The sequence below is a fragment of the Burkholderia sp. MS455 genome (genome assembly GCF_016899445.1).
GTDB classification, from domain to species: domain Bacteria; phylum Pseudomonadota; class Gammaproteobacteria; order Burkholderiales; family Burkholderiaceae; genus Burkholderia; species Burkholderia pyrrocinia_C.
On the sequence record NZ_CP041779.1, the window covers coordinates 1,298,686 to 1,414,028 of the forward strand.

The following is a 115,343-nucleotide window of genomic DNA, read 5'->3' on the forward strand; positions in this document are numbered from 1 at the left end:
GCCGCGTACAAGCTGAAGGAAATCGACGAGCAGGACAAGCTGGTCCGTCCGGGCCAGGTGATCGTCGATCTCGGCGCGACGCCGGGCAGCTGGAGCCAGTATGCCCGCAACAAGCTCGCGCAGGGCAAGAAGCGCGATACCGAGCGCGAAGGCGGCATCGACGGCACGATCATCGCGCTCGACCTGCTGCCGATGGAGCCGATCGCCGACGTCCACTTCATCCAGGGCGACTTCCGCGAGGACGAAGTGCTTCACCAGCTCGAGGAAGTGCTCGAAGGCCGCGCGGTGGACCTTGTTATTTCGGACATGGCCCCCAACCTGTCAGGGGTGGCCTCGGCGGACGCGGCGCGCATCGAGCATCTCTGCGATCTGGCGCTCGAATTCGCGCAGAACCATCTGAAGCCGGACGGTGCGCTGCTCGTGAAATGCTTTCACGGCAGCGGCTACAGCCAGATCGTCGAGAAATTCAAACAGCAGTTTAAGACCGTCGCGCCGCGCAAGCCCAAGGCGTCCCGCGACAAATCGTCCGAAACGTTCATTTTGGGTCGGCATCTGAAGCATCCGCGCTGATGCGCGGCGGGGTGCCGCAAACGGGCTCCGGCCCTTGCCAGACAAGCGAAGCGCTATCGCGGCGGTTGTCAATGCTTATGGCGAGGGTGGTCGGACTGGATTAGAATGACCGAGGGGCGCCGCAAGGAAAATGTAGGCGCTCGTCTACGAGTGAAGGAGTGGTGCTTTGAACAACAATATGTTTTCGAAGGCAGCGGTGTGGTTAGTGATCGCACTGGTGCTGTTTACGGTGTTCAAGCAGTTCGACAAGCCCCGCGTCCAGGAAGGCGTGTCCTATTCGCAGTTCATGGACGACGCCAAGAACGGCAAGGTCAAGAACGTCATCGTTCAGGGGCGCAACCTCACCGTCACTCCGGCTGATGGCCAGAAATACCAGATCGTGTCGCCCGGCGACATCTGGATGGTCGGCGATCTGATGAAGTACGGCGTGCAGGTCAGCGGCAAGGCCGACGACGAGCCGAATGCGCTGATGTCCGCGCTGTACTACCTCGGGCCGACGATCCTGATCATCGTGTTCTGGTTCTACATGATGAGGCAGATGCAGGGGGGCGGCAAAGGCGGCGCCTTCTCGTTCGGCAAGTCGCGAGCGCGGCTGATCGACGAGAACAACAACGCGGTGAACTTCTCCGACGTCGCGGGCTGCGACGAAGCGAAGGAAGAAGTGTCCGAGCTCGTCGACTTCCTGCGCGATCCGCAGAAATTCCAGAAGCTGGGCGGTCGCATTCCGCGCGGCGTGCTGCTCGTCGGCCCGCCGGGTACCGGCAAGACGCTGCTCGCCCGCGCGATCGCGGGTGAAGCGAAGGTGCCGTTCTTCAGCATCTCGGGTTCGGACTTCGTCGAAATGTTCGTCGGCGTCGGCGCGGCCCGTGTGCGCGACATGTTCGAGCAGGCGAAGAAGCATGCGCCGTGCATCGTGTTCATCGACGAAATCGACGCGGTCGGCCGTCATCGCGGCGCCGGCATGGGCGGCGGCAACGACGAACGCGAACAGACGCTGAACCAGATGCTGGTCGAGATGGACGGCTTCGAGGCGAACTCGGGCGTGATCGTGATCGCCGCGACCAACCGTTCCGACGTGCTCGACAAGGCGCTGCTGCGTCCGGGCCGTTTCGACCGTCAGGTCTACGTCGGTCTGCCGGACATCCGCGGCCGCGAGCAGATCATGCGCGTGCACCTGCGCAAGGTGCCGATCGCGAACGACGTCGATGCGGCCGTCATCGCACGCGGCACGCCGGGTTTCTCGGGCGCCGATCTCGCGAACCTCGTGAACGAGGCTGCGCTGTTCGCGGCACGCCGCGGCAAGCGCATCGTCGAGATGCAGGATTTCGAGGACGCGAAGGACAAGATCTTCATGGGTCCGGAGCGCAAGTCGGCCGTGATCCGCGAGGAAGCGAAGCGCGCGACCGCTTACCACGAGTCGGGCCACGCGGTGGTCGCGAAGCTGCTGCCGAAGGCCGACCCGGTGCACAAGGTCACGATCATCCCGCGCGGCCGTGCGCTGGGCGTCACGTGGCAGTTGCCCGAGCATGACAACGAAACGTACTCGAAGGACTACCTGCTGGACCGCCTCGCGATCCTGTTCGGTGGCCGGGTCGCGGAAGAGCTGTTCATGAATCTCGTCAGCACCGGCGCATCGGACGACTTCAACAAGGCAACGCAGACGGCACGCGCGATGGTGGCCCGTTTCGGCATGACCGATGCGCTCGGGCCGATGGTCTACGTCGACGACGAGAACGATGCGTCGCCGTTCGGCCGCGGCTTCACGCGCACGATCTCGGAAGCGACGCAGCAGAAGGTCGATTCGGAAATCCGCCGCGTGCTCGACGATCAGTACACCCTTGCGCGCCGCCTGCTCGAAGAGAACCGCGACAAGGTCGAAGCGATGACGGCCGCGCTGATGGAGTGGGAGACGATCGACGCCGATCAGATCAACGACATCATGGAAGGCCGTCCACCGCGCTCGCCGAAGAGCTCGCCGGCTGTCGGCGGCGATTCGTCGGGCGGTGGCAGCAGCGCCGAGGTCAAGCCCGGCAACGCGCCGGCGCCTGCTTCGCCGGCGGCATAACCTCCGCTTTAGCACCGTTCACGGGCTGGTGTGGCTTCACACCGGCCCGTTTTGCATTCAACCACGCCAGTCGCTCGTGTCCGATTCCGCTGTTACTCCATCCATTCCCGCGCCGCTCCAGTGCGGCCGCTTCGCACTGACGTTCGAGCGCCCGCTCGTGATGGGCATTCTCAACGCCACGCCCGATTCGTTCTCCGACGGCGGCCGCTTCCTCGCGCGCGACGATGCGCTGCGCCAGGCCGAGCGCATGATCGCCGAAGGCGCGGATCTCCTCGATATCGGCGGCGAATCGACGCGCCCCGGCGCACCCCCCGTACCGCTCGACGAGGAACTCGCGCGCGTGATCCCGCTCGTCGAGGCGCTGCGGCCGCTGAACGTGCCGCTGTCGGTCGACACCTACAAGCCGGCCGTGATGCGCGCGGCGCTGGCCGCCGGCGCGGACCTGATCAACGACATCTGGGGATTCCGCCAGCCGGGTGCGATCGACGCGGTGCGCGACGGCAACTGCGGGCTGTGCGCGATGCACATGCTCGGCGAGCCGCAGACGATGCAGGTCGGCGAGCCCGACTACGGCGACGTCGTGACCGACGTGCGCGAGTTTCTCGCCGCGCGCGCGCAGGCGCTGCGCGACGCGGGCATTGCGCCGGAGCGGATCTGCGTGGATCCCGGCTTCGGGTTCGGCAAGGCGGTCGTCGACGACAACTATGCGCTGCTGGCCGCGTTGCCGGAGACGGCGCCCGCGCGGCCCGACGGGCGTGCTTATCCGATCCTCGCGGGCATGTCGCGCAAGTCGATGCTCGGCGCGGTGATCGGCGGCAAGCCGCCGATGGAGCGCGTCGCGGCGAGCGTGGCGGCCGCGTTGTGCGCGGTCGAGCGCGGTGCGGCGATCGTGCGCGTGCACGACGTCGCGGCGACGGTCGATGCGCTGAAAGTCTGGAATGCCGTGCGCGAAGCCGCGCGGCAACGATAAGTCAGAAGACGAAGGAGGAAGATTCGCCATGGGACGTCGATATTTCGGCACGGACGGCATTCGCGGCACGGTGGGCGAGGCGCCCATCACGCCGGATTTCGTATTGCGCCTCGGCTACGCGGCCGGCAAGGTGCTGGCCAGCTCGGCCGACGTCGCGGCAGGCTCGCGGCCGACCGTGCTGATCGGCAAGGACACGCGCGTGTCGGGCTACATGCTGGAAGCTGCGCTCGAGGCCGGTTTCTCGGCGGCCGGCGTCGACGTGATGCTGGCCGGCCCGATGCCGACGCCGGGCGTCGCATATCTGACGCGTGCGCTGCGCCTGTCGGCCGGCGTCGTGATCAGCGCGTCGCATAACCCGTATCACGACAACGGGATCAAGTTTTTCTCCGCTGACGGCAACAAGCTGCCCGACGACACCGAAGCCGCGATCGAAGCGTGGCTCGACAAGCCGCTCGAGTGCGCGTCGTCCGACGGCCTCGGCAAGGCGCGCCGCCTCGACGACGCGGCCGGTCGCTACATCGAGTTCTGCAAGAGCACGTTCCCGGCCGCGTTCGACCTGCGCGGGTTGAAGCTCGTGGTCGATTGCGCGCACGGTGCAGCGTACCAGGTCGCGCCGCATGTGTTCCACGAGCTCGGCGCTGACGTGATTCCGATCGGTGTCGCGCCGAACGGCTTCAACATCAACGACGGCGTCGGCGCGACCGCGCCCGACGCGCTGGTGCGCGCGGTGCGGGCGAACCACGCCGATCTCGGCATTGCGCTCGACGGCGATGCGGACCGCCTGCAGGTCGTCGATGCGACCGGGCGCCTGTACAACGGCGACGAACTCCTCTACGTGCTCGTGAAGGACCGGATCGCGACCGACGGCAAGGTCGAAGGTGCGGTCGGCACGCTGATGACGAACCTCGCCGTCGAAGTCGCGCTGCAGCGCGAGGGCGTGAAATTCGTCCGCGCGGCGGTCGGCGACCGCTATGTGCTCGAGCAATTGCGCGAGCACGGCTGGCAGCTCGGCGCGGAAGGCTCGGGCCACATCCTGTCGCTCGACCGGCATTCGACCGGCGACGGCATCGTGTCGGCGCTGCTCGTGCTGGCCGCACTGAAGCGCAGCGGCCGAACGCTCGCGCAGATGCTCGATGGCGTCACGCTGTTTCCGCAGAAGCTGATCAACGTGCGGATGAAGCCCGGCGCCGACTGGAAGGGCAGCGCGTCGATTCGCGCCGCGATCGACGCGGCCGAAGCCGCACTCGCCGGCAGCGGCCGCGTGCTGATCCGCGCATCGGGCACCGAGCCCGTGCTGCGCGTGATGGTCGAGGCGCAGCAGGCGGCCGATGCGGTCCGCCATGCGGAGACGATTGCCGACGCGGTGCGCGCGGCGACGACCTGACGCACGATATCGGCGCGGGGCGGCCTGCCGTCCGCGCGCCGGTTCTCCGGTAAATCGGCACGCGGCGCCTTCGGGCGCCGCAATTTCGTCAGACGCAAAGGTTTGCGCTACCTATAGTGTGTCGCGTCGATCAACGCATCGCCTGACTGAAGATATCTTCCGACCCCTGATATCGCGCCCATCGCGGGCAGGGGCTTCCCGTACCGCCGACGCTGCGCTACGATCCGCCGGCGCACCCGAAAAACGGGTGTTCCACCCCGTCCTTGCCGGGCAGGCAATTCTTGCCGCCTTTGCCGTTCCGGTGCCCGCAGGCGCCGCCCGCGCCGCACCCGATACTCCCTTTCAACCAGTCATGTTACTGTCACGCCAGTTTCATCGATTGTCACATTACCGTCATGAGGAGCCCCTAACCTTCGCGGTGCCGTAGTCATCCGCTCACACACTGGAGGTCTCATGAAATTGATGCAAACCGCGATTGCCGGCCTGGCTGGCGCGCTTTTCGCCGTTGCCGCGCAAGCTGCCGACATCACGGGCGCAGGCAGCACGTTCGCGATGCCGATCTATACGAAATGGGCTGCCGACTACCAGCAGTCCGGCGGCGCGAAGGTCAACTACCAGGGTATCGGTTCGTCGGGCGGCCTGAAGCAGATCAACGCGAAGACGGTCGATTTTGCCGGTTCGGACGCTCCGCTGAAGGATGAAGAGCTTGCGAAGGAAGGCCTGTTCCAGTTCCCGACGGTGGTCGGCGGCGTGGTGCCGGTCGTCAACGTGCCGGGCGTGAAGGCCGGTGAACTGACGCTGTCGGGCCCGGTGCTCGGCGACATCTACCTCGGCAAGATCAAGAAGTGGAACGATCCGGCGATCGCCGCGCTGAACCCGAAGGTCAAGCTGCCGGATACGGACATCGCGGTCGTTCGCCGTGCTGACGGCTCGGGCACGAGCTTCATCTGGACGAACTACCTGTCGAAGGTCAACGACGAGTGGAAGTCGAAGATCGGCGAAGGCACGACGGTCAACTGGCCGACGGGCACGGGCGGCAAGGGCAACGACGGCGTCGCGGCCTTCGTGCAGCGCCTGCCGGGCGCGATCGGCTACGTCGAGTGGGCGTACGCGAAGAAGAACAACATGACCTACACCGCGCTGAAGAACTCGACGGGCACGGTGGTCGAGCCGAAGACGGAAACGTTCAAGGCCGCTGCTGCCGGCGCGAACTGGTCGAAGTCGTTCTACCAGATCCTGACGAACCAGCCGGGCAAGGACGCATGGCCGGTCGTCGGCGCGACGTTCGTGCTGCTGCACGCGAAGCAGGACAAGCCGGAGCAGGGCGCGGAAACGCTGAAGTTCTTCAGCTGGGCGTTCAAGAACGGCGAGAAGGCTGCGGACAGCCTCGACTACATCTCGCTGCCGGCGACGGTCGAGACGGAAATCCGCAAGCAGTGGAAGACGAAGGTGACGGACGCGTCGGGCAAGCCGGTCGCCGCCGAGTAAGCAATGCAGCGGTTCACTGCCCGGCCGCGCCGGTCGGGCAGTGTGTGCGGTAAAGCCGGGCGTCACGGCGCCCGGCACTCAAAAGCAGGCACCCATGTCTGATATTTCATACGCGTCCTCCCGATCGCCCGACAGTGCGCAGCAGCGCGCGCCGAGCCGCCTCGGCGACGTCCTGTTCGGCGGCCTCGCACGGCTCGCCGCGATCGTGACCCTGCTGCTGCTGGGCGGGATCATCGTTTCCCTGATCATTGCGTCGCTGCCGACCATCCAGAAGTTCGGCCTCGGCTTCCTGTGGCAATCCGAGTGGGATCCCAACTCGGACATCTACGGCGCACTCGTGCCGATCTACGGCACGATCGTGACGTCGGTCATTGCGCTCGTCATCGCGGTGCCCGTCAGTTTCGGCATCGCACTGTTCCTCACCGAGCTGTCGCCCGTGTGGCTGCGTCGTCCGCTCGGCATCGCGATCGAGCTGCTCGCCGCGATTCCGTCGATCGTGTACGGCATGTGGGGGCTGCTCGTGTTCGCGCCGATCTTCGCCGAATACTTCCAGAAGCCGCTCGGCCATCTGCTCAAGGACGTGTGGGTGCTCGGGCCGCTGACGTCCGGCCCGCCGATCGGCATCGGCATCCTCGCGGCCGGCGTGATTCTCGCGATCATGATCATCCCGTACATCGCGTCGGTGATGCGCGACGTGTTCGAGGTCACGCCCGTGCTGCTGAAGGAATCGGCATACGGGATCGGCTGCACGACCTGGGAAGTGATGTGGAAGGTCGTGCTGCCCTATACGAAGACCGGCGTGATCGGCGGCGTGATGCTCGGCCTCGGCCGCGCACTCGGCGAGACGATGGCCGTGACGTTCGTGATCGGCAACACGAACCTGCTCGACAGCGTGTCGCTGTTCGCGCCGGGCAACAGCATCACGTCGGCGCTCGCGAACGAATTCGCGGAAGCGCAGCCGGGCCTGCATACGTCCGCGCTGATGGAACTGGGCCTGATCCTGTTCGTGATCACGTTCATCGTGCTGTCCATCTCCAAACTGCTGCTGCTTCGTCTCGAGAAGGGAGAGGGCAAGAAATGAGCGAGCCCATCATGAATTTCCCGGGGCCGGACGGCGCCGTGCTCGAAGCGATGCGCGAGCGCCTGCAGCGCAAGCGCAAGGCCGTCAACGCGGTCGCGCTCGCCGCATCGCTCGGCGCAATGGCGTTCGGCCTGCTGTGGCTCGTGTGGATCCTGTACACGACGCTGCACCTCGGTATCGGCGGCCTGTCGGTGCAGCTGTTCACCGAATCGACGCCGGCACCGAACACCGAAGGCGGCGGTCTCGCGAACGCGATCGTCGGCAGCCTGCTGCTGTGCGGTTTCGGCACGCTGGTCGGCACGCCGATCGGCATCCTCGCGGGCGTTTATCTCGCCGAATACGGCCAGAAGAACCTGCTGGCGAGCACGATCCGCTTCATCAACGACATCCTGCTGTCCGCGCCGTCGATCGTCATCGGCCTGTTCGTGTACGCGCTCGTCGTCGCGAAGTCGGGGCGCTTCTCGGGCTGGGCCGGCGTGATCGCGCTCGCGCTGCTGCAGATCCCGATCGTGATCCGCACGACCGAGAACATGCTGAAGCTCGTGCCGAACGCGCTGCGCGAAGCCGCCTTCGCGCTCGGCACGCCGAAGTGGCGAATGGTGCTGAAGATCACGCTGCGCGCATCGGTGGGCGGCATCATCACGGGCGTGCTGCTCGCGGTCGCGCGGATCGCCGGCGAAACGGCGCCGCTGCTGTTCACCGCGCTGTCGAACCAGTTCTTCTCGTGGGACATGAGCCAGCCGATGGCGAACCTGCCCGTGACGATCTACAAGTTCGCGATGAGCCCGTTCGCGGAATGGCAGTCGCTCGCATGGGCGGGCGTGTTCCTGATTACGCTCGGGGTGCTCGGACTCAACATCCTGGCGCGCTCGGTCTTCTCGAAAAAGTAACGGCGGAGCAATCCGATGAATATGGCAGAGAGCCACCTGAATCCCGTCGAGCGCACCGCAGCGCCCGCCGGCACGCACGACGCGGCGAACGATCGCCCGCTCGCGCCGCTGAACGCGAAGATCGAGGTCAACAACCTCAACTTCTTCTACAGCAAGTTCCATGCGCTGAAGAACATCAACCTGCGCATTCCCGAAGGGAAGGTGACGGCGTTCATCGGCCCGTCGGGCTGCGGCAAGTCGACGCTGCTGCGCACGTTCAACAAGATGTTCGCGCTCTATCCGGAGCAGCGCGCCGAAGGCGAAATCCTGATGGACGGCGAGAACCTGCTGACGACGAAGCGCGACATCTCGCTGCTGCGCGCGCGCATCGGCATGGTGTTCCAGAAGCCGACCCCGTTCCCGATGTCGATCTACGACAACATCGCGTTCGGCGTGAAGATGTTCGAAAAGCTCACGCGCTCGGAAATGGACGACCGCGTCGAGTGGGCGCTCACGAAGGCCGCGCTGTGGAACGAAGTGAAGGACAAGCTGGGGCAGAGCGGCTACGGCCTCTCGGGCGGCCAGCAGCAGCGTCTGTGCATCGCGCGCGGCATCGCGATCCGCCCGGAAGTGCTGCTGCTCGACGAACCGTGCTCGGCGCTCGACCCGATCTCGACGGGCCGCATCGAGGAGCTGATCGCGGAGCTGAAGAGCGACTACACGGTCGTGATCGTCACGCACAACATGCAGCAGGCAGCGCGCTGCTCGGATTACACGGCCTACATGTACCTGGGCGAGCTGATCGAGTTCGGCGAAACCGAAAAGATCTTCATCAAGCCGGTGCGCAAGGAAACGGAAGACTACATCACCGGCCGCTTCGGCTGATGACGGAGAACAACAGCCATGTCGGATAAACATCTGTCGAGCCAGTTCGACGCGGACCTGAATGCCGTGTCGTCGAAAGTGCTGGAAATGGGCGGGCTCGTCGAGTCGCAGATCGTCGGCGCGATGCACGCACTCAACGAATTCGATCGCGATGCGGCCGAGAAGGTGATCGCGGCCGAGGAAACGCTGAACGCGATGGAAGTCGACATCGACCAGGAATGCGGCAACATCATCGCGCGGAGGCAGCCTGCCGCGCGCGACCTGCGTCTTTTGATGTCGATTTCGAAAACGATTACGAACCTCGAGCGCGCCGGCGACGAGGCAGAGAAGATCGCGAAGCGCGTGCGCCGCCTGGTCGACGAGCCGGCCGCACGCGCGGTCAACATCGCCGAGATCAAGGTGTCGGGCGAGATGGCCGTGACGATCCTGCGCCGCGCGCTCGACGCGTTTGCGCGTCTCGATACGGTGGCGGCCGCGCAGATCGTCAAGGACGACAAGGAGATCGACATGGAATTCCGCGCGTTCGTGCGCAAGCTCGTGTCGTACATGCAGGAAGATCCGCGCACGATCTCGGTCGGCCTCGATTACCTGTTCATCGCGAAGGCGATCGAACGGATCGGCGACCACGCGAAGAACATCGCCGAATTCATCATCTACATCGTGAAGGGCACGGACGTGCGGCACCAGCCGCGCGACACGCTCGACCGAGAAGCCAACAGTTAACGCGACAACGTACAGGAAGAAAAGAGGTGCCGATGCCCAGCAACATTCTCGTCGTTGAAGATGAGCCCGCGATTTCCGAACTGATCTCGGTGAATCTCCAGCACGCCGGTCATTGCCCGATCCGCGCGTACAACGCCGAACAGGCGCAGAACCTGATCAGCGACGTGCTGCCCGATCTCGTGCTGCTCGACTGGATGCTGCCGGGCAAGTCCGGTATCGCGTTCGCGCGCGACCTGCGCAACAACGAACGGACCAAACACATCCCGATCATCATGCTGACCGCGCGCGGCGACGAGCAGGACAAGGTGCTCGGGCTCGAGATCGGCGCGGACGACTACGTGACGAAGCCGTTCTCGCCGAAGGAACTGATGGCGCGCATCAAGGCCGTGCTGCGCCGTCGTGCGCCGCAGCTGACCGAGGACGTCGTGTCGATCAACGGGCTGCGCCTCGACCCGGCCACGCATCGCGTCGCCGCGCATGCGGAAGGCAGCGAGATCAAGCTCGATCTCGGCCCGACCGAATTCCGCCTGCTGCATTTCTTCATGACGCATCCGGAGCGCGTGCACAGCCGCACGCAACTGCTCGACCAGGTGTGGGGCGACCACGTGTTCGTCGAAGAGCGAACCGTCGACGTGCACATCAAACGATTGCGCGCGGCCTTGAAACCGGCCGGCTGCGATGCGATGATCGAGACCGTGCGCGGCAGCGGCTACCGGCTCGCCAAGCACGCGTAACGTATCCGGACATGCCGTGTGCCACGGCATGCCGTTCATTCTTTCGGACGCTGAATCATGAACATCATCTGGGCGCGCTTTCTGGTGTCGCTCGTGCTGCTCGTGCTGATCGGCGTATTGGTCGGCGTCTTTGCCGGCCCGACCGCGGGCCTCGTGTTCGTGGCCGTGATGCTGATCGCGCAGGGCTTTTTCAGCACCTTCCATACGCAGCGTCTGTGGCGCTTGCTCGATGCGCCCGTCTACGGCGAAGTGCCGAGCGCGCCGGGCATCTGGGGCGAGATTTACTACCGTTTGCACAAGCTCGCGAAGCAGTGGCATGCGCAGGTGCGGCAGGTTGAACAGCAGCATTCGCGCTTCATCCAGGCGATCCAGGCCTCACCGAACGGCGTCGCGATGCTCGACGACCACGACCAGATCGAGTGGTGCAACGCGATCGCCGAGGTCCATTTCGGTCTCGATGCGAAGCGCGACCTGCGCCAGCACATCACGAACCTGGTGCGTCATCCCGAGTTCGTCCGCTACCTGAATGCGCAGCATTACGACGAGACGCTCGTGATGCGCGGCATGGGCGGTGCGCGACAGAACGTGCTGGCCGTGCAGGTGTTTCCGTACGGCGAGAACCGCAAGCTGCTGCTCACGCAGGACATCACCGAGCTCGAGCGTACCGACGCGATGCGGCGCGACTTCGTCGCGAACGTGTCGCACGAATTGAAGACGCCGCTCACCGTGCTGTCCGGCTTCCTCGAGACGATGCGCGAGCTGCCGCTGAACGAGGAAGACCGCGCTCGCTATCTCGAGATGATGGAGCAGCAGGCGTCGCGGATGCGGCACATCGTCACCGATCTGCTGGTGCTCGCGAAGCTGGAAGGCGAGAGCAAGCCGCCGGTCGATCATGCGATCGACATGCGCGCCGTGTTCGACCATCTGAAGGAGGATGCGCAGACGCTGTCGAACGGGCATCACGACATTGCGTTCTCGATCGACGAGACGCTCGGCGTCACGGGCGCGCAGACGGAGTTGTTCAGCGCGTTCGCGAATCTCGTCACGAACGCGATCCGCTATACGCCGGACGGCGGCAAGATCGTCGTGTCGTGGCGGCGCGAGGGTGCGCAGGGCGTGTTTTCCGTCACGGACAGCGGCTTCGGCATTCCGGCCGCCGACTTGCCGCGGCTGACCGAGCGCTTCTATCGCGTCGACCGCAGCCGCTCGCGCGATACGGGCGGCACGGGGCTCGGGCTCGCGATCGTCAAGCACGTGCTGCAGCGGCACGATGCGCACCTGTACGTGCAAAGCGAGGAAGGGCGCGGCAGCACGTTCACCGCGCGGTTCCCGGGCTCGCGCATCATCGCGATCCGGCCGGCCGCGTACGAGGCATGATCGCGTAACGGCATCCGTCGCTCGTTCGGCGAGCGGCGGCACGCCAGGCAAGAAAAAAGCGCAGCCCGCGTATGTGAGCTGCGCTTTTTCATTGGCCGTGCGGCGCGCGATTCGCGCCGCACGGCAGGATCACGAGCAGAACTTCGCGAGCAGCCCGAGCTGCGCGTTGCGGACCGTCTTGCCTGCGCGGCGCCGGCGGTAGTGACCGTCGCTGAGCATCTGCCAGGCCGACTGGTTGTCGCCGAGGCACACCGACAGGCCTTCGGCGATCACGCGCCGCTTGAGCTTGCGCTCGCGGATCGGGAACGCGACTTCGACGCGGCGGAACAGGTTGCGGTCCATCCAGTCGGCGCTCGACAGATAGACGTCCTCGGCACCGCCCGCGTGGAAATAGTAGATCCGGTGGTGCTCGAGGAAGCGGCCGACGATCGAGCGCACCGTGATGTTTTCCGACAGCCCCGGCACGCCGGGCTGCAGCGCGCAGACGCCGCGCACGATCAGGTCGACCTTCACGCCGGCCTGCGACGCTTCGTACAGCGCGGCTATCACCGTCGGCTCCAGCAGCGCGTTCATTTTCGCGACGATGCGTGCGCGCTTGCCGGCACGCGCATTGTCGATCTCCGCGCGGATCGATTCGACGATGCGCGGATGCAGCGTGAACGGCGACTGCCACAGCTCGTGCAGCGTGAGTTCGCCGCCGATCCCGGTCAGTTGCTGGAATACGTGATGGACGTCCTCGCAGATCTTCTGGTCGGCCGTCATCAGCCCGAAGTCGGTGTAGAGGCGCGCCGTGCGCGGGTGGTAGTTGCCGGTGCCGAGGTGCACGTAGCGTCGCAGCGTCGCCTTGCCGGCCTGCACGACGCGCCGCACGATCAGCATCATCTTCGCGTGGCACTTGTGACCGACCACGCCGTACACGACGTGCGCGCCGACGGCTTCGAGCTGCGATGCCCAGTTGATGTTGGTTTCCTCGTCGAAGCGCGCGAGCAGCTCGACGACGACGGTCACTTCCTTGCCGTTGCGCGCGGCTTCCATCAGCGCGTCCATCAGCGGCGAATCGGTGCCGGTGCGGTAGATCGTCTGCTTGATCGCGACGACGCTCGGGTCCTTCGCGGCCTGCTGCAGCAGTTCGAGCACGGGCTGGAAGCTCTCGTACGGATGATGCAGCAGGATGTCGCCGTCGTCGATCGCATCGAACATCGTCGGCGCGTTCGCGATCGCGGGCGGAGTCGATGCGGTAAACGGCGCGAACTTCAGGTCGGGGCGGTCGACGAGATCGGGAATCTGCATCAGGCGCACGAGGTTCACGGAACCGGCCACGCGATAGCAGTCCTTGTCGCGGAGTTCGCTTTCCTCGAGCAGCCGCCGCACGATGTGCTGCGGCGTGTCGGCCGACACCTCGAGGCGCACCGCGTTGCCGAGATGGCGCGCGGGCAGTTCGCCCTGCAGCGCGACGCGCAGGTTCGTGATTTCGTCCTCGTCGACGAACAGCTCGCTGTTGCGCGTGATGCGGAACTGGTTGCAGCTCTTCACGACGAGTTGAGGGAAGAGTTCGCCGACGAAGCGCTGCATGAACGAGCTCAACAGCACGAAGCCGTGCTCGAAGCCCGACAGCGCGTGCGGCATGCGCACGACGCGCGGCAGCGCGCGCGGCGCCTGCACGATGCCCATCACGGCCTGGCGGCCGAACGCGTCGCGGCCTTCGAGCTCGACGACGAAGTTCAGGCTCTTGTTCAGCACGCGCGGGAACGGGTGGGCCGGATCGAGGCCGATCGGTGTCAGTACGGGCAGCAGTTCGTCGAGGAAGTAGTGTCGTGCCCATTCGAGCTGCTCGTCGTTCCACGAGTCGGTCGCATGGAAGTAGATGCCTTCCTGTTCGAGCGCGGGCAGCACGGTTTCGTGCAGCATCGTGTACTGTCGATGGACGAGCCGTTGCGCGCGTTCGACGACGAGATCGTAAGCATGCTGTAACGACATGCCGTCGGGCGTCAGCGCGCCGGGGTTGTCGCGGATCTGCTCCTGAAGGCCGGCCATCCGGACTTCGAAGAATTCGTCGAGGTTGCTGCTGGTGATGCAGATGAAGCGAAGGCGCTCGAGCAATGGAACTTGCGGATCGGCTGCCTGGGCCAGCACGCGCTCGTTGAAACCGAGGATGCCGAGTTCACGATTGAGAAGCGGGTAGCGGACGGACATCGGCGGAGTAGGGGGTGATTCTGGCGATGATTCGAAAGGACGCTCGGAAACTCTCACGGTACGATGACGTGCTGATGACAGTAATGGTTTTATATCGGCAAATTCTACGCCCTAACCGATTCGTCGCATAAATGTTTCGGCCATATACACTTGAGCAGTATGCATGCCCGTGAAGCGTGGCAATGGCAAGCGTTCCACGCTTAAAATGTCGCCTTTGATTGATCGCCCTGGGTTGCCGGACTGGCTACCCAGGGCGAACGCGCACGGAGCCCCAATCTGATGGTTACAACTCCCCACTTGCTGGCTGCCGTGGATCTCGGCTCGAACAGCTTCCGGCTGATCGTCGGTCGCGTCGAGGAAACGTCGGCGGGCAGCCAGATCTATCCCGTCGACGCGTTGCGCGAGCCCGTTCGGCTGGCCGCGGGCCTGTCGAGCGACAAGATGCTCGATCGCGCGTCGCAGGAGCGTGGCTGGGAGGCGCTCAAGCGGTTCGGCGAGCGCCTGCGCGATTTCCATCCGGATCGTGTGCGCGCGGTGGCGACCAACACGCTGCGCGTCGCGAAGAACGCGGCCGAATTTCTCGGCGAGGCCGAAGCGGCGCTCGGGTTCCCGATCGAAGTGATCGCGGGCCGCGAAGAAGCGCGGCTGATCTATGCGGGCGCCGCGCACTCGGTGCCGGCGAGCGCCGGCAAGCGGCTCGTCGTCGACATCGGCGGCGGCTCGACCGAATTCATCATCGGCGCGCACTACACGCCGATCGTGATGGAGAGCCTCTATATCGGCTGCGTGAGCCACAGCCGCGCCTTCTTTCCGGCCGGCAACGTCGACGAATACACGATGCGGCAAGCCGAACTCGCCGCCAAGCGCGAGATCCAGATCATTTCGAGCGAGTACAAGAAGGCCGGGTGGGACCAGGCGATCGGTTCGTCCGGCACCGCGCGTGCGCTCGCGGAGCTCGTCGAGGCGAACGGCTTCAACGATCCGGGCATCACGCACGGCATTTCGCGCGGCGGCCTCGAGCGGCTGAAGCGCGCGCTGATCAAGTCGGAGAACGTCAACCGGCTGAAGCTGGTTGCGCTGAAGCCCGACCGCGTGCCGGTGCTCGCGGGCGGCCTCGCGATCATGCTCGCGGTGTTCGAGGAGCTCGGCGTCGATTATGTCGATACGACCGACGGTGCGCTGCGTCTCGGCGTGCTGTACGACCTGCTCGGCCGGACGCAGCACGAAGACATGCGCGCGGTGACCGTCGAGGGCTTTACTCGCCGCTATGGCGTCGATCGTGCGCAGGCCGAGCGGATCGGTGCGCTCGCGGCGCGTTTCTACGACGAACTCGACGAAGCCGACGAGGAAGCGCGCGAGGAAGGCCGGATGTTCCTCGGCTGGGCGGCCGCGTTGCACGAGATCGGCCTGTCGATCTCGCACAGCGCGTATCACAAGCATTCGGCCTATATCGCGAGCAACGCGGACATGCCGGGCTTTTCGCGCACGGACCAGGCGCGGCTCGCCGCGCTCGTGCTCGGTCACGCGGGCAAGCTCGGCAAGCTGTCGCAGGCGCGCGAGGTCGAGTGGCCGCTGCTGTTCTGCCTGCGGCTCGCGGCGCTGCTGTGCCGGCGCCGGACCGATGCGGGGTTGCCGGACATTTCCGTTTCGCAGATGAAGAAGGGCGGGTATGAAGTGCGCTTGCCGAGCGCGTGGGTCGAGCAGAACCCGCTGACCGACTACAGCCTCAGCCAGGAGGCTGCCGAATGGGAGAAGGTCGGTATCCCGTATCGCGTGGTGTATACCGGCGCGTAACAGGCCGATAGCGGGGCCCGGACGGGCTCGCGGGCGGGGCGTGCGGTTGTGGCTCAGGCGTGACGCATGATCGTCCTGACGATTGCTCAGTCCGACGAGCAGACGATCGCGGTCAGGAACGGAAACGCCTGCTTGACGGTTGCATCGCTGCCGGCCTTGCGCACGGCTTCCTCCACCGCGCCCTTCGTGCCGCGCACCACGACGCCGTAGGCCCAGTCGCCGATCGGCGTGCCGTCGCCCGGACGGAAGATCGGGTCGTTCGCCTGGTAACCGAGCACGACATAGACGCCGAAGCCGTACGCCGTCAGCGAGCGGTTCGTCCGGAACGCGTTGACCGAGTTCGATTCGACGTGCATCGGCTCCGACTGGATGTCGCCGGCGGCGAGCAGCGGCGCGACGAACTTGTGGCCGGTCGAATGGCAGTCGAGTGCGTCGTCGAGCGCCTTCGCGGACGCGGTGCCGGTGGTCGCGAGCGCGAACAGCGATGCGCAGAGGGCGGTCTTGAGAATGTTGTTTTTCATGCGCGGATGCGGGTTGTTCACGCGCATTATCGCGTGTTCCCGGAAGTGTCGCGCGCGGGCTGCGGTGTGCGTGTCGGCAGCCTGCTGACTTGTGGCCGCGATCAGCTGCCTGCGGTTGAAGCGATGCGTCATGGGCGCCGGGGTGCGGCAGAGGCCAACGCGTTGTCGCCTGGACGCCCAATTGATCCCTGCAATGAACCGGATGACCGCGAGCCGGGAAGCCTGGTGACCGGTTCAAGGATCCAGAAACGGAAAAGGGGTTACGGTGCTCACCGTAACCCTTTGATTCCTTTGGTCGGAGCGATAGGATTCGAACCTACGACCCTCTGATCCAAAATCGGGTGCCCCTACTATTTTCAACGTCGTTGGCCATCGATGAAAATTATAAGCTATTGATTTTATGTAAAATTTAAACTCATTGCGATTTTGTGTTCCGACCCACAACGCTACACGTGGTAGCAAAGTGGTAGCAACGATGAGCGATAGCGAGAAAAAGCAGCGGGCGGGCAAGGACGCCCTGAATTTTACGAAAGCGGCGATCGAAGCGTTGCCGATGCCAGAGAAGGGTTGGAAGTATTACTACGACACGAAGGTGAGCGGTCTTGCGATCGGCATCGGCCCGAGCGGCGTCAAGACATTCATTCTCTATCGGAAAGTAAATCGTAAGCCAGAGCGGATCAAGATTGGGCGCTATCCCGATCTGACGGTCGACAAGGCGAGGACGCAAGCTCTGACCCTCATCGCAGACATCGCCAGTGGACGAATCCAGCCGAGCTGAAGCGTGCCCGCCGCGCGGAGATGACTTTTGGGGAGCTGTTTGACCAGTACTACGAGAATCACAGCGTTCCGCACAAAAAGACGGCAGCGGAAGACAAGCAGAAATTCGTGAAATACCTTTCCAGTAATGGGGACGGTATCAACCTCGCGTCGCGGCAGCTATCGGAAATCACGAAAGCGACGGTTGCTCAACTGTTCACGAAGATCAGCAAGGATCACAAGGTGATGGCGAACCGGGTGCTTGCGCTTGTCAGCAGTGTCTTTGGCAAGGCGATCGAATGGGGAATCTGGAACCAGATCAATCCATGCCACGGTATCCGCAAACATAGCGAAGTCAGCCGGGATCGCTTCCTGCAGCCGGACGAACTGCCGAAGTTTTTCGAGCAGGTGTTGGCATATCCGAATGCCACAGTGAGGGACTACATCCTGGTAAGTCTGCTGACCGGCGCGCGCAGAGGGAATGTTCTTGCGATGCGCTGGGATCAGGTGAACCTCGACCGAGCGGAGTGGCGTATCCCGGATACGAAAAATGGAACGCCGCAAAGTGTTCCCCTGGTTCCGGATGTGGTGGCTATTCTGCGAGCGCGGGATAAGGATCGAGGGGGCTCACCGTTCGTATTTCCGGGCTCGGGCGAGGCGGGGCATCTCGTTTCGCCGAAGAAGGCATGGAGGATCATACTCGACAAGGCTGACATTGCTGATCTTCGGCTGCACGATCTTCGCCGCACGATGGGATCGTGGCAGGCCGGGACCGGCGCGAACCTGTCGGTAATCGGCCGGTCGCTCAATCACAAGTCCACGCAGACGACGGCGATTTACGCACGCCTCTGGCTTGAGCCGGTTCGGAACTCGATGGAAACCGCGGCTACGGCAATGCTCGAAGCTGCACGAATTGCACGTGCGCCGGGATCGATCGACGGAGGTGGCGACGAATGAGGATTGGGCGATCGCATGTTGAACGCAGAGGGGGCGTGCAGTCTTTGTGAGGCGGTAAACCGTAAAAGCCCCCGCCTTGCGGACGGGGGCTTTGCGGAGAGGACGGGATTCGAACCCGTGAACCGCATACGCGGTCGGGGGAGTTTCAATCCCCTGCTTTCAACCACTCAGCCACCTCTGGAATACTGCTGCATTCCGCAGACGGCTAAGCGAAAGCGGATTATACGCCAGTAACACGCTCCGGCAAGCGAGGGATGGCAGTCAGGCTTCGCTGTCATTCGCGTACCAACGGCCCCCGGCTATCTCCTGATGTTTATCTGCGAGTAGTGCAGGTACTATTTGCTCATCGCTCGCCTGAGCGGAACTATCTCCCTAGTGGCGTCGAATAATTATTCAGACGAATGGACCACGAATACACGCTGCTCGACCAAGATCGCGGAAAAATCTTCCAGCTCATCGGAACAGTCATTGTTGTACTCGCTGCCATATACAGCGCCGCCATCGGCTGGCTTGGAAAGCTTGTGGCAGCACTCTGGCCCGACGTATGGTCGTTCGTGCCGAAGGCGGTCGACACTGGCGCAGCCTTCTCCGTCATCTATTTCGTTTTCAACAAGTGGCTCTGGCGCTGTTGGCCGATCAGCCGCATTTTTTCTTTTCCGAACCTGTCTGGTGAATGGGATGTCTCGGGTCAAACGCTCGGCCCGGCGGAAGCTTTGGATAACGGAAACTTCCGCAATTGGACCGGCACCCTGTCGATCCGACAGCAATGGACGAAGATTTGCGTTACGTTGCGTACCGAGCGATCCGGTTCGTTTAGCAGGGCTGCAGCAATTCAGCAGCAAGGCGACGAGACTGTGCTGATGTATTGCTATGGAAACGACCCAAATGCAAGGGCGCACGTGCAGGATGGCCTGAATGCCCATCGCGGATATTGCGAAATAAGAATCGCGCCGGGGAACACCCAAGGCGAGGGGTTCTACTTCAACAATATGGGCCGCTTTACTCACGGCTCTTTAACGATCACAAAAAGGACGTAAGGCACCGCCATGGGTACGAGTTATCAGGATCGTCTTGCGAAGATGCGACAAAGGCGACGGCCATCTGCGTCAACCGGAATGTTTGTCGGAAAGTATGAAGCGAGAGCGGATTCGGCCTTTGCCACGGATTCGGCCGATGTTAAAGAGGCGTATGAAAGCAAGGGCAACGGCGACGCCACCCGATATGCGCTCGGCGCTATGGAAGCAGTCGACGCCAAGTACACATCGGTTTCGCTTGGAGATGGTGATCGTGTGGCCAAACAGATCAAGGACAAGCTTCCCGTCGATATGCCCGTGACGACGAGGCTGCAGGGATCGCTGGCCCTCGACATTCACATTCGTGCGTCGTCAGACGTAGATGTTCTGGTTCTGGCTGAGTGGTTCTTGACCCATGACAGCCCGGCGGCGCCTTCGAAATCGTACACTGCGCTTTCGGGTAAAACCACGATCGGAGAGCTGTTCGCGTTGCGCCAGCAATGCGAAACGATTTTGATGGGAGCATATCCGGCCGCGACGGTAGACATTAGCGGGGCAAAATCGATCGCTCTGCAAGGTGGGTCGTTGGCGCGTAAGGTCGACGTTGTGCCAGCACATTGGCATGACACGAGTGACTACCAGTCCACAGGGCTTGAGGCGTACCGCGACGTCTTCATTTTCAACAAGGATGAATTCGTGCGGCAGAGCAACCGTCCGTTCATGCATATGCTGCTTGTCAACCATCGAGACACTGAGAGCGGGGGCGGCGCGAAGCGAGCGATCCGCATGCTCAAATGTCTGATCCGCGACTCCGATCGGGACTTCGCGCTGAGTAGCTATGATGTGGCTAGCCTCATCTACCACATGACGAAGGATGAGCTAACCGTCCCTTGGTATATGCCTCTGCAACTACTCAATCGCGTCGAAAACTTTCTGATCAGGCTCGAAACGAATCTGGGCTATGCGCGGCAGCTTAAGACGCCGGACGGAACGCGGAAAATACTCAACGAGTCGAAGAAGGAAGCGGACGTTGGTGCTTTGCGAGCCGAACTAACCGCGTTGATCGAGGCTGTCGGAACGGATTACATTTCGTACCTGCCGTTTTATCAGGACAAGACGCTTGCTCTTGACGCCGCGCGTGGCGCATTGAACGAAGCCGTAATACAGTGAGACTCCCGAGTCGATGAGGTTCGGCGATGGTCCGCGGGATCGGATGCCCGGCGCATCGTGACCAGGATGAAGTCGAGGAACTGGAATGGGTGATGATTACGAGTATTTTCGCAACAAGCGCGCCGATCGTGTTTATCTGAGCCGCTCGCTGTCCGATAAGCAATATCGGAAGGGCGAAGACGGAGGCGTGGAGGAATTTGAGCGCCCTTTTCGCATCGTCTCCAAAGTCATCGATTGCGCTGAGTCGCACCAATTTTTTCGCGACGGCAAGCAGGTGTCGCTTCGAATTACTGAAGGCGCGCGACAGGAGATCAAGGCGAAGTTCTATGAAGATACTCGTGGCGTCTCGACGTTGACTATTCAACGGTATACGGTTGAAAGCGGGAGCCCGCACGGCACCTACTTCACCTTCATTAACGACGAGATTGCGATCCTGTACAACTTCCTCAGAAACGTTCAGTTTCTGCCGCTAAAGGACGAGCAGAGCGCGAAGCTCGACGATAAGTTCGTGGAAAGCCTCGTGCTGAGTCGCGAACAGGCTCTCGAACTGCTGAATCAGCAGCCTGATCTTCTTGACGAGTTGGTGCGAAGCCGGGTCACGGCACGCGACGTTGCCGAGCTTAGCCTTCGAAAGGATCAGCTTCGCGAGTTCGAACGCTTATTGTGCGACGAGAAGCACTTTGAACAACGAAGGCTGGAGACGGGCAAAGGCGGTGGCCCCGAGGCGGTATGGCAACAGTACTTCGAAAAGAATACGTGGATTTTTGGCTATGGTCTTAACTACGTTTTCAACTCAACACTGGATGACCGGAAGCTTGAGCAGGTGGTGAGAGGGCACGATATCGCGGGTGCAGGGAAGCGTGTCGATGCCCTTCTGAAAACTCATGGTCTGATCAGTGCTGTATCGTTTGGCGAAATCAAAACCCATGCGACGCCGCTGCTCAAGCAGGTTGCCAGCCCGTATCGAAAGGAATGCTGGCAAATCTCCGATGAACTCGCAGGAGCAATCGCGCAGGTACAGCGTTCGGTACAAGTTTCTCTCACCAGCATTCGATCACGGCTCGATGTAAGGGGCGACGATGGCGCTCCCACTGGGGAGACGGTATTCCTTTACCAGCCACGCTCGTTTCTCGTGATCGGGTCTCTTTCGGAATTCCGCACAAAGCACGGGATCAACGAAGAGAAGTACTCTTCGTTTGAGCTCTTCCGCAAAAGCGTCGCTGCGCCGGAAATTATCACCTTCGATGAACTCGTCGAACGAGCGAGATTCATAGTCGAGGCTGGGGAGCACCAGCACCGGAGCCTATCCGGAACTTTGTGTGTGAGGCATAAACTGATGGCCAAGGAGCCACTTTATGCCACGCAAACGCAAGGAAGAAGTGACGATTGAGCCGGGCAAGGGCTTGAACCTGGACCCGGAACTGATCAAGCAACTGGTGCCCGGGACGCTGGACCGCGCAACGATCAACGAGCAGCTCGCTGCGCTCAAGAAGGCGATCTTCGAGCGCGCGCTGGGCGGCGAGTTGACGCACCACCTGGGCTACGAGAAGGGCGAAGCCAAGCCGGTAGGCCGCACGAACCATCGCAATGGCACCAGCCGCAAGCGCATCGCGACCGACGACGACCTGCTCGACGTCGAGATTCCGCGCGACCGCGAAGGCACCTTCGATCCGGTGCTGATCGCCAAGGGCGAGCGACGCTTCACCGGCTTCGACGACAAGATCATCGCGATGTACGCACGCGGCATGAGCGTGCGGGAGATTCAGGGTTTCCTGCTGGAGATGTACGGCATCGAGGTGTCGCCGGACTTCATCAGCACGGTGACCGATGCCGTGATCGACGAAGTGCGCGAATGGCAGCAGCGGCCGCTCGAGCCGATGTACCCGGTCGTGTTCTTCGACGCCTTGCGAGTCAAGATCCGCGACGAAGGCGTCGTGCGCAACAAAGCGATCTACCTGGCACTGGGCGTGCGCCGCGACGGCACACGTGACGTGCTGGGCCTCTGGATCGAGCAGACCGAGGGGGCTAAGTTCTGGCTGCGGGTGGTGAACGACCTGAAGCTGCGCGGCGTGCAGGACATCCTGATCGCCGTGGTCGATGGCCTGAAGGGCTTCCCGGAAGCGATCAACACGGTGTTCCCGGAAACGACGGTCCAGACCTGCATCGTGCATCTGATCCGGAACTCGCTGGACTTCGCCAGCTGGAAAGACAGGAAATCGGTCGCAGCGGCGCTCAAGGAGGTCTACCGGGCACCGTCGGCCGAAGCAGCCGCCGTGGCGCTGGATGCGTTCGATACGAGCCCGTGGGGTACGAAATACCCCCCGATTGCCGCACTCTGGCGCCGGGCCTGGGATCAGGTGATTCCGTTCTATGCCTTCGCGCCCGACATCCGGAAAATTGTATATACGACCAACGCGATCGAGTCGCTGCACATGCAGCTTCGGAAGATCATCAAGGCGCGCGGCCACTTCCCGTCGGACGAGGCCGCGCTCAAACTGATCTGGCTGGCCCTGCGCAACGTCGTTGCCAAGTGGACCGGCTCCCGGCACGATTGGAAGAGCGCCATGACCCAGTTTGCGCTGCTTTACCCGGAACGATTCAACATTGGAGTCTGAATCTCAACCCGCCTCACACACGAAATTCCGGATACCTCCCCAGCACCGCGACGCGTGAGAGTCTCGCGCGTTGCGTAGCCCAGGCTAACGTATGTCGGCGTGATCGGCGCAAGCACGTTTGACCGTCGCAGTTCCGACGCCGAACTTCTCGGCGGTTTCGCGGATGCTCGCGCCATTCTCTGCTCGCCATGCTTTGATCGCCGCGTAGTCGTGTGACCGTGCACGACCCCTGTATTTCCCTTCCGCCTTCGCGATCGCCACCCCACGACGCTGCATTTCGGCGCGGTTGAGGTAGTCGGCTTCGCCCTGCGCCGCCATGAACGCAAGAATCGCGTCGCGCGTCGCTTTCTCGATGGGGGCCTTTGCCTCCCCGTCGAACACCATTCCGTTGAGCGTGCATTCGACACGTACACCCAGTTCCATCAATCGACGCATTGTGGCGTGCAACTCGTCATAGCGGCGGCTGATCCGGTCCAGCCAGCGCACGATGAGCACGCCGCCGTGACGCAGATCGTGTTCGGCTCTGCGCCACTGTTCCCGTGCGCCAGGGGCCACGTGATAGCCGCTGACGCCCTCGTCAATGAAAACGTCCTTGTCCTGCACGCCGTGGGCTCTTGCGTCCTCGTACTGGCTCGCGGCTGACTGGCCGTCCGTGGTGGAAATCCGCCCGTAATAGAGTTTGCGCATGGTTTTGAGTGGATCATTTGAGATGATGGATCAATTCTATCGCGGATCAAATAAACGGTTGATCTTGTTGATCCACGTCCAGATGATCCCGCGCATGGCCCGTTATGGTGTACCCAAGTGATCCATTATCAGTCAGTTCCGATGGGGGGCCGCCCTGACAGAGCAAGTCATGTCTAGACTTGCTCGATTTCGTATAGAGCTGAAGCTCATGAGCAGAGCGCGCAAGCAACTAGTAGGCAAAGACGCTCTGATCCTTAAACTGAATGCGGTAATTTTGCAGACCAAGCAGGAGGCACTGCAGTTCTCGCATTGACGAATTAAGTTAGTTGATGGATTCGTAATAAGCCATACCCCAGGGGGCATTTTTTGCCGAGAGAGCTTATAAATAACTAAAGGCGTTTGAAAGCATCGTCCTCTTCCTTCTTGAATTCTTTACGCAAAACGTCCGCAAGCTCCTTCATTTCCCGCGCGAAGTCGACCAATTTCTCTCTACTTACAACCCTGATGCAAGCATCGAGCCGATCAGGGATGTGCGCAGAGAATAGAAATTCGCTTACTTCGACGCGTTCTATCGTGATCTCACCATCGTCCTGCCTCGAACATTCAAAAAGCGGGGCGTCTACAACAATGATAGGAAATGCGAATGTCAAAGTGGGGAAGCGATCGCTTGTTTTCGAGGCTAGGTCATGGCATCCTTTTAAGGCAGACATTGCCGCTGCGTATGCGACATCATCTCCATTGCCAAGGGCCTGACGAAGGCCGTAGCCGCCTTTATTAGAGCGCTCAATATACTTGCGAAGTGCAGGGGGGAGGCCTGGGAAACGTGACGCCAGCGCCTGTCGTGCATCGCGCGACAAGATTGAAAATGCTGTCATCCTATTAAAATTTCCGAGTGCATCTTGTGCGGTGAGTACGATCCAAGGTTTCTGGGTCGCTTTGCACTCAATAACGAATGAAATATCGATGACGCCGATTAGATCGGGATCAAATGCCAATACGTCAATCTCGCGGCCTTTGTTTGATTCAGGGTCGCGAAATGTTCCTGACTGGCGAACCTCGAAGCCCGCATTGCGAAATGCGGCGGCGGCTTCCATTTCGAGAGGGAAGCCGGTTTCGCGCAGCCACTTGATGACCTTACTATTCAATCCTTGTTCGTCGTGTTCCACGCCAGCTCCACATATGACATGTCCAAGTAAGTAACTGGTAATCTAACGCAATCAAATTGCTGCTGGCATGCGATCCATGACATGGACCGCGATCCATACGGTGCTAATCCTGCGACGAACAACTGCTGAATTCCTCGTCCTACGTCATTGCCGAGGTCAAGGCGCGGCTCGGCGAATTGGTGACCAATGGCTTGCTTTCGCCGATCGTGCCTTAACGCGCGCCGTCGCACCACTAGAATTCGTCTCGATCTGATCGCCGAAACCTTGGTCATCGGGGCGCGTGCCCTCGCATAAAGGATTAGGAGTCTTCACGCCCGAGGCGAAAGCGAAACGAAAGAAAAGGCGCAATCTCACGTCACTGGGCGAATTAACTGTGGAAATATTCGCCAACAATCGTTAAAAAAAGCTCAATGGGTCCGTCTCGTGTCACGAATCTGCCTTATTCCGGATAAAATCGCGCGAGCGGTAGTATTCGCGACCGCAGACCGTCCTTGCCTTGCATCTTTGCGACGGTCGAACCTGAGAGACAAGGACAAGAACAGATGGCACTCGGACCGACAGATTCGGGGAGTTTGAGATACAGCGACGTCTTCGACGCGATTAACCGTGGCCTCATGCAGCACGGCCGTTTGCTGACGCTGCGCACCCCGTTGGGCGATAACGCGCTTACGCCCGTTCGCGCGAAAGGCTGGTCGAAGATCGGTCGCGATTATCGCTGGACCGTGGATGCAGTCTCCACGCGTGACGACATCGAATTGCTCGCTCTAATGCATCAGCAGGTGTCGTTGTTCATCCAGCAACCGGCAGCCCCCAATTCCGACGCGGAGTATCGGCCGATCCACGGCTTCGTCTATCAGATCAGGCGATTGGGAGCTGATGGCGCGCTTTCGCTTTACCAGATCGAGTTCGCGTCCGCCTTGTTCTTCTTGGGTGAAGGTCGCGACGATTACTACTGGCTGGATTCCGATGCGGTGCAGAGCATTAGCACTGTCTTCGAAAAATACCCTCAACTGCGCGGGCGCTATCGATTCAATCTCGGTAGTCAGCCAAGTACCCGCACGTATACGCGGCAAAGCGAATCGGACCTGAACTTGGTCCATCGGCTTTTGGAAGATGAGGGCTGGTACTTCTATTGGGAGCATGCGCAGGTCAAGGATAGCGAGCCACCGAAGACAACGCTCGTCATCGTGGACAGCATCTCGGCGTTACCGGAGGCTCATGATGTCGCGTATTCCCGAAGCAATACAGGCGATGAGATCAATGGCTTGACGCAGTGGGTGATGCAACAGACTGCTCAGCCTATGGAGTTCAGGTCTACCTCTTTCGATCAGGATCGACCGGGTTCGAGCTTCGCGGCGGGGAGCTTGATGGAGACGACGACATACACGGTCCAGCATTACCGCGACAAGGAAACCCTGAGTATTCCGGGCGTCCCGGCGGCAGTGTACGAACCGACGACGTTGGGCTACCCCGACTCCGACAGTGGTGCTCGCCGTGCACAGATTCGGACGCAGGCATGGGATGCGATGGCCCGTCGTTTTATCGGCGTCGGTGGGGTGCGCTGGCTTGATGCAGGTTCGCGGTTCGTTCTGAATGATCATCCTCGTCACGATACGCCCGATTCGAAGGACCGAGAGTTTCTGGCGGTCGATATGCACTGGTTCATCCTGAACAACGTGCCGTTCGCCCGGCAGTCGGAAGCGTTTCCGTTCAGCCTGCAATCGGAGTTTGACCGCGTTCAGGCGGAATACGAGCAGGCGTCAGTATCCCGGCCTCGTGCCAACGATGGGTCGGTGGGCTTCTTCTTGATGAAGATGGAAGCCCAGCGCACGGATGTTGTGTACCGCAGTCCGCTCGAGCATAAGAAGCCGGCAATGCAGGTTGAGCACCTGCTGGTCGGCGCACCGGACGGCGAGGAAGCGTGGACGAACAAGAACAACGAGATACGTGGCCGGTTCGCATGGGACCGGCAGAGCAATCCGGACGACTACAACACATCGCCGTGGTTGCGGGTCATGCAAGGCGATACGGGCGACGGCTATGGTGCAGTGCACGTGCCGCGCAAGGGCGAATGGGTCGCGGTCGGTTACTGGCAAGGGGATTGTGATCGCCCCTTCGTGATGGGGCGATTGCCTGGTGGGACCACGCAGCAGCCGTGGCATTCGGACGTACTGAAATCGGGCCAGCAGTCGCGCGGCTTCGGCAATACCGGTGCCTACAACGCCCTGATCCACGACGATTCCACGCATCAGGGCGGGCAGCGCCTGACGAGCTATACCGGGGGAACCTACCATCTATTTCATCAAGGGTACTTGATCGATCAGACGGGCAACACGCGAGGCGGGTATCGCGGGATTGGCTACAAACTTCATACCGACGCATTCGGTGCCATGCGCGCCAATCAGGGGATGGCGATCAGCACGCAGCACAAGTCCCCGGACGCCGAACAACTGGACGTGCGAGAAGCACGCCAGCAACTGGCCCGTACGGGGAATTTGGTCGATTCGTTGTCGGAAGCCAGCAAGGGGCATCAGGCGGCGGACCTCAAGACCGGTCACGATGCGTTGAAGCATTTCACTGACGCACTCGAATTGCCGCAGACGCCCGAGGCCAAGGGCGGTCGCACGGCAGGTGGTGGCACGGGCACCGCGAACGCCTTCAAGGAACCCGTGATGCTGCTGGACAGCCCGGCCGGAATTGCCGCGTCGACGCAGCAGTCGGTGCATCTCGCGGCGGACCAGCTCATCAACCTCGTGAGCGGTCAGACCACGACCGTCGCGTCGGGACAGTCGTTGATCGTCGCGGCGCTCAACTTGATCAGCATCTTTGCGCAGAACGGCGGGATGAAGGCAATCGCCGGTAAAGGCGACATCGATATTCAGGCGCATGCCGGCGTCATCGATTTGGCAGCTCAACTTGCATTGCACATCCGGTCCGTAACGGATGTTATCGAAGTCGCCTCCGGTAAGGAAATCCGGATTCTGTGCGGTGGCGCGATCATCCAGATCAGTCAGGACGGCAGCATCAATATCCACTCACCGGGCAAGATCGACTTCAAGGCCGCAAGCTATTCGTTTGCTGGCCCCGCACGGGTCGATATAACGAACCCGGCGTTCAAGGATTCGCCGGTCCAGAAGCTGTCGCTGAACATGTTTGCGTCTCCCTCGGCGAAAAATGCTGCCCCGGTTGGCATGCCATATAAACTCTATGCAGACGGCGCGCTGGTCAAACAGGGCGTGTTCGACGAGACTGGGCAGTTGCCTATCGACCATCATGTGGCGACGCAGAAGTACACGCTTGAATTAGCAAACGGCGTTAAGCATGAAATTCCCGTGCCCGGCGATTATCACGACGCTGCTAACGGTGCCCTCGCGAATCAAGGCTTCCAGTTTCACGAAAGTAGTAGTGCGGCGGACGTCACTCCACCTGGCGATCGGGCATTGCACCGAACGCGCTACAGCGAACTGCTGAACCCGTCAACCGGAGACGAAGCATGACCGCCAAGACGATCACTACGCCGATGGCACTCAATCAGACTTCAAGTGCATCGGTGTGTTCACCTTGGTTTGTGGACACCACGGACGAGGGAAAGCCCGTCGAGTTTCATCCGATCACATGCTCCTACCAACCCCTCGTAAACGGTCAGGAGGCGTTTGGTGCTGTGTATGATGCCATCATGGCGGCACGGTACAGCATTGATATCATTTGTTGGGGCTTCCAGCCGTCGATGTATTTCAAGCGTGGGGACGGAGGGGCGTCGCTCAATATTGGTGATCTGCTTCTCAAGAAAGGACTGGAGGGTGTTCGGGTCCGACTTCTGTGTTGGGCGGACTCCCTCAATGTCGCTCAGGTCACCGAAAACTCGACGCCCGGTTTTAGTTGGTTGCGGAACCGTGTCTTGCAGAACGAGAACGATGCGGAGCGAGAGTACGATCGTGCCTGGTATTTGACCGCGCGAGCAGTGCCTCCTTCCCCGTTCCGGGAAGAGCAAGCGAACAAGCAAGCAGCTGATTTGCGCGCCAAGCATGCTGCTGGCCTGCCGCCTCCTGAGCCGTCGAAAAAGACCGTCGCCTTGCAGGGGCTGCCGTGTATCGAAGTGGCAACACGAGATTTTTCGTTGGGGGACCGCGCGGAAATCATCTATCGTGAATCGCGGTTTCGCGAAGACAAGAACTTGAACGAAGAAGCGGTCACGATTGGCTTCGGCACCGAACCTTCGCACCATCAGAAAATGGTGCTCGTGGACTACGAAGCGCCCGAACATGCCGTGGGTTTCGTGATGGGCCATAACACGCTGGATGCGTACTGGGACGATGATAAGCATTCGTTTGCTCGGATGCATCCTCGCTTCGGGCGCAACGGTGCGACACCGCGACAGGATATGTCGGCGCTTGTGACGGGACCGATCCTCGAACATCTCAATGTCAATTTCTGCAATGCGTGGAAGCGCAGTACGGGTGTCGATTTATTGCCGGCCCGCCGGGCGCTCGCTTCACGACTTCGGTTGCGAAAAGACAGGGGTACGCCAGTCATGGCGCAAATCTTGCGCACACAATCGCAGGAAGGCCGCCGCGATATCCGGGCGATGTACAAGCAGGCGACGGACAATGCGTGCCGCTACATCTATATCGAGAATCAGTATTTCCGCTGGCCGCCGTTGGTCGATCACATCAAGACTGCGATCAACAGACAGACAGCTGGCGGGCGAGATATTGGCAAGCATGGACCGCTGTATCTGTTCGTGGTGACGAATTCCAGTAATGATGCATTGGACAACGGACAGGTATCGACATACCGGATGATGGAATCGCTGGGGCACGCGGACACGATGCCGAACGTGACAAAGTTGGAGCGGAACGACGTGTATCAGCAGCAGCGACGCAATCTAGTGGCGAGCATTGACGGTACTGACAGCACGGCGCAGTTGATTCAGACTTATGGAACGGGTTCGAAGGCTGAGATCGCCAAAGCCTTGGAAAAGAACGAAGCGCACAAGAAGGATTTGCAGAAGCAGCTCAACGACGTGAATGCCAAGATTGCGGACAATAACAAGGGGCAAGTCATTCCAGGTGATATTCCGGGGCTGAAGACACTGATCTGTACTCTGGTTGCGCCAGACTCTCCAGCAGGAAAGTGGATGGACACTTATGTGCACAGCAAGATCATGGTCATCGATGATGTGTTTTTGACGCATGGTTCGGCAAACATCAACACGCGAAGCATGGAGGTGGATAGCGAGTTGAACATCTGCCACGAGCATGGCGATGTGAGCAGGGCTCTTCGTAAGAAGTTGTGGGCAATACATACGAAACCGGCTCCGTCTGAGGGGCAGGGAGCCGCGAGCGGTAATGACGTCAATAGTGCAGCGATAGGTGACAACATGACCGACGCATTCAATCAGTGGGTGAAGATCACGGATCGAAACAAACGCCTGCAAGGAAGCAATCTTCAGCCCTTGGCTGCGCTCGTCAGTTTTTCCTCCAATACGACAACACGAAGCAGGCTTGATTGATCATGCGCGTACTAGTTGCCATCTCCGTTGTTTGCCTGCTGACCGCCTGTTCGAAGAACGAAAGTGCTATGAATCCGTTGCCCGATGTTAGCGCAGTGCGCCTTAATCTCGCCTTCACATGCACGCATGAAGCCGACCATCTGCCGCCTCTTGATCCGGAGGCGGATGCGCTTTTCCAGTACGCCCGATTCCTTGAGAAGAGAGAAGGGCCGAAGGATTTCAACGATGTTGCTCGGTACTACCGCATCGCGGCCGCGTTTGGTCACTATAAGGCAAATCACAACCTGCAAATCTTAGTCTCGTCGGGAATGGCGTCTTCACCCGATCCTGAGAAGGAAAGCGTTGATCTAGCTGAACAGCTCATCAAGGCAGGTGTGCCAAGCGGTTACTACGATATCGGACACTATCTTCTGAATGGGTACGGAGTACAGAGAGACGATGAGGCGGCTCGAAGATACATCCGCAAAGCGGCGGATTTGGGAAATGCTGAAGCTCAGTACTATGTTGCTGACATCCTTGCCCCGGATAATATGGCACCGGACATCGCACACGCGATGTTCCAGTGTGCAGCCGATCAAGGGCATGGCAAAGCTGCTAACAATCTTGGAATTATCGAGACAATAAAGCAGCGATATCCAAGTGCACTTCAAGCGTTCCAGCAAGCTGCAGCGGCTGGCGATAGGCAAGGGGCTCTTTCATTGGAGGACGGTTTCAAGGGGCCGCCAGCGAACGACAAGCTCAACTACATTGGGGTGGCCGCCGATCCTGAGCGCGTTCGTCGATACAGTGCAATCGGCAAATTCATCGATACGAACGACGGTCGCAATCCCAAGGTTCCGGATATCGATAAGATCGTGCCGCTCCCCCCTGCGAAGCTTCCGTCGTGGGATGGCACGTTCCAATGGCAAAAGGAGCAGGAAGCTGCTGCTCCTCCACCGAAACCATCGAGTGAAGTCATCGATCAGATGGCGAAGGCGAAGCATCTCGACCCGGCAACAGGATTACCCCTGGCAAGTCAGACGGAGAAAACTGCGCAAGAAGATCAGCCTGCGAACATCGCAACTCGTGTGCCTTTGGGGACCGTCGCGCGTACCGGCCAGCAGTGTCCGGAAGATGGCGTGTGGTGCGCGAAGCTGGATGCCGGTCAGGTTGGTGATGCGAAACGCAGGTTTCTTAAGGGTGACGCGTTGCCTTCCGTCGTCGTGCATGAACCTCGACGGCTAGCGGTCCTCGACAGCATGCTGGGTACACGTCAGCGCATGGCCCCTGTTGCTTGGGAACTCGTTGCATACCTTGATCAGTCTTGACCCGGTTCCCCGTTGGAGGGCTACAAGCGGATGACCTCTTTTGTAATCGAGAAGGAAGATCGCTCAACGTGACCCAACCGAGTGAAGTGAAGAGGCGTGCACACCCCGTGACGTTGATAGGGTTCGGCTGGTTGCTGTTCGTCCTGGGGCTGCCGTGCTGGGTCCTTGTGAGCAGCGCACTTCACGTATTCGCTCCGTATGCCGATTGGCCCAAGATGATCGGGATGATCGGTGTACCAGTGCCGTTGCTATTCATCGCAGCTTGGAAGTACGACCGCGAGTACACGGGGGAAATCGGTCCTCTTCTGGTGGGCTGGTGCGTGGGCGTCGGGATGGCGAGATTGGCCTTTTTAATCGGAGGCTTGGCTCCACATGGCTGACTGCGTGGCGAAGATGGCACACCTGTATTCGTCCGTTTCGGGACGTGACTGAGGTAACGGAAAATGACCCGATATCTGATTCTCGATGGCGATCATACGACCGTGGCGGGAACCGTTCGCGTGAAGGCAACACCGTTTGAATTGGACGGCAGGCATATCGCGCACGAAGACGACGACGTAATTTGCCCAGCTTGCAAATCGATTGGCAAGATTCAATGCGCCGGTCCGCGACTTCCAATGACAGGGCCTGACGGACGGCGCGTCGCGCTGAGTGATGACCTGTGTATTTGCAAGTGCACCCCGCCACCGACGCTCGTTGCTTCACAGCGGGTCATGTCGGTTGACGTGTGATGCCCATGGAGATGTAGTGAGAGCGTGCCCGTCGATCGTCTATGACGGCCAAAAGGCAAAGTATCGATTTCGGTGTACTTCGTCATAGAGTCCGTTGATGCGCTGCTCCAGAAATCGCAGGCGCCATTTGCCCACTGTGGCGCGCCTATTTGCAGGCGCTGCGCGATCGCACTGTTGGGTTCGCCGCCAGCGGCCGCCAGCACGATGCGCGCCCGCGTGACCAACGCAGCCGAAATCGAGCGAGAACGCGCGATCGACATCAGTTGCGAGCGCTCGTCTTCGCTCAGCACCAGTTCCGCCATCGGTCGTCCCATCGCCATGTTGACGTCTACATGCTACGTGAACATAGTTCGGTTAACAACGGAACGGGACACTAGCACCTCGTTCGATCCGCAGGCGGCGGTTACGAATGTTGGTCGCGTGGCATCAGCCAGTGTGGCGCTAGGCGGTCGGATCACTTCGACGGTGCTGGTGGTGAAAAGCCACTGGAGCCTGGCGTTGTCGTCGAAAGATTTTTCCTGGTTGGCTCGATATAGCTTGTCCCAGCTCAAATCTGGGTCGGGTAACGCGCGAATACCCCAGCGCAGCCGTATGTGATCCTTGACTGACAGCACGAAGTGCTTCGGGTGGGCCAATGCATAAGCCCAGTAAGGCATTTCTGGGTCGGCTGGCGGCGGATCGCAGCGATAGTGAGTCAGCGGCGTATCGTCAAACGGTCGCGTAGGGACATCGGCAAACGCTTGCTGCCAGTCCCGGTGGTCGTCAGCGTATTCCTGGTTGCGTCGAAGAAATTCCCAAGCCCATGCCGAGGCGTCAACCATGTCGTCGGGAGGATAATTATTCTCGTCGCTCCAGTCGGCGCGACGGACGAATTCGGCCGGTCGCGCGGCCGTGTGGGTTGGGGGCTGTCATCGTGGCGCTTGCTTATAGATGTCACTCTAGACGCCCTAGATGGTAGCAAAATGGTAGCAATGCTCCGATGTTGCACCAAAGAAAAAGGGGTTAGCATCAGCTAACCCCTTGATTCCTTTGGTCGGAGCGATAGGATTCGAACCTACGACCCTCTGATCCCAAATCAGATGCGCTACCAGGCTGCGCTACGCTCCGACGAGCCAAAGATTGTATCGTCTAATTACTGATCCGGTCAATCACGATATGCGGGTAAATGCCGCGGCGGTGAACCGGCCGCGATTTGCGACAATTCGCACGATGATCGGCCTGCCCGGGCACGCGTGCGCGCGGCCGCTCGCCGAAGCAAGGAGAACATCATGATGAACCTGATCCTGTGGCGCCATGCCGAAGCCGAAGACTACGCGGCGAGCGATCTCGCGCGCCAGTTGACCGTTCGTGGCCGCAAGGACGCGCAGGCGATGGCCAAATGGCTGCGTGGCCGGCTCGAGACGAACGCCGTGATTCTTGCGAGCCCGGCGGCCCGCACCGTGCAGACCGTCGAGGCGCTGACCGACCAGTACCGGACCGTCGACGCGCTCGCGCCGGGTGGCGGGGTCGACGACGTGCTGGCGGCGGCCGGCTGGCCGGAAGGCATCGCGCCGACGGTCGTGATCGTCGGGCACCAGCCGACGCTCGGCAGCGTCGCCGCGCAACTGATCTCCGGCAGCGACGACAGCTGGAGCGTCAAGAAGGGCGGAATCGTGTGGCTCGCGAGCCGCACGCGCGACGGCAGCCGGCAGGCCGTGCTGCGGGCGGTATTGACGCCGGAACTGGTGTAAAGCAGGCCTGACGGGGGTTAACGGGATTCATCATACGGCTTCGCAAGCTTTCTGCTAAAGTCAATTCGGCGACACGTCATTGAAAGGACACGGTCGTGCCACATAACGGTCACGGCCGATTACTACATTGGCGGGCATGTCGCCTTATTCCTTACGACCAGGAAAGCCTAATGCGAGAACTGCCGACGCCTACGCTCCCCTTTGCCTCGCTGCCCCTCGACACGTCGCGGCGCCACCTGCCGCGCGCTGCTGAAACCGTTACATCGGAGTACCGCCTGCGTGCCGCATGGGCCCGCACGGAAGACGAATTGCGCGAAGCGCAGCGCCTGCGTTACAGCGTGTTCGCCGAAGAGATGGGCGCGCAGGTCAGCGGCCCCTCCGGTCTCGACGTCGATCCGTTCGATGCGTACTGCGACCACCTGCTGGTTCGCGATCTCGATACGCTGAAGGTGGTCGGCACGTATCGCGTGCTGCCGCCGCACGAGGCGGCGCGTGTCGGCCGCCTGTACGCCGAAGGCGAATTCGACCTGTCGCGCCTGACGCACCTGCGCGGCAAGATGGTCGAGGTCGGCCGCTCGTGCGTGCACAGCGACTACCGCAGCGGCGCCGTCATCATGGCGCTGTGGGGTGGCCTCGGCGCGTACATGATGCAGAACGGCTATGAGACGATGCTCGGCTGCGCAAGCGTGTCGATGGCCGACGGCGGCCACTATGCTGCGAACCTGTACCAGTCGCTTCCGGCGAACTCGCTGACGGCGCCCGAGTACCGCGCGTTCCCGCACACGGCACTGCCGGTCGACGAACTGCAGACGGGTGTCGTCGTGGCGCCGCCGCCGCTGATCAAGGGCTACCTGCGTCTCGGCGCGAAGATCTGCGGCGCGCCGGCCTGGGATCCCGATTTCAATTGCGCGGATTTCCTGACGCTGTTCCGTCTGTCCGACATCAACGCGCGCTACGCCCGCCACTTCCTGGGCTGAGCCGTCTGAATCGGGGCGCGCCCGGTCCCGGGCGCACGCAAGCAAACGCCGTCGTGCGGCAGCCTGCCGCGCGACGGCGTTCGTGTATTCGGTCAACGCGTGTGTATCCGGCCCTGTTAATTTCGACGATGCGCGGTTCCTATCGTGCCACGGGATGGCACGTTCGCGAACGGCCCGGGTTCGACGCGGGCCGGACGGCGAGGCGGCTCGCTCTCAGTGCTTGCGCCGCCAGTCGAGCAGGTGATGTTCCGCCATCCAGTGGTGGATCATCCCTTCGCCGCCATGGCTGCGCTTGTATTCGCGCGCCTCGAAGTACGACAGCGCGGCCAGCACCATCAAGCCGATGAACAGGCCGATCAGGCCCGCAATTTCCTCAGACGACACGGCAGCCTCCTTTCCACGGCACAGTGCCATGCGTACATAGTAGGACATGCGCGGCGCGACCCCGAAACCGGATTTCCGCTAGACTCGGCGCGGTCCTGGCGCGCGATGGGCGCGCCGATTTCCGGAGCCATACCCGATGACCCGTTTCATGCTGGCCGTGCTGGCCGCAGCGCTTCTCGCGGGCTGCACCAGCGATCCTCGTCAGGCCCGCCGCGGCCACCCGCCGGAAGATCCGGCCGACTATCACGGCGTGCCGACCGACATGACGCCGCCGTCGATGCTCGACGCACCGCCGCCGAAGCCCGTGCAGTAACGGTCGGCCTGGCCGGCCGTCAGGCGCGGGCCGCGGGTGCGGCGTGCGCGTCGGCGCCGATGCGCCGCAACAGCCCCGGCAGGTAGCGCGCGAGCGTCGCGCCGCGCGCGGCCATGAACAGCAGCAGCGCGAACCAGAGGCCGTGATTGCCGAACGTGCCGACGGCGGCGAGCGTGGCCGCGATGAAGATCGAGAACGACACGACCATCGCGCGCATCAGCGATTGCGTCTGCGTGGCGCCGATGAACACGCCGTCGAGCAGAAAGCCCCAGACGGACACGATCGGCGAGATCGCGGCCCACGGCAGGTAGCGCAGCGCGACTGCACGGATCTCGGCCTGATCGGTCAGCCGCGCGACGATCCAGCCGCCGCCGGCCCAGTATGCGAGCGCGAACAGCAGCGCGCCGAGCGCGGACCAGAACAGCGTGACGCGCACGGCTTGCCGGAATGCGCGGCGGTCGCGCGCGCCGGCCGCCGCGCCGACGAGCGCCTCGGCCGCATGCGCGAAGCCGTCGAGGCCGTACGCCATGAAGGTCTGGAAATTCAGCAGCAGCGCGTTCGCCGCGAGCGTCGCGTCGCCCTGTTTCGCGCCGAGGTGCGCGAACCAGCCGAATGCGCCGAGCAGGCACAGCGTGCGCAGGAAGATGTCGCGATTGAGCGCGATCAGCCGCTTGAGCGCCACGCGGTCGGCGAGCGCACGCGCGGCGATTGGCACGAGACCGCGCGGCCGTAGCCGCCACAGCATCCACGCGCCGAGCGCGAAGCCGCACGCGTCCGCGGTGGCGGTCGCGGCGCCGATGCCGGCGATGCCCCAGCCGAAGCCGTACACGTAGAGCAGCACGGCGCCGATGTTCACCGCATTGATGAACACCTGCGCGACCAGCGCAAGCCGGACGCGCTGCACGCCGAGCAGGTAACCGAGCACGACGTAGTTCGCGAGCGCGAACGGTGCGCTCCAGATCCGTGCGTGGCTGTACGCGAGCGCCGTCGCGCGGACGGCATCGCTGCCGCCGAGCGCGGTCAGCGCGAACGACAGCAGGGGTACCTGCAGCGCGAGCACCGCGGCACCGAGCGCGAATGCGACGATCAACGCGCGCAGCAGGTTCAGGCGGATGCCGGCATCATCGCCGGCACCGTGCGCCTGCGCGACGAGGCCGGTCGTCCCCATCCGCAGGAAGCCGAAGCCCCAGAACACGAAATTGAAGAACAGCCCGCCGAGCGCGACGCCGCCGAGATACTGCGCGCCGTCGAGGTGGCCGGCGACGGCCGTGTCGACGGCGCCGAGGATCGGCTGGGTCAGGTTCGCCAGGACGATCGGGAAGGCGAGCGCGAGGACGCGCCGATGCGTGACGGTGGCCGAATCAGTGCCGGCCCCGTGAGGTAACGCGGATTCGGACATGGCGGACGCGTCAGGCGCGTTCCTGCACGCAGACCCACGGCGACACGACGACCGCCCACAGCTCCGGGTTGCGCGCCGCGTAGTCGGCCGCGGTTTCGGCCGGCATGCGCGCGACGAGGCCGGCAGACAGCCAGCGCGTGACCTGGTCGGCTTCGTCGCTGGCGATCGCTTCCGCGACGCTGACGAGATCGAGGTCGCGCGCGACGGACAGCAGCTTGCCCTGCGCGAAGAAGCGCTCGAGATCGCACCAGTCGATCTTGGCGGTCTCGCCGAGGAGTTTGGCGTAGAGCGGGCTGTGCGACGCACCCGCGGCGGATTGGCGTTCAGAGGACATCGGTTTTTTGGAAAGACTGCGTGGCGCCACTATAAACCATCCGGCCGGCGGCCCGAGCGGGCGGCGGACGGCTACGCGTCGCGCAGCGCGCGGCGCACGATCTTGCCGGTCGCGGTCATCGGCAGGCTGTCGACGAACGCGATCTCGCGCGGATACTCGTGCGCGGCGAGGCGTGTGCGTACGTGTGCCTGCAGTGCGCTGACGAGCGCATCGTCGCCGACGTGGCCGGGGTTCAGCACGACGAACGCCTTGACGATCTCGGTGCGCGTCGCGTCGGGTACGCCCACGACAGCCGCCATCCGCACCGCCGGATGCGTGAGCAGGCAGTCCTCGATCGGGCCCGGGCCGATCCTGTATCCGGCGCTCGTGATCACGTCGTCGTCGCGGCCGACGAAGCGCACGAAGCCGTCGGCGTCGATCGTGCCCGTATCGCCGGTGAGCAGGTAGTCGCCCACGAACTTGTCGCGGGTCGCGCCGGGATTGCGCCAGTATTCGAGGAACATCACCGGGTCGGGGCGGCGCACCGCGATGCGGCCTTCGACGCCGGGCGGCAGCGGCGTGCCGTCCGCGTCGACAATCGCGACCGCATGACCGGGCACCGCCTTGCCGATCGCGCCCGGCTGCGCATCGAACAGCGCCGCGCACGACGACAGCACCATGTTGCATTCGGTCTGCCCGTAGAACTCGTTGATCGTCACGCCGAGCGCGTCGCGTCCCCAGGCCGTCAGCTCGGTGCCGAGCGATTCCCCGCCGCTCGCGACCGATTTCAGCGACAGCGCGTAGCGTTCGCGCGGCCGCTCCACGACGCGCATCAGTTTCAGCGCGGTGGGCGGCAGGAACGCGTGGGTCACGCCGTGCCGTGCCATCAGCGCGAACGCCGCGTCGCCGTCGAACTTCTCGAAGCGGCGGGCGAGCACGGGCACGCCGTGATGCCAGGACGGCAGCAGCACGTCGAGCAGGCCGCCGATCCACGCCCAGTCGGCGGGCGTCCAGAACAGGCGCGCGTCGCGCGGGAAGCATTGCTGCGACATCTCGACGCCCGGCAGGTGGCCCAGCAGCACGCGATGCGCGTGCAGCGCGCCTTTCGGTTTGCCGGTCGTGCCGGACGTATAGATGATCACCGCCGGATCGTCGGCGGCCGTGTCGGCCGGTGCGAAGTCGGGCGATTCGGCGGCCAGCGCCGCATCGTAGCGCAGCACGCCCGGCGCGTCGGGTGCATCGTCGCCGATGCAGTAGACGGTATGCAGTGCCGGCAGTTGCGCGCGCAGCGGCGCGATTTTCGCGTAGCCGGCCGCGTCGGTGACGAGCGCGGATGCTTCGCTGTTCGCGAGCCGGTATTCGAGCGCATCGACGCCGAACAGCGTGAAGAGCGGCACCGTGATCGCGCCGAGTTTGTACGCGGCGAGATGCGCAATGGCCGTTTCGGGGCCCTGCGCGAGAAAGATGCCGATCCGGTCGCCGCGTCGCAGGCCGGCGCGCAAGAAGCTGTTCGCGAGCCGGTTAGAAGCATTCCTCAGGTCGTCGAACGTGAGTCGAATCACGTCGCCTTGCGCGGTTTCGTGGATCAGCGCGAGGCGCCCGCTGCCGTCGGCCCATTTGTCGCAGACATCCACGCCGATGTTGTAGCGGGCCGGAACGGCCCAGCCGAAGCGGGAGAGCAGGTCGTCGTAGCGGTCGGCGGCGGGCAGCATCGCGGGTCTCCTGGGTGTCGAACGTGGCGTCGGGCGAACGGCTTACATCAGGGTTTCATGCAGACGAATCGACAATGGTGACTGCTGATAGGGAATGTTCGGACTCGTCCAATGGCCACGGCTCAGTGCACGATTCCACAATGACGCATAAGATCACGACACAACAGTGATAGGACCATGGATTTGCTTCTGATTGCTGCGGGGTTCAGCCTGATCGGAATCGGCGTGCTGGTGGCGTTTGCCCGCCACGTCGATCCGCTGTCCGGCCGGTTTACCGGCCGTCTGCGCAAGCGCTGATTCAACCTTCCCGATTTTGCCCGAGACGGCACGCGATGCACACCGGCATCGCGCGCCGGCTGTCGCGCGCTCAGCGCGCGGGCAGGTAGCGTGACGGATCGATCGAGCGGCCGCCGTAGCGCAATTCGAAATGCAGCGCGACGCGATCGCTGTCGCTGTTGCCCATCTCCGCGATCGACTGCCCCTGCGTGACCGACTGGCCTTCCTTCACCAGCAGCGCGCGGTTGTGCGCGTATGCGGTGAGGTAGTCGGCGTTGTGCTTCAGGATGATCAGGTTGCCGTAGCCGCGCAGCCCGTTACCCGCATAGACCACGACGCCCGGCGAGGCCGCGACCACCGGCGTGCCCGGCGAGTTCGCGATATCGATACCCTTGGATTTCGAGCCGTCGAACGTGCGGACCACATTGCCGGCTGCCGGCCAGACCAGCGAAATGCTCGTGGCCGGCTTGACGGCCGATTCGACCGGCGCCGAAGGCGCGGGGCGGGCGCGGCCCGCGCTGCCGGTGCCGGTGGTCGACGGCGTCGATGCCGTCGTCGTGCCGGGCGGCGGCGCGACGCGCAGCACCTGGCCGACTTCGATCGCGTCGGGGTTCGCCATCTGGTTCCAGCGCACGATGTTTGGTACCGACGTGCGGTTGTCGCGCGCGATCTTGTAGAGCGTATCGCCGCGCTCGACGCGGTAGAACCCGGGGCCGACAGGCGCGGAGCCGCACGCGACGAGCAGGGCGGCGCAGGCGGCTGCGAAGAGTCGCTTCGTTGTTGTTCCGAACATTGAACCTCGCAAAACCCTGCCGCTCATGACGCGGCAGGCAACACAAAACGTCCGATTTTAACGGGTTCGACCCGCGCACCGCAGTTTGGGTCGTTGCCGGGGCCGTCGCACGCCGGTTCGGCGCGCTGCGAATCAGCCTGCGAGCGGGATCACGCGAATCCGCAACGTGGCCGTTTCGGTCGCGCCGGGTGCGAGCATGCGCAGCCCGAGGCCGTTGTGGATCGCATCCGGCAGGCCGAGCCACGGCTCGACGCAGTAGAAGTCCGAATCCGGCTTTTCGGTCCAGGTCGTGACCGCGTACCACGGGATCGAGCCCGGCACGTCGAGCGCGATCTCGATCGTGCGGCGGCGGCCCGGCATCACGATGCGCGCCGGCGCGGACGGCTCGCCGTCGAGGCAGTGGAAGCGATCGAGGATGTTCGGATCGTCGAGGCTGTAGCGTGCTTCACCGGGTTCGAGCGGGCTGATCGAGCCGTCTGCACGTTGCTGGCAGATGCGAGTCGGCGGTAGCTCGAGTGTCGTGTCGGCACGTTCGCCGTGCGGCAACGCGAAATAGAAGTGGTGGCCCGCGTAGTAGGGCAGCGGCGTATCGCCGCGATTGGTCGTCGTGAGCGCGACTTCGAGCGTATGCGCGTCGGCCAGCCGGTAGGTCGTTTCGAACCGGAAATCGAACGGGTAGCTCGCGCGCAGCGTGTCGTTCGCGTCGAGCGTCATCGACAAGGCGGCGCCGTCGGCCGACGGGTGCGCGGCGAACGGCAGGTCGCGCGCGAAGCCGTGCATCGGCAAGTCGCGGACCACGCCGGCGGCATCGCGCCAGCGCCCGAGTTCGCCGTCGACGCGGTGGCGGCCGAGGAACGGGAACAGCAGCGGATTGCCGCCGCGCACGCGCGCGAGGTTGCTCCAGTCGGCCGTTTCCGGCCAGAAGATGACCGGTTCGCCGTCGACGTGCCATGACAGCAGGCGGCCGCCGAATTGCGGGGCGACCCGGACGAGCGACGGGCCGGCGTGAAGTTCGTGAATGTCGTGTTGCTGGAAGATCGGCATGGCGAATCGGGTTGGGCGGGTGGACGGGACACGGCGCGCTCCATTATCGGGCCGCGGCGGGTCGGGGAAAACCCTTCTCGGGAAATTGCGAGTTTTTAACACTGCCAACGGTCTGGATAATGCCTCTAAACCGGTGATGTTGCCGGGTCATGACACTTCGTGGAGGGGGCCATGGATCTGGCAATGGCAATGGGTATCGCACTGTTCGGCATGTTCACCGGCAGCACGGTATTATTTTTCTATCAGCTCGGCCGCTGACGGCAATTCCTGCCGAAGTCGAAAGGCCCGCCATGCAAATGGCGGGCTTTTTGCTTTCTGTGTGCTTACAAATTGCAAGCGTTTGTGTGCATTGCCGCAATATCCGGCCAAATGCCTTGGCGCAGTAATCCTGGCTCGGCATAATCGGGGCGCGTTTTTTCGGACGCGCATTGCGTCGTCCGTCTTTCTTCCCGCTTAATCTCCACTAAAAGGACCGACGCGTGAGTCTCTGGTTTCTGGTATTCCTGAGCGTCCTGCAGGGCGTCACCGAACTCTTCCCCGTCAGCAGCCTTGGCCATACGCTGCTCGTGCCGGCGCTGTTCGGCATGCATATCGACAAGCACGCGCCGCAACTGCTGCCGTTCCTCGTCGCGCTCCATCTCGGCACCGCGCTGGCGCTGCTGTGGTACTTCCGTGCGCGCTGGATCGCGCTGATCGGCGGCTTCTTCGCGCAGCTCGGCGGCCGCAAGAACGACGACGGGCACCTGATGTGGGCGCTGATCATCGGGACGATCCCGACCGGCATCGTCGGGCTGCTCCTCGAGAAGCGCATCGAACGCGTGTTTCACGACCTGCGGATCGTCGCGATCGCGCTGATCGTGAATGGCGTGCTGCTGTGGCTCGGCGATCGCATCCAGCGCAGCCGCGCGCATCAGGCGCCCGAGAAGATGACGTTCAAGCAGGCGTTCTTCGTGGGCCTCGCGCAGATCGGCGCGCTGATTCCGGGCTTCTCGCGCAGCGGGCTGACGATGATCGCCGGCAATGCCGCCGGGTTGACGGCCGAGAAGGCGGCGGAGTTCTCGTTCCTGCTCGGCACGCCGATCATCTTCGCGGCGGGTGTGCTCGAACTGCCGAAGCTGTTCCATGCGCGCGACCAGCTCGCCGATGCGCTGCTCGGCGGCGTGCTGACGGCGATCGCCGCGTACCTGAGCGTTCGGTTCCTGATGCGCTATTTCGAAGGGCGCGGCCGGCTGGCTTCGTTCGGCGTGTATTGCGTGATCGCCGGTGTGTTCTGTCTCGGCTGGTTCATGCTGCATCCGCAGCCGGTTTGATGCCGCGATGGCCGGTTTCGCGTGATGTGACGCGATGATCGGGTATAATTTCGGGCTCGGTTTCATGCCGGGCCCGTTTTGTTTCGGGGTGTTGGGTGGTGCTGTTGCGCTGTTGCCGTTACTCAACGCCTCGTGCCGGATGCGGTCCGCGTCGGGCCGTGTCTTTTCTCCCCGACCGCCCTTAGCTCAGTTGGATAGAGCAACGGCCTTCTAAGCCGTAGGTCACACGTTCGAATCGTGTAGGGCGGGCCAGAAATTCCTTCCGAATCAAATGCTTATCCACGCGAGCGACTGCGGTTAAGTCGACTCCATTTGTCGGTCAGTGTGAATGGAGTGTGAATGGGTTCAGCTCGTTTATCGCGATGAAGTGTCGCGCTCGGGCGGGGCGGCTACTGCTTGTAAACCGGAGCGAACTGCAGCACAATACAGACACGGCGCTGATGCGCCGTGCCCGCACTGCAATCAATTGCATATTATCGTAAGCGCCGCTAGCGTCGTCCTCACCCCGCCAAGGGGGGCGACGAGCAGCACGGTTGCTAGCCGCATGAATGCTCCTTGATTTGCGCGCCTTCCACGGACGCGGGTTGCAATATGAGCCCGCCGACGCCGCTAACGTCGGTGCGGCTCCCCCAACTCAATTCTTGTAAAGATTCCACTTGAATAGACCGTCTCCGATTCGAGTCCAGTCGGCAGACTTGAACAGCATGTTTCCGATGCTGGTACCGGGACGGGTTGATTTCAGGTCAATTCCTCGCTTCTTCACTTCCTCAACGGCATCAGCCAACAATAGGGTGCCGCCGCTTCGTTGAGCCAGTTCATTGCACATCGAAAAGATCGAGTGTCGAACATCCTCGACGGAATCACCCAAATCGAGAAGGCCGTCTAGAGCAACTGTAGACCCGGTTTGCGCTGGACTTGTCGCTACATCAGCGGCCTGTGTCCCGTCGCGGTGGCGGCGCAATTGCGTGATCTGGCCCAGTAACGACTGCTCTTTCCGCAGTAGCGCCAGTTGGCGCTCTAGCGTTGCAATCTGCGCTCCCAATGTCACCTCAATGTACTCCGTTGCTTCATCGAGGCGATTCTCGATAAGAAGCCGCATAACATACTGAGTCGGCGTTGCCTGATCTTCGGGGTGCGACATGAAGTTCTCCAAGTTCAGCCAATTCTGCGCCGCAGATTCTCGCTTGTCAATCTGCAAATCATGGGTCCGTGAATTGGTTTGTGAATTTGGCGCCTGCTTCATTGTTCGGTAGGGGTGGGTGAATTTGCGGGCCGAAATCTGATGCGCTTATCCGCGCGGACTTACGCCACTCGTCCGCACGCGTACGCCCCCGTGCGCGGGTGTGCGCGTTTTATCCAGCAGGATTGGTCGCCGGACATCATCCATGTTCAATGGCGAACTGCCGGGCGCGACGTGAGCCGCGCAGCATGCCGCTGATCTCGCCGATGCGCACCCGCTGACTGACGACACTCCGAGGGCGGGGCCTCATCTTCTGACGCGTGTGCATCGTGGAAGCAGCATCCGCTGAGACGTGGATAGATAACGTTCGTTAAGTGTCCAGGGGATTCGGTGCGCTGAATGTGGATAGAAAGTCCTTGACAGTGGTTTCTATCCGAATGATGATTCTATCCACGTTATCTATCCATGATGATTCACACGCACGAACCATGTCACGAACATTTCTGTACAGCCGCGTATCGACGCAGGATCAGGACACGACGAACCAGCAGCTTGTCGCGAAGCAGGCGGGGTATGAGGTAGAGCCGCATCGTGTGTGTGCTGAGACTATCAGCGGCACAGTTCCAGCGATGGAGCGCCCGCAGTTCCGCAAGCTAGTGGAGAAGCTAGAGGCGGGCGACGTGCTTGTCGTCGCGAAGCTGGACCGGCTAGGCAGGAATGCTGCCGACGTTGACGGCACGGTGCAGGCGCTGCGTGCCGCAGGCGTCCGGGTAGTTGTGCTGGACTTGCCCGTGCAGGAGGTGACGAGCGCGGCGGGCGATCTCATCCTGCGCATGTTCGCTGCGTTCGCGCAGTTTGAGCGCGACTTGATCGTCGAGCGGACGCACGCGGGGCTTGAGCGAGCGCGGGCGGAGGGCCGCATCGGCGGCAGGCCCGAGCGCTTCACGCCGGACGAGAAGCGCACGATTCGGGCGAGGTTAGATGGAGGTGCGTCGGCGCGCTCACTGGCGAAGGAATACGGCACAACGCACGTGACCATCATGAAGGCGGCGCAATCCGCGATTGCTGCCGGTTCGGCTGGAGCCGAAGGAGGCACCGCCGAGTAGGGCGCTGGCACCGCACGTACCACAGTAACGCTCGGTTCAGTCTTGGCGGATCGACCGGGCATCACCTTACCGATGCGGGCCAGCGCGCCCGCAGAGTACCGCAAAACGACCATGAATCAAACGAACATCATCGCTCTCCGTAACTCGAACATCGACGCCGCAGAAGCCTACAAGGAGGGCGCATTCTTCGCTGAGGTGGACTGGCAAGCGGCGCGCAAGGATACGCCCGTCCCGGCCCTTGCAATGCCCGTAGCGCCCGGCTATTCCAGCATGGCGGACCATTGCCAAACCGCATGGGACTTCATCCGTCAGCACGTCTGCCCGGAGTGGGATCACGCTGACGCGAAGGGCGCGTTCTTCGTCGGCTATGAGGACCGGGCGACCGAACTGGCGAATGCTGGCGAGGCTGGCTATGAGACGCTGGCCGAGGCTGGAACGGTGGCGGACACCGAGGGATGGGTGTTGCAGTCCGAGCCGTGGGAAGACAAGGCAGATGCCGACGATAAGATGCTGCGCGCCTTGCGTGCGCTGCGGCTGGGCGCTGCTGCATGGCGAGGGCGAGCGGCAGCGAGCGGGGCGGCTGGCGACCGTTACCGGGCAGAGGAAGCGGAATCGCTCGCGGAATCCGTTATCGGCGATGTGCTCGCGGCGTGCTGATGCGAGACTGGCGGTGGTGCTTGTAGCGCGGGAGCGCGCCGAGGTGCAGGCCGCTGCGGAAGCCGCCGATAAGGCTGCTGCTGAGATTGACGCGGCCCTCGGCGGCATCCTCGGAGAGTGAGCGGAGGCCGCGCCGCTACGCCCGGGTACGCGTGAAACTGCCCGGCTGACAAATGAACCTGCGAGGCGCGCTCCAGTTCGGCCCTCACATCGCTTCCGTCGGCTTGTGACGGGCTGATTGCGCACCCGGCAGCACATTCCTACGTCATCGCCTCGGTCGCGTAGCGCCCGTTACGACGGCTCCCGCGATGCCTGTCGAATCCTTGGCAGTAGCCCGGCCACGATGGATTCAATTTCATTGCACTAAGCAGACAGGTACACGGTCGCGCGGCCGGGTAGCGATTCCATTTCATGACCCTCAGCAGACACAAGACTGCATCTGTTGCGCGCTCCCGTCAGGTGAGCCACCGAAGGTAGGCGAGGAGCGCCAGCAATGGCGGCCAGCCACAAGCCTGCTGTCTGTCACGTCGTGGCCGCAGCCGGTCCGCGAGGGATTCAATTTCATGACCCTCAGCAGACAACACACGCGGTATCTCATCGCGTCACTTTTCGAGCGGGCATCGCCTGCCGCAACCAGAGGCCCGCCGTCGTGCGGGCTTCGTCACATTTGGAGGATGAGTATGAGCAAGACCCCTCAACATCCGCTTGAGCACAGCGGCACGGCGCAGTCCTACTTCGAGCGCCTTGAGGCCCGAGCATCGAAAGGGGCGGTAGCTGTATGGCGGGAAGCAGTAGAAGCATGTACGGGCTCGCTTCCGAGCTGGGCCGCGCGGAAGTATCGTGCGCGGGTGAAAGCGTGAGCGGCGAGCAGGGCTTCATGGAACAGGAACGTCTCGGCCGGCTGGCAGCGCTGGGCGTTCCGACGGCGCAGCCGGAAGAACCCGCGCCGGACGTAATCGAACAGGCGGAGCGGCTGGACGGTATGAATCGCGCTTCACTCGCGGTAAGTGCGGCTATGCGCGGCGTCAGCGTAGAAGACTTCGCACGCGCGGTCATTCGAAAGGCGGCGAAGCCTCCGCCTCCAATGATTGATCGCCGCTACATCGAGCGGGCGCGGCGAGGCTATCGGTTCCGACCTTGATCGTCGGCGGCATGCGCACGGGCGGCTATCTGTTGAGCAATCGTCAAGACTGGTGTACGCGGGTCGGGCGGCATGATCAGGCGGCTAGCGCTTGAGGAGCCGGTGTGCTTTCCATCACCGGGGTGCCGTCCTTGAAGGGAATGCCCTTCAGAAGCGGTTCGATCCTGTCGACGCCGCGGATCTTCCTCCAGGTCTGCTCGGCCGCTTCGATCAGCTTGAACGCCATCGCGAGGAAGGTCGAGCGCGACAGACAGTTGCGCGTGCGGCTCGTGCGGTGGCGCACCGTCGCGAACGTCGATTCAATCGGATTCGTGGTCCGCACGTGCTGCCAGTGTTCGGCCGGGAAGTCGTAGAACGCGAGCAGTGCGTCGCGGTCTTTCGTGAGCTTCTCGACGGCCTTTGGGTACTTGGCCGCGTACGTGTCGACGAACTGGTTGAACGCGGCGATTGCGTCGGCTCTTGTCGCGGCATTCCAGATCTCGGCGAGCGCAACCTTGGCCTTGCCGTGCTGCGATTTGGGCATGACGTTGAGTATGTTGCCGATCTTGTGAAACCAGCAGCGCTGGTGCCGTGTCTGCGGGAACACCTCTTCAAGCGCCGCCCACAGCCCCATCGCGCCATCGCCGACGGCAAGCAGCGGCGGCGCCTGCAGACCTCGTTTCTTCAGATCGAGCAGCAGCTCTTTCCAGGATTCCTTCGATTCGCGATAGCCGTCGTTGAGCGCCACGCGCTCCTTGCTGCCGTCCGGTTTCACGCCGATGATCACCAGCAGGCACTGCCCGTCCGAATCCTCTGCGCGGGCTTGCGTATGGATGCCGTCGGCCCACCAGTAGACCCAGCGCGAGGTGGACAGGTCGCGCTTGTTCCACTTCTCGTACTCTTCTGACCAGGCGGCCTTCAGGCGGCTCACGACGCTCGCTGACAGCCCTTTAGCCTGTTCGCCGAGCAGCTCGGACAGTGCGTCGCCCATGTCGCCGGTTGAGACTCCTCGCAGGTACAGCCACGGCAGCGACGATGACACGCGCGGCGACTTGCGCACATAGGGCGGCACGATCGTCGAATTGAACTTGATGCCGGAGCCCGAACGATCGCGGACCTTCGGCACCTGAACGGGCACCGGACCGACTGCCGTGACGATCTCGCGCTCTGGCAGGTACCCGTTGCGCACGACAGCGCGCCGGCCATCGATCGTCTTCACATTCGAATACTGTTCGAGCATTGCCGCCAGTTCCGCCTCGATTGCCTGCTGGATGATCCGCCGCGCCCCTTGCTGGATCAGATCGTCCAGGCCGGGCGTACCCTTGATGTCTGCTTCTGTTGTTTGACTGCCGCTCGTATCCTGCGTAAGTTTCGCCATGGTGGTGGAGTTCGATTGAGGAAGTGTTACCGTGAGAAGCAACATTCTCCTTCAATCGCCACCGCCTTCTCCTGCCTCAACCCTACGCCGCATACACCACTTTCAACGATAGCTCCTATCTGTTCTCCATCCTGTAGAACTTTGCGTCGAACGCGGCGTGGCTCATCCGTTACCAACAGAACACCACACCAATAGGAGGATTCGAACATGGAAACAGCAGTGAGCACTATCCCGGATACGCGATTGACGAATGAGCAGGCCTACGACCGTGCGCTGGAAGTCTTGCTTAGCGCGGCTGGCCTGGCCCGTACACAGGCGATTTTGGCGGAGGTGATTGCGGAGTTCCGCAAGGTCGAACCGGGCAATGCGTGTGTCAATGATGGCCGGGAGTGCGCCTTTGCATTCGGGCCTAATCTGCTTGCGCGGGCGCGGGAGTCGGAGCAGAGTGAAACGTTGAGGTGCGCTGAGTCTCGCTGAAACTGCCCGACTGAAAACCGCTGTCATGCAGTGTGCGCGATTTCGAGTGCGCGCACGAGCGCGGGCCTGAGAGGCTCTACCGATCAACCACGCCGCGTTTAATGCGGCTTAATAATTAAGGATTGCAAATGACTATTTCATTCTCCCTTGGTGCCGACAGCGGCGTAGTCACGCAACAGAGCACGTTCGGCGGCGGAGGTTCCACTAGCTTCTCGGGTGGCCCGTCCGGTGCGGGCCAGTCCAGCGGCAGTATTGCGGCAGGCGGCAACGCGATGCAGTTCGCAGACACGGTTGCGCGGCGCGGCATGCAGAACATCGACACGCTCAACAAGCTGGCGGGCGGGATGCTCCAGCCGTACATCGAAAGACAGAAGAAGCTCCAATACGCGGAGGGCATGGCCCAAGCAGCGCAGGGCAAGAGCCTCATCGAGATCGAGAATGATCAACCGTGGTACACGAAGCTGTTCGGTCCGGACGCCACGACGCAGGGCGCGCAGGCGTTCAACATGGCGGCTGCTATGCAGGACGCGCAGTCGCAGTTCATGCAGGCGATGCCCCAGCTCCGCGAGAAGTCGCCGGATCAAGTGCGGCAATACATCGTCAACAAGATGGGAGAGGTGCAACCTTCGGGCGATCCGTACTTCGACGCGATGGTGCAGCAGGGACTGGCCGAGCAGCTCCCGAAGATGCTGAGCGCACACATGGGCCAGTACATGCAGTTCACGCAGGAGCAGGCGTACAACGGCTTTACGAACCTCGGTGCATCGGGCGGGCAGGCGCTTCAGGAAACCATGAAGGCGAACAACAACCTGACGCCGGATGTCGTGGCGCAGGCCCATGAGGACTACACGAACTTGCTGATGAAGCCCGACAACATGACGACTGAGGCGTACCAGCGTGGCTTGCGGGATACCGTGCTGAGCAACGCTCAAAACGGGAACTGGCAGGCGGTGCGAGCGATCAGGTCTATGCCGGAATACGCATCGATGCCAACCGACATGAAGGACAACCTTGAAGTGCAGATTCCTCGACTGGAACAGGAGTACGCGCAGAGGAATCCCGCCGCTCGGAACCTTTTCACCTCGCGGGCTGATCTCCGATGGAGCCTGCAACACGGCACGACAGGGATGGACTCGTCGCCAGAAGGGCATGCAAAGCTCGATGCCGCGATGGACACGATGGAGGATTCGAACCGGAAGCTAAACGGTGATGCTGCCGCGATGTACGACAACGAGCAGCGGGCGCAGATGCACAAGATGCTCGACGCGGGGAACGCCAACATTCTGGCGCAGTACCAGAAGGCGCAGTTGAAGCAGTTGAACTACGATCAAGCGGTTGACCTTGTAGGGAAGGCTATCAATAGCTCGTCGCCAGCGGCGCTAACCGGCTTGCCGCTCCCCGATGGCGCAAAGGCGCAGGTAACAGACACGATGTTTCGGAAGGCCAGCGGCCCGGAATACGCGAACCAGCCGGACGTGCAGGCGAACTTGTTCGATAAGCTGAGCGCGGTGGCGTACGATTCGTCGCTCCAATCCCCGATGCTCAAGCAAGTGTTGACCCAGCAAATGAACCTCATGCTGAACGGAGACACGCCACTTACGCCGGACATGGCGCAGGCGTTGCAGTACGCGGACGCATTGCGGCGGGGGCTAGGCGGCGCAGGGGCGGTGATGGCGTACATGGGCGACTCGATGGGGCCGAAAGTGATTGCATTGCTGGACAGCGGCTACAAGCTGGATGATCCCTTGCAGCTCAAGACGGCGCGTCATCTAATCAGCCGTGGCGCGGGGGCAGTTGCGACGACGCAGGAGGTACAGGACGCTCGGAGCGTCGTTGCGAGCGCGTCGCCGGGATGGTTCAAGCGCATGATTCCGTTTTGGGGCGGTGACGGCGAATTGACGCCGTACAATCTGACGGACGGCAATAAGCGGCAGCTCGCCGAACACATCGCGCCGCTCATCGCGCAGTACAAGAAGGCGTACGCATACGACGACGACCGGGCGGCAAGCACTGCGCTGTCGCAAGTGGTGGCGAATGCGGACCTTGTGCCCGGTGCAGTTATTTTGAATAATCGCGCCTTCGGTGCACGTCCGTTCTATGAAATGGTGAACCGGCAGTTCCCCGGAGCCGTTCAGCGGCAGGGTCAATCGAACTATCAAGCAGCGTTGAAGTGGGCGATTGAGAAGCAGGCGGGACCGCTGGAGCCAGAGATTACCGGGGATGCTACTGACGTAGGCATGGCGCTGACACCATTCAGTTCACGCAGTAAAGCGGCCGCGATGGAGTACCCGTATTGGCAAGTAACGTCCGGTGAGAACCTTGGTAACGGCTTCATGTCCTTGTTCCTCACGAATCGACAAGGGCATCAGCAAATGATCAACATCGACGCGAAGGTCATTGCCCAGCGTATGCGGGATACCTTCGGTAACAGGCCGGAACACGTCAATCCGGACATCGGGCTTTCGAGCAAGAACGCTTGGGGCTGGGCTTACTAAGCGTGCGGTAGCAGGCAGGCGGCACCCGTGAGGGTGCTGCTTGCCGCGCGGCCCACATGCTCTGCATCTGTTGGCGCGGGCGTCAGCCGAGCGAGGCCGGGCCGACGTGAGCCGCGCTTGCTATTAGTTTGAACTGGAGAATGAGCGATGCTCGTACGGAGTACGTGGCGACGGAAGCGTCCGAAGTTTGGGCTGCCCTCCGCCGCAATCGGGTGTGCGATGGCTCGGCTTCGCGCAACGGCAAACTGACCTCCAGCGCTATCCAACACAAAGTAGCTGGACTCCCTCGGCCGGGCTGCTCAAGGTTGGTGTGGGCGCTCTGGTAGCACTCTATCCGCGCTTGCTACAAGTCGCCTTAGCTCGTGCGTCAATTGCTCGATGGTCATCGGCGTTACAGCCGGATCGGCCCGGCTGTCCAGCCGTCTTGCTACGTCGTCAAGTTGCAGGTGGGTGTACCGTTCAAGCATAGCCCACGTCTTATGCCCGGTAATGCGGGCTACTTCCGGCACGGTCAGCCCGCGCTCGAAGAATCGCGAGGTCGCCTCATGACGCAGATCGTGGAATCGGAGGTTGTCGAGGCCGGCGCGCCGTATGGCGCGGATGAAGGCGCGCTTCACTGCCTCAGCGGTTACGCCCGCAAACACTGCCCCGGTACCATTCCCGCCTCTGCTGAGAGTCGCAAGTATCTCGATGGCGCGCGAAGACAGGGGCACGCCGCGAGCTGTCCCGTTCTTCGTCACGGGCAGATAGGCGTAGCGTCCGGACAAGCTGATGCGCTGCCAAGCGAGGCTGACAAGCTCGGATTGCCGCATTGCTGTTTCGAGGGCTAGTTCAACTACCGGGCGCAGGTACGGAGCGCGGGCATCATCACACGCAGAGAGTAGTGCGGCTTGCTCTCCCAGCTTCAAGCGTCGGTCCCGTGGCGGTCCTTCTGCGGGACGACGTACTGCTCGGAACGGATTCTGTGTCAGCGGTGCAGACCATTCCTCGATCCCGATCTTGATGACGTGCGCGAGCAATGTCATGTCCCGCCTGACTGTCGATCCGCTGACCGTCAGCAGGCGAGTGTCTCGCCATTCCGCTATGCGTTGGCGGTCGAGGTTGAGGATCGGGCAGTCCGCTATCGCATGCTTGAGAAGGCCATTCATGCGGATTGCTTCTTGGTCGGAGGCACGCTTGCCGGGCGTAACGGTCGCGAGGTAGCGTCGCATCAGATCGCCCAGCGTGCGGTACTGAACTTCACATTCGGCGGCGATTCGTTGGCGCTCGGTTTCCATCTTCGCCGTGTGGATGCGGCGGCGGATGAAATCCTCTTGGTCGGCAATCCATGTCTCAGCATCCGTCCTGTCCCCGAACGCGCGGGAGAGTGTCGGGAAGCCCTTGATGCGGATTGTCGCTTGTAGGCGTATGCCGCTGCGTCGGGAGCGTGATTGAATAGTGCCCATGCCTGTTCTCCATGTGAGGTTGCAGGCGCGGGCAGTCATGCTGCTCTTGCTCGGAACGGCAACTATGCCGCCCGAGTGTTGCTGTTTCGTGGCGGGTGTCAGCCCAATTTAAGAGCGAGGTCTTCCGCCCGGAGGTGCGTGTATCGCTTCAACATGGCGAGCGTCTTGTGGCCGGTGATGCTGGCGACCTCGACTGTCTGCAATCCCAATTCGAAGAAGCGACTCGTCGCCTCGTGGCGCAGGTCGTGCAATCGGATGCCGACGAGCCACTGCGGATCGACGGGACGTTCCAGCACTCGACATGTGGACTCGTGCAGTCCACGCGCTCTCTGCACGGCACGACAGAATGCCCGTGTCAGGGCGTTTGCGGTGACGGCGGAGCAATCGTCAAGACTGGTGTACGCGGGTCGGGCGGCATGATCAGGCGGCTAGCGCTTGAGGAGCCGGTGTGCTTTCCATCACCGGGGTGCCGTCCTTGAAGGGAATGCCCTTCAGAAGCGGTTCGATCCTGTCGACGCCGCGGATCTTCCTCCAGGTCTGCTCGGCCGCTTCGATCAGCTTGAACGCCATCGCGAGGAAGGTCGAGCGCGACAGACAGTTGCGCGTGCGGCTCGTGCGGTGGCGCACCGTCGCGAACGTCGATTCAATCGGATTCGTGGTCCGCACGTGCTGCCAGTGTTCGGCCGGGAAGTCGTAGAACGCGAGCAGTGCGTCGCGGTCTTTCGTGAGCTTCTCGACGGCCTTTGGGTACTTGGCCGCGTACGTGTCGACGAACTGGTTGAACGCGGCGATTGCGTCGGCTCTTGTCGCGGCATTCCAGATCTCGGCGAGCGCAACCTTGGCCTTGCCGTGCTGCGATTTGGGCATGACGTTGAGTATGTTGCCGATCTTGTGAAACCAGCAGCGCTGGTGCCGTGTCTGCGGGAACACCTCTTCAAGCGCCGCCCACAGCCCCATCGCGCCATCGCCGACGGCAAGCAGCGGCGGCGCCTGCAGACCTCGTTTCTTCAGATCGAGCAGCAGCTCTTTCCAGGATTCCTTCGATTCGCGATAGCCGTCGTTGAGCGCCACGCGCTCCTTGCTGCCGTCCGGTTTCACGCCGATGATCACCAGCAGGCACTGCCCGTCCGAATCCTCTGCGCGGGCTTGCGTATGGATGCCGTCGGCCCACCAGTAGACCCAGCGCGAGGTGGACAGGTCGCGCTTGTTCCACTTCTCGTACTCTTCTGACCAGGCGGCCTTCAGGCGGCTCACGACGCTCGCTGACAGCCCTTTAGCCTGTTCGCCGAGCAGCTCGGACAGTGCGTCGCCCATGTCGCCGGTTGAGACTCCTCGCAGGTACAGCCACGGCAGCGACGATGACACGCGCGGCGACTTGCGCACATAGGGCGGCACGATCGTCGAATTGAACTTGATGCCGGAGCCCGAACGATCGCGGACCTTCGGCACCTGAACGGGCACCGGACCGACTGCCGTGACGATCTCGCGCTCTGGCAGGTACCCGTTGCGCACGACAGCGCGCCGGCCATCGATCGTCTTCACATTCGAATACTGTTCGAGCATTGCCGCCAGTTCCGCCTCGATTGCCTGCTGGATGATCCGCCGCGCCCCTTGCTGGATCAGATCGTCCAGGCCGGGCGTACCCTTGATGTCTGCTTCTGTTGTTTGACTGCCGCTCGTATCCTGCGTAAGTTTCGCCATGGTGGTGGAGTTCGATTGAGGAAGTGTTACCGTGAGAAGCAACATTCTCCTTCAATCGCCACCGCCTTCTCCTGCCTCAACCCTACGCCGCATACACCACTTTCAACGATAGCTCGTGACGGCGAAGGGTACGGTGTACCCGGCGTCCTTGCGGGCCTGTAGAACGGTTGTAGCGACGCTGGACAGCGGTACGGTGCGGGGCGTGTCCGTCTTCGTCAGCGGTAGATGCGCGGTGCGTCGGTCAAGATTGATGTGCTCCCATCGCAGAGACGCGAGTTCGCCGCGCCGCATGCCGGTTGCTACGGCGAGCCGGATGAAGTCCCGAAGGTCGGGCGATTCCGTAGCGTCGATGATGGCCTGTATCTCGTCAGGGTGAAGCCGCCGATCCCGGCCTTGCGGCTTCCTTGGCTTGATGACCTTCGGGATGCCAGCAGGCAGGACGATGCCCCATTCTCGGGTCGCCAGCGTGAGCGCCCGGTTCAATAGGTTCAGCTCGTGGATGACTGTCTGCGGCGACACCTCCTTGAGCCGGGCGTCGCGGTAGCCGACGAGATGAGACGAGGTAAGGGCGGTCAGCTTGTACGCTCCGAGTTGCTTCGTGACCTTATGAGCACGGCCCTTGTCGCTTCCGCCGCTGCGTTTTGTCGGGGACACATCGCGAGTGTATCGGTCGAGTAGGTCGGCTACGGTGGTGCGGTCAGCTTCGTCCGTACTGACGAACAGTCCCCGATTCATGGCGGCTTCGGTCGTTTGGCCCCATGCTACGGCGTCGGTGCGGACGGCGAATGTCTTGGATTGGTGCGGGTATCCCCGCTTACGGACTTGGCAGAGCCATCCGGCTGGAATCTTGCTGATCGTTGCCATGCAACCTCCGGGTAGAGGTCGCTCGGTGTGAATGCAGTGTGAATAGGAAGGGCTCAGTTGGATACAAGCCGCGCCCGGCAAGGCGCGGCGCTACACGAGCAACGGCCTTCTAAGCCGTAGGTCACACGTTCGAATCGTGTAGGGCGGGCCAGTCTGATCAAGCTTCTGCGGTTGCCTGCCTCGACGCGCGACTCCGTACTGGAGTTCTATGTAACCTGATTTCATTAATTCGGGGCGAGGACCATGTCGTACACAAGTTTTGAAATGCACGCGCCGCGCTCGGTGGATTTCAGGATCGCGTCTCGATACAGAACCTAGTAACCACTCAGAATCCCTTATGTGACAAGGCCCCGTCGGATTGACAGGGCCTTTGTGTACCGTAGTGTGTCCCAAAGAAAGTGTTCACTCAAGGCAGCAGGGCCTGAAGAATTGCAACGCAGTTCAGCAACCGCCCAAGGTCTTTTTGAATCGTGTCCCACGTCCGTGCGGGATCGACAGCGAAGTATTGATGCGCCAAGAAGTCCCGCATACGCTTCGCATACGTCAGGTTGGTGGACAGATCAGGACCGCATTGCGCTACTTCATTAGGGCAACCGTTCAACAGTGCATGTGTGAGCCTCGGAAGAGCGACACACCTGTTGCATACTCGAAACGCTCGCTCCGTTGCAGCGAATTGGTGACAGAGTACGAGCTTGTTGTACAGAATCATTGCGAAGATCCTCGCGACGCTGAACATATCGACAGATCGCTATCAGCGCATAGAGATTGCGTCGAAACCGCGGCTCAACGTCATTGATCCTGCACGCTCACGTCGCCGGTCTGGGCAATCTTCGTCAGCACTCTTTTCTGATACCCGTACCAGGACAACAGGCATTCCTTGTCACGGCAGTTCTTCTCCCTAAAGTTCCATTGCTTCCGCGTGCGCTCGGTGAATGCCGCCTTGTCGACCACGGCGTCTTTCGCCTGTCGGTAGACAACCGCAAGGTCACGATCGGCGGCCGCGAGATCAGGATCATGGCAGATCAAATATTCGGGAATCGACTTTGCCTTGCTGCAATCGAAGCTCGTCTGCTGCAGCGAAGCATCGGCACCTTGAGATTGTTGAGGCAACGCTGCCGGTGTATCGGATGAAGCGAAATTGGCTGCGGTAGTCGATGTCGTAGCCGCGGGTGCAGGGGAAGATAAAATCGACCGGGAAGTCTCATTTCGACCGTACGGGACAAGTTGGCCGGATATCGCGTCGGTCAACATGGCTCCAAAAATTGAGTCAGGCGTGACACGAAGGGTCTCCGTCTTGAGGATGGCGTCGCCAGACATAAGCTCGGATTTTGCGAACTCACATGGAGCTTCGCAGCTCACACGCGTCGTTATGCTCGAATTGTTCGCGTCCTGCCCCAAAATGATGATGACGGAGGTATCCGGAATTTCGTGTGTGAGGCGGGTTGAGATTCAGACTCCAATGTTGAATCGTTCCGGGTAAAGCAGCGCAAACTGGGTCATGGCGCTCTTCCAATCGTGCCGGGAGCCGGTCCACTTGGCAACGACGTTGCGCAGGGCCAGCCAGATCAGTTTGAGCGCGGCCTCGTCCGACGGGAAGTGGCCGCGCGCCTTGATGATCTTCCGAAGCTGCATGTGCAGCGACTCGATCGCGTTGGTCGTATATACAATTTTCCGGATGTCGGGCGCGAAGGCATAGAACGGAATCACCTGATCCCAGGCCCGGCGCCAGAGTGCGGCAATCGGGGGGTATTTCGTACCCCACGGGCTCGTATCGAACGCATCCAGCGCCACGGCGGCTGCTTCGGCCGACGGTGCCCGGTAGACCTCCTTGAGCGCCGCTGCGACCGATTTCCTGTCTTTCCAGCTGGCGAAGTCCAGCGAGTTCCGGATCAGATGCACGATGCAGGTCTGGACCGTCGTTTCCGGGAACACCGTGTTGATCGCTTCCGGGAAGCCCTTCAGGCCATCGACCACGGCGATCAGGATGTCCTGCACGCCGCGCAGCTTCAGGTCGTTCACCACCCGCAGCCAGAACTTAGCCCCCTCGGTCTGCTCGATCCAGAGGCCCAGCACGTCACGTGTGCCGTCGCGGCGCACGCCCAGTGCCAGGTAGATCGCTTTGTTGCGCACGACGCCTTCGTCGCGGATCTTGACTCGCAAGGCGTCGAAGAACACGACCGGGTACATCGGCTCGAGCGGCCGCTGCTGCCATTCGCGCACTTCGTCGATCACGGCATCGGTCACCGTGCTGATGAAGTCCGGCGACACCTCGATGCCGTACATCTCCAGCAGGAAACCCTGAATCTCCCGCACGCTCATGCCGCGTGCGTACATCGCGATGATCTTGTCGTCGAAGCCGGTGAAGCGTCGCTCGCCCTTGGCGATCAGCACCGGATCGAAGGTGCCTTCGCGGTCGCGCGGAATCTCGACGTCGAGCAGGTCGTCGTCGGTCGCGATGCGCTTGCGGCTGGTGCCATTGCGATGGTTCGTGCGGCCTACCGGCTTGGCTTCGCCCTTCTCGTAGCCCAGGTGGTGCGTCAACTCGCCGCCCAGCGCGCGCTCGAAGATCGCCTTCTTGAGCGCAGCGAGCTGCTCGTTGATCGTTGCGCGGTCCAGCGTCCCGGGCACCAGTTGCTTGATCAGTTCCGGGTCCAGGTTCAAGCCCTTGCCCGGCTCAATCGTCACTTCTTCCTTGCGTTTGCGTGGCATAAAGTGGCTCCTTGGCCATCAGTTTATGCCTCACACACAAAGTTCCGGATAGGCTCTCAATGTGACGAAGAATGTCCGGTTAATCGGCTCCGCACTGTGCAGTAAGCCCGGCCGGCGACGCCCCTTAAGGCACCTATGTCGACGCCAAACGAACAGACGTAGCGCGCAACACGCAGCAGGCAGAAACACCGCCTCAGGCAGCGCCGTTTCCGGATAATTTGGACGATCTGAAAGCGCGTCTCAAACGACAGTATCCGCACCTTACGGACGCGGAACTGGAGGCGCTCGGTCTGTAGAGATCAACGGGTACGTTGTCCTCCCAAGCTTCATTTTGGATTGCAATGCGTTCACTGCCCCCTTTACGGGGACTTACGAATATCCTCAGCGGCCTTTTCCTTCATCAGGTCACACATATGCCGTGTCATGCGGCGCTCACTCCCCAATGCGCTATCGGCGATCATTTGATCGCACGCTGCTTCAACACGTGCTTGCTGATCATATGCTGCACTTCTTTCTGGTGACATCGTTGCCCCGACGACGATCAACATGGTTACAAAAACGCATGCGATGCCGCACATGATATACATCGCCATTTTCATTGTTTCCCCCTGAATACCCACCTTGATAATGGCGAGCTTTGATAACTGCCGACATGCTGTCGAGCAGTGATCTCCACGCGACGTCTACCGATGCCGCTGCTTTGGTAGACGCGTGGGGCATTTCACTCTAAATGCCCCGCGCGTCGTCACGGCCCGTTCGCATTCGCTTGAACGGTGACCGCCGTCAGTGCCCACACGAGCGCTGCGATCCAGCCGATCACGGACCACCCGAGTAGCACGTTTAGCGCCGTGATCGCGGTTCGGTTGTGGTGATGCCGTCGAAACGCGATGATGGACGGAATGAAGTAAAGCAGGAGCAACACGATGAGGAAGCCGCTGCCGTCGTGAGTTTGTGGCGACGTAATGCTTTCGGCAGCATGTGCGCTCTGCACAACAAAGGATTGATGGTCATGCATGGTGGTCACCCCGTACCTGGACAGTCGCGCGAGACGGCCGCGAACGAAGTCGCGACACCTTGCCGGCCGTTCGTTCGCCCGATGGTTATCTTTGTGGCTTACTGCGCGCCTTAGCCATGCTGCAAGTCGCATGCCACCCGTTGCGTTTACGATGTGGGCATTGCAACCGCACCTCGAAGATGACGAAACGCACTTTGACGAGAGGAAAATGTTTCAAGGTCGAAATGGGCTGGACGCCTCACGAGTCGCGTACTGCCACGTCCCCCGCTGAGAGGCCCTGTCAGCGCGTCAGATGCGCAGCAGGGAACCGACTGCGCGCCGTGCGATTCGATGATCGAATCGGTTGCGAAAGCGAAACCTGCATCCTATAAGGGCGGCACAAAGCCACCGTGCCCGATCAGGACGCCCTGGTATGCTGCTCCAGACGGTCGATACGCTGATCAAGGTCGCACATCTCGAATATCTTCGCGATCTGCGACAGCGCGAAAACGAAGCGCGCGCCATCCTGACTGTCAATTCGGTTCAATCGCATGTCCCGGTAGACGCGCGCCATTTCGCGTCGCACAGCGTCGAGGTTGTGCAGGTTGATTGCGCGGGGGAGGGAGAACGAGGAATCCAGTCGCCGTCTCGCTCACCGCCTGGACGTTTATGGATTTTCGCCGCATAGGACATCCTTTTTGGCGAGGTCACGGCGGCCGTTATCCGGCAACCAGACGATATGAGTCAGGCCTAGTTCGCGCGCAACCGCGTCGAAGTCGTGACCTGAGCCGTTTCTTGTAGCCATTTGGCAAGTGAGTTCTCTTTTATCTTGAGCTGTACCTGCTTTCAGTGTAAGCCCCCGGCGAAGTCATCTTGAAGGCGGCCATTGAAAGCAAGGAGCATCGTGTCCATTAAAATTTTTGATGGACAGGTGTACATGATGACGAAGGCAACGCCACTTGACGACAAGCTTCGCCCGACCGGGGGTCGTCGGCGACATAGCAAGGAATTCAAGGAGAAGGCGATCCGCGCGGCGATGCAGCCGCACGTGTCGATTGCGGCGGTGGCGCTGCACTACCGATTGAATGCCAATCTGCTGCGTCGATGGGTGGCGGCTACGCGAGAGGCGTCGGGGGCGCCTGCGGAGTCTGTCGAAACGAAGGGCGTTCCTGCCGCATTCGTTCCGTTGCAACTCGACGCACCGGCTAACGCATCGGGTTGCGCTGACATCCGGATCGAAATCCATCGGGGAGCCGCGACGGTCACGGTGCGCTGGCCCGTGTCAGCGGCCGGCGAATGTGCGACGTGGTTACAGGACTGGCTGCGATGATTCGCATCGATACCATCTGGCTGGCGACGGAGCCGGTCGACATGCGTGCCGGCGTCGATACGTTGCTGGCGCACGTGGTCAAGGTGTTCGGCGCGGTGCGGCCGCACCATGCATATCTGTTTGCCAACCGGCAATCGACGCGGATGAAGGTGTTGGTCTACGACGGCTTGGGTGTGTGGCTTGCCGCACGGCGTCTGAACAAGGGGCGATTCGTCTGGACCAACGGTGAGCAAGCGATCGCGCTGCCGCTGAATCCGGAGCAGTTGCGCGCGTTGGTGGCGGGATTGCCGTGGCGCACGCTCACGCCGGACCACGCGATCACCGTCCTATGATGCTGTGCCGGACGTAAACTGTTCCGCTTCCGTATCGGGTTGGCGTCTGGCAGACTGGTTGCCATGGACCTGCCATCCGACCTCGACGCCCTCAGTCCCGAACAGCTCCGCACCTTGGCTGCGGCGTTGATCGTCGAGGTTAGGGAGAAGGACCGCGAGGTCGATGAGAAGGAGCGGGAGCTGCGGTATCGGCAAACGCGGATCGATCAGCTCACGCACGAGCTGTCGATCATCAAGCGGCAGCAGTTCGGTAGGCGCAGCGAACAGTTCAACAAAGAGCAAATGAGCCTGCTCGACGAAGCGATCGACGCGGATCTGGCGGCGATTGAAACCGAGCTCGAAGCGCTGCAACCGGAGAAGCGAGCCAGCCAGGCGCGTCAGCAACCGAAACGTGCACCTCTGCCGCCGCAGTTCCCCCGCACCGACATCCATCACGAACCGAACGATACAACCTGCGCGTGTGGTTGCCAGCGCGTACGCATCGGCGAGGACGTCAGCGAGAAGCTGGACTATACGCCCGGCGTGTTCAAGGTCGAGCGGCATATCCGCGGCAAGTGGGTGTGCAAAGCATGTGAGACGCTGGTGCAGGCGCCGGTTGCGCCGCAGGTGATCGACAAGGGCATCCCGACTGCTGCGCTGCTCGCGTGGGTGCTGGTGGCAAAGTACGCCGATCACTTGCCGCTCTATCGATTGGAGCGCATCTTTGCACGTGCGGGCTTGGCGATACCGCAATCGACACTCGGTGCCTGGGTCGGGGTATGCGGCGTGCGATTGCAGCCTCTGGTCGACGCGCTCCAGCAGGAACTGTTGCAGCAGCACGTGCTGCACGCCGACGAGACGCCGGTACAGAGGCTCGCACCGGGCAAAGGCAAGACCCATCGCGCCTATCTATGGGCGTACAGCACCACGCAGTTCACCGATCTGAAAGCGGTGATCTATGACTTCGCCGACAGTCGTGCCGGCGAACACGCGCGCGCCTTCCTGGGCGAATGGCGCGGCAAGCTGGTGTGCGACGACTACGGCGGCTACAAGGCTGGCTTCGAAAACGGGATCACCGAGATCGGATGCCTCGCCCACGCCCGCCGAAAGTTCTTCGACCTGCACGTCAAGCACCAAAGCGAGCTCGCCGCGCAGGCGCTGCGGTACTTCGGCGCGCTGTACGAAGTGGAACGTGATGTAGTGGCACTTGAACCCGACCGAAGACGTATCGTGCGTCAGGAACGGGCTCGACCGATCGCGGACACACTCCACGCCTGGCTGCTCGAGCAGCGACAACGTGTCCCCGAGGGCTCGGCGATTGCCAAGGCGCTCGATTACAGTCTGAAACGCTGGGAGGCGCTCACGCGCTATCTGGACGACGGGCATCTGCCAGCGGACAACAACTGGGTGGAAAACCAGGTCCGCCCATGGGCTATCGGCAGGTCGAACTGGTTGTTCGTCGGATCGCTGCGCGCGGGCAAGCGTGCAGCCGCGATCATGACGTTGATCCGCTCCGCACAACTGAACGGACACGATCCGTTGGCTTACCTGAAAGACGTGTTGACCCGGTTGCCGACCCACCGTGCTATCGACATCGCACAGCTGCTGCCCCATCGCTGGATTCCAGCCGACGCTTGACCATCTCGACGATCGGTCCCGTCAAGATGACTTCGCCGGGGCTTACCCTTTCAGTGCCAGCAGCATCACGACGACAGACAAGACGCGTCGGAAACGGCGGCACGAAACTGCCCGGAAATGACGGTCGAGGCGCGGACGTAGCGGACCGGCTAAACGCGATCCGAAATCGGTAACCGTCCGTCTAGCGCCTCGGTGGCCGGTGTGCGGCAATGCGCTAAAATCGCGCACAGACCCGCAACTGAAGGGGTGCCGCATGTCGAATAACAGAAATCGAGAGGGCTCATGTTCAAGGCAATTGCAGGCATTGCGATCGGGGTCGTTTTTCTCGTGATCGCGGCTTACATCGGATGGTCGACGCGCGAGTTCCTGCAGACTGCGGTCGCCGTGCCTGGCGAGGTGGTCAGCCTCAACGCCGGTGGCAGCCACCCGCAGATCGAGTTCGTGACGAAAACAGGCGAACGCGTGTCTTATCCGCAAGGCGGGATGATCTTTGGTACCAAGGTAGGTGACAAGGTCACCGTCCTGTATCAGCCAGAGGCGCCCGCCCGCACAGCCACGATTGATCGGTTCGGCGCCGTGTGGAACTGGACGTTGATGGCCACGATTTTCGGCATCGGATTCATCTTCTTCGCAGCGATGAATCTTCCGTCAAAAAAATAACAATCTCTGAGAGGATTGGCCGTGTCAATTCTGAGACCAAGCAACTGGAGCTATAAGACGGGTGCGACGGGTGGCGTCAGCATTGAATTCGTCGTCGCGTCGGGCGGGACAATCGTTCTTGCTGACCCCGGTGGAAATGAGACCGATTTTTACTACGGCGGCGTAGGTGTGGGTATCGGTTTCGGCCTTCGCCTCCCGAAGATCAAGCTCCCGAGATTTTCCCTGCCGGAGATCAAGATACCCAAGATCGCCGGGCACGAGGTCGGCGGGGCCGGCTCTCTCAAATCGTTCGACAGTGCGGGGCTCATCTACATGGCGCCGGCGTTCAGCGGCACCGAGTTGACCAAAAGCGATTTTCAGGGCGCTACGGTGTACCTCGACGGCGGCGTCGGCATCGGCTACGGCAAGGCTGGCTCGGCGATGATCCTGGGGGTCAATTCGGCGCAGCTTGCCCTTGGCCTGTCGAATCCGGCGATGACGTGGCTGGCCGAGATCGCGATTGCGCATGCCCCCGCGATTTTGCTGATGGGCGGCACGACGGTTGGCTTGCAGGCGGGCGCCGGCGCCGGCATCCTGGTGGGCTATCTGCATTGACTAGATCAACGGCCGCGTTCCGGATTGCGCCGGGCAGCGGTGCAGTTCGTGTCCCGTTTGCGACGAATGGATGATGAGCTGTACATAGCTGCTCGTCGGTGCGTATGGGGCGAAAAGCAGATCCAGCATTCGTGCGAACAGGTGCAACGTGACATCGCGCAACATGCTTTCATCGAGCGACACGATGATCTCGACACCACGCACGAACGACGGGAACTGACCGTCGAGCGACATCCACTTCCTCGCAGGTTGGTAGTCCAGCCCGGCGATCGCGTCGATGCTGCGTTGAGCGACGATGCTCGCGCGCGGTGCGTGCAGCCGCAAGAAATCCTTGAATGCCTTCAGGCCAGTCTGCGTCAGATCGAACGGATGCAACGACATGCCCGCCACGACTCGCCACAACGCATCGTGCCCACGCGGAAGCGCGCTCGGCAGAGTCGGCCGCGTGAGCAACCGAATGGGGCAAGCCAGCGCGGCGCCTTCATGAACGAGGTCGCTGTCCGGCGCGCCGATCGGTAGCCGCGAAGGTAGTTCTCCATTGGTGGCCGTGACGTCGACGTCAATTTGCGGGTGCTTTACCCGGGCGGTGTTACCTTCCAGCCCGACGAGCGACAGCAGCAGCGGGGCACGTGCATTGCCTGCCGCTGCATCCGGATCCCGGAACGCAGTCCAGTAAGCAATTACAGGATCAGGTTTCCGGCCATGGCTGAACGCGCGGTACGGCAGCACGGTCGTGCGTGAAGCCGCAGCGGAGGAAGGCGCTCCCTTTTCGAGTTCGGACTGCGTCCGATCACCCAGATGAACGGCATCGATCGAGTACACGTCGAGCGGCGTGCCGGTCTCCAGCGGCTCGGGCGTCACGGGGTGCACCCGATCGGTGGTCGTCAGCTGGATGGGCGTGGCGTCTCGCTTGAACAGATTGACGACCGGCGTGCAAAACAGTTTGAACGACGTGACGTCCAGGTCGTGCAGTGCCTGAGCGGCAGCCGATCCCGTTGGCACGTCGCGAATGGCAAGGTGCAACGTAATCCGTCGCGCGTCCGGCGCACGCGAAGCGCGGCGCATTCGCCCCAGGTCAATGTCGACGAAATCGAACTTCTCGGGGAACGCGAAGGACTCGATCAGGGTTTGGAATGCGTCCGACGTGCTGGTCGATTCTTTCGGCAACAGCCGTTCGTTCTCGCCGAAGCCAACGGATTCGATCGGGATTTTTGATAATGCCGCCCACCGGCCCCTTTGATCGACCTCGACAAACGCCGCGCTGGCACGCAACTGAAGCGCGTCGGCAAGCGCGGCGATGCGGGCGCGGTCACCCGCCAAGTGAATACGAACCGCGCCAGACGGGATCGCGCCATCGAACGTCTCGGTAGGCGTTGCGCTTTCGAACGTGATCGAAAGGATGGCGGAAACGTTGGCCGGCAGGCGGACAGCCGCGGGCACCATCGTGGCCGGGGCAAAACGTGCGGAGTGAATCCGTAGCGGCGCCAGCGTGACATCGTAGGTGGTTTGAAACCGGCACGGTGCCGCATTCGCATCGAGCAACGTACCGCGCTGCATCGTGAAGGGCACCGTAAGTTGACCGAACAGGTTGGTCGGATCGAACTGGGCAATTGCGCAGGCGGGCACGGTGCGCAGGTATTGCGGGTACAGCATTTCGAGTAGCGATTCGGTGAACTCGGGGTAGGTGTCCTCGAGCTTCGCGTCGACACGGGCGGCGAGCAGCGCGAACGTCTGGATCATTCGGTCGACGTGCAGATCGCCTTGGCCATTGGCGATGCCTAATCGGGCGCCAATCTTCGGATAGCGTCGCGCAAATTCGGCAACGCCACGCAACAGCAGACCGATCTCGTATTCGTAATGGGGCAGAAGATTATCCATTCACCTTCCGTGCGGCTCCGTCCCCATATTCAAGGTACAAGAAACGCAAAACTTGATCCTTCCCGGGGCAGGCAGTTTAAAATCCCACGACGAATAATATCCTGCCGTTCCGATGCGGGGTTCCGAGGGCGCCATGCAACTGTCAGATATTCCAGGCTTTTTTGGGCTGCAGAGCAATCGCTTGTTCACCATCCAGACGCCAATGAAAGGGCGGTCTGATCTGGTGCTGGTCGATTTTCACGGTACCGAAGGTTTATCTCAAAATTTCGAGTTCCACGTTCGACTCGCTTCTCAAGATTCGAATATCGAACTGAAAAAGCTGATCGGCCAGCCTGTGACGATTACGTTACAGCTCACCGATGCGTTGGCGAGCTCGGAGGAACGGTATTTCCATGGGTACGTGGCCAACTTCACGCACCTTGACCACGACGGCAGCTTCACGGTCTATAGCGCGACCATCGTGCCATGGCTCTGGATGCTTTCGCGCAGCCGCGACATTCGGATTTTTCAGGAAGAGAGTACCGAAGCGATTCTTTCGAAGGTGTTTCGCGAATACGGAAAGATCGCATCGTTCGAATTCAGGTTGTCGAAGGCGACGAAGAATCGCAGCTACTGCACGCAGTATCGGGAGACGGATCTGGAATTCGTCGAACGGCTGATGCAGGAAGACGGGCTGTTTTTCTTCTTCGAACACGCGAAGGACAACCACAAGCTCATCATCACGGACAACTCGATCGCCGCGAAGCCGATCAGCGGCCGAAGTCCGGTCCTGCAGTACACGAAGGGCGAGGCGCTCGACAATCTGGCGGTGATTACGTCATTTCAGGCGAGCCGTCAGCTCGAGTCCACCACCGTCGGTCTGAAGACCTTCGACTACAAGGTGCCGCACGCGCGCCGGTTTGTGTCCGGGGGCACGGAAGTCAACCAGGGCGAGGTGCCGTCGTACGAAGTCTACGACTACCTCGGAGAGCATGGCTTTCCAGACAGCGATCGCGGCGAGGCCTTGACGCGTTTCCGGACGCAGGCGCTTGCCGCGCATAGCAAGATCTTCATCGGGACAAGCACGAGCCGCCGGTTGTCGCCTTGCCAGTATTTCGAACTCGATGATCACTACGACCACAGCAACGCCAAACCCGAAGACCGGCAGTTTTTGTTGACGACTGTTACGCATAACGGCACGAACAACTATCAGGCCGGCGAGGGCGCAGCGACCTACCAGTGCAGTTTCACCTGCATCCGGAAGAAGATTCCCTATCGTCCAGCGTTCACGATCGAGCAGCCGTCGATCATCGGCCCGCAAACGGCGGTCGTCGTTGGCCCTGAGGGCGAGGAGATCTACACGGACAGTCTGGGCCGCGTGAAGGTGCAGTTCCACTGGGATCGTCTGGGCAAACGCGATCAGGGGAGTTCATGTTGGGTGCGCGTCGGGCAACCGTGGGCCGCCAGCGGGTTCGGGATGATTCAGATTCCGCGGATAGGTAACGAGGTGGTCGTAATTTTCCTCGACGGGAATCCAGATCGACCCCTGATCATCTCGAGCGTTTACAACTCGGCAAACATGCCGCCGTGGGGTTTGCCGGCGAACGCGACTCAGAGCGGAATTCTCACACGCTCGACCAAGACCGGGAACGTGAACACGGCCAACGCAATCCGCTTCGAGGACAAGAAGGGTGCCGAAGAAGTGTGGCTGCACGCCGAGAAGGATCAGCGCATCGAGGTCGAGCACGATGAATCGCATTGGGTCGGCAACGATCGCACCAAAACTATCGATCGAGATGAGACGACGCAGGTCCATCGGAACCGTACCGAGACGGTGGACGGCAACGAGGCGATAACGATCCACCAAAACAGAACCGAGCGGGTTGATCAGAACGAAACGATCTCTATCGGGGAGAACCGACAAGAAACCGTCGGTGGAAACGAAACAATCACGATCCATGGAGCGAAAGCGGAAACCGTCTTTCTCGCTGCTGCCGAAACGATCGGGCTTGCAAAGGCGCTCACCATCGGTGCAGGTTACCAAGTCACCGTGGGCGGGGCCATGAACACGTCTGTCGGGTTGGCCCAGTTCGAACAAGTCGGTATGAACAAGCGGGTCGACGTCGGCAAAACGTTGACGCTTCATGCCGGCGACAAGATCGAACTGGTGGTTGGGGACTCGCGTATTGTCTTGACGTCGGATGCGATCTATCTGAGCGCGAAAGACATCCATCTAACAGCCAATCAGACGATACGAGCCGACGCACCGCGGGACGTCCACCTGAATAGCGGGTCGGCCCAATCTGCGCCATCACCTACCCCGGCGCCGGACGCCAGTGTTGATGGTGGCGAATGATGGCCGCGGTCGAGAACCATTCTGGTCTGCCGCATGCTTGGTTCCCGAAGGTTGGCGATAGTGGTCACACCTTCGATGTCCTCGTTGTACGCGGCACATTCGATCTCGGCGGGAATGGCGTGACTCCCACCCGCGCTCCTCAGCAAGAGCCGGTAGTTGATGGCGACCAGTACGATGAACCCCGCGGGGACGACCCGGTGAGGGCAATGCTGATCCAGCCGGGCGATCGAGTGCTGTACAAACCGCAGACGGACGTATGCGTAACTGGTCACGCGCACGCACCCGATGCCCAGGCGACTCAGAGCTGGATCTCGGGGATTCAGATAGGCGATTGCGAAGTTTCGGTCCAACTGTTCGGCCCGCGACGCTTCATCAAGCGCTGGCTCGGGTGGCGTCTGACCGACGCCACACCGGTAACCGAGGTACCCCTAACTTTTGAGTGTGCGTTCGGCGGCGGATACGCGATTCCGCTCGCTCAATCCGACGCGTTTGCAAGGATCCACAAGCCCGACAATCCGGTGGGTTGCGGGTGGCTTCCCGACGACGGCGCTTTGGATCTACTGCCGCCCGAAGAGCGAAAAGTCATGGCGGCGGCGGTTGCTGGGGTGCGGGACCTGCCGGCGCCACAAATCGAAGATCCTGCTACACCCATACGTTCGCCATTTCAGCAGTCGCCGGCTTTCGGACTTGGGCCAATCGCTCCATGGTGGGCGCCGCGGGTCCACCGGCAAGGCACCCTCGATGATGATTGGCTCACGAAGCGCTGTCCTGCCGTCCCAGACGATTTTGACGCCGCGTACTATCAAGTCGCGGCACCTGCTTTTACGCTTCCAACGCACCTGCGGGGCGACGAACCGCTTCGCCTAACAAATCTCTTACCCGACAGTCGCTTTGAGTCGCGTCTTCCTGGCTGGAGGGTAATCGCCGTTGCATCCTACGCCGATGGCAGCAGCGACGTCGCTTTCCCCCGTATCGACACCGTGAGTATCGATCTTGATAAGCGACGACTTTCGCTTGTTTGGCGTTGCTGCTTTGATCGCTTTAATCCTGTCCGATCGATCGTAATCGGTGCAACGGATCAGCCCCTTGCGCGGCGTCCCGAAGGCGAGCTTGCGGAGGACTTAGCATGAGCGAGCCGCTCCAGATCGAAATTACTGGCGACGCCGCGGATGCCTTTCGCGAACACTTCCAGATCGACAGTCTCGAGCAGGCTAAGAGTGCGCTTGCAAATGCGGATGCGCTTTGGAATGATCCTGGGCCACCTGGCTCGCAGTCTCGAGACGCCTACGACTGGGCATCCAAGGAAGTGGTCCGTCGCTACGAAACTGGGCATTACAAGCCCGGGACGTTGCCAAAGAAGACGGCTGATGAATCGCGTTCTGGTAGTTCGCAACACATTGCCAACGAAAGCGACTGGAAGGCGTTCTGCACCCAGCCGGATTTTTGCCGCGTCGGCAACCAAATTGTCGGCTTTGAGACGTTCGCGGTGATCAACAATAAACAGGTGGCCTCTCCGAACGTCAAAGCTCAGGGGAAGCCGGTTTACCGCGTAGGAGACACACACCAAGGAGTCAAGGCAGATGCGGGACAGGGTGTTGTGTCTCAAACGTCTGGCGGGAGCGGGTACGTCAAGATTCTTTCCGGGCAGAGCAACGTCAAGGTCAATGGACTCCCGGTCGCACGCAACGGAAGCGATTGCCTGATCAATTGCAATGCAGAAGGCGTAGGTGGGACGACTGGCACTATCGAGACAGTCAACAAATTCACACAATCGTTTGCGGACGATGTGCTGAATCCAGATGCGCCGCCTGGCCAACGGACGAGTGCGAGGCTTCAAGATCTCGAGCGCCAACGCGCCGCTTTGAACGATCGATTGATCAATGTCGATGAGGCTGACAAAGTCGTCGACTTTGACGGCGCAAATAAGACCTTGGATGGTTGGATCGGTGAGATCAAAGGGACGCCCGGCTCCTATACGGATCAGGGTGCACAGGTCGGACGCGGTTTGCTCGGGTTCGGCAAAGATGCAGTAATGGGCGTCGGTAACCTCGCTTATTCGATTGGGAAGGGGGCGGCCGGATTGACGCAGACGATCGTCACCCCTGCGGGTAGAGAGGCAGCAATACTAGATGCGAAGATACTCGCTGAGAATATCCGCGTGGGAAACATTACGCCTGGCACGGTAGGCAATACGGCCCTCAATATCGGCAAGGCGATCGTCAAGCCGGTGACGGACCCCTGGAGCAAAGGGCAGTACACCGAATCTGTTACACGGGGCCTCGCGGAAGTTGCAACCCTGCCGCTGGCGACTACGAAGCTGTCGAAGTTGGCGAAGTTGGGCGAGTTAGGCGACGCGGGAAAGGCGATCAAGGCCGAGGACGCTTTGAAGGCTGAGAAGGCCGCCGAAGCTGAGCGGGCAGGGCAGGTGACGAAAGCGCCAGAGGTGGAGACTCCGCGGGTGCCAGAGAATGAGCCTGGCGTACACGTTAAACCGAAAGAGCGGTTGCCCGAGAAGAAGGTGCCTTGCTTCCATCCGTACGACAAAGCGGGCTTCAAGAAGCTGTCGCCGGCCGAACAACGGCAATATCTGCGAGAATATGCCAAGCAGTTGCGCGGCCAGCAGGACGCCATCAATAGCTTGACCGCAAATGAGTTTCAGGCGGCTCGGGACGCATATAAAGCGGTTGGTCGAAATCCGTTGGCCGATGCGATGCAGGAGGCAACCCGGAGTGATTTTGTCGAGCACGTCAGGGGCAGCATCTACGACAGCTTGAGAAGCTCCGGTATGGGTGCGAAGGAGGCGATGAGTACGGCGACCGAGCGGGCCGGTACGATCGCTAGCAAGCTTGCTGCACTGCATGAGCCTGATATGGTTGCAGGTGGCTGGGCGCATCCAGACCCGACTCGTATGGGAAGCTTAAGCGTAAATTCCTCTATCGGCGGAAGTTGGAATCAAGGCGATCGCCTCTCGACGATGGAAGGAGGGGCGAGGGATGCAATTTCGAGCGGTAAGGGTGACGCTTTGATGAATGTCAGGCTCGAACCTTGTCGCGGGAAGGGAATGAGATGAGAGACGAAGATTTCGAACTGTTCATTGAAAGTTTTGGGGAGGCAACCAGCAGAGTCGAGGTGCCTCAAGCGAGCTTTGAAAAGTTTGAGAAGAAGTTACCCGCTCAGCTTCTGAAATATTGGGTAGAAGAGGGGTGGAGCAGCTATGCTGACGGGTTGTTCTGGATAGTAAATCCGGAAGAATACGAAGACGTTCTTGATATGTGGCTGGAGGACACGATCTTTGAAGAGGTCGACAGCTACCATGTCATTGCCCGAACAGCGTTCGGCAAGCTATACGCATGGGGCGAGAAAACAGGGCCCAGCCTTACGGTCTCATGCCCGACGCATTCACTTATCGCACTGGAGCGCGATCTAAAAGGACCGCTGAAAAACCCTGACTTCAGGGTCCAGACTTTCTTCGGCTCGAAGACGCGAAACGAGTGTGATCTGAAGGATGAAGCGAAGGTGCCGTTGTTTGGCCGAGCACTCGGTGAGCTCGGTAAACTTGGGCCGGATGAAATGTATGGCTTTGAGCCGGCGCTGGTTGCCGGCGGTCAGATGAATTTCGATCATCTGAAAAAAGTGAATCTCGATGTTCACTTGACGATTCTGCGGCAACTTGCACCGCCCAAAATCCCGTTCCTCAATATTTCGACCTGACGCCGATGCCAGGTTGAAGGGCACAACCGCGGCAGGCTTCGTGCTGAGTGACGAGCTTCTCCTTGGTCCGCTGGCGCCCACTGTCCGCCAATCTTCGACCTCGTGCTGTAAGAGCCCGCCCCCGAGCGCCAGCCGGCCGCGCGAGCGGCTCGTTTGCTGTCGCCCCACTTCCGGGGCGGCGGGACTTCTTTGGCGAATTCGACGAGTTCGAGAGGCTGGCCAAACGATGAACATTTGCCGCGTGGCCTTCGCGATGCGAAGGACGAGATGCATAGGGGGCTGATCGGCTGCCGTCTACAACAACGACATCTGGCTCGAAGTGGTTTCGTGGGTAACTTGACCGTCGTCCTGCCGCCGCAAGCGACACCCGAATCGCGTCGAACACTTTCCTGCACTCAACGCGCCGTCACCGTCACCGAGATACAACTGAAGGAAATCGCCGCGCAGTCGGCGGGCTGCAGAGGCTCGGAGCAAGCGCAGATCGCCGTCGGTAGTGCTACGACCCGCGTCCAGACCGATGCACGACGTCCGCAACCCTCGCAAGCCCCGTTGCAAACAGCCTACCCCGGACTCCCGGCCAGGACGCTAATGACCGGAGCAGTGCTTCGAAGACGCGCCGCCGAAAATCCCGCCAAACGAAATCGACACGCCCGCCGAATCACAGTCGTCGTTGCCGTGGGACATTGAACTTGACTGTCGATTCTCTTGCTTCCGATCCCGGCGTCTTTGTTGTTCGCGTTGGCAGGCAGCGTTCTGATCCTGGCGTCGCATATCCGCCTGCATCATGCCGTTGGCGAATGCATCCGTACCAGGTGCGAAGCCGTAGCCGCTACACGTCCGCCGATCCGCCGCGGCCACTTCTTCCGGAGAAACACAGCCTGTCAGCGTAGCTGTCGAAGCGGTTAGCACAACAAAGAAGCTTCCATTACGCCATATTTTTCATGGTCGTGAAAGGAAGTGACGTTAAGGGGAGAAGCTGCATGGCCGCGGACTACAGCCGGTATCCGGGAGAATGGTGACGAGCCCCCGGACATCGCCGATTATCGTTGAAGATAAGCAGCCCTATCAACTTTCGAGAGCATCGATTTTCTGTAGATTTTTTCCAGGGATCTGTCGTTGCGCGGTAAAAGGTGCAGGGCGCAGAACGTATTAGGGAGGCCCGGCGGAATCGGACTGGTCCGATTTAGTGACGGCGACGCGCACGCTACCCTTGGTGTGTCGACGAACGGCCGGCCATTGCGCCCGCCCGCTCGCACCTCATCATTGACCTCCCGGCGCAGCCGCATGCCGGACCATCCAGGACTCCGCCATGCCTCACACCGTCGAACTTGCCGGCGCGATCATCTTCGGTCTCGCGCTGCTGCACACCTTCCTCGCGAAGCGCTTCGAAGTGCTCGCACATCGTCATCCGCGCCATGCGGGCCTGTTCCATTTCCTCGGCGAGGTCGAGGTCGTGTTCGGTTTCTGGGCGCTCGTGCTGCTGATCGCGATGACGGTGCTGGCAGGCCCGAAGCTCGCGCTCGACTACGCGGAATCGCGCGAATTCACCGAGCCGTTGTTCGTTTTCACGATCATGGTGATCGCGGCGAGCAAGCCGATCCTCGATGCCGTCACCGGAATCGTGCTGCGGATCGCGCGCGTGCTGCCGGTCGATACGAACGTCGCCGTGGTGTGGCTGTCGCTGACGCTGATTCCGCTGCTCGGCTCGTTCATCACCGAACCGGCCGCAATGACGCTCGCCGCGCTGATCCTGCGCGACCGGCTGTTCTGCGCGCCGATCGTGGAGCGCTGGAAGTACCTGTCGCTCGGCGTGCTGTTCGTCAACGTGTCGATCGGCGGCACGCTGACCGCGTACGCGGCGCCACCGGTGCTGATGGTGGCGACCGCGTGGGGCTGGGACAGCACGTTCATGGCCACGCAGTTCGGCTGGAAGGCCGTAGTCGCGGTGCTTGTCAACGCGACGGTGCTGATCGCGCTGATGCGCGGCGCGTTGGCCGCCGCGCCGGTGTTGGCGTCGGGCGCGACGGGCGAGCGCGTGCCGGCGGGCGTCACACTGATCCACGTCGGCTTCCTGGTGGGCGTCGTGCTCGGCGCGCATCATCCGGTCGTGTTCATCGGCCTGCTGCTGTTCTTCCTCGGCTTCACGGCCGCGTACGAGCGCTACCAGTCGCCGCTGATGCTGCGCGAGAGCCTGCTCGTCGCGTTCTTCCTCGGCGGGCTCGTCGTGCTCGGCGGCCTGCAGCAGTGGTGGCTGCAGCCGATCGTCGCGTCGATGGACGCGTACGCGCTCTATGCCGGCGCGCTCGGCTTGACGGCCGTGATGGACAACGCGGCGATCACCTATCTCGGCTCGCTGATCGCCGGCATGCCCGACGCGGCGAAGTACATGCTGGTGGCGGGCGCCGTCGCGGGCGGCGGGTTGACCGTTATCGCCAATGCGCCGAACCCGGCCGGGCTGGCGATCGTGCGCCGCGGCTTCACGGACGAATCGGTCAGCGTGCCGGGCCTGCTGGCCGCGGCGATCGGGCCGACGATCGTCGCGACGGCGGCGCTGCTGCTCTGACCGATGGCACCGGCCGGATAGGACCAGGCTGATTCACTTCAGCGGCCCGCTACGCAACAATGGCTTCATCGGCGGCGGGTGCCGCCGATGTGGTGATCTGGTTGGGCTGCCCGGTTTCGGGCGGCCCGTTTTTTCGCCGGGTCGAGTGAACGTGCAAGCGCGAATGTCCTGTGGCGGCCGGTGGGCGCGGTCGCAGACCGATTCCATATCGGCTGATGTTCGGAAAACAGACGCTGCCAGATGCGAGCACAGGGCATTCGTGCTTGCGCGTTCGACGTTCATGGCCGCCGTTCCATTGCGACGATCGCCGGTCGCTTCTGCTTGCCTTCCCATCCTTGTCGCGATTTTCGCAGCCGATCGATCACAAGAATAGGCCTGGTCCTACTGCCTGATTGCTCGCCGGACCGGACAATGAATCGAACGATCAACCCGGCGCCGCAGCTTCGTGAGCGACTCGCACGAACCGCCGGCGCCCTGCAAGAAGGAGACTCCATGAACAAGATGCGTACCCCGTCGGCGCTGCCGCGCGTCGCGATGTGGCAGCAGATCCTGTTGGCGATGCTGCTCGGCGCCGCCGTCGGTCATTTCGTCGGCGAGCCCGCCGCGCTGCTGCAACCGCTCGGCGACATTTTCATCTCGTTGATCCGGATGTGCGTAATTCCGGTCGTGTTCGTGTCGCTCGTATGCGGCATCACGTCGTTGTCGGATCTCGCCGCGATGCGTCGGATCGCGTGGAAATCGATCGCGGTCTACGCGGTGCTGATGGCGTCCGCCGCCATGCTCGCGATGGCCGCGGCGACGCTGGCCGGGGTCGGCAAGGGCTTCAGCCTGCCGGTCGGCATCGACGCCGCGCAGCTCGGCACGACCGCTTCGCTGAAGGACGCGCTGATGGCCGCGATTCCGTCCAACCCGTTCAAGGCATTCGCCGATGGCGCGCTGCTGCCGACGATCGTGTTCGCGGTTTTCTTCGGGCTCGCGATCAACCTGTCCGGCGAGCGCGGCGCGCCGGTGCGCGCGTTCTTCGACAGCCTGTCGGCAGTCGTATTCCGGCTCGTCGGCATGGTGCTGAAGTTCGCGCCGGTCGGCGTGTTCGGGCTGATCGCCTACGTGACGGCCGACCACGGCTTCTCCGCGCTGGGTCATCTCGGCTCGCTGGTCGCGGTCAACTATGTCGTGCTGCTGGTCGTGATGATCGTGTTCAGCAGTTTGTTGCTGGTGCTGCGCGGGCTCAAGCCGTGGCCGTTCCTGCGCAAGATGTTGCCGGTGCAACTGTTCGCGTACTCGTCGGCCAGCAGCGCCGCGACGCTGCCGCTCAATCTTGAGACCTGCCGGACGCGGCTCGGCGTCGACAGCCGCATCGCGAGCTTCGTGCTGCCGCTCGGCTCGACGATCAACATGGCGGGCCTCGCGGTCTATCTCGGCACGGTCGCGATTTTCGCGAGCAATGCTTACGGAATCGAATTGTCGACGGGGCAGATGGCGATGGTCGTCGCGACGACGACGCTCGCCTCGATCGGCGCGGCAGGCGTGCCGGGCGCGGCGCTCGTCGTGATGAGCCTCGTGCTGGCATCGGTCGGACTACCGATCGAGGTGATCGCCGTGATCGCGGCGGTCGACCGGCTGATCGACATGGCATGCACGGCCGCGAACGTGACGGGCGATACCGTGGCTGCCGTGCTGGTCGCGAGGTCGGAAGGCGGGCTCGATATCGAGCAGTACAACCGGACGTAACCGCACATAACCGTCGCACGGGACGAGCCACACCCAGCGTGGCGTATCCGGGGCGCCGCGTTTCTTCGCGACCGGGTCGCAGATTCAGACCAGGCCGATTCACGCCGTCGGGCGGCCGATCCACAATTTCCTCGCCGCCGGAAGCGCTTGCTTACCGGGCATGCCTGCCGATTCGTCGACCGCTCGCGTTTCTCGTCGCGGTCGCAATGTCGTGCGATGAATCACTTCGATGATGGAGCATCGACCTCGATGTCGTTTGACCGCCTGATACCTGAAATCCTGTTCGGCTTTACTGGCCTGGTGGGGATCATCAATCCGATCGGCATGGCGTTCGTGTTTCTCGAACGCACGCAGTCGATCACCGATGCGGAGCGCGCGCTGCTCGCCAAGAAAGTCGCGACGAACATCTTCTTCACGCTGCTGGTGATTTTCTTCGCGGGCGCACCCGTATTGAACTTCTTCGGGATCTCGATGGAAGCGCTGCGGATCGGCGGCGGCTTCGCGGTGGCCGTCGCGGGATGGCACATGCTGAACGGGCCCGACGTGCCGGGCAGCGACGCGGCCGCGCCGGGCGGCGACCTGAAGAGCCTGATGGCGCGCGCGTTCTTTCCGCTCGCCGTGCCGCTGACGATCGGCCCCGGTTCGATCGCGGCCGGCATCGCGCTGCATGCGAACCGCGCGCATAGCGTCGGCGACTATCTGGTTTCCGGCGTCGTGTCGGTCGCCGTGGCGGCGCTCGTGTCGCTCGTGATCTGGCAGGTGTATAGCCGGGCGACCACGCTTGCGCATTATCTCGGCGCGGAGGGCACGAAAGTCGCGATGCGCGTGTCGGCGTTCCTGCTGTTGTGCGTGGGCGTACAGATCATGTTGACGGGCTTGTCGGAGTTCCTGTTGCCGCTGGCGGGGCGGGGGCAGTAGCGGCAAACCGGCCCGGTCGATGGATACGGGTTCTTCTTCAATCCGGGTAACGCATTCGTTTGAGAGATTTCATGACTGGAACCGACTTCGATTCACGTTCGACGAGCACGCCCGTGCGACGCGGCGGCACGATCCATCCGATCTGGTTGCGCGTCACGCACTGGCTCAACGCGATCGCCGCGGCGACGATGATGCTTTCGGGATGGCGCATCTACAACGCGTCGCCGCTCTTCGACGGAATCACGTTTCCCGCGGGCATCACGCTGGGCGGATGGCTTGGCGGTGCACTGCAATGGCATTTCGCGGCGATGTGGCTCTTTGCGTTCAACGGGCTCGCCTATCTGGTGATCAATCTGGCAAGCGGACGCGGCTTCCGGAAATTCCTGCCGGTGACGCCGCGCGCGATCCTGCGGGATCTCTCCAAGGCACTGACCGGCAAGCTGTCGCACGACGATCCGCATCATTACAACGCCGTTCAGAAGTTCGCGTATCTGTTCATCGTCTGCGATCTCGTCGTGCTGTTGCTGTCGGGGCTCGTGATCTGGAAATCCGTGCAGTTCCCGCTTCTGAGAGAACTGATGGGCGGATACGACTCCGCTCGCGTCGTGCACTTCGTCGCGATGAGCCTGATGGCGGCCTTCGTCGTCGTGCACGTGGCGATGGTCGTGCTGGTCCCGCGTTCTTTGATCGCGATGCTGCGCGGTCGATAAGGAATTCGATATGAGTAACGAAAATGGAAAACGCCTGACACTCGATCGCGCCTCGATCCTGATCGATGCGCGCCGCGAGCTGGCGCTGCCGTCGCGTCGCCTGTTCGGCAAGCGATTGCTGACGCTGGGCGGCCTGACGATGTTGACCGGCTGCTCGCTGACCGACGACGAATCGGTCGATACGTTCCTGAACGCCGTCTCGCGCCTGAACGACCGGGCGCAAGCGATGCTGTTCGATCCGAATCGTCTTGCGCCGACTTATACCGAAGCGCAAATCACCCGGCCGTTTCCGTTCAATGCGTTCTACGGCATCGACGACGTACCTGACGTCGACGCGTCGGATTATCGGCTGCAATTGAGCGGGCTCGTGACCGGCCGGCGAAGCTGGACCCTGACGGAGCTTTACGCGCTGCCTCGCGCCGAACAGATCACCCGGCATATCTGCGTTGAAGGGTGGAGTGCGATAGGGCGCTGGGGCGGCACGCCGTTCGGCGATTTCCTGCGCCGCGCCGGCGCGGACACGACGGCGAAGTACGTCGGGTTCAAGTGTGCGGACGACTACTACGAAAGCATCGACATGCCGACGGCGCTGCATCCGCAAACGCTGCTTGCGTTCGAATACGACGGAGCACGTTTGCCCGCGAAGTACGGTTTCCCGATGAAGCTCAGGATGCCGACCAAGCTGGGTTACAAGAATCCCAAGCACATCATGGAGATCTTCGTGACCAACACCTATCCCGGCGGCTATTGGGTCGACCGAGGATACAACTGGTTCGGCGGATCCTGACGCACCCGACTCGAATTTGGCTTGCGTCGGGCAGCTTCATGCGTCGGGCGCGGCCGAAAAATGCCGGCGTTGCCGGCTTGTTCCCCTAGTGTCATTTATTTCATCAACGGAGTGGGTTTCATGAAGAAGATTGGTACTGCAGCACTGTATCTCGCCCTTATGTCGAGCGCCGCTGTCGCTTTCGCCCAGACGGTGGACGGGATGGCAAAGGACGGCATGGCGAAGGATCACATGGCCAAGAGCGGCATGAGCAAGGAAGGTCACATGTCGAAGGACGGGATGTCGAAGGACGCGATGTCGAAGGATGCGATGTCGAAGGATGCAATGTCGAAGTAATGGCGTCCGGAAGTGCGGCCGTGAGCAACTGCGCTGCGCATCTGCATGAGCAATCGAGTTGTTCTACCTGGGCAGAGAGCGAATCGCTCTCTGCTTTTTTTTGTCTCGCGGAGTCGTCCCGGCCGACCCGGCGACGGGCCGCCAATCGCACTGGCCTACCGCGCAGCCGCTCACACCCGATCGATCCTGAAGTGTGCGGCTGCATAGACCACGTCGCAAGTCCACAGTGTTTCGCCATCCCGATGAAAAATCGCCGTGCCGCGATCGACCGTCATCCGTGCACGCGGATACACCGCGGCATGGCCGTTGAGCGCCGCGGCGAGATCGTTGCGTTCCTTGCAGGTTGCCCGGTATTCGCCGTCCGGCAACGGGTCGCGAATGTGTGTCATGGTCGTTCCCGCTTGTGCGGCGGCAAGATCCGGGGGCGGGCGCTCGATGCTCGCATCTGGCAGCGTTTTTTTAGCGTTTGCAGCACGATCAGCATCTGAATCGTGACGTGGCCGCGCCCACCGGCCACCATCGAACGTCCGCTCCGGGGCCTCGTATCGTCGACGCCCGGCCCCGGATGTGTCGGACGCACCCGGGGCCGGACATCGACGCACGCCGACGCGACTTCAATACAGCCGGACCAACGGCCGGCAATGCATGCTCAACGGCCCCACGCAAAATAATAAGAACCTGCAACCGTCAGCACCGCGCCGATCAGCGCCGCATACGGCGCGAGATTCAGCCACATGCCGCGCTTGGGCACGTCGAGCTCCATGTCGTGCTGCATCTGCGCGGGGAAGCGGCCGCGATCCTGCCAATAGTGGCGATAGACGAATACCGGCACGATCAGCAACATCGCGATCAGCCCGTTGCGCAGCGTGCCTTCGCCTTGCAGATCGGCGCCCGCACCGGCATACACGAGGTTCGCATAGCCGCAGACAGCGCCCGCGACGAGCAGCCACGTCGGGCAGCGGAACGGCCGATCCCAGTTGCCGCGATCCATCCGGTGGATCCAGCCCGACTGCAAATTCAGGAAAACGAACAGCATGTAGCAGACGTTCGAGATCGACAGCACCGTCATGTAGTCCGACATCATCAGCAGCACGAGGTTGAAGCCGAGATCGGTCCACATCGCGCGCGTCGGCGCGCCGTGCTCGTTTACGTGCGACAGGTATTTCGGCAGCCAGCCGTCCACCGATGCCTGGTACAGCGTGCGCGACGAGCCCATCATCGACGTCATCACGATCAGCAGGATCGACAGCATCAGCATCACGACGACCGCGTTCGCCACCCACGCGCCGCCGCCGACGATCTTCGCCATGGCCGCGGCGACGCCCGTGCCGTCGCGAATCGACGGATCGAGCATCGCCTGCGTGCCGAGCGCACCCTGGAACGCCATCGGCACGAGCGTCATCACGACGAGGCACAGCGCGCCCGACCAGAAGATCGCCTTCGCTGTGTCGCGGCGCGGGTCGCGGAATTCACGCGTGTAGCACACCGCGGTTTCGAAGCCGTACGACGCCCAGCCGGCCATGAACATCGCGCCGAGCGCCATCGTCACGCCTTGCCCGTTCCACGCGCCGAAGGTCGCGGCCGTGAGGTTGCCTTGCGCGTCATGGCCGAGCGGCAGCAGCGGGAGCAGGTTCGACATCGGCACGTCGCCGGTGACGAACGGCACGATGCCGACGATCAAGAGCGGCGTGAGCGACGCGATACCGAGAATGCGTTGCGTCTTCGCGGCCTTCGATGCGCCGCTGTGCTGAAGCTTGAACGTGATCAGCAACAGAATCGCCGCGATGACGAAGATCGCGTTGATCCGCAGCGACAGGCCGGGCTTGATGAAGCTCAGGTCGGCCAGCTTGAGCTGCCAGGTCAGCACGGCCGCATCGGCCGGGAACAGGCTCGTGAGCGCGTAGCTCGCCGCGAGGCCGCAGCCGAGCGCGAGCATCGGCGACCACGCGAGCCAGTTGCACCACACGGAAACCGGCGCGATCAGCTTGCTGTAGCGCACCCAGCCGATCGCGCCGTACACCGACGCGCCGCCCGATTTGTGCGGAAACAGGCTGGAGATTTCCGCGTAAGTCGCGCTCTGGATCAAGCCCATCGTGATCGCGGCGATCCAGATGGCCCATGCGGGGTGGCCGATCGTCGCGGAAACGCCGCCGATCGTGAAGAGCACGCCGGCGGGCACGCCGCTCGTGACCCAGAACGCATCTTTCCAGCTGAGGCCGCGTTGCAGCGTGTGGCCGCCGGCATCGTGCCGCGCGTCGGCGGCGACGTCGTTGGCATGGCGGGTAGGCGATCCTGCATCGTTCATATGCTTTTCCTGTGTTGTCGATTTCCCGGCCGGCGGGACCGGCAAGCGGATCGGGCAGGGTGGAAGCATTGTCGAATGCGGGGATGGCCGAAATGAATCGGCCCAGTCTGAAAATGGCGGTGTGTTCGGACCGGTCCGATTGCGTCGCGGCCCGTCGCTCCGCGACAATGCCGCGAGTCGAGCGTTCGGTGATTGTCGTTCGATTCTCCGTATCCGAAGCGAGTCTTCGTTCGATGCGCCGCCCGTTGGGGCGGCGTTTTTTTTCGTGTGTGCGGCCTCGCATCGGGGCGATAGGCATGACCAATCGCGCCGATATGAATAAGTCAATTCACGGCGGGCTTACGTGCGAATTACATTGGGACCCCATTCGAAACATGGAGTCGACAGATGTACGACACGAGAGCTGCATGGCGCACCGCATTGCTGGTCTGCGCGACCTTCACCACTTTCCACGCGAGCGCATCGACGCTGACGCGCGACAACGGCGCGCCCGTCGGCGACAACCAGAACTCGCAGACGGCCGGCCCCGGCGGCCCCGTGCTGCTGCAGGACGTGAACCTGATCCAGAAGCTGCAGCGTTTCGACCGCGAGCGCATTCCGGAGCGCGTCGTGCATGCGCGCGGCACCGGCGCGTACGGCCATTTCGTCGCGACCCGCGACATCTCCGAATACACGCAGGCGAAGGTGTTCGCGCCGGGCACCGATACGCCGGTGTTCGTCCGCTTCTCGAGCGTGATCCACGGCGGCACGTCGCCCGAGACGCTGCGCGACCCGCGCGGCTTCGCGACGAAGTTCTATACGTCGGAAGGCAACTGGGATCTCGTCGGCAATAACCTGCCGGTGTTCTTCATCCGCGACGCGATCAAGTTCCCGGACATGGTTCATTCGCTGAAGCCGGCGCCGGACACGAACATCCAGGACCCGAACCGCTTCTTCGATTTCTTCTCGCACCAGCCCGAGGCGACGCACATGCTCACGCGCCTCTATTCGGACTACGGCACGCCGAGGAGCTATCGCGAGATGGACGGCAACAGCGTGCATGCGTACAAGTTCATCAGCGCGCGTGGCGAAGTGACCTACGTTAAGTTCCACTGGAAGAGCCTGCAGGGCGAGCACAACCTCGATGCAAAGGAAGCGGAGCGCATCCAGGGCAAGGATTTCAATCACATGACGCGCGATTTGCAGGCGGCCATTTCCGCCGGCAACTTCCCGAAATGGGATCTGTATATCCAGGTGCTGAAACCCGCGCAGCTCGCGAGCTTCGATTTCGATCCGCTCGATGCGACGAAGATCTGGCCGGGCATTCCCGAGATCAAGGTCGGCACGATGACGCTCGACCGCAATCCGGCGAACATCTTCCAGGAAACGGAGCAGGCCGCGATGGCGCCGTCGAACCTGGTGCCGGGCATCGAGCCGTCGGAAGACCGGCTGCTGCAAGGGCGCCTGTTCGCCTATGCGGATACGCAACTGCATCGGGTCGGCACGAACGGCCTGCAATTGCCGGTGAACCGCCCGCGTGCCGACGTGGCGAACCACAACCAGGACGGCGCGATGAACGGCGGCATGACCAAGGGTACGGTGAACTATGAGCCGAGCGACGCGAAGGATCTGTCAGCGGATGCACGGAACAAGTACAGCCAGTTGCCGTTGGCCGGCACGACGCAGCAGGCGCCGCTGGCCCGGACGCAGAATTTCGCGCAGGCCGGTGCGTTCTATCGATCGCTGTCGGAGAGCGAGCGCAAGGACCTGATTGCGAATCTCGCGGGCGATCTGGGGCAGGTGAAGAATGAGCAGGTCAAGTACACGATGCTGTCGTACTTCCAGAAGGCTGATCCGGAGTACGGCCGCAGGATCACGCGGGCGGTCAATGCCGACCAGCAGCACGTCGATGCGCTGGCGGCGCGGTTGCCGGACTGATGCCGGATTGAATAGGTAATGAAAACGGCCAGTCGAGAGACTGGCCGTTTCACGTTACTGCGTTACCGCACTGCCGCATTACGCGGCGGCCAGGTTCATGCGAGATCGACGCGATCCCACCCTTCGAACTTCAGTTCGATTGATATTTCAGCAGCGGGCGCCCGTTCAGCGGCTGCGTGGCGCGCGCGTTGTGCGAGTAGTGCTGCGTGAACGCGGCGATGTCGTCCTGTGACAGTTCCACCGCGTCCTGCAGCACATACCATTCGACGTTCTCGGTCAGCGGCGGTGTCGTCAGCGAGCCGAGGTAGTGGTAATAGCTTCCGAGATCGTCCGGCATCAGCTTCGCCGCATTGAACGACGCGAGCGGCGATGCAACGTCGCGTCGCGCCGCGCGCACGATCGATGCGAACTGCGCGTTTTCCGTGCCGGCGCGGTACAGCACGGCCACGACGGCAAGCCGGCCGTCCTGCGCACGGAACACGAAGTGGCCTTCGAGCGGATAGCGCCGGCCGTCGATCGTGTGCTCGGCCGGTGCGTGGAAGTGCGCCTGAAGCAATCTGAAGTGACGGCCGCGGATGATCACGTCGCTTTCCTTCGGCACGACCTGGACAGTGTGTCCGTTGTCCACGACGGTCGCACCGCCGCGGGCGACATGCACGACGATCGCGTCGTTCACGTCGGGCAAGCGTTCGGCCTGCACGACGGTGCCCGATCGAATGTCGATCGGCGATTGCGAATCGCCCGACTCGATCTGCCACGCCTGCTGATGGGCGTAATCGAAGTCGTGCTGATCTTGCGTCGGGGCGGTGGCGGCAGCATGCGCGCCGCTTGCGATAGCGGCGGCGAACAGCGGCAGCGCGGCCCGCCGGACTGCCGTGACGACCTGCGTCAGGTTGATGCGATGACTCAAACGGGATCCTCGATACGGGAAGATGAAAAGAGAACGCTCGCGGCGGCACCGGATGCATGCCTGTCCGGGAGCCATTTCATTATTCGTATCGGCCCGAAGCGTTCCAATCAGACGTGTCTGATTCAGGCGGCACGTCGTGCGTTGTCCGCATGGAACGCGGCGCGGGAAAGCATCGCGTTCCATGCCGCGCCGAGGTTTTCATCGAGGTGACAGGAAACCCGCGCGATGTAGGACCAGGCTGATTGTGTCGTCGTCGGCCTCTATCCACAATGTGTCGGTCGAACGGTTGCATGGTGATCCGTTCGATACCTCGTACCCGAAGCTTGTCTTCGTTCCGAACGCCGCCCGATGCGGGCGGCGTCTTTTTTCCGCGCTCGACGCGCGGCACGGAACGCGGCGTCTGGCCGAGCGACAGGGAAGAGTGCCTTGCGGCGGCCGGTGGGCACGGTCGCGGCCGATCGAGTGGACCGAGCGGCCAACGTAACAACGCTGCCGTATGCGAGCGCAGGGCACTCTTTCCTGTCGGCGGTCGCCGACGGGTTTCGCATGCCGCGCATCGCCGTCGCCGGTCACGGCAACGGGTATGCGGTGCGGCGGCTCGCCCCGTGTCATGTGCGATACCGATACACCCCGAGCGGTGCATCACCGACGAAGCATCGCGATCGAGCGTGCCGCCGGCGCCATGTCGTTTCCATCGTTCATACGCGCAGCCTTCGTGCGCGGTCATTCATCAAGGACTCCATCATGAAGACTCGTATTCAAGCCATTCCCGCCGTGATCGCACTCGTCTGCGCTACCGGCATGACGAGCGTCGTCGCGGCCGAAGCCGGCGCGGCCACGCTGCCGAAAGGCGTCGTCGCCGTGGTGAACAACATGCCGATCGCGCAGAGCGACGTGGACGCGATCGTCAACGCATCCGGGCAAGCCGATACGCCGGCGCTGCGCGACGCGGTGAAGCGCGACCTGATCGTGCGGCAACTGGTCGAGCAGGCCGCCGACAAGGCGAACTACGGCAGCCGCCCCGAAGTGCAGGGCATCGTCTCGCGTGCGCGTGCGAACGCGGCGGCCGATCTGTACCTGCGCGACGCGCTGGGCGCGCAGCGTGTGACCGATGCGCAGGTGAAGGCGCGTTACGACTACATCGTCGCGAACGCGGCGCAGTTCGAATACCGGGCGCAAGTGGTGGCCGTGGCCGATCCCGCGAAGGCGAATGCGGCGGCCGCCGAGCTGAAGCAGGGCGCGGCCTTCGACACGGTCGCGAAGAAGTACAACACGACCGCCAACGGCGGCGTGGCCGAGTGGAGCGAGCTGAAGACGCCGCTGGCCGAAGGCCGTACGGGCGGGCTGCCGATGCCGCTCGCGCAGGCGATGACGTCGCTGAAGCCGGGCGCCGTCTCCGGCCCGATCCGGATCGGCAATGCGTATGCGTTCGTGAAGCTCGACGACAAGCGCCCGGTGGTCGTGCCGAGCTTCGACAAGGCCAAGGGCGTGCTGCGACAGCAACTGGAGCAGCAGGCCCGGCAAAGCGCGATGACCGCGCTGGTCGACAAGCTGGCCGCGCAGGCGACGATTCAGCAGTAAAAGCTGCCAACAAAATGAGGCTCGGCGGGCTGTGAGCCCGCCGAGCCTTTTGTCGGCCTCTTCGTGGTTTCGCTGGCATCCAATCGCTTCCGGCGCCACCGAAACCACGCCGGGTGCCGATCACGTCATCCTGCAACTGCCTCCGATCGAGGCCATCACGCCCATCGGCGAATCCTCCAAAACTCATTCCGTCAGCATTTTCTACGCCGCTTCGACATGAATCATGAAGGTCACGGGCGGGGCGATGTGCGTCATGTCGAGTGCGAGTTCGACGATCGCGGGTGTCGGCTTGCTGCAATCGATCGACGCGATCGCCAGCCGGTCGAACCACGCGCAGTGCGCGATTTCCCGGGATGGACGGGCTATCGCGTGCGCGTCGAGATCCGCCAGGAACACGTGATGCAGCTTGTGCTTGCCGGCCGCGCGAAACAGGTAGCGCAGGTTCCGGCAGACGAGCCCGGTTTCTTCCGCGAGTTCGCGGCGCGCGGCGTCGCTCAGCGATTCGCCGGGTTTGGGCCGGCCGCCGGGTAGCGCCCAGCGGGCGTGCAATCGGGCGACCAGCAGAATCCGGTCGCCGCGTCGGCACAGGACGGTGGCGCGTTCTTTCACGATGGTGTCGTCCGATTGCGTGCGACGGATGCCGCGGTGTAAAAAAATCGCCGCCTCCGGGAAGCGGCGTCAAGACGGGGAGGTTTGCTTCGCGTCGATCGACCGAAAAAATGCAGCGTCGGTCATCCCGCAGCGCTATTGTCCGGAATGGCGTGTCGGCAGGAAATCAGACTGGCCTGATTCTTGGGGCCACGCTCGATCGAATGCGTCGGGCGGCTACTCGGCCACCGCCTCCCGCGCCAGCAGCGCAGCGAGTTCCCGTGCCTGCGGTATCCGCGCGATCGTTTCCAGTGCCGCCGCCTCGAGCTTGCGACGCTGTTCGACGTCACGCACCAGCTCGACGCATGCATCGACCAGCGCGTCATACGGCGCCGCGCGGAACCCGCCCGCATAGTCGGCATCGACCGCCGTGGTCGGCGACACTTCGCCGACGATCGCCTTGCCGTTGGTCATCAGGTAGAACACGCGCACGATCTCGAAGATGTGCGACGCATAGTGATGCAGGTTCAGCACGACTTTCGCACGTGCGATCAATGCGTCGCGCGCTTCGCCGTACACGCCATAAACGGTGCATACCTTCAGCCCGCGCGCGGCCAGCGTGTCGAGCACGGCCTGACGCCGTGGCCCGATCGAACCGTAGAAGAGGACGTCGATGTCTTGCTCCACGGTTGCCGGAATGCGGCGCAGCGCCGGATGAAAGCCGAGTTTCAGATGGCGCGTATCGCGTATTCCGACGCTGTGAAGCTTCGCGAGATTGCGTTCGCTGTAGTCCCAGGTTTCGAAGCGCGAGGTCCAGAAGTAGATCCGCTCGTTCCAGTCGCGCTCGTCCACGTGAATCTGCTCCGTGTTGACGACGATCGTGTCGGCCGGCACGTGCTCGATCGACCGCGGCTCGGCATGATGGCAGCCGATCATGATGTTGCGCGCGCCGGGCATCAGGACGTTGTCGTTCATGTGGACGGCGTGGCCGAGATCGTGCAGGCCGTATGCAATGACTTCCGCGAGTTCGTCGAACGCTGCCGTATGCGGGTTGTCCGGCGGCCGGACGACGCAGATGTTGTAGTCCATGCTGCGCTCCCGGCTATTCGACGTCGCGGCCGGCGAGATCGCGAAGATCCGCCGCCGCCTCGTCGAGCACGGGCCCCCAGTCGGCGAACGTCCGTTGCCGGTACAGCGACGCGCCCGGATAGAACAGGCTGTCGCGCCGGTCGTGCTGCCAGACCCAGTGCGGGTTCGCGTCGAGCAGCACCCACGTGAACTGGCCGAGCGCGCCGCTCAGGTGCGCGACCGACGTGCACACGGTGATCACGAGATCGAGTGCGCCGATGAACGCTGCGGTGTCGTCGAGCGTCTTCCATTCGCGTGTCATGTCCGACACTTCAAAGCCGGCCGCGCGCGCCGCCTCGATGTCGTGCTGCGCACCCGGCTGCAGCGAGTAGAACGCGACGTCCTGCTGCAAGTTGCCGAACGCGTCTGCGTAGCGCTCGAGCCCGACCCGGCGGAAGCGGTTGCGCTGGTGCGTGAGACTGCCGGTCCATACCAGGCCGACCTTCATCCGCCGCTCGCCGGCGAGCGCATTGCGCCATGCGTCGGTGGCCGCGACATCCGCACGGAGATAGGGCACGGACGTGACGAGCGCGTCGGCGTCGAGGCCGAGTAGCCAGGGAATGCTCATCAGCGGCAGTTCGTAGTCGTGGTCGGGCAGGCGTTCGATGCGGGTGCCGATGTCGAAGACGTCGGCGTGATGGCCGAGACTGCGCGCGATCAGTGCGCCCAATTCCGGAAATACGTTCCACACGATGCGTCCGCCTTCGCGATGCACGCGCTCCGCGAGCAGCGGCAGGTAGCGGCTGAACTGCAGCACGTCGCCGAGCCCTTGTTCGCCCCAGACGAGCAGCGTTTTGCCCGCTAGCGATTCGCCGCGCCAGCGCGGCTGCGCAAACACGGGCAGCCTGCCGCGCAACTCGCCCGCGCCGCGCCAGCGGGCTTCGTAATCGGCCCAGCCCGACGCGAAGTCACCGCGCGCGAGGCGCAGCAGCGACAGGTTGTAGCGGTGTGCCGGGTCGTGCGGATCGAGCGCGCAGGTGCGCAGCGCATATCGCTCGGCGTCGTCCCACTGCTGCGCCTCCTTGAGCATGGTGGCCGCATTGTTCGTCGCGCGTGGGCTGTCCGGCGCGAGCCACACGGCACGCGTGGCCGCGCGTTGCGCGCCGTCCAGGTCGAATCGGTTGAGACGCGTGATCACCGCATTCGTCCAGGCCCGGGCGTCGTGCGGATCGTCGTCGAGCGCGCCTTCGACGAGCGCGTGTTCCACGTCGGAGTCGCCGCCCGACATGCGGATCGCGAGCGCGAGATTGTTCTTCAGCGACGGCCACGCGGGTGCCAGGTCGAGCACCTTGCGGTACGGCACGATCGCATCGGCGTGACGCCCGGCCACCTGGAGTGCGTAACCGCAATTGAAAGCCGCCGCCGGCGACGCGGGATGCATCCGCCAGTGCTCGGCGGCAAGCTCGGCGGCACGCGTGACGTCGCCGCGATCGATCAGCATCTGCGTGGCGCCGGCGACGGATTCGTCGAGCCTTCCCGGCGCCGCTTCCGCGCCGGTCGATACGGCCTGAACGGCATCGTCGTGGTTGTCTTGCAGATGCGGGATGTCGGCGAGAGTGGGCATGTCGTACGTCGTGATCTGCATGTGAAATCGCTCCGGGAAACCGATCGCGCATCGGCGCGGCGATCGGTTGCATCGTCAGTCGGGGAGGGCGCCGAACGTTCGTGTCGAGACGTTGCGGACCAAAGGCGTCGCGTGCGTCATGCCGGTTGCGGCGGAAGGCCTGGCGCCGTGATGGGTTCCACTTTATGGATACGCTGCCGGCAACTAAATCGGACCAGTCCTAAAAGGGCCAACACGATGAGTCTCGGGGGCTGCCAATGGGGAGGGGCGGCGTGGGGCCGCCGTGCCTGCGGGTAATGCGTCGCCTTCGTTCGGCGGGCGGCGCCGCATCGGCCCGGGCCCGCCGGTGTAGGCCTGGTCCGATTCCTTCGCGCCGCCGCCGGACAATAAGACCCGTCCGATAGAGATTCGCGTCCAACTCACCTGTAATACGCAGCATCCGCCGATGTCGATCGGCTTGAAACATGCGATGGAGGACAGTCGATGAGTGATGCAGATAATCTGGTGAAAGGCGCGGTGGTCAGCATGATTGCGAGTTCGGCGACAGTCGCGCTCGTGCATTTCGTGATCGAAGCCGGCACGCGATGGAATGCCGGCGGCGTGGCGGTGACGCTCGTCTCGGCCGTGCTGATGGCATTCGTGCTGCTCGTGCCGCCTGCGTTCGCCGCATGGCGCAACCGGGAGGACACGATCGATCCGTTCTTCGAGCCGGCCGCATTGAAGCCGATCCTGCAAGGCCGCGCGGTGGGCATCGTGCTCGGCATCGTGTTCGGGATCTCGGTCGTGACGGGCTGGCAATGATGGCGACGAACGCGCCCGCTTTGCTTGCCGGAGATCCGGCCGTGCGCTCGACCGTCCAGGTCATTTCGCTGCGCCGCAGCCATGCGCGCCGGCACGCGTTCCGCGTGAACAACCCCCATCTGGATTTCGAGTTCGTCGACGCGATCGACGGACGCGCGCTGTCGGATGCCGATCTCGCGGCATCCGGCCTGTTCGCGCCCGGGCTGCCGTACACGCGCGGCGCGTTCGGCATCGCGATGACCACGCACCGTCTGTGGACCGACATCGCATCCGGCAGCGAGCTGGTGACGATCGCCGAAGACGATGCGATCTTCCGGCCGGACTTCCACGACGCCACGCTGCAATTCCTGCGCGACAACCCCGGGCGTCACGATTTCGTCGCGTGGGGCTACAACTTCGATTCGATCCTGCGCGGGTCGATCTTCAACAGCCGCACGCCGGTGACGATGCGCTTCGACGAAGCGGCGCTCACCGATGCGATCGGCGCTTTCCAGAACGACCGCGGCCCGGTGCTCGTGATGAACCTGCTCGAGTTCTACGGAATCTGCGCCTATACGATCTCGCCGGCCGGCGCGCGCTTCCTGCTCGACCGCTGCTTTCCGCTGCAGCCCGAGATGCTGTATTCGCACGGGCTGGGCCGAACGATGGCGAACTGCGGCATCGACGTCGTGATGAACAAGTTCTACAGCGCGATGCGCAGCGTGGCCACCTTTCCGCCGCTGGCCGTGACGATGAATGCGCGCGAGACGTCGACGATCCAGGTCTGATCGCGCGAAACGACGAACCGGCCGCGCAAGCGACTATCCAGCAGTCAGCGTGTGTATCAGACGCACGGCGGATCGGGCGATTCGTCGGGTTAGCCGCTGCCGTGGTCAGCGGCAGCGGCTTTTTGCGGGTTCGATGCGGATGACCGGAAAAACGCGGGCAGACTTCCGACGTTTGGAAAACAGCGATCGTCTCTTGATCGTGCTGAACACGGCAGAAGCGCGCTTGACGGGTTGCAGAATCGACCTGCTCCGATTGGCTGTGACAATCGGCCACGTTAAATGGAAGGGGTGTGGCGCCGAAGGCGCTGCGGTGGCGGCCGTTGGCCCCGGCCGCCGTCATGCTATTTCCTTGATAGCACCTACGCCTGACGTCGCCTTACGCGAGTGCCGACGCGCTTCCGGCTGCCACACCTTTCCTTGTCGTGCTACGCCCGCTGTCAGACCGAAACCGTGATACCCGCCGGGCCCGATTTCCCCACAGGCCGCACCACGATTTCCACATGCTGGCCAAATGCCGCCAGCGTCACCATCAGTTGATCCAGCGAAACGTTCCGGAGCCTCTCGCGCTGCTCGGGCGTGACCGCCGGCCGGGCCATTTCCGCGAGCGCCGCAGCCTCGTCCTCGGTCAGGGCTTGCGAGGCGATCAGCGAGTTGAGTTTCAGCACGAGTGCGGACTTGGCCGCCAGTTCCCCGACGTCGTAGAAGTCGAAATCGGTCGGCACGTTGTCGGTGTCATGATTCTGGTCGTCGCGATTCATTGTGCGTCTCCCGTGACCGCCGAGAACTGCGGCTGCTGCTGTTCCATCGTGGTATCGAAAGCGGGGAATCCCTTCTTCCCGACAGGATCGCGGCTCGCATCGTCGATCGGCGTGATCACCAGCCGCTGGTGCGACACCTCGATCTGCAAGCGCTGCTCGGGCTCGAAGCCCGCCGCCTCGATCCACCGGCCGGACAGCTTCATCCACAGATGCAGGATAGGTGGCGCCATATCGGTGAGCCTGATATGCGGGACGATGCGGCGAGATTGAAAAGATGTCTGAGTGTTGACGAAACAGTCTTGGAAAAGAAACGGTGCGCTATGATTCGCGTCAGCCATGGTCAACTCCTATGTTGAGTTGGTTGTGGTCAGCGGCCTGCAGGTGCTCCTACATCTGCAGGCCGCGCTCGTTTACGCAGTGGATTTCGATCGTCACCTCGTCACATGCCTCGCGTGCCGACATGCCCTGAACGTCCTTGCGAAAACGTGCAACCACTGTAGCCAAGTTCGACCGGTTTCGGGTGATGGTTATGTGCGTTTCCGCAGAACTGGCCATCAGGCCAATGTCTCGCTTGCTTGCTGCACAACGATTTCGGGGCGCCTGCATTGGCTGGCCGCGTCGTCGTTTCATCACCGATGTGTTGAAAAACGTGTCGGCCGATTGTTTCGATGCGCCCGTTGCACGCCGCACGAGGATCTCGTTCGCCGCCCACCGTGACGATGAATGCGCGCGAGACGTCGACGAAACCGGCCGCCATCCGTCAATGAACGGCGGTCTTTATAACGGGAACGAATCCGAGCGCGAATCGGTTCAGTCCTATTGGATGCGGCATCCGGAGACGTTAAGCTTGGTTTGCGCGGCACCGTGACGCATATTCGACGGCGGTCGTTGGGCCCGGCCGTCATGCGCGCTACGTTGGTTGTAGCACTACTCCTCACGCTGCCTTATGCGAGCGTCGAACACCGGCCCACGGTTGCCGCGCACTTCCTTTGTTCGTCATCCGGACGAACCGAAGCGAGCCGCATGCCCGCTTCGCTCCCGCTTCATCCTCAATGCTTCGCCGCCGCCATCGCGAGCGGGTCGGCACGCTGCTCCGCACCGGCTTCGGCGCGCCGGGTGAGCGCGCCTTCGGCGCTGTTTCGATACTGCTCGAACTCCCGCGCGAACGCCACCGCGTCGCCGGCCAGCGCCAGCGCTTCCAGCGACGCGCAGAGGCCCGACACGTCGCGCTCGCCGATCATCGCGAACGCGCCGCGCATGCTGTGGATCTCCGCGCGGGCGGCCTTCAGGTCGCCGTATTCGAGCGCACGCGCGATCGCGGCATTGGCCCGATTCGTCGCGTCGACCAGCGCCGCGCGCAGGTCGCGCGGCAGCGGCCCGCGCGTGCTCGCCGGCGCCGGCGGGATCGCGCGGCCCGGCCGCCACGGGCCCGTGTATTTCGCGATCGCCTGTTCGAGCGAGCGCAGCGACGTCGGCTTCGTGACGATCTCGTCGATGCCGGCTTCCTTCGACAGCCGCATCTCGTCCGGCTCCGCATGCGCGGTCACGGCCAGGATCGGCAGCGCGCGGCCGCGTTCGCGCAGCATCCGCGCGAGCGCATAGCCGTCGAGGCCCGGCATGTTGAGGTCGGTCATGACGATCGCGTAGTCGTGCCGCTCGACGAGATCGAGCGCCTCCGCGACGCTCGACGCCACGTCGGCACGATAGCCGAGCACGTCGAGCTGATCGTGCACGAGCGAGCGGTTGACCGGGTTGTCGTCGACGAACAGCACGCGCAGGTCCGGCGTATCGCCACCGGCCGGTGCCGGTTGCAACCCGTGCTGATGGTCGAGCGGCAACGGCAGCGACACGACGAAGGTCGAGCCGACGTTCGGCACGCTGTCCACGGCGATGCGCCCGCCCATCGATTCGGCGAGCCGGTTGCTCAGCGGCAGCCCGATGCCCGTGCCGCCGAAGCGGCGCGCGATCGATTCGTCGGCCTGCGCGAACGGCTCGAACACGTGTTCGAGCTGCGCGGCCGTCATGCCGATTCCTGAGTCGCTGACGCGGATCATCACGGGTGTGCCGTCGGCCACGGGCGCCGTCACCGACAGCGCGACCGTGCCGCGATCGGTGAACTTGATCGCGTTGCTGACCAGGTTGACGACGATCTGCCGCACGCGCAGCGGATCGCCTACGTATGGCTGCGCCGCCTGCGCATCGACGTCGACGCGCAGCGCCACGCCTTTCGCGCGCGCGATCGGCTCGAACAGCTCGACGATGTCGCGCGCGAGTTCGTCGATGCGGAAGCTGGTCGCTTCGAGCGTCATCCGGTCGGCTTCGATCTTGGTCATGTCGAGCACGTTATTCAGCATGTCGAGCAGCATCCGCGCAGCCGACGTGACCGCATGCAGCCGCGACTTCTCGCGATTGCGGTCGGGCGCCTTGTCGAGCAGTTCGAGATTGCCGAGCATCGCGTTCAGCGGCGTGCGGATCTCGTGGCTGATCGTCGCGAGGAACGTCGATTTCGCGCGGTTCGCGCTGTCGAGCGCGCGCTCGGTGTCGGCGCGCGTCGTGATGTCGGAGAAGCCGCACAGCAGCGTGTCCTTGCCGCGATAGCGCACGCGCACGAAGTTGACGAGCAGGTCGCGCGCGCGGCCGTCGTCGAGCGTCACGGGGAACTCCACGTCGAGCTGCACCGGGGCGCCGTCCGCCCCCTGACGGTAGCGCGCGAGCAGGCGCTCGTGCAGCGGCGGCTCGCCGGCCGCGCTTTCGTACAGCTCGTGCATCCGGTTGCGCAGCAGCACCGCGTCGGTATCGAGCGATACGAGCACGATGCCGAACGGCGACGTCGCGATGATCGCGCGGCTCATCTCGTCGGTTTCGAACACGCGGCGCGAGCGGCGGAACACCGGCGCGAACACCTTCAGGTCGAACGCGATCACGAGCGTCCACAGCACGGCGAGGATCAGCGCGGCCACGCCGAACTCGCGCACGATCGTCGGCCAGATCGCGATCGCGATCGTGCGCCACGAATATGCATAGACGATCGCGAAGCCCGTGTCGGCGATCCGGTCGCTGATCGTGAACACGCCGTGCAGATAGCTTTCGTGGAAGCGGTGGAGGCCGTGCCGCCAAGCGTTCTCGGCGAGCGCGTGGCGCATCAGCGCGGCGCCGTCGATCGACGCGCGCGTGCGGTCCTCGTCGAGCAGCACGCGGCCGGCCTGGTCGACCAGCATCACGACCGCATCTTCCGGCGCCTGCTTCAGCCGGTCGTCGATCACGTTCACGTCGAGATCGCTGACGAAGGTCATGAAGTGCCGCGGGCCGTCGAACGCCGGTTCGACGAGACGGAACACCTTCTTGCCGGTGAGCGGATCGATCGCGGGCGGCTCCCACGCGATGCGGCGCGTCGCGCGCCAGTAGCGCGCGACGGCCGGGTTCGACCAGTCGGCCACGTTGAACGCAAGGCGGTCGATCAGCGCGCGCGTGTCGGCCACGCCGATGCGCTCCAGCACGTCGCGATACGGCATCGACGGCGGCGGCGTGATCGCGAGCACGTTGCGGTCGGGGCTGTATGCGTAGCCCGACAGCGGCATCCCCGATTGCCGCTCGGCGGCCGCTACCGAGATCGTCAGTCGTTCCATCAATTGCACGTATTCGTCGACGTCGTTGCCGGCCAGCGCTTCGGGCGTCGTGGCCACGAAGATGTCGCTCACGTTTCGAAACGGCGACAGCACGACGTGGCCGTCGCGTGCGAGCGCCTCGGCCGCGCTACGCGAATGGTGCGGGTGGCTGTTCCACAGCAGCTCCGCGTTGATTATCGAGCGCCGCACCGATGCCTGTTTCGCGTCGATCTCGAGTTCGACGAGCGCCTTGTGCGTGGCGAACAGCTCGCGCCGTTTGGCGATGTAGTCGCGAACCGAGCCGTCGAGCAGCACGCTCGTCGCGAACAGGATCACGAGCGACAGCACCACTGCGCCACCGTACAGCGTGAAGCGCTGGTAGCGGTGAAGCAGGCTCAGGTCGCGCGCCTCGCCGTCGATCGACGCGAACGGCGCGCTGGCGTCCACCGGGGACACGAACAGGTTTCGGATGGGCATGGGACGAATACCGTGAAATCAATGCGCAAATCGGGGGCCGCGCGCGAGGCGAACGACGAGAGCCGTTCGCGAACCGCGACGCGTAGCGATATCCGTAAGCCGTGTGGGATGACAGGCGATTGCGCTGCCGGCTCGGGGAACGAGCCAATTATCGTGATGGCAGGGCCGCCGGTATGTAGGGCAGTCCGAAGCAATTCGCTCGGAGTGGTAGGACTGGTCCTAGTTTGCGAGGCGGCCTGCGCGCTGCGTTTATAAGGCGCGATCGGCGTGCGTGTCAAACGATGCCGTGTTTCTGGCGAGTGTCGTGTGGTGTTTTCCTCGCAAAAGTGTCAGGCATCGTCATATTCGGACCAGTCTTAGTAAATAAGTTTTGCCGCGTATTGCTGTCTGATTATCGAAAGCAGTTGCAAAAAATATATTGCCTCACGTAGCTCGAACTTCGTCTCACACTTTCGTATAGAGGCAATCAACGTGAACAAGACATACCGAACCGTCTGGAATCCGACGACGGGTACATGGGTCGCAGCAGCCGAAACGGCGCGTGCGCGCAAGAAATCGAACTCGACGATGCGTTCGTCGGTAACGGCCGCGGTGGCGGTCATGGCGGGTTTTGGCGGCGGCGCGATTGCGATCGATGCGGAAGCGCAGACGGCGAACGGGAATGGCGCGCTGAACCTGTGCGGGGGAGCGAACGGGGCGGTTGGCCATACGTTCGGCTACTCCGCTTCAACGACGAACGCAAACTGTGCGGCTATCGGTACCAACAATCCAACCTACGGAGGACGTGCGCCTTCGTTCGTGCTGGGAAATGGTGGTGATCTGAATGGTGCATCCGGACCCGGCTCAACGGGTAGCACCGCATCGGTGGCGGGCAGCCGGGACGGTCATTTGATGATTTACGGTGCCAATGGCGTTCACGTCACAGGCACAACGGATTTTGCCAATACCGTCAGCATGACGAACAACCGCATCCAGAATCTCGCTGCCGGTACGGTCGGCACGGATGCGGTCAACTTGAATCAGCTGAACGCTGCCATCGCGGCGACGGATAACCAGTATGTCGCCTTCAGCACCGGGACATATGCGGCCAACGCGGCCGCGACCGTTGGGAATAATAGCGCGACGGCCATCGGTCCGAATGCGAGCGCCACGGCGATATCGGCCGTCGCGCTCGGCGGCAATACGGTAGCAACCGCGCAGAATGCGGTGGCGCTCGGTACGATCGCGCGTGCGACCGGGGCGGAAGCGACGGCTGTTGGTGTGGGCGCTGCCGCCACCGGCGCGTCAGCGACGGCTTTGGGTCGTGGCGCGGCGGCTACCGGCAACAACTCCACGGCTCTCGGCACATACGCATCGGCGGTTGGTACCGGCAACCTGGCGGTGGGCGGCGGAGCCGCCGTCGCGCAGACCGGTCGTTTTGTTCCGTCGAACATGATTGCGATCGGAACGGGCGCCAGGGCAATCGACGGTGACGTGACGGGCGCGAACGGTTCGATCGCGATCGGCAACAGCGCAACGGCCGGTGGTACCGGTTCGATCGTGATCGGTACGAACGCGCGGCATTCGGGCTCTTCCGCAACGGTCCTCGGCGGCGAAGCGAGTGCGATGGGTGGCGGAGCCGGGGTCGCGGTGGGTTACGGCGCGATGGCTTCGGGAAGCTCGGGTGTTTCGCTGGGCACCAACTCGACGGCGAGCGCGGCTTCGTCTATTGCATTGGGCACGAACAGTGTGGCGAATCGCGCCAATGCCGTGTCCGTCGGATCGACGGCGCAGCAGCGCCAGATCACGAACGTGGCTGTGGGGACGGAGGGTACGGACGCAGTTAACGTGAATCAGTTGAACGCCGCGATCGCGGCTGCCGACGATCCCTACGTGAATGTCAGATCAGGTACGTACGCCCCGGCGGTAGCGGCGCAGGCAGGCAATAGCGCGACTGCTATTGGCGCGAATGCGAGCGCCGCGGGGACTTCAGCCGTTGCGCTCGGTGGCAGTTCGATGGCATCCGCAGATAATGCGGTGGCACTCGGCACGCGTTCGGAAGCGACAGGCATTAACTCCATTGCGGCAGGTGTGAATTCGCACGCCAACGCGAACAATACGGTGGCACTCGGTTCGCTGTCCGTCGCTGGCGCGACCAATGCCACTGCGGTGGGCAATGGTGCCAATGCATCGGCTATAAACACGGTCGCGCTTGGCCAGAGCTCGGTTGCAAGCGGTGCGTCGGCGATCGGCATCGGCTTCCGGGCCAATGCGCAGGCAGACAATTCGGTCGCGCTTGGCGCGGGCTCGGTGGCGAACCGGATTAATTCGGTTTCGGTCGGCAACGTCGGTTCGGAACGGCAGATCACCAACCTCGCGGCCGGTACGGTGGGGACCGACGCGGTGAACCTCGCCCAACTGAACGCGGCCATCGCGACTGTCGACGGCAACAGCCCGTACTTCAAGGCGAACGGCGCAGGCGATGGCAGCGATGCTGCAAGTGCCACGGGCGCCGGCGCGGTTGGCATCGGCTCGAACGCGAAAGCGCTCGCGGCCGGCGGCGTCGCGATCGGCAGCAGCGCCACCGCAGGCATGGCCAACAGTATCGCAATCGGCAATGACGTGATTGCCGCGCAGGATGGCGTGGCAATTGGCCAGGGTGCACGTGCGCAAAATGCGAACGCAACGGCGATCGGTACGAAATCGGCAGCTGGCCTGAACGGCACAGCGCTCGGTACTAACGCGCATGCCGTTACGGACGCAGTTGCGTTGGGCGTCGATGCAACGGCGGCCGGCGGCAATTCGGTCGCGTTGGGTAACGGGTCGATCGCTGCGTCCAACACCGTATCGGTTGGCAGCGTCGGCAACGAACGCAAGATCACCAACGTGGCAGACGGTGCGCTGTCGAACACGAGCACGGACGCCGTGAACGGTTCGCAACTGTTCGCGACGAACACGCGCGTCGGTTCGCTGGAGGATTCGCTGAAGGGTGGCGGTGTGATCGACCCGGATACGGGCGAATCGTTGGCGGTGGTGTACGACACTACGGCGAAGGATAAGGTGACGCTGGGCGGCGGCACGAACGGCACGACGCTCGCAAACGTGAAGGCGGGTGTTGCCGATACGGACGCGGTGAACGTGAGCCAGCTGAAGGGCTCGGGCCTGATCGGCGACGACGGCAAGGCGATTGCTGCGGTGACGTACGACCGTAACGCGAACGGTACGCCGAACTACGGTTCGGTGACGCTGGGCGACGGTACGAACCCGACGCAACTGAAGCACGTGGCTGACGCAACCGACGACAGCGACGCGCTGAACCTCGGCCAGTTGAAGGACTCGGGCCTGGTGGGCGACGACGGCAAGGGCAACCTGACGTCGTTGGCGGTGACGTACGACAGCGCGACGAAGGACACGGTCACGCTGGGCGGCGGCACGGACGGCACGACGCTCGCCAACGTGAAGGCTGGCGTTGCCGACACGGACGCAGTGAACGTGAGCCAGCTGAAGGGCTCGGGCCTGATCGGCGACGACGGCAACGCAATTGCCGCGGTGACGTACAACCGTAATGCGGACGGCACGCCGAACTACAACGCGGTGACGCTGGGCGGCGGCAAGTCGACCGGCCCGGTGACGCTGTCGAACGTGGCCGCGGGTGTCGCGGCGACCGACGCGGTCAACGTGCAGCAGTTGCAGCAGAGCGTGGCAAACGGCAACCCGTATATCGGCGGCCGCGGCACGGGTGTCGCCGCGCAGGCGACCGGCCTCAATGCCATCGCACTGGGCCTCGGCTCGGTCGCGGACGAGATCCGTACGGTTTCCGTCGGTAACAGCGCAACGGGCCTGCAACGTCGAATCACGAACGTGCAGAACGGCGAAGCCGACAGCGATGCGGCGACCGTCGGCCAGGTCAACGACTTGATGGGTATCGCGTCGACGAACACGCAGACGGCCATCGACAACGTCAACACGACGACCAAGCAAGCGATCCAGGACGTGAACAGCCGACTGGACGCGATCGGCACGCTTGCGGGCACGGATCCGTATGTTCAGGTCGACGGCCTGAATGACGGCAGCGACAACGCATTTGTTCGTGCGGGCACGTACGGTGTGGCGATTGGCGCGGAAGCCAGCGCGACCGGAGATACGTCGATCGCAATCGGTGCACAGTCGGGAGCATCGGGCTCCGGTTCGGTCGCGCTCGGCGCGGGTGCATCGGCAACCGGTACGGGGGCTGTCGCATTCGGGAGCGGCGTAGCGACCGGTACGAGCGCGCTCGCACTGGGTAACGGCACGAACGCTTCGGGCAACAACGCGGTCGCCGCGGGCTTCAACGCGCGAGCCGCGGGCGTCAACGCCCTTGCGTTCGGCAATACGGCGCGGGCCAATGCGGCCGATTCCATGGCATTCGGCACGAGCGCGCAGGTCGACCCGCTCGCCACGAACTCGATCGCCATCGGCCGTCAGTCCAGCGTCACGGGCACCGCACTGAACTCGGTCGCACTGGGCGCGAGCTCGGTGGCGGATCGACTGAACTCGATCTCGGTGGGCTCGACGGGGCAGCAGCGTCAGATCATTTATGTCGCGCGCGGTACGGCCAACACGGATGCGGTGAACGTCAGCCAGTTGAAGGATGCCGTGGCAGCCTTTGGCGGCAATGCATCGGTCGGCGCGGACGGTTCCATCACGAATCCGACGTACACCATCGGTGGCACCACCTATCGCAACGTGGGCGATGCGCTGAATGCGCTGTCCAACCTGGGCGGTGGCGGTACGGATCCGCTGGCTGTGACCTACGGCACGAACGGTGACGGTTCGCCGAACTTCGAAGTGGTCACCCTGAAGGGCACGGATGGTACGACGCTTGCGAACGTGAAGGCGGGTGTTGCCGACAAGGATGCAGTGAACGTGAGCCAGCTGAAGGACTCGGGCTTGATCGGTGACGATGGCAAGGCGATCGCAGCAGTGACATACGACCGCAATGCGGACGGCACGCCGAACCTCGGTTCGGTGACGCTGGGAGGCGGCACGGATGGCACGACGCTGGCGAACGTGAAGGCGGGTGTTGCCGACAAGGATGCAGTGAACGTGAGCCAGTTGAAGGGCTCGGGCCTGATCGGTGACGACGGCAAGTCGATTGCCGCGGTGACATACGACCGTAACGCGGACGGCACGCCGAACTACGGCTCGGTGACACTGGGCGGCGGCACGGATGGCACGACGCTTGCGAACGTGAAGGCGGGTGTGGCCGACAAGGACGCGGTGAACGTGAGCCAGTTGAAGGGCTCGGGCCTGATCGGCGACGATGGCAAGGCGATCGCAGCAGTGACATACGACCGCAATGCGGACGGCACGCCGAACCTCGGTTCGGTGACGCTGGGAGGCGGCACGGATGGCACGACGCTGGCGAACGTGAAGGCGGGTGTTGCCGACAAGGATGCAGTGAACGTGAGCCAGTTGAAGGGCTCGGGCCTGATCGGTGACGACGGCAAGTCGATTGCCGCGGTGACATACGACCGCAACGCGGACGGCACGCCGAACTACGGCTCGGTGACGCTGGGCGACGGCACGAACCCGACGCAACTGAAGCACGTGGCGGACGCAACGGACGACAGCGATGCACTGAACCTCGGCCAATTGAAGAACGCGGGCCTGGTGGGTGACGACGGCAACGGCAACCTGACGTCGCTGGCGGTGACGTACGACAGCGCGACGAAGGACACGGTGACGCTGGGTGGCGGCACGGACGGCACGACGCTTGCGAACGTGAAGGCGGGTGTGGCCGACAAGGACGCGGTGAACGTGAGCCAGTTGAAGGGCTCGGGCTTGATCGGTGACGATGGCAAGGCGATCGCAGCAGTGACATACGACCGCAATGCGGACGGCACGCCGAACCTCGGTTCGGTGACGCTGGGCGGCGGCACGGATGGCACGACGCTGGCGAACGTGAAGGCCGGCGTTGCCGACAAGGATGCGGTGAACGTGAGCCAGCTGAAGGGCTCGGGCCTGATCGGCGACGATGGCAAGGCGATCGCCGCGGTGACGTACGACAGTAACGCAGACGGCACGCCGAACTACGGTTCGGTGACGCTGGGTGACGGCACGAACCCGACGCAACTGAAGCACGTGGCGGACGCAACGGACGACAGTGACGCGCTGAACCTTGGCCAATTGAAGAACGCGGGCCTGGTGGGTGACGACGGCAAGGGCAACCTGACGTCGTTGGCGGTGGTGTACGACAGCGCGACGAAGGACACGGTGACGCTGGGTGGCGGCACGGACGGCACGACGCTTGCGAACGTGAAGGCCGGCGTTGCCGACAAGGACGCGGTGAACGTGAGCCAGCTGAAGGGCTCGGGCTTGATCGGCGACGACGGCAAGTCGATCGCTGCGGTGACGTACAACCGCAACACGGACGGCACGCCGAACTACAACGCGGTGACGCTGGGCGCCGGCAAGTCGACCGGTGCTGTGACGCTGTCGAACGTCGCGGAAGGTGTCGCGGGCACCGATGCGGTGAACGTGGATCAACTGACGGCAGCAATCAAGGATCTGGATATCGGCCTGAACCCGCTGGCGGTGTCGTATGACACGGCCTCGAAGGATAAGGTCACTCTGGGTGGTGCTGCCGGCACGACGCTTGCAAACGTGAAGGCGGGTGTTGCCGACACGGATGCAGTGAACGTGAGCCAGTTGAAGGACTCGGGCTTGATCGGCGACGACGGTAAGGCGATTGCTGCGGTGACGTACGACCGTAGCGCGGACGGCACGCCGAACCTTGGTTCGGTGACGCTGGGCGGCGGTACGGACGGCACGACGCTCGCAAACGTGAAGGCCGGTGTGGCCGACAAAGATGCGGTGAACGTGAGCCAGCTGAAGGGCTCGGGCCTGATCGGCGACGACGGCAAGTCGATCGCAGCAGTGACGTACGACCGTAACGCGGATGGCACGCCGAACCTTGGTTCGGTGACGCTGGGTGGCGGCACGGACGGCACGACGCTGGCGAACGTGAAGGCTGGTGTTGCCGATACGGACGCGGTGAACGTGAGTCAGCTGAAGGACTCGGGCCTGATCGGCGGCGACGGCAAGGCGATCGCAGCAGTGACGTACGACCGTAACGCAGACAGCACGCCGAACTACGGCTCGGTGACGCTGGGCGATGGCACGAACCCGACGCAATTGAAGCACGTGGCGGATGCAACCGACGACAGCGATGCACTGAACCTCGGCCAATTGAAGAACGCGGGCCTGGTCGGCGACGACGGCAACGGCAACCTGACGTCGTTGGCGGTGACGTACGACAGCGCGACGAAGGACACGGTGACGCTGGGCGGCGGCACGGACGGCACGACGCTCGCGAACGTGAAGGCCGGTGTTGCCGACAAGGACGCGGTGAACGTGAGTCAGCTGAAGGACTCGGGCCTGATCGGCGGCGACGGCAAGGCGATCGCAGCAGTGACGTACGACCGCAACGCGGACGGCACGCCGAACTACGGTTCGGTGACGCTGGGTGACGGCACGAACCCGACGCAATTGAAGCACGTGGCGGATGCGACGGACGACAATGACGCACTGAACCTCGGCCAGTTGAAGAACGCGGGCCTGGTGGGCGACGACGGCAACGGCAACCTGACGTCGCTGGCGGTGACGTACGACAGCGCGACGAAGGACACGGTGACGCTGGGCGGCGGCACGAACGGCACGACGCTCGCCAACGTGAAGGCCGGTGTGGCCGACAAGGACGCGGTGAACGTGAGCCAGCTGAAGGGCTCGGGCCTGATCGGCGACGATGGCCAGGCGATTGCCGCAGTGACGTACAACCGCAACGCGGACGGCACGCCGAACTACGACGCGGTGACGCTGGGCGGTGGCAAGTCGGCCGGCCCGGTGACGCTGTCGAACGTGGCGGATGGCGTGGATCGGCATGACGCGGTGAACCTGGGTCAGTTGCAGGATTCGGGCCTCGTTGCGCCCGTCGATCCGACCAATCCGGGTGCGGGCCTGACGTCGCTCGCGGTGACGTACGGCAAGAACGCGGACGGTTCGGCGAACTTCGATGAGGTCAAGCTGAAGGGTACGAACGGCACGACGCTTGCAAACGTGAAGGCCGGTGTGGCCGACACGGATGCAGTGAACGTGAGCCAGCTGAAGGGCTCGGGCCTGATCGGCGACGATGGCCAGGCGATTGCCGCAGTGACGTACAACCGCAACGCGGATGGCACGCCGAACTACGACGCGGTGACGCTGGGCGGTGGCAAGTCGGCCGGCCCGGTGACGCTGTCGAACGTGGCGGATGGCGTGGATCGGCATGACGCGGTGAACCTGGGTCAGTTGCAGGATTCGGGCCTGGTTGCGCCGGTCGATCCGACCAATCCGGGTGCGGGCCTGATGTCGCTGGCGGTGACGTACGGCACGAACGACGATGGTTCGGCGAACTTCGACGAAGTGAAGCTGAGGGGCGCGGACGGCACGACGCTGACGAACGTGAAGGCCGGCGCGGTGAATACGGCCAGCACGGACGCGGTGAACGGCTCGCAGCTGTATGGCGTGTCGAAGAGCGTCGCGGATTCGCTGGGCGGCGGCTCGACCGTCGACGCCAACGGCAACGTGACGGCGCCGACGTATTCGCTGACCGATCCGGCCAACGTCGCGGCGAAGGCCGACTACCGCAACGTCGGCGACGCGCTGGACAACCTGGATGGCCGTGTTGCGACCAACACGAAGAACATCACGGTGATCAACAACCAGCTTGCCGATTCGGGGCTGGTGGATCCGGTGACGGGTCAATCGATCGCCGCGGTGACATACGACCGTAACGCGGACGGCACGCCGAACTACAGCGCGGTGACGCTGGGTGGCGGCAAGTCGGCCGGCCCGGTGCAGCTGAAGAACGTTGCTGCCGGTACGGACGACACCGACGCGGTGAACGTGGCTCAACTGAAGAGCGCTGGCCTCGTCGCGCCGGTCGATCCGACGAACCCGGGTTCGGGCCTGACGTCGCTGGCAGTGACGTACAGCACGAACGATGACGAATCGGCGAACTTCGACGAAGTCAAGTTGAAGGGCACGAACGGCACGACGCTGACGAACGTGGCGGCGGGTGCGGTGAACGCGACCAGCACGGACGCGATCAACGGCTCGCAGCTGCACGGCACGGCGCAGAGCGTGGCGGACACGATCGGTGGCGGCACGACGGTCGACGCGGACGGCACGCTCGCGAACACGGCGATCGAAGTGAAGGGCCAGAAGTACTCGACCGTGGCGGAAGCCGTGCAAGCGGCGGCGGCCTACGGCGCGACCGATTCGCTCGCGGTACGTTACGACCTGAACAGCGACGGCACGCCGAACTTCGGTTCGGTGACCCTCGGCGGGTCGGGCGCGGCACCGGTGCGGCTGACGAACGTCGCGGACGGTACGAGCCAGTACGACGCCGTGAACTACGGGCAGTTGAGCGCGCTGAACGACAAGATCGGCAACCTCGACGACCGTGTCGGCGGCCTCGAACTGCGGCCGGGCAACCCGGGCGACGGCAACGGCGGCGGTTCGGGCACCAACCCGTACTTCGGCGCGACCGACCAGACCGCGGGCGGCTCGTCGGCGGCGAACCCCGGCACCGGCACCGGCAACGTGGCGGCAGGTTCCGGTTCATCGATCGGCACCGGCGTGAACGACGGCACGGCGATCGGCTCCGGTTCGACGGTGGCCGCAGGCGGCGGCACGGCGATCGGCGGGGGTTCGGCCGCGAAGGGCGAAAACGCGACGGCGATCGGCCAGGGTTCGAACGCGACCGGCAGCGGTTCGGTGGCGATCGGCTCGGGCTCCGTGGCGAACGAGGCGAACACCGTCTCGTTCGGCAACGGCACCGACACCGGCAACCGCCGGATCGTGAACATTGCCGACGGCGTGGGCGCGAACGACGCCGCGACGAAGGGTCAGCTCGACCGTGCGGTCGGCGGTCTGGGGAGCCAGATCAACGACGTGTCGAAGAACGCGTACTCGGGTATCGCGGCAGCCACTGCGCTGACGATGATTCCGGGCGTGGATCCGGGCAAGACGCTGTCGTTCGGTGTCGGCGGTGCGACCTACAAGGGCTATCAGGCGGTGGCGTTCGGCGGCGAGGCCCGCATCACGCAGAACCTGAAGATGAAGGCCGGCGTGGGTCTGTCGAGCGGCGGCAACACGGTTGGCGTGGGTGCGTCGTACCAGTGGTAATGCGCAGGGCGGGGCCATGCGCCCCGCCCGTGCGATGCCGCTTCGATCTTTCAAACCTCTCAGACAAGCGCGTCAGCCTGCGGGCGGACGCCAACTCAAGACCATGACTTCAAAGCTTTTGCGCGTCGCGTCGATCGGCGCGTTCGCGATGGTCCTCGGTGCATGTACGACGCAATCGGGGCTCACCTACGACATTCGCGCGGTATCGATCCCGGGCAAGCCGGACAACGTGTTCCGCGTGAGCTGCGACGGCCTGCTCGGCAGCGCCAACTCGTGCGCACGCGCGGCGGAGGAATTCTGCCGCGGGCAGGGCTTCACGCCGCTCGAGATGATCGACCGCGTGTACAGCCGAGCGCCGATGAAGGATCCGCGCGAAATCACGTTCGTCTGCGGCAAGCCGCAGCCAGTCGCGCAACCCGCGCCGGCACCGCAGCCGCAACCTGCGCCGCAGCCGCAACCGGTTCAGCAGCGCCAGGTGCTGCTGCAGGGCGACGCGAATTTCGCGACCGACAGCGCGGCGCTGACGTCGCAGGCCCGCAACGATCTCGATCGTTTCATCGCGACCAATCGCGGCGTGGAATTCTCGCGTGTCGCGATCACGGGCTTCACCGATTCGACGGGTAGCGCCGCGCATAACCGCACGCTGTCGGAAGCGCGGGCGCGCACCGTGGTGAACTATCTGCGTGCGAACGGGCTGCAGGCACGCTCGTTCACCGCCGAAGGCCTCGGCGCGGCCGATCCCGTCGCATCCAACGCGACGGCCGCCGGCCGCGCGCAGAACCGCCGCGTCGAGATCCGCCTGGACACGCAATGAAGCCGTGACGCAATTACGTATCGCGCGGCGCCGGTTCGCCGGCGCCGCCAGGGTCTTCGCCGGTCACGAGCCGATGAAGGAACGGGGTGCAATCGACCGCCGCACCCGGTTGTCCCGGCAGGCATGCCAAGCCGCCCGCTCTGACCGAGCCGGCGGCTTTTTTCTTTTTTGCGGCGCGTCGCGCGGCGGCCGCTCCCGTCCGATCCTTGGCTGATCGCCCCGGTTTCATGCGAAACTAGCGCCCAATTACGATCCAGAAAGAACGGCGCGCATGCGCCGTCGCCGGCAATCGGGCGGCCGTTCGGCCCCCCGCGACAGCGGTGAATACTCGGACGACTATGGGAAGCTATCAGATACGTGTGGTACTGGCCGACGACCATCCGGCATTGCTCGTCGGCGTCCAGCATGGGCTGTCGTCGGTGCCGACGATCCGGCTCGCCGGCACGGCCGGCAATTCGACCGAGCTGATCGCGCTGCTCGATGCGGGCGCGTGCGACGTCCTGGTGTCCGACTACGCGATGCCCGGCAATGTGCACGGTGACGGCATCGCGCTGTTCTCCTACCTGCAACGCAATTACCCGGCCGTGAAGCTGGTCGTGCTGACCATGCTCGACAACGCGGCGGTGGTCGGCGCGCTGGTGCGGCTCGGCATCGCGTGCATCGTCAGCAAGTCGGACGCGATCGACCACCTGATTCCTGCCGTGCATGCGGCCGCGACCGGCGGCACCTACTATTCGCCGTCGGTCGAGAAGGTCGTGCGCACGCTGTCCGCGCATTCGAGCGCGCGGATCGTCGACCAGGCGCCGAGCCTCAGCAGCCGCGAGATCGAGGTCGTGCGGCTGTATGCGTCGGGGATGACCGTCAACGAGATCGCCGAGCAGCTCAGCCGCAGCAAGAAGACGATCAGCACGCAGAAGGCGCGTGCGATGCAGAAGCTCGGCGTGGAAAAGGATATCGACCTGCTGCGCTACGCGATGGAGCACGGGATCGTCGCCGCGTCCGGCAGCGAGGGCAAGGCGGTGGAGCAGGAAGGAGAAGGGGAAGGGCGCACCGATCCGGCTTGACCGGCGCGCCGTGCGCGCCGGCAAGGTTCGGGTGCCCGGTCATTCGTCCGGGCGGGTGCGGCCGGCCATGCGCCGGCATCGTCACCGCGCCGTCAGTGCGGGCTTTCGTTGACGGCCGGCAGCGGCGTCGCATAACCGTAGTCGGACACCAGCCCGCACGAGATCGCGTAGCGGACGAGATCGACGTCGCGCTCGATGCCCAGTTTCTGCATCGCCGAACTCTTCTGCGTGCTGATTGTCTTCTTGCTGCGGCTCAGTTGCTCGGCGATGTCGTTGACCGACAGGCCCGACGCGAAGAGGCGGATCACTTCCAGCTCGCGCGCGGAGAGTGCCGGCGCCTTGCCGCCCGTGTTGCCGGCGGCCCGCAGGATCCGGTCCATCGACGGCGACAGGTAGCGGCCGTTCGTATAGGCCGCGTGGATTGCCATCGTCAGGTGGCTCGTCATGTCGGACTTGCTGACCACGCACGCGATGCCGAGATCGAGCAGCGCGCGCAGCGCCACCGCGTTCTCCATCATCGTCATCACGACGATGCGCAGATTCGGATAACGCTTCAGGATCGCGGTGAACAGCGCGAGGCCGTCGCCGTATTCGGTGCCCGGCATCGCGTAATCGGACACGAGCACGTCGCATGGGTGGTTCGCGAGGGTTTCCATCAGTTCGGTCGAGTTGTTGGCGCTCGCGACCACCGAGAGCGTATTCGTCGCGGACAGTTCGTAGCGTGCACCGATGACCACCGCCGGATGGTCGTCGGCGATCACGATGCGGATGGGGAAGTTTCTTGGCATGTCGGTTGTACCTGCATGTTGCGCCGCGCGGCGGGTGCCGTGCGGGGGAGGTCGGGGCGAAAGCACGAGCGTCCGGCGTGCAAGCAGGCCGGACGCGATGTCGTCGCGCCGACGGCCGGTGGCGGCTCGTTCGGAACCGTCACTGGCCGTCGGCCGAAAAAGCGGGGGATCGCTCCCCCGCTTCGAGTCGATGCTCCGCACGAGGCGGAGCCGTCCGGTCAGAACTCGTAGCCGACCTGTGCACGCACACCTGCATCGCCCGTCGACGTGACGGACACCGCGCCGTTCATCAGCCACTTGCCGTCGCGCGTCCGGTAGGTCGCGCCGGCCGCGATCGCCGAGCCGCTCTTGTAGTTCGCGGCGCCGGCCGCGACGACGGTCTTGCCCGGCTGCGACGGCGTCAGGTTCGGCATCGCCATCGCTGCCGCGACACCGGCGTATGCGTTCTTCGCGACGTCGTTGATCTGGCCTTGCATGCCGTTGATCGCACGATCGAGCTGGCCCTTCGTCGCCGCGTCGCTGGCGTTGACGCCGTCCGCGATGTTCACGAGCCGGCGGTTGCCTTCGGCGGTGCCGTCACCGAACGACACGGTGTTCGCTTCGGTCGCCACGGAGCCCGCGCCGATCGCCACCGAACCGCTGCCGGTCGCGCTCGAACCCTGGCCGATGGCCGTGCTGCTGTCGCCCGAGGCCACCGCACCCTGGCCGATCGCCGAGCTGTTGCTGCCCGATGCGTTCGAACCCTGGCCGATCGCCGAGCTGTTGCCGCCCGATGCGTTCGAACCCTGGCCGACCGCCGTGCTGCCGTCGCCCGATGCGGCCGCGCCCTGGCCGATCGCCGAGCTGTTCTCGCCCGAGGCTGCGGAGCCGTTGCCGACCACGAGCGAGCCGTCGCCGCCCGTGCCGCGGCCGACGTTGCCGTCGCTGCCACCGCCACCGCCGCCGCCCGAACCGCCGCCGGCTTCGAGGTCACCGACCCGACCGTCGAGTTCAGCGTATTTCTGCGCGAACTGGTCCTGGAGGTCGTGCAGCTGACCGCCGTTCACGGCTTCCATGCTGCCCGCCGCGATCAGACCCGGTGCGACGTTGAGCAGCTTGGTGCCCGCGGAACCGCCGAAGGTCACGCTGGCGAGCGAGATGTCGTCATAGGTCACGGCCGCGATTTCCTTGCCCGTGTAGTCGATGAGGCCCGTCGCCTTCAACTGCGCGATCGTCACGGCGTCGTCGTCGTTCACGCCGTTCGCGACGCCCGACAGCTTGCGTGCGCCGGCCGTGCCGACGAAGCTCACCGCCGTACCGTCGGTGTTCGCGCCGACCGTCAGGTTGGCGCCCGGGCCGGCTTGCTGGACGAGGCCGACCGTGCCGCTGCCGATCTGGTCGGCCAGCGACGCAACCGCGCCTTCGTTCGTCGTCACGCGACCGTCGAGGTTGGTCACCACGTCGCCGACCGAGTGGACCGTGGTCGTGCCGCCGCTACCGTCGCCGACCGTGAAGCTGGGTGCGGAGATCGAACCGTCAGCGTTGACGACAGAGCCGCCGCCGATGGCCGATGCAACGCTATCCGCCACACCGTGCAGTTGCGAGCCGTTCACCGCGTCGGTGCTGGCTGCCGAGACCGCGCCTGCGTCGACGCCGGTCAGCTTGCGTGCACCGGTCGTGCCGGCGAAGTTCACCGCCGCGCCGTCGGTGTTCGCGCCGACGGTGATATCCGCGCCTGCGCCGGCTTGCTGGACGAGGCCGACCGTGCCGCTGCCGATCTGATCGGCCAGGGACGCGATGTCGCCTTCGTTCGTCGTGACACGACCGTCGAGGTTGGCTACTGCGCCGCCGACCGAGCGGACCGTGGTGGTGCCGCCGCTGCCGTCGCCGACCGTGAAGCTCGGTGCCGAGATCGAACCGTCGGCGTTCACGACGGAACCGCCGCCGATGGCCGATGCAACGCTGTCCGCCACGCCGTGCAGTTGCGAGCCGTTCACCGCGTCGGTGCTCGACGCTGAAACCGCGCCTGCGTCGACGCCGGTCAGCTTGCGTGCGCCGGCCGTGCCGGTGAAGTTCACCGCTGCGCCGTCGGTGCTTGCGCCGACCGTGATGTCCGCGCCAGCAGCCGATTGCTGGACGAGGCCGACCGTGCCGTTGCCGATCTGGTCGGCCAGCGATGCGATCGCGCCTTCGTTGATGGTGACGCGACCATCGAGGTTCGTCACCGCGCCGCCGACGGAGCGGACCGTGGTGGTGCCACCGCTACCATCGCCGATCGTGAAGCTCGGTGCCGAGATCGAACCGTCGGCGTTCACGACGGAACCGCCGCCGATGGCCGATGCAACGCTGTCCGCCACGCCGTGCAGTTGCGAGCCGTTCACTGCTTCGGTGCTCGATGCCGAGACCGCACCTGCGTCCATGTTGACGATCTTGCGCTTCAGCGAGGCCGACCCGACGGAAACGGTATTAGCGTCCGTCGCCACGCTGCTCGCGCCCAGCGCCACGCTGTTCGCGCCGGCCGCCGAAGCGAAAATCCCCAAGGCCGCCGAGTTCGAACCACTGGCCGTATTCGACCCGCCAAGCGCGACCGCGCCTGCACCCGTCGCATTCGAATACGAGCCAATTGCGACCGCGGCTTGGCCGAGGGTAGGGGACCCATGATTTGCCACGGCATTCAGACCGATCGCGACGTCGCCGCTACCCGCCGCCGTTGCGCCGGTACCGATTGCTGCACCATTATTGCCGCTCGCAACACTGGTGGCCCCGAGCGCGATCCCGTTCATACCGCTGGCAGATGCTCCGGACCCCATGGCCAACGTATTCGTGCCAGTTGCCGATGCGCTATTACCAATTGCCATCGCAGCCGATCCTGTCGCAACTGCGGCCGTCGCACCCGATGTGGCGCCCAGGACCTGGATGTACGGATTGTCCGACGCTGCGATCGCGGCGTTCATCTGATCCACGTTGACCGCGTCCGTGCCGGCCGTGCCGGCGTCCACGTTGACGATCTTGCGCTTCAGCGAGGCCGACCCGACGGAAACGGTATTAGCGTCCGTCGCCACGCTGCTCGCGCCCAGCGCAACGCTGTTCGTGCCGCCCGCCGAAGCGAAAATCCCCAAGGCCGCCGAGTTCGAACCACTGGCCGTATTCGACCCGCCAAGCGCGACCGCGCCTGCACCCGTCGCATTCGAGTACGAACCAATTGCGACCGCGGCTTGGCCGAGGGTAGGGGACCCATGATTTGCCATGGCATTCAGACCGATCGCGACGTCGCCGCTACCCGCCGCCGTTGCACCGTTACCGATTGCTGCGCCATTGTTGCCGCTTGCAACACTGGTGGCCCCGAGCGCAATCCCGTACGTACCACTTGCCGATGCGCTATTACCGATCGCCACGGTGGACGTTGAAGTGGCAGCGGAATCCACACCGAGGGTAACCGAGTTGGCGCCTTGCGCATTGGCCCGGAAGCCGATGCCGATCGCCGACAGGCCGCTCGCGGACGAGCTCTGGCCGAGCACGGTCGCGTTCGTACCAGTTGCCCTGGCATTGCTGCCGATCGCGGTGGTATTGACGGCGCTGCCGGCGGCTGCATTGCCGAGCGCCACGCTGTTGTTGTTCGCGGTTGCGGCCTGGTTGCCGATTGCAATCGAGCCCAAGCCGGTGGATGTGGCGTTCGGGCCCATCGCAACCGAAGCATTGCCCGCGGCCGAACTGCTTGCCCCCATCGCAACGCCTGCACCGCCACCCATCGCGCTCGCATTGGCGCCCACGACCGTTGCGCCGGATCCCGAGTGGCGCGTGCTTGTCCCGATCATGATCGTGCCCGTGCCGGCGGCAGATGCGCTATTGCCGATCGCGATCGAACCCGTGGCGCCGTTCACGCCGCCGTCGGATACCTGGGCACCCATGCCGATTGCGACGGCATTCGTCGGCGTATAGGTCATCCTCGATACCGTTGCTCCGTCCCCCACCGCCAGGTTGCTGTCGCCCACGACGCGCGACGATGCGCCGAGCGCCATCGAATGCAGCCCGTCCGCCGAGGTGCCCGAACCGATCGCCACCGAACTGGAACCGCTGGATGTCACCGACTGCCCCATCGCAACGGCGTTGGCGCCCGTAGCGGCCGCGAGGGGGCCCGAACTATTGACCTTGATGTAGTCGTCGGTGAGCGCGGCCGTCGTGCCGATCGCATCCGTGCCGATCGAGCGCGACGCCGTGACCTTGCACACGCCAGCCGCATCGAGCGAACCGCCTTTCCCATCCTCGGTCGTACACGCATCGGCCGCGAACGCGCCGCCGATCGACGCGCTGCCCAGCGCAAGCGCGGCCACGGCCTGGCGCGCCGCGCGCGCCGAGCCCTTCGACCGCGAACGCGCTGTTTCGGCCACGGCCGTCCACGTGCCCGTCGCCGTGTTCCAGATGTTGCGATACGTCTTGTTCATTGACCCTACTCCTTTCAGTTCGTCAGGTTGATGAGCCAATGTTAGGGATCGGCCTCGTCCGAATCTGTCGTCCAGAACCTATTCGGGAAGCGATGTTTGTAGGGCGGGTCCTACACGCGCGCACGCGCGAACGGGCCGCCGTGGAGAGAGCAGGGAGGGAAGGAAAGACAGCCGCCGGACGGCGGCCGTTCAGGCTTGCGGCGCCTGCGCCGCGCGTCGCCGGAGCGTGTCGCGCGCGAGGCACTCCGTGCGATCGACCAGCGGTTCGAGCGCGGCCGGATCGCCGGCCTGCACGGCGTTCTGCATGTCGCGCACCGCGTCGGCCACCGCATGCTCGTGGATCGTCGCGAACGCGCCGCGCAGCGAATGCAGTTCCGCCCGCAGCGCAGGCACGTCGTCACGCGCCAGCGCATCGCGAATCGCCGCGAGCGAACGGTCGAGCGTGTCGCTGAACAGTGCATGCACGTCCGGCGGCAACGGGCCTTCGGCCAGATCGACGAGCGTGTTTCGCTCGGGCCGGCTTGCCGCCGCCACCTTCGCGAAGCGGCGCACGGTGCGATCGATCGTGTCGAGCAGCACCGGCTTCACGAGCACCGCGACGATGCCGGCTTCGGCGCAGCGCGCGTGTTCGGCCGCACTCGCATGCGCGGTGATCGCGATCACCGGCAAGTCGGGATAGCGCGCGCGCAGCACGCGCGCGAGCGCGTAGCCGTCCATGCCGGGCATGTTCAGGTCGGTCATCACGAGGTCGTAGCGCGTGTCTGCGCAGCGGCGCAGTGCCGACGCGCCGTCGTCGGCCGCATCGGCCGCGTAGCCGAGCGTGACGAGCTGGCTCTGCTGCAGCGTGCGGTTCACCGGATGATCGTCGACGACGAGCACGCGCGCGGCCAGCGCCGGCAGCGCCGGCAGCGCCGCATCGGCGTCGGCGGTCTCGGCGCGGTGCCGCGCGATTTCCGCATCGGTCGCCGCACGCAGCGGCAGCGTGACGACGAACGTGCTGCCTTCGCCGGGCGCGCTCTTCACGTCGATCGCGCCGTGCATCATCTGCGTGAGGTGCTTCGTCAGCGCGAGCCCGAGCCCCGTGCCGCCGTAGCGGCGCGTGATCGACGTATCGGCCTGCGTGAACGGCCGGAACAGCGCCGCGCGCTGCGCGTCGGTCATTCCGATGCCCGTGTCGCTGACGCCGATCACGACCGGCGAAGCCGGGTCCGCGTCGTCGCGCAGATAGACTTCGAGCGTCACGTCGCCGCGGTCGGTGAACTTGATCGCGTTGCCGACGAGGTTCGCGGCGATCTGCCGGATCCGCACCGGATCGCCGACGTAGCGCGACGCGAGCGCATCGTCGACGATGACGTCGTACTGCAGCCCCTTCGCCGTCGCGAGCGGCTCGAACATCGCGCCGGTCTGCTCGATCGCTTCCGCGAGATCGAACGGGATCGCCTCGATCGTCATCTGGCCGGCCTCGATCTTCGACAGGTCGAGGATGTCGCTGATCAGGTTCAGCAGCACCGACGACGCGCCCTCGACCGTCTGCAGCCGCTCGCGCTGCGTATCGGCGAGCGGCTCGCGGCCGATCAGCTCAAGGTTGCCGAGGATCGCGTTGAGCGGCGTGCGGATCTCGTGGCTCATCGTCGCAAGGAACGCCGATTTAGCGTCGTTCGCGGCGTCGGCCGCGCGCAGCGCCTCGTCGAGCTTGCGCTCGATGTTCTTCTGCGACGTGATGTCGGAGAAGTTGCACAGCACGACGTCCGTATCGCGGTAGCGGGTGCGCACGAGATTGACGAGCAGGTCGACGGTTTCGTCGCCGCCGGCCGGCAGCGTGACGTGCAGGTCGGATTGCCACGCGCTCGCGCCGGGCGATGCGTCGAAGCGGGCCAGCAGCCGCGCCGCGAGCGACGGTGCGGCGGCGATGCGCGCGTCGTACGCGCGCATCGTGTCGTTCTGCAACAGCACCGCGCCGTCGGCGAGCGACAGCAGCGCGATGCCGGATGGCGCGGCTTCGACGATCGTCCGGTTCAGGTTCTCGCTTTCGACCACGCGGCGCGTGCGCGCATCGTCGGGCTTCAGCACGCGGCGGTCGAACAGCACCAGCAGCCCCCACACGAGCACGAGCGCGGCGAGCATCACGACGACGTACCAGCCGGCCTGCAGGCCGACCGCGGCGACGAGCGAGCGCAGCGTGAACGCCTGCACGATCGTCCAGTCGGTGTCGGGGATCGGCTGGCTCAGCGCGAACAGGCCGCCGCCGTAGGCCGTGCGCGGGCCGCTGCCGGTCGTCGCGCGGGTGCGGGTGGCGAGATCCTTCAGCGTGGCGAGCGTGGCCGCGTCGCTCGCGGCCGCGCCGGTGCGCAGCAGCGTGTTGCCCTGCGCGTCGGCGACGATCGCGCCGTTGGTCGCGTACTCGGTGGTCAGGCGTGTGCGCAGCACGTCCACGGGCAGCGTTGACACGAGCACCTCGAACGGCTGGCCGCCGGCATACGCGGCACCGACGAGCCGGAACACGTCGCGCCGCTGCACCGGATCGTACGCAGGCGCGTGCCATACGAAGCGGCCGGCGGCGGGCGGTTCGAGGCCGGCCGCGACCTGCGCGAGCAACGCCGACGCGCCGGCCGTGCCCGCCGTGGGCGAATCCGCGGCGGGGGCCGGGATCACCAGCGCGAAGCTGCGATCCGGGCGGTACACGTAACCTGCGACGGCGCGGTCGGCGTCGTGGTTCGCGAGATACGCGCCGACGCGATAGGTGAGGTCGCTCGCCATCGCGAGATCGCGCCCGTATGACTCGGCCGGCCGTTGCGGCGACAGGTCGGCGAGCACCAGCATCGACGGGATGCGGTCGCTGCCTTTCAGTTCGAGCCGGCCGTGCCCGGCGTCGAGGCCGGCGACCAGCGCCGGGTCGGTCACGCGCGTCTCGCGGAACGCCTCGTCGTGCGTGACGAGCGACACCATGCCGGTCATGCGCAGCTTGAATTCGAACTGGACGAGGAAGTGGCGCACGGCGAACGCCGTATAGCGCTCCTGGATGACTTCCTTCGCGACGGCATACAGCATCAGGCCGCTGGCGAGCAGGATCGCGATCGTCACGGCGATGCCGCCGCCGTAGAGCAGCGCGCGCTGCCGGTGGCCGACCGGCGCGTGGGAAGGGTGCGCGGCGCGGGCGGTTGGATGGGGGCGATCGGGTGCGGCGCGGTGGTCCATCGGGAACGGGGCAGTCGGCCAGGGT

87 protein-coding genes, 3 tRNA genes and 3 pseudogenes (2 of these 93 only partly in view) are annotated in these 115,343 nt (G+C 63.2%); 56 read left to right on the top strand and 37 right to left on the bottom strand.

The window, feature by feature from the left end:
- From FPJ27_RS25225 to phoR, 11 genes are all read left to right on the top strand, one after another.
- Positions 1–570 carry the 3' portion of an RlmE family RNA methyltransferase gene (locus FPJ27_RS25225; RefSeq protein WP_034183277.1) on the top strand. Its footprint begins 93 nt before the window's first position, so 570 of the gene's 663 nt are visible here — the last part of the coding sequence; its start codon lies beyond the left edge, outside the window; its stop codon occupies positions 568–570.
- 166 nt (positions 571–736) lie between these two features.
- Positions 737–2,635, top strand: a complete 1,899-nt coding sequence (gene ftsH / locus FPJ27_RS25230; RefSeq protein ID WP_072435866.1) for an ATP-dependent zinc metalloprotease FtsH — start codon at positions 737–739, stop codon at positions 2,633–2,635.
- A gap of 28 nt (positions 2,636–2,663) precedes the next feature.
- A complete protein-coding gene (folP, locus tag FPJ27_RS25235; protein WP_204426108.1) occupies positions 2,664–3,605 on the top strand; it encodes a dihydropteroate synthase in 942 nt (313 codons plus the stop codon).
- Between the two features lie 28 nt (positions 3,606–3,633).
- On the top strand, positions 3,634–4,989 hold the full coding sequence (gene glmM / locus FPJ27_RS25240; protein ID WP_175962427.1) for a phosphoglucosamine mutase: 1,356 nt from the start codon (positions 3,634–3,636) through the stop codon (positions 4,987–4,989).
- A gap of 453 nt (positions 4,990–5,442) precedes the next feature.
- The gene (gene pstS, locus FPJ27_RS25245; RefSeq protein ID WP_072435863.1) at positions 5,443–6,477 is read left to right on the top strand and encodes a phosphate ABC transporter substrate-binding protein PstS; all 1,035 of its coding nucleotides are present in this window, start codon (positions 5,443–5,445) and stop codon (positions 6,475–6,477) included.
- 94 nt (positions 6,478–6,571) lie between these two features.
- Positions 6,572–7,558 carry a phosphate ABC transporter permease PstC gene (pstC, locus tag FPJ27_RS25250; RefSeq protein WP_072435862.1) on the top strand — a complete coding sequence of 329 codons (987 nt, stop codon included), beginning with the start codon at positions 6,572–6,574 and terminating at the stop codon, positions 7,556–7,558.
- A complete protein-coding gene (pstA, locus tag FPJ27_RS25255; protein WP_204426109.1) occupies positions 7,555–8,448 on the top strand; it encodes a phosphate ABC transporter permease PstA in 894 nt (297 codons plus the stop codon). The genes pstC and pstA overlap by 4 nt, the downstream gene beginning before the upstream one ends.
- A gap of 15 nt (positions 8,449–8,463) precedes the next feature.
- Positions 8,464–9,312, top strand: a complete 849-nt coding sequence (gene pstB / locus FPJ27_RS25260) for a phosphate ABC transporter ATP-binding protein PstB (protein ID WP_072435860.1) — start codon at positions 8,464–8,466, stop codon at positions 9,310–9,312.
- Between the two features lie 18 nt (positions 9,313–9,330).
- Positions 9,331–10,035 (top strand): phosphate signaling complex protein PhoU, encoded by a 705-nt coding sequence (phoU, locus tag FPJ27_RS25265; RefSeq protein ID WP_034183285.1) that lies wholly within the window; start codon positions 9,331–9,333, stop codon positions 10,033–10,035.
- 32 nt (positions 10,036–10,067) lie between these two features.
- Positions 10,068–10,769: a phosphate regulon transcriptional regulator PhoB gene (gene phoB, locus FPJ27_RS25270; protein ID WP_027787869.1), complete on the top strand. Its 702-nt coding sequence runs from the start codon at positions 10,068–10,070 to the stop codon at positions 10,767–10,769.
- A gap of 57 nt (positions 10,770–10,826) precedes the next feature.
- A complete protein-coding gene (phoR, locus tag FPJ27_RS25275; RefSeq protein ID WP_072435859.1) occupies positions 10,827–12,146 on the top strand; it encodes a phosphate regulon sensor histidine kinase PhoR in 1,320 nt (439 codons plus the stop codon).
- A gap of 129 nt (positions 12,147–12,275) precedes the next feature.
- Here the strand turns inward: phoR and ppk1 are convergent, their stop codons facing one another.
- On the bottom strand, positions 12,276–14,339 hold the full coding sequence (gene ppk1 / locus FPJ27_RS25280; protein WP_072435858.1) for a polyphosphate kinase 1: 2,064 nt from the start codon (positions 14,337–14,339) through the stop codon (positions 12,276–12,278).
- Positions 14,340–14,618: 279 nt separating this feature from the next.
- Between ppk1 and ppx the strand changes: the two genes are divergently transcribed.
- Positions 14,619–16,133: an exopolyphosphatase gene (ppx, locus tag FPJ27_RS25285; protein WP_204426110.1), complete on the top strand. Its 1,515-nt coding sequence runs from the start codon at positions 14,619–14,621 to the stop codon at positions 16,131–16,133.
- Between the two features lie 86 nt (positions 16,134–16,219).
- Here the strand turns inward: ppx and FPJ27_RS25290 are convergent, their stop codons facing one another.
- Positions 16,220–16,654: a hypothetical protein gene (locus FPJ27_RS25290; RefSeq protein ID WP_072436411.1), complete on the bottom strand. Its 435-nt coding sequence runs from the start codon at positions 16,652–16,654 to the stop codon at positions 16,220–16,222.
- A 475-nt stretch (positions 16,655–17,129) separates the two neighbouring features.
- On the opposite strand from FPJ27_RS25290, the gene FPJ27_RS25295 reads away from it, so the two are divergent.
- Positions 17,130–17,432, top strand: a complete 303-nt coding sequence (locus FPJ27_RS25295; RefSeq protein WP_239483374.1) for an Arm DNA-binding domain-containing protein — start codon at positions 17,130–17,132, stop codon at positions 17,430–17,432.
- 20 nt (positions 17,433–17,452) lie between these two features.
- The gene (locus tag FPJ27_RS25300; RefSeq protein ID WP_204426111.1) at positions 17,453–18,367 is read left to right on the top strand and encodes a site-specific integrase; all 915 of its coding nucleotides are present in this window, start codon (positions 17,453–17,455) and stop codon (positions 18,365–18,367) included.
- Between the two features lie 94 nt (positions 18,368–18,461).
- Here FPJ27_RS25300 and FPJ27_RS25305 read toward each other — a convergent pair.
- A tRNA-Phe gene (locus FPJ27_RS25305) sits at positions 18,462–18,546 on the bottom strand.
- A gap of 222 nt (positions 18,547–18,768) precedes the next feature.
- On the opposite strand from FPJ27_RS25305, the gene FPJ27_RS25310 reads away from it, so the two are divergent.
- The 4 genes from FPJ27_RS25310 to FPJ27_RS25325 all read left to right on the top strand — a co-directional run bounded on the left by FPJ27_RS25310 (position 18,769) and on the right by FPJ27_RS25325 (position 23,165).
- On the top strand, positions 18,769–19,404 hold the full coding sequence (locus FPJ27_RS25310) for a hypothetical protein (protein ID WP_204426112.1): 636 nt from the start codon (positions 18,769–18,771) through the stop codon (positions 19,402–19,404).
- A gap of 78 nt (positions 19,405–19,482) precedes the next feature.
- Positions 19,483–20,550: a hypothetical protein gene (locus tag FPJ27_RS25315; RefSeq protein WP_204426113.1), complete on the top strand. Its 1,068-nt coding sequence runs from the start codon at positions 19,483–19,485 to the stop codon at positions 20,548–20,550.
- Between the two features lie 85 nt (positions 20,551–20,635).
- Complete coding sequence (locus FPJ27_RS25320; protein ID WP_239483375.1) at positions 20,636–21,940, top strand: Shedu immune nuclease family protein; 1,305 nt, start codon at positions 20,636–20,638, stop codon at positions 21,938–21,940.
- On the top strand, positions 21,906–23,165 hold the full coding sequence (locus FPJ27_RS25325; protein WP_204421550.1) for an IS256 family transposase: 1,260 nt from the start codon (positions 21,906–21,908) through the stop codon (positions 23,163–23,165). Before FPJ27_RS25320 ends, FPJ27_RS25325 begins: the two co-directional genes overlap by 35 nt.
- Before the next feature lie 84 nt (positions 23,166–23,249).
- On the opposite strand, the gene FPJ27_RS25330 is transcribed toward FPJ27_RS25325, so the two are convergent.
- Together FPJ27_RS25330 and FPJ27_RS25335 are read right to left on the bottom strand one after the other, a co-directional pair.
- Positions 23,250–23,852 carry a recombinase family protein gene (locus FPJ27_RS25330; RefSeq protein ID WP_204426114.1) on the bottom strand — a complete coding sequence of 201 codons (603 nt, stop codon included), beginning with the start codon at positions 23,850–23,852 and terminating at the stop codon, positions 23,250–23,252.
- 389 nt (positions 23,853–24,241) lie between these two features.
- On the bottom strand, positions 24,242–25,018 hold the full coding sequence (locus FPJ27_RS25335; protein ID WP_204426115.1) for a hypothetical protein: 777 nt from the start codon (positions 25,016–25,018) through the stop codon (positions 24,242–24,244).
- A 542-nt stretch (positions 25,019–25,560) separates the two neighbouring features.
- On the opposite strand from FPJ27_RS25335, the gene tssI reads away from it, so the two are divergent.
- The 4 genes from tssI (at position 25,561) to FPJ27_RS25355 (ending at position 32,568) form a co-directional block, all read left to right on the top strand.
- A complete protein-coding gene (tssI, locus tag FPJ27_RS25340; protein WP_204426116.1) occupies positions 25,561–28,515 on the top strand; it encodes a type VI secretion system tip protein TssI/VgrG in 2,955 nt (984 codons plus the stop codon).
- On the top strand, positions 28,512–30,530 hold the full coding sequence (locus FPJ27_RS25345; protein WP_204426117.1) for a phospholipase D-like domain-containing protein: 2,019 nt from the start codon (positions 28,512–28,514) through the stop codon (positions 30,528–30,530). The genes tssI and FPJ27_RS25345 overlap by 4 nt, the downstream gene beginning before the upstream one ends.
- Positions 30,531–30,598: 68 nt before the next feature.
- Entirely contained in the window at positions 30,599–31,837 is a 1,239-nt protein-coding gene (locus FPJ27_RS25350; protein ID WP_204426118.1) for a sel1 repeat family protein, read from the top strand.
- 443 nt (positions 31,838–32,280) lie between these two features.
- Positions 32,281–32,568 carry a PAAR domain-containing protein gene (locus FPJ27_RS25355; protein WP_204426119.1) on the top strand — a complete coding sequence of 96 codons (288 nt, stop codon included), beginning with the start codon at positions 32,281–32,283 and terminating at the stop codon, positions 32,566–32,568.
- A 75-nt stretch (positions 32,569–32,643) separates the two neighbouring features.
- On the opposite strand, the pseudogene FPJ27_RS25360 reads toward FPJ27_RS25355, so the two are convergent.
- The 3 genes and pseudogenes from FPJ27_RS25360 to FPJ27_RS25370 all read right to left on the bottom strand — a co-directional run.
- A pseudogene (locus FPJ27_RS25360) lies at positions 32,644–32,888 on the bottom strand (helix-turn-helix domain-containing protein); the annotation flags it as partial.
- Positions 32,889–32,903: 15 nt separating this feature from the next.
- Complete coding sequence (locus tag FPJ27_RS25365) at positions 32,904–33,389, bottom strand: DUF6499 domain-containing protein (protein WP_204426120.1); 486 nt, start codon at positions 33,387–33,389, stop codon at positions 32,904–32,906.
- A 209-nt stretch (positions 33,390–33,598) separates the two neighbouring features.
- Positions 33,599–33,675: transfer RNA gene (locus tag FPJ27_RS25370), tRNA-Pro, on the bottom strand.
- A 161-nt stretch (positions 33,676–33,836) separates the two neighbouring features.
- Here FPJ27_RS25370 and sixA point away from each other — a divergent pair.
- On the top strand, positions 33,837–34,298 hold the full coding sequence (sixA, locus tag FPJ27_RS25375) for a phosphohistidine phosphatase SixA (RefSeq protein ID WP_204426121.1): 462 nt from the start codon (positions 33,837–33,839) through the stop codon (positions 34,296–34,298).
- A 170-nt stretch (positions 34,299–34,468) separates the two neighbouring features.
- Complete coding sequence (locus FPJ27_RS25380; RefSeq protein ID WP_204426122.1) at positions 34,469–35,275, top strand: GNAT family N-acyltransferase; 807 nt, start codon at positions 34,469–34,471, stop codon at positions 35,273–35,275.
- Between the two features lie 213 nt (positions 35,276–35,488).
- Here FPJ27_RS25380 and FPJ27_RS25385 read toward each other — a convergent pair whose 3' ends face one another.
- Positions 35,489–35,659, bottom strand: coding sequence for a hypothetical protein (locus FPJ27_RS25385; RefSeq protein WP_204426123.1), 171 nt, complete (start codon positions 35,657–35,659; stop codon positions 35,489–35,491).
- 136 nt (positions 35,660–35,795) lie between these two features.
- On the opposite strand from FPJ27_RS25385, the gene FPJ27_RS25390 reads away from it, so the two are divergent.
- Positions 35,796–35,972, top strand: a complete 177-nt coding sequence (locus FPJ27_RS25390; protein WP_165948090.1) for a hypothetical protein — start codon at positions 35,796–35,798, stop codon at positions 35,970–35,972.
- Positions 35,973–35,991: 19 nt separating this feature from the next.
- Here the strand turns inward: FPJ27_RS25390 and FPJ27_RS25395 are convergent, their stop codons facing one another.
- From FPJ27_RS25395 to FPJ27_RS25415, 5 genes are all read right to left on the bottom strand, one after another.
- Positions 35,992–37,371 carry an MATE family efflux transporter gene (locus tag FPJ27_RS25395; RefSeq protein WP_072435855.1) on the bottom strand — a complete coding sequence of 460 codons (1,380 nt, stop codon included), beginning with the start codon at positions 37,369–37,371 and terminating at the stop codon, positions 35,992–35,994.
- Positions 37,372–37,381: 10 nt separating this feature from the next.
- Positions 37,382–37,705, bottom strand: a complete 324-nt coding sequence (locus tag FPJ27_RS25400; protein WP_072435854.1) for a DUF2288 domain-containing protein — start codon at positions 37,703–37,705, stop codon at positions 37,382–37,384.
- 71 nt (positions 37,706–37,776) lie between these two features.
- Entirely contained in the window at positions 37,777–39,396 is a 1,620-nt protein-coding gene (locus FPJ27_RS25405; RefSeq protein WP_204426124.1) for an acyl-CoA synthetase, read from the bottom strand.
- A gap of 367 nt (positions 39,397–39,763) precedes the next feature.
- Complete coding sequence (locus tag FPJ27_RS25410; protein ID WP_072435852.1) at positions 39,764–40,465, bottom strand: peptidoglycan DD-metalloendopeptidase family protein; 702 nt, start codon at positions 40,463–40,465, stop codon at positions 39,764–39,766.
- 132 nt (positions 40,466–40,597) lie between these two features.
- Positions 40,598–41,509 (bottom strand): aldose epimerase, encoded by a 912-nt coding sequence (locus FPJ27_RS25415; protein ID WP_204426125.1) that lies wholly within the window; start codon positions 41,507–41,509, stop codon positions 40,598–40,600.
- A gap of 479 nt (positions 41,510–41,988) precedes the next feature.
- On the opposite strand from FPJ27_RS25415, the gene FPJ27_RS25420 reads away from it, so the two are divergent.
- Positions 41,989–42,819 (top strand): undecaprenyl-diphosphate phosphatase, encoded by an 831-nt coding sequence (locus FPJ27_RS25420; RefSeq protein WP_021157259.1) that lies wholly within the window; start codon positions 41,989–41,991, stop codon positions 42,817–42,819.
- 175 nt (positions 42,820–42,994) lie between these two features.
- Positions 42,995–43,071: transfer RNA gene (locus tag FPJ27_RS25425), tRNA-Arg, on the top strand.
- Positions 43,072–43,453: 382 nt separating this feature from the next.
- Here FPJ27_RS25425 and FPJ27_RS25430 read toward each other — a convergent pair.
- On the bottom strand, positions 43,454–43,960 hold the full coding sequence (locus tag FPJ27_RS25430) for a hypothetical protein (protein WP_204426126.1): 507 nt from the start codon (positions 43,958–43,960) through the stop codon (positions 43,454–43,456).
- 476 nt (positions 43,961–44,436) lie between these two features.
- Between FPJ27_RS25430 and FPJ27_RS25435 the strand changes: the two genes are divergently transcribed.
- The 3 genes from FPJ27_RS25435 (at position 44,437) to FPJ27_RS25445 (ending at position 46,903) form a co-directional block, all read left to right on the top strand.
- Positions 44,437–45,105: a recombinase family protein gene (locus tag FPJ27_RS25435; protein WP_343301787.1), complete on the top strand. Its 669-nt coding sequence runs from the start codon at positions 44,437–44,439 to the stop codon at positions 45,103–45,105.
- Positions 45,106–45,216: 111 nt separating this feature from the next.
- Positions 45,217–45,762: a hypothetical protein gene (locus tag FPJ27_RS25440; protein ID WP_204426127.1), complete on the top strand. Its 546-nt coding sequence runs from the start codon at positions 45,217–45,219 to the stop codon at positions 45,760–45,762.
- Positions 45,763–46,561: 799 nt separating this feature from the next.
- A complete protein-coding gene (locus tag FPJ27_RS25445; protein ID WP_239483376.1) occupies positions 46,562–46,903 on the top strand; it encodes a hypothetical protein in 342 nt (113 codons plus the stop codon).
- A gap of 76 nt (positions 46,904–46,979) precedes the next feature.
- On the opposite strand, the gene FPJ27_RS25450 is transcribed toward FPJ27_RS25445, so the two are convergent.
- Positions 46,980–48,305: an IS256 family transposase gene (locus FPJ27_RS25450; protein WP_239483157.1), complete on the bottom strand. Its 1,326-nt coding sequence runs from the start codon at positions 48,303–48,305 to the stop codon at positions 46,980–46,982.
- 162 nt (positions 48,306–48,467) lie between these two features.
- Here FPJ27_RS25450 and FPJ27_RS25455 point away from each other — a divergent pair, with 162 nt between their 5' ends.
- Both FPJ27_RS25455 and FPJ27_RS25460 read left to right on the top strand, forming a co-directional pair.
- Complete coding sequence (locus FPJ27_RS25455; RefSeq protein WP_204426128.1) at positions 48,468–48,737, top strand: hypothetical protein; 270 nt, start codon at positions 48,468–48,470, stop codon at positions 48,735–48,737.
- Between the two features lie 128 nt (positions 48,738–48,865).
- On the top strand, positions 48,866–51,232 hold the full coding sequence (locus tag FPJ27_RS25460) for a hypothetical protein (protein WP_239483377.1): 2,367 nt from the start codon (positions 48,866–48,868) through the stop codon (positions 51,230–51,232).
- Positions 51,233–51,531: 299 nt separating this feature from the next.
- On the opposite strand, the gene FPJ27_RS25465 is transcribed toward FPJ27_RS25460, so the two are convergent.
- From FPJ27_RS25465 to FPJ27_RS25505, 8 genes and pseudogenes are all read right to left on the bottom strand, one after another.
- Positions 51,532–52,677 (bottom strand): site-specific integrase, encoded by a 1,146-nt coding sequence (locus FPJ27_RS25465; RefSeq protein WP_204426129.1) that lies wholly within the window; start codon positions 52,675–52,677, stop codon positions 51,532–51,534.
- Positions 52,678–52,775: 98 nt separating this feature from the next.
- Positions 52,776–53,054, bottom strand: a pseudogene (locus FPJ27_RS25470) (tyrosine-type recombinase/integrase); the annotation flags it as partial.
- Positions 53,055–53,097: 43 nt separating this feature from the next.
- Positions 53,098–54,423 carry an IS256 family transposase gene (locus tag FPJ27_RS25475; protein WP_239483157.1) on the bottom strand — a complete coding sequence of 442 codons (1,326 nt, stop codon included), beginning with the start codon at positions 54,421–54,423 and terminating at the stop codon, positions 53,098–53,100.
- A gap of 57 nt (positions 54,424–54,480) precedes the next feature.
- Positions 54,481–55,242 carry a site-specific integrase gene (locus tag FPJ27_RS25480; RefSeq protein WP_239483378.1) on the bottom strand — a complete coding sequence of 254 codons (762 nt, stop codon included), beginning with the start codon at positions 55,240–55,242 and terminating at the stop codon, positions 54,481–54,483.
- A 789-nt stretch (positions 55,243–56,031) separates the two neighbouring features.
- Positions 56,032–56,559, bottom strand: a complete 528-nt coding sequence (locus tag FPJ27_RS25490) for a hypothetical protein (RefSeq protein WP_239483379.1) — start codon at positions 56,557–56,559, stop codon at positions 56,032–56,034.
- 132 nt (positions 56,560–56,691) lie between these two features.
- Positions 56,692–57,951, bottom strand: coding sequence for an IS256 family transposase (locus FPJ27_RS25495; protein ID WP_204421550.1), 1,260 nt, complete (start codon positions 57,949–57,951; stop codon positions 56,692–56,694).
- A gap of 359 nt (positions 57,952–58,310) precedes the next feature.
- On the bottom strand, positions 58,311–58,544 hold the full coding sequence (locus FPJ27_RS25500) for a hypothetical protein (RefSeq protein ID WP_204426131.1): 234 nt from the start codon (positions 58,542–58,544) through the stop codon (positions 58,311–58,313).
- A 152-nt stretch (positions 58,545–58,696) separates the two neighbouring features.
- Positions 58,697–58,966, bottom strand: coding sequence for a superinfection immunity protein (locus FPJ27_RS25505; RefSeq protein WP_204426132.1), 270 nt, complete (start codon positions 58,964–58,966; stop codon positions 58,697–58,699).
- 412 nt (positions 58,967–59,378) lie between these two features.
- On the opposite strand from FPJ27_RS25505, the gene FPJ27_RS25510 reads away from it, so the two are divergent.
- The 6 genes from FPJ27_RS25510 (at position 59,379) to FPJ27_RS25535 (ending at position 63,478) form a co-directional block, all read left to right on the top strand.
- A complete protein-coding gene (locus tag FPJ27_RS25510; protein ID WP_204426133.1) occupies positions 59,379–59,633 on the top strand; it encodes a hypothetical protein in 255 nt (84 codons plus the stop codon).
- Positions 59,634–59,849: 216 nt separating this feature from the next.
- Entirely contained in the window at positions 59,850–60,275 is a 426-nt protein-coding gene (locus FPJ27_RS25515) for a transposase (protein WP_239483192.1), read from the top strand.
- Positions 60,272–60,607 (top strand): IS66 family insertion sequence element accessory protein TnpB, encoded by a 336-nt coding sequence (gene tnpB / locus FPJ27_RS25520; protein WP_204421598.1) that lies wholly within the window; start codon positions 60,272–60,274, stop codon positions 60,605–60,607. The genes FPJ27_RS25515 and tnpB overlap by 4 nt, the downstream gene beginning before the upstream one ends.
- A 63-nt stretch (positions 60,608–60,670) precedes the next feature.
- Positions 60,671–62,224 (top strand): IS66 family transposase, encoded by a 1,554-nt coding sequence (locus FPJ27_RS25525; protein ID WP_204421549.1) that lies wholly within the window; start codon positions 60,671–60,673, stop codon positions 62,222–62,224.
- A 282-nt stretch (positions 62,225–62,506) separates the two neighbouring features.
- On the top strand, positions 62,507–62,884 hold the full coding sequence (locus FPJ27_RS25530; RefSeq protein WP_072435850.1) for a DUF3592 domain-containing protein: 378 nt from the start codon (positions 62,507–62,509) through the stop codon (positions 62,882–62,884).
- A gap of 21 nt (positions 62,885–62,905) precedes the next feature.
- The gene (locus FPJ27_RS25535; RefSeq protein ID WP_072436409.1) at positions 62,906–63,478 is read left to right on the top strand and encodes a hypothetical protein; all 573 of its coding nucleotides are present in this window, start codon (positions 62,906–62,908) and stop codon (positions 63,476–63,478) included.
- Here the strand turns inward: FPJ27_RS25535 and tssF are convergent, their stop codons facing one another.
- Positions 63,479–65,356 carry a type VI secretion system baseplate subunit TssF gene (gene tssF / locus FPJ27_RS25540; protein ID WP_204426134.1) on the bottom strand — a complete coding sequence of 626 codons (1,878 nt, stop codon included), beginning with the start codon at positions 65,354–65,356 and terminating at the stop codon, positions 63,479–63,481.
- 133 nt (positions 65,357–65,489) lie between these two features.
- Here tssF and FPJ27_RS25545 point away from each other — a divergent pair.
- The 10 genes and pseudogenes from FPJ27_RS25545 to FPJ27_RS25590 all read left to right on the top strand — a co-directional run.
- Positions 65,490–67,136: pseudogene (locus FPJ27_RS25545) on the top strand (type VI secretion system tip protein VgrG); the annotation flags it as partial.
- Between the two features lie 551 nt (positions 67,137–67,687).
- The gene (locus FPJ27_RS25550; protein ID WP_204426136.1) at positions 67,688–68,821 is read left to right on the top strand and encodes a DUF2169 domain-containing protein; all 1,134 of its coding nucleotides are present in this window, start codon (positions 67,688–67,690) and stop codon (positions 68,819–68,821) included.
- Positions 68,818–70,761, top strand: coding sequence for a polymorphic toxin type 15 domain-containing protein (locus tag FPJ27_RS25555; protein ID WP_204426137.1), 1,944 nt, complete (start codon positions 68,818–68,820; stop codon positions 70,759–70,761). Before FPJ27_RS25550 ends, FPJ27_RS25555 begins: the two co-directional genes overlap by 4 nt.
- On the top strand, positions 70,758–71,402 hold the full coding sequence (locus FPJ27_RS25560) for a GAD-like domain-containing protein (protein ID WP_204426138.1): 645 nt from the start codon (positions 70,758–70,760) through the stop codon (positions 71,400–71,402). The genes FPJ27_RS25555 and FPJ27_RS25560 overlap by 4 nt, the downstream gene beginning before the upstream one ends.
- 1,309 nt (positions 71,403–72,711) lie before the next feature.
- Positions 72,712–73,965, top strand: a complete 1,254-nt coding sequence (locus FPJ27_RS25565; protein ID WP_204426139.1) for a putative Na+/H+ antiporter — start codon at positions 72,712–72,714, stop codon at positions 73,963–73,965.
- A 492-nt stretch (positions 73,966–74,457) separates the two neighbouring features.
- The gene (locus FPJ27_RS25570) at positions 74,458–75,696 is read left to right on the top strand and encodes a dicarboxylate/amino acid:cation symporter (RefSeq protein ID WP_204426140.1); all 1,239 of its coding nucleotides are present in this window, start codon (positions 74,458–74,460) and stop codon (positions 75,694–75,696) included.
- Between the two features lie 249 nt (positions 75,697–75,945).
- Positions 75,946–76,614: an NAAT family transporter gene (locus tag FPJ27_RS25575; RefSeq protein WP_204426141.1), complete on the top strand. Its 669-nt coding sequence runs from the start codon at positions 75,946–75,948 to the stop codon at positions 76,612–76,614.
- 71 nt (positions 76,615–76,685) lie between these two features.
- Positions 76,686–77,324 (top strand): cytochrome b/b6 domain-containing protein, encoded by a 639-nt coding sequence (locus FPJ27_RS25580; RefSeq protein ID WP_204426142.1) that lies wholly within the window; start codon positions 76,686–76,688, stop codon positions 77,322–77,324.
- Between the two features lie 10 nt (positions 77,325–77,334).
- Positions 77,335–78,111, top strand: coding sequence for a molybdopterin-dependent oxidoreductase (locus FPJ27_RS25585; protein ID WP_072435840.1), 777 nt, complete (start codon positions 77,335–77,337; stop codon positions 78,109–78,111).
- 159 nt (positions 78,112–78,270) lie between these two features.
- Positions 78,271–78,447, top strand: coding sequence for a pentapeptide MXKDX repeat protein (locus tag FPJ27_RS25590; RefSeq protein WP_343301883.1), 177 nt, complete (start codon positions 78,271–78,273; stop codon positions 78,445–78,447).
- Between the two features lie 170 nt (positions 78,448–78,617).
- On the opposite strand, the gene FPJ27_RS25595 is transcribed toward FPJ27_RS25590, so the two are convergent.
- Positions 78,618–78,836, bottom strand: a complete 219-nt coding sequence (locus FPJ27_RS25595; RefSeq protein ID WP_204426144.1) for a hypothetical protein — start codon at positions 78,834–78,836, stop codon at positions 78,618–78,620.
- Positions 78,837–79,096: 260 nt separating this feature from the next.
- Entirely contained in the window at positions 79,097–80,752 is a 1,656-nt protein-coding gene (locus tag FPJ27_RS25600; protein ID WP_204426145.1) for an APC family permease, read from the bottom strand.
- Positions 80,753–81,139: 387 nt separating this feature from the next.
- On the opposite strand from FPJ27_RS25600, the gene FPJ27_RS25605 reads away from it, so the two are divergent.
- Positions 81,140–82,669 carry a catalase gene (locus FPJ27_RS25605; protein ID WP_204426146.1) on the top strand — a complete coding sequence of 510 codons (1,530 nt, stop codon included), beginning with the start codon at positions 81,140–81,142 and terminating at the stop codon, positions 82,667–82,669.
- Positions 82,670–82,799: 130 nt separating this feature from the next.
- On the opposite strand, the gene FPJ27_RS25610 is transcribed toward FPJ27_RS25605, so the two are convergent.
- Positions 82,800–83,579: a carbonic anhydrase family protein gene (locus FPJ27_RS25610; RefSeq protein WP_204426147.1), complete on the bottom strand. Its 780-nt coding sequence runs from the start codon at positions 83,577–83,579 to the stop codon at positions 82,800–82,802.
- A gap of 744 nt (positions 83,580–84,323) precedes the next feature.
- Here FPJ27_RS25610 and FPJ27_RS25615 point away from each other — a divergent pair.
- Positions 84,324–85,160 carry a peptidyl-prolyl cis-trans isomerase gene (locus FPJ27_RS25615; protein ID WP_204426148.1) on the top strand — a complete coding sequence of 279 codons (837 nt, stop codon included), beginning with the start codon at positions 84,324–84,326 and terminating at the stop codon, positions 85,158–85,160.
- 201 nt (positions 85,161–85,361) lie between these two features.
- Here the strand turns inward: FPJ27_RS25615 and FPJ27_RS25620 are convergent, their stop codons facing one another.
- The 3 genes from FPJ27_RS25620 to FPJ27_RS25630 all read right to left on the bottom strand — a co-directional run bounded on the left by FPJ27_RS25620 (position 85,362) and on the right by FPJ27_RS25630 (position 88,461).
- Entirely contained in the window at positions 85,362–85,769 is a 408-nt protein-coding gene (locus tag FPJ27_RS25620) for an NUDIX hydrolase (RefSeq protein ID WP_204426149.1), read from the bottom strand.
- A gap of 216 nt (positions 85,770–85,985) precedes the next feature.
- Positions 85,986–86,837, bottom strand: a complete 852-nt coding sequence (locus FPJ27_RS25625; RefSeq protein WP_072435834.1) for a hypothetical protein — start codon at positions 86,835–86,837, stop codon at positions 85,986–85,988.
- A gap of 13 nt (positions 86,838–86,850) precedes the next feature.
- Complete coding sequence (locus FPJ27_RS25630; protein WP_204426150.1) at positions 86,851–88,461, bottom strand: hypothetical protein; 1,611 nt, start codon at positions 88,459–88,461, stop codon at positions 86,851–86,853.
- A 462-nt stretch (positions 88,462–88,923) separates the two neighbouring features.
- Between FPJ27_RS25630 and FPJ27_RS25635 the strand changes: the two genes are divergently transcribed.
- Together FPJ27_RS25635 and FPJ27_RS25640 are read left to right on the top strand one after the other, a co-directional pair.
- On the top strand, positions 88,924–89,241 hold the full coding sequence (locus FPJ27_RS25635) for a hypothetical protein (protein ID WP_204426151.1): 318 nt from the start codon (positions 88,924–88,926) through the stop codon (positions 89,239–89,241).
- Entirely contained in the window at positions 89,238–90,008 is a 771-nt protein-coding gene (locus FPJ27_RS25640) for a glycosyltransferase family 25 protein (protein WP_204426152.1), read from the top strand. Before FPJ27_RS25635 ends, FPJ27_RS25640 begins: the two co-directional genes overlap by 4 nt.
- A gap of 437 nt (positions 90,009–90,445) precedes the next feature.
- Here FPJ27_RS25640 and FPJ27_RS25645 read toward each other — a convergent pair whose 3' ends face one another.
- Both FPJ27_RS25645 and FPJ27_RS25650 read right to left on the bottom strand, forming a co-directional pair.
- A complete protein-coding gene (locus FPJ27_RS25645) occupies positions 90,446–90,766 on the bottom strand; it encodes an XRE family transcriptional regulator (RefSeq protein WP_072435830.1) in 321 nt (106 codons plus the stop codon).
- Entirely contained in the window at positions 90,763–91,104 is a 342-nt protein-coding gene (locus tag FPJ27_RS25650; RefSeq protein WP_204426153.1) for a SymE family type I addiction module toxin, read from the bottom strand. Before FPJ27_RS25650 ends, FPJ27_RS25645 begins: the two co-directional genes overlap by 4 nt.
- Positions 91,105–91,328: 224 nt before the next feature.
- Between FPJ27_RS25650 and FPJ27_RS25655 the strand changes: the two genes are divergently transcribed.
- A complete protein-coding gene (locus FPJ27_RS25655; protein ID WP_204426154.1) occupies positions 91,329–91,634 on the top strand; it encodes a hypothetical protein in 306 nt (101 codons plus the stop codon).
- 181 nt (positions 91,635–91,815) lie between these two features.
- On the opposite strand, the gene FPJ27_RS25660 is transcribed toward FPJ27_RS25655, so the two are convergent.
- On the bottom strand, positions 91,816–94,848 hold the full coding sequence (locus FPJ27_RS25660) for an ATP-binding protein (protein ID WP_204426155.1): 3,033 nt from the start codon (positions 94,846–94,848) through the stop codon (positions 91,816–91,818).
- Positions 94,849–95,319: 471 nt separating this feature from the next.
- On the opposite strand from FPJ27_RS25660, the gene FPJ27_RS25665 reads away from it, so the two are divergent.
- The 3 genes from FPJ27_RS25665 to FPJ27_RS25675 all read left to right on the top strand — a co-directional run bounded on the left by FPJ27_RS25665 (position 95,320) and on the right by FPJ27_RS25675 (position 106,914).
- Positions 95,320–105,036, top strand: a complete 9,717-nt coding sequence (locus tag FPJ27_RS25665; RefSeq protein ID WP_239483380.1) for a YadA-like family protein — start codon at positions 95,320–95,322, stop codon at positions 105,034–105,036.
- Positions 105,037–105,139: 103 nt separating this feature from the next.
- Positions 105,140–105,850: an OmpA family protein gene (locus FPJ27_RS25670; RefSeq protein WP_204426156.1), complete on the top strand. Its 711-nt coding sequence runs from the start codon at positions 105,140–105,142 to the stop codon at positions 105,848–105,850.
- 338 nt (positions 105,851–106,188) lie between these two features.
- Positions 106,189–106,914, top strand: a complete 726-nt coding sequence (locus FPJ27_RS25675; RefSeq protein WP_204426157.1) for a response regulator transcription factor — start codon at positions 106,189–106,191, stop codon at positions 106,912–106,914.
- 92 nt (positions 106,915–107,006) lie between these two features.
- Here FPJ27_RS25675 and FPJ27_RS25680 read toward each other — a convergent pair whose 3' ends face one another.
- The 3 genes from FPJ27_RS25680 to FPJ27_RS25690 form a co-directional block, all read right to left on the bottom strand.
- Positions 107,007–107,702: a response regulator gene (locus FPJ27_RS25680; protein ID WP_204426158.1), complete on the bottom strand. Its 696-nt coding sequence runs from the start codon at positions 107,700–107,702 to the stop codon at positions 107,007–107,009.
- A 218-nt stretch (positions 107,703–107,920) separates the two neighbouring features.
- Positions 107,921–112,123, bottom strand: coding sequence for an ESPR-type extended signal peptide-containing protein (locus tag FPJ27_RS25685; RefSeq protein WP_239483381.1), 4,203 nt, complete (start codon positions 112,121–112,123; stop codon positions 107,921–107,923).
- A gap of 189 nt (positions 112,124–112,312) precedes the next feature.
- Positions 112,313–115,343, bottom strand: the 3' portion of a protein-coding gene (locus tag FPJ27_RS25690) for a sensor histidine kinase (RefSeq protein ID WP_239483382.1). The gene runs 8 nt beyond the window's last position; 3,031 of the gene's 3,039 nt are visible here — the last part of the coding sequence; its start codon lies beyond the right edge, outside the window — the gene reads right to left on this strand; its stop codon occupies positions 112,313–112,315.

Excerpts from the sequence above, each read along its gene's own strand:
- FPJ27_RS25405 (WP_204426124.1), bottom strand. The coding sequence starts at position 39,396 with ATGCTGCCCGCCGCCGACCGCTACGACGACCTGCTCTCCCGCTTCGGC.
- FPJ27_RS25600 (WP_204426145.1), bottom strand. The coding sequence starts at position 80,752 with ATGAACGATGCAGGATCGCCTACCCGCCATGCCAACGACGTCGCCGCC.
- FPJ27_RS25455 (WP_204426128.1), top strand. The coding sequence starts at position 48,468 with ATGGAAACAGCAGTGAGCACTATCCCGGATACGCGATTGACGAATGAG.
- phoR (WP_072435859.1), top strand. The coding sequence starts at position 10,827 with ATGAACATCATCTGGGCGCGCTTTCTGGTGTCGCTCGTGCTGCTCGTG.
- FPJ27_RS25570 (WP_204426140.1), top strand. The coding sequence starts at position 74,458 with ATGAACAAGATGCGTACCCCGTCGGCGCTGCCGCGCGTCGCGATGTGG.
- FPJ27_RS25465 (WP_204426129.1), bottom strand. The coding sequence starts at position 52,677 with ATGGGCACTATTCAATCACGCTCCCGACGCAGCGGCATACGCCTACAA.
- pstB (WP_072435860.1), top strand. The coding sequence starts at position 8,464 with ATGAATATGGCAGAGAGCCACCTGAATCCCGTCGAGCGCACCGCAGCG.
- ppk1 (WP_072435858.1), bottom strand. The coding sequence starts at position 14,339 with ATGTCCGTCCGCTACCCGCTTCTCAATCGTGAACTCGGCATCCTCGGT.
- tssI (WP_204426116.1), top strand. The coding sequence starts at position 25,561 with ATGGCACTCGGACCGACAGATTCGGGGAGTTTGAGATACAGCGACGTC.
- FPJ27_RS25365 (WP_204426120.1), bottom strand. The coding sequence starts at position 33,389 with ATGGTTGACGCCTCGGCATGGGCTTGGGAATTTCTTCGACGCAACCAG.
- phoU (WP_034183285.1), top strand. The coding sequence starts at position 9,331 with ATGTCGGATAAACATCTGTCGAGCCAGTTCGACGCGGACCTGAATGCC.
- FPJ27_RS25645 (WP_072435830.1), bottom strand. The coding sequence starts at position 90,766 with ATGAATCGCGACGACCAGAATCATGACACCGACAACGTGCCGACCGAT.
- FPJ27_RS25410 (WP_072435852.1), bottom strand. The coding sequence starts at position 40,465 with ATGTTCGGAACAACAACGAAGCGACTCTTCGCAGCCGCCTGCGCCGCC.
- FPJ27_RS25495 (WP_204421550.1), bottom strand. The coding sequence starts at position 57,951 with ATGCCACGCAAACGCAAGGAAGAAGTGACGATTGAGCCGGGCAAGGGC.
- FPJ27_RS25480 (WP_239483378.1), bottom strand. The coding sequence starts at position 55,242 with ATGGCAACGATCAGCAAGATTCCAGCCGGATGGCTCTGCCAAGTCCGT.
- FPJ27_RS25355 (WP_204426119.1), top strand. The coding sequence starts at position 32,281 with ATGACCCGATATCTGATTCTCGATGGCGATCATACGACCGTGGCGGGA.
- FPJ27_RS25295 (WP_239483374.1), top strand. The coding sequence starts at position 17,130 with ATGAGCGATAGCGAGAAAAAGCAGCGGGCGGGCAAGGACGCCCTGAAT.
- FPJ27_RS25670 (WP_204426156.1), top strand. The coding sequence starts at position 105,140 with ATGACTTCAAAGCTTTTGCGCGTCGCGTCGATCGGCGCGTTCGCGATG.
- phoB (WP_027787869.1), top strand. The coding sequence starts at position 10,068 with ATGCCCAGCAACATTCTCGTCGTTGAAGATGAGCCCGCGATTTCCGAA.
- FPJ27_RS25325 (WP_204421550.1), top strand. The coding sequence starts at position 21,906 with ATGCCACGCAAACGCAAGGAAGAAGTGACGATTGAGCCGGGCAAGGGC.
- FPJ27_RS25675 (WP_204426157.1), top strand. The coding sequence starts at position 106,189 with ATGGGAAGCTATCAGATACGTGTGGTACTGGCCGACGACCATCCGGCA.
- sixA (WP_204426121.1), top strand. The coding sequence starts at position 33,837 with ATGATGAACCTGATCCTGTGGCGCCATGCCGAAGCCGAAGACTACGCG.
- FPJ27_RS25445 (WP_239483376.1), top strand. The coding sequence starts at position 46,562 with ATGTACGGGCTCGCTTCCGAGCTGGGCCGCGCGGAAGTATCGTGCGCG.
- FPJ27_RS25320 (WP_239483375.1), top strand. The coding sequence starts at position 20,636 with ATGGGTGATGATTACGAGTATTTTCGCAACAAGCGCGCCGATCGTGTT.
- FPJ27_RS25530 (WP_072435850.1), top strand. The coding sequence starts at position 62,507 with ATGTTCAAGGCAATTGCAGGCATTGCGATCGGGGTCGTTTTTCTCGTG.
- FPJ27_RS25400 (WP_072435854.1), bottom strand. The coding sequence starts at position 37,705 with ATGTCCTCTGAACGCCAATCCGCCGCGGGTGCGTCGCACAGCCCGCTC.
- FPJ27_RS25525 (WP_204421549.1), top strand. The coding sequence starts at position 60,671 with ATGGACCTGCCATCCGACCTCGACGCCCTCAGTCCCGAACAGCTCCGC.
- FPJ27_RS25350 (WP_204426118.1), top strand. The coding sequence starts at position 30,599 with ATGAATCCGTTGCCCGATGTTAGCGCAGTGCGCCTTAATCTCGCCTTC.
- FPJ27_RS25605 (WP_204426146.1), top strand. The coding sequence starts at position 81,140 with ATGTACGACACGAGAGCTGCATGGCGCACCGCATTGCTGGTCTGCGCG.
- FPJ27_RS25650 (WP_204426153.1), bottom strand. The coding sequence starts at position 91,104 with ATGGCTGACGCGAATCATAGCGCACCGTTTCTTTTCCAAGACTGTTTC.
- FPJ27_RS25475 (WP_239483157.1), bottom strand. The coding sequence starts at position 54,423 with ATGTTGCTTCTCACGGTAACACTTCCTCAATCGAACTCCACCACCATG.
- FPJ27_RS25505 (WP_204426132.1), bottom strand. The coding sequence starts at position 58,966 with ATGCATGACCATCAATCCTTTGTTGTGCAGAGCGCACATGCTGCCGAA.
- FPJ27_RS25380 (WP_204426122.1), top strand. The coding sequence starts at position 34,469 with ATGCGAGAACTGCCGACGCCTACGCTCCCCTTTGCCTCGCTGCCCCTC.
- FPJ27_RS25310 (WP_204426112.1), top strand. The coding sequence starts at position 18,769 with ATGGACCACGAATACACGCTGCTCGACCAAGATCGCGGAAAAATCTTC.
- FPJ27_RS25510 (WP_204426133.1), top strand. The coding sequence starts at position 59,379 with ATGCTGCTCCAGACGGTCGATACGCTGATCAAGGTCGCACATCTCGAA.
- FPJ27_RS25345 (WP_204426117.1), top strand. The coding sequence starts at position 28,512 with ATGACCGCCAAGACGATCACTACGCCGATGGCACTCAATCAGACTTCA.
- FPJ27_RS25660 (WP_204426155.1), bottom strand. The coding sequence starts at position 94,848 with ATGCCCATCCGAAACCTGTTCGTGTCCCCGGTGGACGCCAGCGCGCCG.
- FPJ27_RS25565 (WP_204426139.1), top strand. The coding sequence starts at position 72,712 with ATGCCTCACACCGTCGAACTTGCCGGCGCGATCATCTTCGGTCTCGCG.
- FPJ27_RS25390 (WP_165948090.1), top strand. The coding sequence starts at position 35,796 with ATGACCCGTTTCATGCTGGCCGTGCTGGCCGCAGCGCTTCTCGCGGGC.
- FPJ27_RS25615 (WP_204426148.1), top strand. The coding sequence starts at position 84,324 with ATGAAGACTCGTATTCAAGCCATTCCCGCCGTGATCGCACTCGTCTGC.
- FPJ27_RS25300 (WP_204426111.1), top strand. The coding sequence starts at position 17,453 with ATGACTTTTGGGGAGCTGTTTGACCAGTACTACGAGAATCACAGCGTT.
- FPJ27_RS25415 (WP_204426125.1), bottom strand. The coding sequence starts at position 41,509 with ATGCCGATCTTCCAGCAACACGACATTCACGAACTTCACGCCGGCCCG.
- glmM (WP_175962427.1), top strand. The coding sequence starts at position 3,634 with ATGGGACGTCGATATTTCGGCACGGACGGCATTCGCGGCACGGTGGGC.
- FPJ27_RS25490 (WP_239483379.1), bottom strand. The coding sequence starts at position 56,559 with ATGTCTGGCGACGCCATCCTCAAGACGGAGACCCTTCGTGTCACGCCT.
- FPJ27_RS25555 (WP_204426137.1), top strand. The coding sequence starts at position 68,818 with ATGAGCGAGCCGCTCCAGATCGAAATTACTGGCGACGCCGCGGATGCC.
- ppx (WP_204426110.1), top strand. The coding sequence starts at position 14,619 with ATGGTTACAACTCCCCACTTGCTGGCTGCCGTGGATCTCGGCTCGAAC.
- FPJ27_RS25440 (WP_204426127.1), top strand. The coding sequence starts at position 45,217 with ATGAATCAAACGAACATCATCGCTCTCCGTAACTCGAACATCGACGCC.
- FPJ27_RS25680 (WP_204426158.1), bottom strand. The coding sequence starts at position 107,702 with ATGCCAAGAAACTTCCCCATCCGCATCGTGATCGCCGACGACCATCCG.
- FPJ27_RS25575 (WP_204426141.1), top strand. The coding sequence starts at position 75,946 with ATGTCGTTTGACCGCCTGATACCTGAAATCCTGTTCGGCTTTACTGGC.
- FPJ27_RS25560 (WP_204426138.1), top strand. The coding sequence starts at position 70,758 with ATGAGAGACGAAGATTTCGAACTGTTCATTGAAAGTTTTGGGGAGGCA.
- pstS (WP_072435863.1), top strand. The coding sequence starts at position 5,443 with ATGAAATTGATGCAAACCGCGATTGCCGGCCTGGCTGGCGCGCTTTTC.
- tssF (WP_204426134.1), bottom strand. The coding sequence starts at position 65,356 with ATGGATAATCTTCTGCCCCATTACGAATACGAGATCGGTCTGCTGTTG.
- FPJ27_RS25315 (WP_204426113.1), top strand. The coding sequence starts at position 19,483 with ATGTTTGTCGGAAAGTATGAAGCGAGAGCGGATTCGGCCTTTGCCACG.
- FPJ27_RS25585 (WP_072435840.1), top strand. The coding sequence starts at position 77,335 with ATGAGTAACGAAAATGGAAAACGCCTGACACTCGATCGCGCCTCGATC.
- FPJ27_RS25590 (WP_343301883.1), top strand. The coding sequence starts at position 78,271 with ATGTCGAGCGCCGCTGTCGCTTTCGCCCAGACGGTGGACGGGATGGCA.
- FPJ27_RS25640 (WP_204426152.1), top strand. The coding sequence starts at position 89,238 with ATGATGGCGACGAACGCGCCCGCTTTGCTTGCCGGAGATCCGGCCGTG.
- FPJ27_RS25635 (WP_204426151.1), top strand. The coding sequence starts at position 88,924 with ATGAGTGATGCAGATAATCTGGTGAAAGGCGCGGTGGTCAGCATGATT.
- FPJ27_RS25435 (WP_343301787.1), top strand. The coding sequence starts at position 44,437 with ATGATGATTCTATCCACGTTATCTATCCATGATGATTCACACGCACGA.
- FPJ27_RS25550 (WP_204426136.1), top strand. The coding sequence starts at position 67,688 with ATGATGGCCGCGGTCGAGAACCATTCTGGTCTGCCGCATGCTTGGTTC.
- tnpB (WP_204421598.1), top strand. The coding sequence starts at position 60,272 with ATGATTCGCATCGATACCATCTGGCTGGCGACGGAGCCGGTCGACATG.
- FPJ27_RS25500 (WP_204426131.1), bottom strand. The coding sequence starts at position 58,544 with ATGGCGATGTATATCATGTGCGGCATCGCATGCGTTTTTGTAACCATG.
- FPJ27_RS25580 (WP_204426142.1), top strand. The coding sequence starts at position 76,686 with ATGACTGGAACCGACTTCGATTCACGTTCGACGAGCACGCCCGTGCGA.
- FPJ27_RS25290 (WP_072436411.1), bottom strand. The coding sequence starts at position 16,654 with ATGAAAAACAACATTCTCAAGACCGCCCTCTGCGCATCGCTGTTCGCG.
- FPJ27_RS25450 (WP_239483157.1), bottom strand. The coding sequence starts at position 48,305 with ATGTTGCTTCTCACGGTAACACTTCCTCAATCGAACTCCACCACCATG.
- FPJ27_RS25655 (WP_204426154.1), top strand. The coding sequence starts at position 91,329 with ATGTCTCGCTTGCTTGCTGCACAACGATTTCGGGGCGCCTGCATTGGC.
- pstC (WP_072435862.1), top strand. The coding sequence starts at position 6,572 with ATGTCTGATATTTCATACGCGTCCTCCCGATCGCCCGACAGTGCGCAG.
- FPJ27_RS25330 (WP_204426114.1), bottom strand. The coding sequence starts at position 23,852 with ATGCGCAAACTCTATTACGGGCGGATTTCCACCACGGACGGCCAGTCA.
- FPJ27_RS25595 (WP_204426144.1), bottom strand. The coding sequence starts at position 78,836 with ATGACACACATTCGCGACCCGTTGCCGGACGGCGAATACCGGGCAACC.
- FPJ27_RS25625 (WP_072435834.1), bottom strand. The coding sequence starts at position 86,837 with ATGGACTACAACATCTGCGTCGTCCGGCCGCCGGACAACCCGCATACG.
- FPJ27_RS25685 (WP_239483381.1), bottom strand. The coding sequence starts at position 112,123 with ATGAACAAGACGTATCGCAACATCTGGAACACGGCGACGGGCACGTGG.
- FPJ27_RS25630 (WP_204426150.1), bottom strand. The coding sequence starts at position 88,461 with ATGCAGATCACGACGTACGACATGCCCACTCTCGCCGACATCCCGCAT.
- FPJ27_RS25460 (WP_239483377.1), top strand. The coding sequence starts at position 48,866 with ATGACTATTTCATTCTCCCTTGGTGCCGACAGCGGCGTAGTCACGCAA.
- FPJ27_RS25430 (WP_204426126.1), bottom strand. The coding sequence starts at position 43,960 with ATGTCGCACCCCGAAGATCAGGCAACGCCGACTCAGTATGTTATGCGG.
- FPJ27_RS25395 (WP_072435855.1), bottom strand. The coding sequence starts at position 37,371 with ATGTCCGAATCCGCGTTACCTCACGGGGCCGGCACTGATTCGGCCACC.
- pstA (WP_204426109.1), top strand. The coding sequence starts at position 7,555 with ATGAGCGAGCCCATCATGAATTTCCCGGGGCCGGACGGCGCCGTGCTC.